The following is a 115343-nucleotide window of genomic DNA, read 5'->3' as shown; positions in this document are numbered from 1 at the left end:
GCAACTTCGCCCCGGAAGCGGGCCGAGGTTTTGAGGTAGGTCTGCGGGTTGATTTTTAAAACAGGCATCACGCATGACATTTTCCCCTGAACCAGACAACCGTATTCCCGTCATCGTCCTGAGCGGCTTCCTCGGCAGCGGCAAAACCACATTATTGAACCAGCTGTTAAACCATGCCCCGCGCTCGGCCGTTGTGATCAATGAATTCGGCGCCACACCTGTCGATCAGCAGTTGCTCAGGCAACACAACGTGCCGTTGAGCGTCCTGTCAGGCGGCTGCCTGTGCTGTCAGGTACACGGAGCATTGACGCCGCTGCTGAAAAACCTGCGCATGGCCTGGCAGGCGCAGGCCGAGAAGCCGTTCGACCGCGTGTTGATCGAGACCAGCGGCATCGCCACCCCCGAACCGATACTGGACACCTTGTTAAGGGAGCGATGGCTGGCATCGCGCTATCGTCTGGATGGCCTGATCGTAACGGTTTCGGCCGCTGCCGGCGAGGATGCCTTGAATCGGTATCCCGAAGCCCAGGCCCAGATTGTCTGGGCCGATACATTGATTATTACCCATACTGATCTGGCGGAAGACCGACAAATCGATAGCCTGACGGCGCGCCTGGACCAATTGGCCCCGGCGGCGGCAAAGCTTCACGCCGTGCATGGCGCAATCGATCCTGATACCTTGCTCACTTTCCAGAAACAGCACCGCTATCGATTAATATCCGATCCGCCTATACCTGAGCACCGCTTTGGCAGCACTACGCTGCAATTCGACCAACCTGTTTCCTGGCCGCGCCTGCAGGCCGCGCTGGAGAACCTGATGATGCGGCATGCCGACCGGTTGCTGCGCCTGAAAGGCGTGGTTTACACCACTGAACACCGTCGCCCCGTATGCGTGCAAGGCTCGGCCGGGCGATTGTTCCCGCCAGCACTATTGCCTGCCAGGACTTCCGAAGATGGCCGCGGCCGCTTGGTGTTCATCACTGACGGCGAGATAAAAGTCCTGCTCGAATCCGTAACGGCAGCCCTGTAAACAACGGACATGCCATAAATGCGGACTCATTTCCAAGAATTCACACATTTCCATCAGCCCTGATTAATCACGGGGCGCACAGCCATTCTGAACTTTCAGTTTTTACCTGAGTTTTACCTCGCATCGTTCGTAGCCTAATTACTTTAACCTGAATATTTCACCACGAAGGACACGAAGTACACGAAGGCTTTTCAATTCAATTACTTGCAAATATTTCATAATGAGCTCATGAAGTTATCTGTGAGAAATGATAATGCCATGATTTTCTTCGTGTTCTTCGTGTTCTCTGTGGTTCCATGAAATATCCGGGTTAAACCGCTGATTTGTGCTGGTACAAATTCTGCTTCATTGTTAAATGAGCTCGAAAATATCCAGGAATCGGCCTTATTTCTGTCATTTTTCCAACATATTGCAAATTGAATGTTCGAAGTTCGACAGAAACCGGACCGATCAGGTGAGCTGCGTTTTTTCAGCCCACCTTCCGACAACACAAAACCGTGAGAGGTATCAACAATGGCAGAGTTTTACGTTGAGGTTAATGCTCAAAGCAATGGGGACCATGTGGTTCATAAAGCGGATTGCGATCATCTTCCCGGCAAGGAAGCGATTCAATACCTGGGAGCCATCAGCAATTGCAACAGCGCCCTGAAAAAAGCCGCTCAATTATTCAGGCAGGTTAACGGGTGCACGCATTGCGCGGCGACCTGTCATACAGCCTGAGTAAAAAACTGATCCGGCAAAGCCGAACGGGATGCCAGCGGCTGGCGACAGCCTGCGGAGCATCCGCTCATCTTGCCGCATGCTGATGACGGACGGTTTGAACATTCATTCTGCTTCAATCTGATCAGCGTTTGCTACTGACCTGACACCTTTTATTGCCGTGTCAGAAGCGCTGTTCAAGTTGCGGAATGAATGTTCGGTTTATGTGACCGGACATGGCACGGGCACTTAAGGCAAAAAGCCGAGGCGGCGCCTCGGCCCCTCCAAATGAGGACTTTTCAAGAGAAGATTAAGCTATTGCGCGCGTCACCAGTGCCGGCCCTCCCGCAGCAGGTCGACCAGGTCGTTATTACGCAAGGGACGACTGACATAGTACCCCTGTACCAGATCGCAATCATGGGCGCGAAGGAAGTCGAATTGCTCTTTGGTTTCCACGCCTTCGGCGATGACTTCTAGGCCGAGTTTTTTACCCAGCGTGATGCTGGCCTCGACAATGGCCGCATCGTTGGTATCGAGGGTCAGGTCGCGCACGAAACTCTGATCGATCTTAAGCGCATCCAGCGGAAAACGCTTGAGATAGGACAGCGATGAATAGCCCGTGCCGAAATCGTCGATGGCAATGCGAATCCCCAGTGCCCGTAGTTTCTTCAGGATCTCGATGGTGGCCGCCGGGTCCTGCATGATGATGTTCTCGGTCATTTCCAATTCCAGCGCATTCGGCGGGATGCATTCTTCCTTCATGATGCGGCACACCGTGTGCAGCAACTCCGGGTCGTTGAACTGGGAGGCCGATACGTTGACGGAAATACGCATGCCGTGAAGCCCCATTTCTCTAAACTCGGCGCAGGCCTGGCTCAGGACCCACTCCCCGACCGGCATGATCAACCCGGACTCTTCCAGCATGGCAACAAAACCGGCCGGCGCTACCAGGCCGCGTTGCGGATGCCGCCAGCGGATCAATCCTTCCATGGCAACGATATGGCCGGTGCCAAGCTCCACCTGCGGCTGGTAATAAACCACAAACTCGTTGCGCTTCAGCGCCAGGCGCAGATCAGTTTCCAGGGTCAGCAGTTCATGGCTGCGGGTATTCATATCCGGGGCGTAAAAACGGTATTGATTATGGCCCGCCGCAATGGCCTGATACATGGCCGTGCCGGCATTACGCAACAAATCTTCGGCATCGATTCCGTCATGCGGATAGATAGCGATACCGGTACAGAAGGTGATGTAAGTTTCCTGGGCGCCCAATGACATCGGACGCTCGAAAGCGGCATAAATTTTGCGGAGCACGTCTAATATATTTTCCGAACGCGGCAGATCGCCGGCCACCACCGCAAACTCGTCACCACCATGGCGCGCGATGGTGTCATTAGGACGCAGCGCGGCCTGCAGCCGATCGGATATTTGCTGGAGCAAGGCATCGCCGACCGCGTGCCCCATGCTGTCATTGATCCGTTTGAAGTTGTCTATATCCAGAAATAACACGGCCACGAATTTATCGCTGGACCGGGCTCGTTCCAATTCCGCGGCCAGACGGTCCATCAACAGAAACCGGTTCGGCAGGCCGGTCAGCAGATCATGGGTCGCCTGATGCTGCAATTCGGCCTCGAAACGCTTGCGTTCGGAAATATCACGGGCAATCGTGGACAGGTATTCGACCTTGCCGGACGCATCATGATGCGCCAGCAGTACTTGAGAGACCGGTACTTCTATCTCGTCCATACGCCGCAAGGCGGTCTCCCCGGACCAGGTGCCGACACGGTGAGCGATAGGCAGCGCTTCGCTCTGTAACAGGTGCGCTATGCGTTCGGGAAACAGTTCTTTCAGACAGAACTTGCTGATATCCACCTTCGGGTCAAGGCCGAGCAAACGATAACCGGCATTATTAAGGTACCGCAGACAGCCGGCCGGGTCGAGAATCGCAACCAGGTCGGTAGTCGCCTCCAGAATGGTGACCAATTGGGCTCTCGCTTCTTCGGCCTTTACCCGTGCGGTGATATCACGCCCCGTGGAAACCAGGTGGGTAATACGTCCCTGATCGTCCGTCAAGGGCGTGATGACTTTCTCCTCATAGAACAGCTCGCCGTTCTTTTTTCGATTGACCAGGGTGCCCCTGAATATCTCGCCCTTGAGCACTGTTTGCCATATCACCTGATAAAAAGCCTTATCGTGCCGGCCGGATTTCAGCAGCGAAGGTTTACCGCCCACGGCTTCGTCTTGCGCATAACCGGTCAGGCGTTCGAACGCCGGATTGACGTATTCGATGCAGCCGCGCGGATCGGTAATGATGACACTGTCGGCCGCCTGCTCCACGGCCAGGGACAGTTTGCGCAGCATCTCCTCGGCCTGGCGGCGTTCGCGCCGCAGCTTCGCTTCTTCAAGTTCGCGCTCCACGGCCGGCACCAGGCGAGTCAGGTTATCTTTCATGACATAGTCCTGAGCGCCGGACTTCATCGCTTGTACGGCCGTATTCTCGCCGATCGTGCCCGACACAAAGATGAAAGGCAGATCGAGGTCGTGCTGCCTGACGACTTCGAGCGCCCGCATACCGCTAAAATGCGGCATCGTATAATCGGACAATACGATATCCCACTGCTGTTTCAGGGCCTCGGTTAAAGCCGGCTCCGTCTCGACCCGTCGCCAATCGACCGACCGGCCGCCCTCCAGCTCCAATTGATCCACCAGCAGCAGCGTATCGTCTTCGGAATCTTCAACAATCAGTGTGCGCAAGGGTTGTGCGGAATCTACACGCTTCAACATAACATTACCTTTCTCTTCCATACGATCAGTCTGGTGGTGGCTCATTGAGCAGTATCCAGTACAACCCAAGCTGGCCGGCCGCCCGAACGAATTCGTCGAAATCGACCGGCTTGCGCACATAACTGTTGGCGCCCAGCATATATCCCTTGAGCCGGTCTTCTTCCTCATTCGAGGAAGTCAGCAGGACAACCGGCAGCAATTGCGTACGTTCATCATCCCGAATGCGGCGCAGCACTTCCAGACCGTCTATCTTGGGCAATTTCAGATCCAGCAGCACAACCAGCGGCAAATCATGAGGATCCCGCCCGGCATAAGCCCCCGTACCAAACAGGTAATCCAGCGCTTCAGCGCCATTGTGCGCCACGACTATGTCGTGTTGTACATTATTCTTCTCGAGGGCATGCAAAGTAAGCGCCTCATCATCAGGATTGTCTTCTACTAGAAGAATGACCTTTTTATTCATAAATCCTCCCGGGCTTCCAGCGTAAAATAAAATACCGCTCCATGTTCGACCTCACTCTCGGCCCAAATACGTCCGCCGTGTTTGTGAATAATGCGTTGCGCGGTCGCCAGTCCGATACCCGTGCCGGGGAATTCATTGGTATCGTGCAGTCGCTGAAAGGCGCCGAACAGTTTTTCGGCATATGCCATATCGAAGCCGGCGCCATTATCGCGCACGAAATAAACCGGCTCGCCATCCTGACTCTGCACGCCGAACTCGATCCTTGCATCGGCTTGCTTGCTGGTAAATTTCCAGGCATTGCCCAACAGGTTATCCAGCACGATGCGCAACAGCCGGGCATCGCCCCAGGCAGTCATATCCGGCTGTATCGTATACTGCACAGTGCGGTGCGGCTCCTGCTTGCTCAGTTCCTCGATCACCTCGCCGGCAAGCGCGCTCAAATCGACGTTTTCGCGTTTCAGCTCAGCGCGGGTAATGCGTGACAGCTTGAGCAGGTCATCGATCAGTGCCGCCATGTGCTGGGCGGCGGCACGTACCCTTCTCAGGCGGTCCCGGCCGGTGTCGTCGAGGCGATCGGCATACTCATCCAGCAAAATACGACTGAAACCATCCACGGCACGTAACGGCGCACGCAGGTCATGGGAAACGGAATAACTGAAGGCCTCGAGTTCGTGATTGACCGATTCCAGTACCATGGCCCGGTCGCGCAAGGCCGTGTTCAATTGCCGGATGCGCTGCTCGATTTCCTTGCGTTCGCTGATATCCTCGATGATGCCGTCAAAATAAAAATTGCCGGCGCTGTCTTTTTTCATGGCGGCGCTAACGGCCCCATAAAACTCGCGCCCTTGCAGAGTGACCAGTTCTATCTCTTCGTTACCGACAAAACCTTGCTGCATGATTTTGTCCGTAAACTCTTTCCAGCAGTCCTTGTCCCGGCACAAATCACTGACCGGATGCGCCTGTAACTGTCCGGCCGATTCGGCCTCGAACATGGCGACTATGGCCTGATTGACTTCCAGGAACCGGCCATTCGCCGCCGGCGTCTGGCGATAAACGCCGACCGGCAGATTATTAACCAACTCTTGATACTTGGCTTGCGCCTCGCGCTGAGCCTGTTCCGCTCGTTTGCGCGCCGTCACATCACGAATAATACTGATAACGAACAGTTCCTGTTCTATTTCCATCGGGCTCAGGTTGATCTCCACCGGCAATTCGCTGCCGTCCTTGCACAGGCCGTACAGATCGAGGCCGATTCCCACGGGACGGACCACCGGGTTGGCCATATAAGCTTGACGATACCGCAGGTAATCTTCACGGAAGCGCTTGGGCACCAACATTTCAACCTTTTGCCCTAGCAGTTCATCGCGCGTATAGCCGAACCACTTCTCGGCCTGGGCATTGACCAGTACGATCGTCCCATCGCGATTGGTCATGACGATGGCATCGGGCGCCGATTCGAGCAAACCCCGAAAGCGGGTTTCGCTGGCGCGGAGTTCTTCCTCGGCACGCTTGCGCTCGGTAATATCGCGAATAATGCTGGTGATGAGTTTTTCCCGCTGGGTCTCTAATGGACTCAGGTTGATCTCCACCGGAAATTCGCTGCCATCCTTACGCAGGCCATGCAGATCAAGACCGCTCCCCATCGGGCGGACAGCAGGATGAGCGGTATAGTCTTTCCGGTAGTGCTGGTGCTGTTCGCGATAACGCTCGGGCATTAAGTGTTCGACCGGCTGCCCGAGCAGTTCGTCGCGCGTATAGCCGAACCACTTCTCGGCCTGGGCATTGACCAGTACGATATGTCCTGCTTCATTGACGATGACAATGGCATCGGGCGCCGATTCGACCAGTCCACGGAAGCGGGTTTCGCTGGCGCGTTTCTCTTCTTCAACCTGCCGCCGCTTGACACGGTAATGGGCAATAAACCAGCTGACGACACCCAGAAGCAAGGCCAAGGCGAAAAATGCAAGCCATCGGGCTTGGGCTACCGACCTCTCTGCAAGCATCTCGGACGACACACGGGCGACCAACAACCAACGTTCATCGCCGGCAATAACACCATCGCGGTCTTCTCCAAACATGCTTTTCGGAATAATGGCTCTGTAACTGAAAAAATCGCCGTCAGCCATGAATTGTTGCCGTTCGGGGTGCTCGATAATAGATGACCAGGCGGCTTTGTACTCGTTGGCGAACGTTCTGTCCTGGCGGTCCGGATACATGAAGCCCCATTCATCTTCAGGGCGGGCACCGCTCAGCCAATATCCCTGGTTATTGAGCAGCCACAGGCTGCCGATGCTTTGTTCGCAAATGGCCCGAAACCGGTCAATCAGTCGTTGTCCCCGATAATTCAACAGGATGATGCCGCGTTTTTGGCCGCGCCGGTCGAACACCGGCGTGCCGAACCTGATCACGGGCTTGATCGGCTGATCGATTTGACCGCGCTCGATACTGAGATCGAATGAGGAAATGTAGATTTCGTCCTTGTTCAGGGCCAGCGTGCGCTCGACAAAATAGAGTTCGGACCGGTCCTGCAATTCCTGCGTCGGCACGATCATCGGCTGTCCCTGGTTCCAGTTGATGCGTATTTTTTCCCGCCCCTGTTCATCCAGAAACCGGATCTGATCATAGAGCTGGCGATATTTGACAAAGGCGAGCAGATCGGCGCCCAGGCGTTCCAGGATCTGGGGCGTTTCCCGCCTGAGCCAGTCATTCAGCACCGGCTGGTCTCTCAAGTACAGTATATCGCCGTGCAACATGCCCAATTCTTCGGCAATGGCCTGGCTTGCACTTTTTATACTCTGCTGGCCTTCATCGCGCATGAAGGCCCGCGTCGAATTTTGATGGGTTATATGAATGCCCCAGAAAACGGCGGCCAGCACCAGTGTCAGTAGCGCCCATATCAACATACACTGGCGTGCTATCAACCAACCCCGATGATCCTTGTTTGCATTAAAAAACCTTCCATTCATAATGGCTACCACCATTTTTGTTTGTCGTTTTTAATATCGTGCTGAATCAGTGCGTTATTTTCAGAAAGTTACGTTAAATTTATCCTCATGATTACTTATATTGCACAAGCGTGCCGCCCCTTGAGTCTCACCATATTCAGTTGGCTGGCGGGGATTCACAGTGTCCGCATTTATACAGTGTCTGCATTTATCGATAGCCGCCCCAGTCCCAGAGCCCGATTGAAATAAAGTATGCCGTTATTGACATCTGGAATCTGATCTAAATCCAACAAACTGCGTAACATCAGCTATTGTTATGAAAATCTGACCAATATTGGTGTTGAAAATTCGAAACATTTGAACTTGCCTCGCCCCTGGTAATCGTATTTCGACTGCCAGGGGAACACCGCGCGCTGAAAGACGGATCAAACCAGCCTGATTCCGTCTTTTTCTATAAGGATAAGTTGCTTCTTGTACAAGGCGCCAATGGCCTGCTTGAACACTTTCTTGCTGACGCCGAACGCCGCATAAATAGCTTCGGGCGGACTTTTGTCGCTCAGCATCAAATAGCCGTCATTCTGCTTCAGACTGGCGAGAATTTTATCGGTGAGTGATTCGACTTTGCCGTAACCGGGCTCATGCAGCATCAGATCGATCTTCTTATCGTCCCTGATCTGCTTGATGTAACCGTCCAGCTTCTGCCCCTTTCTGAGCGGCTGGAATATTTCGTTGTTATACAGCAGTCCCCAATGGCTGTTGTTGACGACAGCCTTATAGCCCAGATCGGTTTTATCGGCGATGATCAGCGACACTTTCTGGCCCGCCTTAAAATCGTCCGATTCTTCTTCCAGCCATTCGTCCAGTTTGGTCGATGCGGCAATGCGGCCTTTGTCATCCAGAAACAATTTGACCAGATAAGACTTGCCGACCTCCATTTCATGATGCTGTTCACTGAACGGCACCAGCAGATTCTTGGGCAGTCCCCAGTCCAGAAAAACGCCGACATAGCTGACCGACACCACTTTCAGCCAGGCCACATCATCCACCTGAGCCAGAGGCTTTTGCGTCGTCGCGGCCAGATGACCTTCCGAATCGACATAGACGAACACGTCCAACGTATCGCCCGCCTGGCAATTGGCCGGCAGTTTTTTATCGGCCAGCAGGATTTTCCGGGTGGTTCCGCTATCGAGATAAATCTCATAGCCCAGCTGTTTGGCGACTTTCAGCTTGTTGATTTTGCCGATATGAATCATGAATAAATACTCGCTTAGTCTTTGGAGAATAGCTGATTCATACGAAACATTCGCATAAATCAGCTTTAATATGTGGGGGCGACTTCAGTCGCCCAGGGCGATTGCCATCAGCAGGGCGACTGAAGTCGCCCCCACATGCTCAAGTTATTTCATGCACATTCCTTAGCTGGTGATGACGAATCGCACGGCATCGAGCCGCAATTGCGCCACCTGAATGTTTTCATGCAACAGCATCGCCCTGTCCTTCAGCAGTTCGATCTCTTCCTCTTTGATAGTCGGATTGACCTTCTTCAGTCTGGCCAGGCGTTTTATCTCGCTGGTCAATGAGTCCAGCATGGCCTTGGTCGCATCGGCGATCAGCACCTGCATGTCGGCATTGGCTTTTTGCTCGGCTTTGTCCAGCATCTTGACAAGGTGCTGGCGCTGGCCGTTCATAAACGCCACTATTTTCTGCTTGTCGAAGGTCGTTCCTGTTTCGACCAGACTGCGGTGCTCTACGGTTTCGCTCAGGTCTTTGATATTTTGGTCAATCAGGACCCTGATAGGCGTAGGCGGCAGAAAACGGCCGATCTGCAATTCGGCAGGGGCGCTGCACTCGACAATGAACAGACATTCCAGCAGAAACTGCCCGGCTTTAAGATCGCTGTGTTTGACCACGCTGACCGCGGCGTTGCCGGTTTCGCTGGACAGCACCATATCCATGGCCCCCGTGACCATCGGGTGCTCCCAGGTCATGAACAGCATGTCTTCACGCGCCAGCGCACAGTCCCGGTCAACGGTTACGGTGACGCCGTCTTCAAGCAGTCCCGGAAAATGGGCGAGCCGCAAATGTTCGCTGGGCCTGAGGATGAAGCAGTCCGGCGAATGAAAATCGGTATCGACGCCGTAACACTCAAACACATCTTCCATGTAGGGCCAGAGCACGCCTTCGTTCTCGTAGGACTTGAGCTGGTCGATAATGGCATTGGCCTGTTCTTTGCGGCAGGAATTCAATTCCAGCAGTTGGTCGCGGCCGTTATGCAGTTCGATTTCGATTTCCGCCGTCAGGGTCTTCGTCTTATCGATAAAAGCGTCTATCCCGGCCTGATCTTCGGTTTGCAGAAAAGCGGCCAGATCGTCGTGCAGTCGGTCGGCGACCGGCTGGGCGGCCGAACAATTGCTGCGGAAGGCGTTCAGCCCTTCGTCATACCAGCGATACAACCGGTGCTGCTCGGTATTCTCCAGATAAGGCACATGAATCTGGATCACATGCTTCTGACCGATACGGTCAAGCCGCCCGATGCGTTGTTGCAGCAAGTCGGGATTGGTTGGCAAATCGAACAGAATCAGATGATGGACAAACTGAAAGTTGCGACCTTCGCTGCCGATTTCGGAGCAGATCAGCAAACGTGCCGCGCTTTCCTGGTCGGCAAAATAGGCAGCGGCGCGGTCGCGCTCGATAATCGACATGCCTTCGTGGAAAACCGCCGCCGCGATGCCGGCACGATTTTTCAGTGACTGCTCCAGGTCGATCGCCGTTTGCGCGTGCTTGCAGATCAGCAGGGCCTTCTGGCCGGCCAGTTGCTTGATCTTATCGACCAGCCAGATATAGCGCGGATCTTGTTGCAGATCCTCGGTATTGGTCTGTCCGGTTAACGCATAACCGTAACGCTCCCGTTCAGGGAAACCCTGCACCGTTTGCCGAGAATTTCTGAACAGGATGCGGCCGGTTCCGTGATGATCCAGCAAGATCCTGATCAACTCATCGCGTGCGGCCGGGGCTTTGGCGGCATCGTTCAGATTTTGCAGCAAGGCTTCCACGTTGTCGTTTTTAAGCAGTGTCCTTAACGATTCTGTCGCAACTTCATCAAGCGGTTTTCCGGCCAGTAATACCTTGGCCGCATCGGCTACCGGTTCAAAAAGCCGCTCTTCTTCCAGGAACGCGGCAAAACTGTAGAAGCGGTCAGGGTCCAATAGTCTTAACCGGGCGAAATGGCTCTCCTTGCCTAACTGCTCCGGCGTAGCGGTCAACAGAATCAAGCCGGGCGTTGACTGAGCCAGTCTCTCGACAAACAGGTAGTCGGGGCTTGGCGCTTGCTCGCGCCATTCAAGATGATGGGCTTCATCGACAATGACCATATCCCACGATACCTGTAACGCCTGCTGCTGCCGGCGCGGATAGGCGGCGAAGAAGTTCTGGCTGCACAGCACCAGCTGCTCGGTCGAGAACGGGTTGTCGCCGTGCGTTTCGAGACAGCGTTCCTCATCGAAGATACTGAACCGCAGATTGAATCGCCTGAGCATTTCCACCAGCCATTGATGCAGCAGACTTTCAGGCACGATGATCAGGACACGGGTACTCAGCCCGTTGATCAGTCGGTGGTGCAGGATCAGGCCGGCCTCGATGGTTTTGCCTAAGCCCACTTCGTCAGCCAGCATGATTCTGGGCGCGGAGCGGTTAGCCGCCTCCTGGGCAATAAATAGCTGATGAGGAATCAATGAAGTCCGCCCGCCGAGCAAGCCTTTAACGGGTGATTGCTGATGTTGCCGTAGACGGCGCCAGGTCTCGAACCGCAACTGGAACCAGGCGCTGGGGTCGATTTGCCCGGTGAATAACCGGTCCTGAGGTTTGTTAAATTGAATGTGGTGATTCAATTCGACTTCATCCAAATGGACTTCCCCGCCAGCCTCATTTTGGGCGATATAAGTAATCAAGCCCTCTTGCTCAACCGTCCTGATTACCTTCAGCTTGATCTCGTCGATCGATTCAATCTGGTCGCCTGGCGAAAAACGGACACGCGTTAATGGCGCGTTGTCACGCGCATATATACGCCGCTCGTCACTGGCCAGAAAAAGCACGGTGACACGATTGCCTGTTACCTCAAGAATAAGACCTAAACCGAGTTCTGACTCGGTATTACTTATCCAGCGCTGGCCGGGAATGAAATTTTCCATTTATTGCTATGCCATTAAAATAATTTAGTCAAAAAACACTGTCATTATAAGCGTTACATAAATTGTTACGGCAATTAATTATTTGCTTTTCTGCCCCTATTCGTTTTATTTGAACAGACTTGATAATTGCTTCTGTCAGTCGTTATGGATTGCCGGGGTGGGCTGATTGAATAATAAACAAGAGCAACTATACTTCCAGGGTTTATCTCCGGTTTGATGAAGCGGAAGCGGTCCTTGAAAAATACGACAATAAGATATAGCTCTTTAATATCAGTGCTTAATTTTCATCTACTTAAGCATGAGCTTGCGATTTAGCAGAATCTGTTAAGCCGTCATTAAGGTTTGACCGCTTACCATTTATCCAAACTCATGGTTATCAATCGTTTTGATTAAAAACCTGCTCGGAACTAAATTACTTAATTGAGAAGGATTCCTATGAAAAAGTTGCTTTTTATCATTCAATTGGCTGCGCTTGTCGCAGTATATTCCTCGCCCACATACGCGTCCGGAGGCCATGGCAAGGGCCGTGCACTGGGACACTATAAACACAAACATAAGCATCGCCCGGTGGTGATAGAGAAACACTATTATCATGAGGAGGTAAGGCATTATCCCGCGCCGCCACCGCCCCAGTATTCGCGCCCGGTCGATCAACGCTCCACACAAGGTCTGGTGGGCGGTGCCTTAGGCAGTGCCTTAGGCTATGAAATGGGCAAGGGAGATCCTGTCGCTTCCGGTCTGGGCGCAGCCGCAGGTGCTTATATCGGCAATGGCATGAGCGGCCGCTAACAAAATATTCCCTTTCAACAAAAAGAAAACCTGCCCGGCGAAATTCAGGCAGGTTTTTTTATCATCAAAACACCAGCTCCAAAACGTTCCCAGCCGCCCTATTCAACCAATGAAAATACATTACACTTATAAACTGAATCCCAAAACTCAGCCCAGGTAACTGTATTTTATGTTCTTCTTTAATCGTATCGCGCTCAGCATTTTTATCGTATTGAATGCGGGGTGTGCAAAAATCCATCAGGCAGAATCGGTAGTGACATCCGATTTCCTTGACGACTATTCCTTGCTTAAGAAAGGCTCGCAAAATGATGCCCTGCTAAGTTACTGGAACAGCGGGACGGACTGGACAACCTATAAAAAAATTATTGTCGCCCCGGTCATTATCCGTAAAGTCCCCGATTCCGAACTTAATGAATTGCCCCATGCCGAGAATTACCGGCTAAAGGAACTGTTCGAGTACAGAATCCGCGAAGCCTTGAAAAAGGATCATAAATTAGTCACCAAACCCGGCTCTGATACATTGCGCGTTCAATTCGCCATTACCGACGCGGAATCCGCTATCGGAAAAGCCAGTGTCGAAGGTAAAATAACCGACTCACGCACCGGCGAATTGCTTATGGCTTCGGCCGACTGCCGGGCAGGCAGCAATAAAATATTGCCTAACACATTCCATAGTTGGGAGGATATCGAGCAATCCTATCAATATTGGGCTGCCCAATTAAGCTATCAGCTTTGTGAAAAACAAGGTCATTATCCGTGTCAAAAACCGGAGTAATGCCTGCCGCACCGTCGCGCAATGGTAACTGTAAAAATTCAACGCCTCTTCCCGAAAAGCATTATGCTATCGTTTCATTTAATAATCATGAGGATTTGCCATGCCCTATACCCAAGATATTGTAGAGGAGCTTAACATACTGGTCCGTTACAACCTGACGACCACTCAAGAGGGCATTAAGGTTCATAAGACAGCGACCCCGGAAATTATCAACGCTACCCAGCGTTTATATGATAAAGGGCTTATTTCGCAGAAAGACGGCGGCTATCTGACCACTCTGGGCCGTGAAGTTGCAGAACAGGCCCAGGCTATTCTTGATATACTCAAACCAGCTTAAAAAACCCAAGGATTTGGCCGTAAATAATTTCCCGGTTTGCGGATGCAATTAACGGTTATGTAGGGTAAATTCACTTGTACCTTTTAGAGTATTCGCCCAGGCGACTTAAGTCGCTCCTACAAAGGCATTTGTTCATCAAGGTTCAAGGATGCTATTAATTGCCGCATCCTAAACAACGCCTCAGGCTCGCTATTTCGCCGATCCAACGGCGAACCAAATAAAAAAGGCCTGCGGTTTTAACCGTCAGGCCTTTTTGTTCAAGCTATCTATCTATTGATCAGGCTTCAAGCACAACCGCCGCGCGTAATTTCTTCATGGCATTTTGTTCCAATTGCCTGATTCTCTCCGCTGACACGCTATAGCGCTCGGCAAGTTCATGCAAGGTCGCTTTTTTATCTGCCAGCCAGCGACTGGAAAGAATATCGAGACTGCGTTCATCCAGTTCCGACAAAGCCTCGGATAATAAACTCTGCTCGTGCCCTCCCCAATCTTCATTTTCAAGCAATACAGCCGGATCAGTGCCGTGCTGCTGAAGATAATTGACAGGGGCGGCATAACTTTCGTCCGCCGAGTCATCGGTGGGCATATCGAACGCCATGTCCCGGCTATCCAGGCGTTTTTCCATTTCATAAACGGTATTGACATCGACATCGAGGTCCTTGGCAATAGCCGTGGCTTCGTCATTGGACAACCAGCCCAGATTCGCTTTGGATTTGCGCAAATTAAAGAACAGCTTGCGCTGCGCCTTTGTTGTCGCGACTTTTACAATACGCCAGTTTTTGATGACGTACTCGTGAATCTCGGCTTTGATCCAATGCACGGCAAATGAAACCAATCGTACGCCGACATCAGGATCAAAGCGCTTCACCGCCTTCATTAACCCGATATTACCTTCCTGAATAATATCCGGCATGGGCAGGCCATAACCGCTGTAGCCTCTGGCAACATGAACGACGAAACGCAAGTTGGACATCACCAATTCCCGAGCCGCTTCCAGATCGCCATGATCTCTGAATCTCAAGGCTAACTCGCGTTCTTGTTCGGCAGTCAATCGAGGCATCTGCCTGACAACATTCAAATAGGCATCAAATGTACCGATTGATAAATCCGCGGGTAAAGCTAATGCATTACTCATGATATCCCCTTAGTAAAAATCTTTGTTCGAATTCTAGCACTCCATTCCTAAGAGTGCTAATAATTTTCTAAGTTCACTTGTTCTACTCGGGTTTCAGTTGTTGAAGCTGGTAGCTGAGCACAGCCCACGATCCTAATACGCCGAGCAGAGAGGAAATAAACAACAGGACCAGTGTTTCCGAATAGCTTAAAAACAATAAATGAAAATCGCCTTCGTATAAACCGGAGAGCTCTTCTATAGGGCGCTTCAATATCAGCATCATTACAGCAACGATAAACCATGCCGCCACACCGGAAAAAAAACCGATCCAAAACCCACTGTACAGGAACGGTCGTTGAATAAAGCTGTTGGTGGCGCCAACCAGCTTGGCAATAACCACTTCTTCGCGACGATTATGCAATTCCAGTCGTATGGTATTGCCGGTAACGAACAGCACAGCGACTCCCAACAGCAGGCTTAACAAAATACCGGCACGTCGTGCCAATTCCATGAATGACTGCAGGCGCCTGACCCAGTCCATATCCATTTGAGCAAAATCGACTTCAAAAGCCTGTTTAAACGTATTAAGCAGGTTTTCGAGTTCCTGCCTGTCTTCCAGGGCATTTTCAGGCAGAACCTGTACAACATTAGGCAGCGGATTTTTACCCAGCGATTTAACGGCCTCGCCAAAGCCGCTGTATGTCTGAAATTCTTCCATTGCCTCGCTCTTGGTAATTAATTTGACTTCCTGGACAGATGGATTCCGCTTGATGCTCGCTGCAAATTTTCTGGCGTTTGCATCGGAGATATCATCGCGCAGGAATAGTGATATTTGATTGCTTGCCTCCAAATTACCGGCCAGCTGCTGAAGATTCGCTACCACGATATAAAAACCGCTGGCCAGCGAAATAGCAATAGCCAGCACGGTTATAGTCATAATGGATGTATACGGAGAATCAACCAGGCGTCCGAGGCTGGAAAAAAGGGCGTGTGCATGCAGATCAAAATAGGCATGCAATTTATCGCTGAAATCCCCCCCCGAAACCCGGGTTTGCGGACCATCCGGTCTGGTTTGCGCTGTTTTTTTGTTCTTTGGGTGATGACGTTGATGTCTTGCAGGCATTCGTTTTTCTCGCTCGCCATATAGACTTCTGAAAATCATCGCCAAGATATTCGGAAAGCTAGCTGTGTTTTTTCTGCCTTTCATCATTTAACTCGCCACCAGTTGCCCATGATCCAACTTTAAAACGCGATAGTTCATTTGGGAAATCAACGAAATATCATGCGAGGCAATCAATACAGTGACGCCTACCTGTTGAAACTGTTCGAATAAATGCATGATTTCCGCTGACAGTTCCGGATCCAGGTTACCGGTTGGCTCATCGGCTAAAATCATCGGCGGCTTATTGACTACCGCCCGGGCAATCCCGACTCGCTGCTGTTCGCCGCCGGACAAAGCCAACGGATATTTTCTTTCCTTGCCTAATAAGCCCACTTTATCCAGTGACGCGCGCACTCTTCGAGAAACTTCGTGACGACCATAACCGGCAATCAACAGCGGCAGCGCCACATTATCGAAAACCGTCCGGTCCTGCAGCAGCTTATAATCCTGAAAAATCAGCCCTATTTTTCTTCTTAGGTAGGGAATCTGTCTGTCCTTGGCATGATTAAGATTGTGGCCATCCAACAAAATTTGTCCACGACTGCTGCGCTCGATGACCGCAATCAATTTCAGCAAGGTGCTTTTCCCGGCGCCTGAATGACCGGTAAGAAAAGCCATTTCCCCGTGCTGCAAATGGAAACTGATATTACGCAATACATCCCCGGTTTCAGGATAACGTTTGCTGACTCTATCGAACTTTAACATAACATTTTCAGTCGTTGACGAATAATGCGTCGACAAAGGTTTCCGCATTGAAGTCCTGCAGATCATCAATGCCTTCGCCTATGCCTATATACCGGATGGGAATGCCGAATTGTTTGGCCAAGGCAAAAATGACGCCGCCTTTTGCCGTGCCATCCAGTTTGGTCAAAACCAGCCCTGTCAAGGCGACGGTCTCATTAAACAGCTTGGCCTGGGATAATGCGTTTTGTCCAGTGCCGGCATCCAGTACCAGCAATACTTCATGGGGCGCCTCAGGATCCAGTTTACCCATAATCCTTTTTACTTTTTTCAATTCATCCATCAAATTTGATTTCGTGTGCAATCGGCCGGCGGTATCGGCAATCAACACATCAATACCTTTCGCCTGCGCGGACTGGACGCCATCATAAATAACCGATGCCGAATCAGCGCCGGTATGCTGGGCCACGACATGGATATTATTGCGCTCGCCCCAGGTTTGCAGCTGCTCGACAGCCGCCGCTCTAAAGGTATCGCCGGCCGCCAGCATGACGCTATAACCCTGGGCTTGCAGGCGCTTGGCCAATTTACCGATGGTCGTGGTTTTCCCCGCCCCATTAACGCCGACCACCAGAATGACGAAAGGATTATCCTGTTTCGGGATTTGCAATGGCAGGCTGCACGGTTTGAGCATTGAAAGCAGCTCCTGCTTGAGTACCGAGGACAACGCGGCACTGTCATTCAACTGATGGTGCTCGACACGCTCAGTCAAGCGCCTGATGATTTCCGTCGTTGCATCCATGCCGATGTCCGCCATTAACAAGCGGGCTTCAATTTCTTCCAGCAAATCCTCATTGATTTCTTTGTGGCCCAGAGGAATTGTGGCCAGAACCCCGCTAAGCCCGGAGCGTGTACGTTTTAGCTGTGATTTCAGGCGCAAATAAAGCGACTCGGGCTCAGGCTCGACATAGACTTCCTCGGCGACCGCGGGTGGAGCGACCACGGCCGGCTGAGGCGGCGCCTCAAGCTCAACAGCGGGTTGAGGCGCTTCCGCATAAGCATAGCGGCTGTAAAAACTGATAGCGATCAGCGGCAGCATCAGTAGCGCCGAAAAAGCATTATGCGCCACTACCCCCCATAAAGGCATGGTCAATTTGACGATGACAATGCCCAGGGCGATCTGCACAAACAGCAACAGACTCAGCAGCAAACCGGCTTTTCTTACCGGCTTCGGATAGCTTGCCGAAGTAGCGCTCAGCATCACCAGACTCAGCAGGATAAAGCTGATCAGCGCACCAACCCTGTGCAACCAGTGCGCCGCGACTTGCGCGTCATAAGAGATAACGCCGCTATAACCTGTGATTAAGCCTTTAAACAGATTCAACGCTCCCTGGTAATCGGCCTCAGGCCACCAGGAGCCATTGCACTGCGGAAAACCGGTACAGGCCATCGCACCGTAATTCGTACTGGTCCATGCGCCTAAAACAATTTGCAGGAACAAAACCAGCATGGCGAAGCGGGCAAAATTTCCCGGACCCGTACGCGATTTTGATGTAGAAACTCGAGGATTTAACCGTAAATACAGCCAGGAAAGCAGCCAGAAAATCAGCATTCCCGATAACAGATGACCGGTTACTGCAATCGGCATGGCTTGCGTTTTGACAATCCCCAGAGCTAAAGCCGCCTGCACCCCGAACAGCAATACCAGAACCCATGAAGTTGTCATGGCGGCCAGGCGCGCTTGTTTCTGACGCCAGGACGTCAAAGCCAGCAAAATAATAAACACGCCCAAAGACCCGGCCAGATAGCGGTAACCCATTTGCTTCCATGCTTTTACGGTATCGAGCGGCTTATCGGGAAAGGCCTGTGCGGCCCGTGATTTAAAATCCGCATCATCGCTCACCAAGAATTGACCATAGCAACCTGGCCAGTCAGGACAGCCAAGCCCTGCCCCGGATAAACGAACATACGCTTCCAACAGAATCACTATTAACGCTAAAACGGCGCTAAAGAGAGTTATTTTTCTAAACATTGTTATTTTTCTATTTCTAATTAGCCGATTTGTGAAATTTTCAGAAGATGCGTCAGATCACTTTTTACTTTATAAGGATCGAATCCAGGCTCGTACTGCATCATTAAATTGCCTAGCGGATCCATTAATAAAAGCATGCCATCGGGTACCTCGCCTTGTCTGATGGCTGTTATTTTTTCAATGATGGCTGGATCGGGCTTGACTCTTAACAGGCGTGTATCCTCCTTCCACCATTGTGCCGCGACTTCGGGCGCCACATCCTTAAAAATCATGGCGACACGGCGCGTGCGGACCAAATCCTTGCTCATCATTAACTGTAATTGTTTGGTCTTGTACATGGCCTCAAGGCAGACGTCATTGCAATCATCATGCGGAATCACATTGACAATCAGCCAACGCCCCGGCAGTTGATCCATATTTTGCGCTGAAAATGCGTCAAACCCAATTAACTCGCTGCGCTCGGTGGTCACAACAGGGGTTATCAACTGCCCGTAATTGGTCCTGCCCTTTAAAAATCCGGGGTTTTCCTTGAGCACCCAGGCGATCAGGAAAGGAATGATAGACATGCCAAAAATTGCCAGAATCAATAACCGATTTTTTTTCTGCTGATTATTCATTGTCTTTTTTAATACTGTACCAAATAAATATAATCGTCAGCGTCAAAGCCAACCCGAACCACTGAACCGCGTAACCTATATGTTGCTCAGGCGGCATAACCGTTGTCGTGCGCCATTCCCGTTTAAAGCCGTCGGGTTGATCTTTATCCAGTTCAACCTGAAACGGGAATAATGAATAACCTAACTTTTTTGCCAGAATCTCGCTATCGACCCATTGAACCACCGAGGGCCAACTGTCAGTCGGAATCTCGGCGCCGGCCAGTTTTATACCGACACTGGGGAAACTATTAATCCGCCCTTCGATAATTGTTTGCCGTTTTTCGACTGCTATTTCGGGCAAGATTGATCGATCCTCATTTAAAGGCACCCATCCCCGGTTTACCAATACCGCTTTGGATTCTCCCTGCAATATAAATGGTGTCAACACATAATAACCGGCTTTGCCATCGCTGATTTGATTATCTATCAAGAACTGATGAGCGTGATCGTAACTGCCGGCCACCGTCACATGCCTGTATCTCAGTTCGTCCACATCGTCTGTGACATTTGCCGACAAGTCCAAAGTTTCTGAAGCCAATCTTTGTTCTTCCAGCTTGATAAACGCCTGTTTCTCATCCGATCTCCTCAATTGCCACGCACCTAATGTCAACAATAACGATAACAGGCATAGGTAAGCGACAGTAGGCACTATTTCGAACGTCAATGACCTGCTACCAATTTTAATATTCATACTTTTTGCTTTAACCTCTTGGCACGGACGCCTGAATAACCGAGAATACAAAAAACCTTACTTGCCCGTATGACTACAATATGATTATAAAAACCTTCATTATTATTGCCTTTATCCTGATTATCATCAGTCTTGGCTCCGCCCTTTTTTATCTGGTGAAATATAAAGATCAGGAACAATCCGAAAAAACAGTCCGGGCACTGACTTTTCGCATTACTCTTTCCGTTATTTTATTTATTTTTATTTTTATAGCTGTTGCAACTGGTCTCTTCAAACCCCATGGGTTGGGCGTTCAAATACACGGCCAGAAACCGGCACAAACCGAAAAATAATATCGCCGTCTTTCCGACAAAAAAAAAGCGCTACCGGTTTAGGCAGCGCTTTTTTCAGACTTATTTTCTGATTACATCAAGTAAACGAAGACAAACAAGCCTAACCAGACTACGTCAACAAAATGCCAATACCAGGCGGCCGCTTCAAAAGCGAAATGATTTTCCGGTTTGAAATGACCTCTCCAACTCCTAAACAGCACAACACTTAGAATAATGGCGCCTACGCAGACATGGAAACCGTGAAAACCGGTCAGCATAAAGAAAGTAGAACCATAAATGCCAGAGCCTAAAGTCAAGCCCATTTCGGAATAAGCTTCATGATATTCATAGGCCTGACAGGCCACGAACAAAAAGCCCAATGCGACTGTCGCGACCAAACCTTTGATCAACTGATCACGTTTTTTGGCTAATAAACCGTGATGAGCCCAGGTACAGGTTACACCGCTGGTTAACAGAATCAGGGTGTTCAGGAAAGGCAAGCCCCATGCGCCCATCGGTTCGAACTCGCCACCGACATTAGCAGGACCGTTAGTAGGCCAGACAGCGTCAAATGATGGCCACAGAAGTTCCTTAGTCGCCTGGCCGATTCCTTCACCGCCCAGCCATGGCACTGATAAATTACGGGTATACCAAAGTGTGCCGAAGAACACACCGAAAAACATAATCTCTGAAAAGATAAACCACATCATACCCATGCGATAGGAAATGCCTACCTGAGTATTGTACATACCAGATTCACTTTCACCGGCCTGCAAGGTAAACCAACCGGTCAGCATGATAATAAAAACGACCAACCCAAGAATCATCCAGGCTGACCCCATGGGTGAACCATTTAGATGATTTGCAAAACCGGCCAGCATAATCACCAGGCCGGCAGTGCCCACAACCGGCCAGGTAGCCTTATGCGGTACGTAGTAAGCATTATTTGTAGACATAACCATCCCCTATTATTTTTTCACTGATGTTTCAGTATTATCGAAAAACGTATATGCGAGTGTAATTGTCTTGTATTTTTCAGGTAACTCAGGATTCACGACAAAACGCACGGGCATGGTTTTGCCTTCTCGAGCTTTAAATGTTTGTTCTGAAAAACAAAAACACTCTATTTTTTTTAAATATTCTGCAGCCGGCCCAGGCGAAATACTTGGAATTGCCCGAGCCACCATCGCTTTGTCGGTCTTATTTTCGGCATAAAAATTCACCGTATGGTATTCGCCTGGATGAACTTTTATTTTTTTTGTTTCTGAACGAAATACCATCGGTGTCGATTCATTCAGCGCAGTCATGAACTCTACAGTAATTTCCCGGCTCTTATCGACCTCATAGCTCTCTTCCTTGACTGCTGCTTCGACTTTGCCATTGAGGCCCGTGATATCACACAGCACATCATAAAGAGGAACCAGCGCATAGCCAAACCCAAACATACCCAATACAACAAACACTAATATGCGAACCAACCTAGTGTTTTTTTGTGTAACGTTTTCTTTCATTGAGAAACTGCTCTTAATACCGCAAAAACATAAATAATGACCGCAACGATAATTAAAACCACGGCTGTCAAAATATTTTTCTTTTTTGTATCCATAATTTCACCTGATACGTTGCCCGTTGTTCAGACAACGTATCTTAAATAAATTATTTATACCTTCATAAACATGATCTGGCGCTGCTGCTTTATGTGAAAGCAGCAGCGGCGTCCAATGCATCAGATATGTTCAGTCGGCACGGTGGCTGGAGGTGTTGTAAACGTATGATACGGAGGGGGTGATGGCAAGGTCCACTCCAGACCATGTTTATGTGCATCTTCCCACACTTCATCCGTTGCCTTTTCGCCGGTTCCGCCCTTAATGGTATCGATAACGATGTACAAGAACAGCAACTGGCTTATGCCGAAGATGAAGCCGCCAATACTTGAAATCATGTTCCAGTCAGCAAATTGAACCGCATAATCAGGAATTCTGCGTGGCATGCCGGCCAATCCCAGGAAATGCTGCGGGAAGAACAGGATGTTGACAGATACCGCGGACAACCAGAAATGCAACTTGCCGATTCTTTCGTTATACATGTTGCCAGTCCATTTAGGCAGCCAATAGTAACCGGCCGCCATCAAAATAAAGACAGAAGCAGGCACCAGCGTGTAATGAAAGTGCGCCACGATAAAATAAGTATCGTGATACTGGAAATCAGAAGGCGCTATAGACATCATCAAACCGGTAAAGCCGCCTATGGTAAACAATACGACGAAAGCGATCGAGAACAGCATGGGCGTTTCAAAAGTCATCGATCCTTTCCACATGGTGGCAGTCCAGTTGAAGACCTTAACGCCAGTAGGGATAGCAATCAGCATGGTTGCATACATGAAGTACAACTCGCCCGCCACCGGCATGCCGACTGTAAACATATGGTGAGCCCATACGATAAATGACAGAAAGGCAATCGATGCGGTTGCATAAACCATTGAGCTATAACCGAACAAAGGTTTACGGGCAAATACCGGAATGATGGTGGAAGCCACGCCGAAAGTAGGCAGAATCATGACATAAACTTCAGGGTGACCGAAGAACCAGAAAATATGTTGATAAAGAACCGGGTCACCGCCGCCAGCCGCGTCAAAGAAGCTGGTGTCAAAGAAGCGGTCTGTCAACAGCATGGTTACCGCGCCAGCGAAAACCGGCATGATGGCAATCAGCAGGAAAGCGGTAATCAGCCAGGTCCAGACGAACAGCGGCATTTTCATCAGTGTCATGGCTGGAGCGCGCATATTGAAAATAGTCGCGATAATGTTGATCGCCCCCATGATGGATGAAATACCCAGCAAATGCACCGAGAAAATCGCAAAAGGCAAGGCCGCGCCAGTCTGCAGCACTAACGGCGGATACAAAGTCCAACCGGATGCAGGCGCGCCGCCTTCCATGAACAAAGTGCTGGCCAGCAACAGAACACCTGCCACCAGCATCCAGAAACTCATGTTATTCATGCGAGGCAAGGCCATATCCGGCGCACCGATCATCATGGGGATCATCCAGTTGGCCAGACCCACAAATGCAGGCATAACCGCACCAAATACCATAACCAGCGCATGCATGGTAGTCATTGAATTAAAAAACTGGGGATCAACAAACTGCATACCCGGTTCGAACAGCTCGGCACGAATGATCATTGCCATCGCGCCACCGATAAAAAACATCGCCAGCGAGAACACCAGATATAAGGTGCCGATATCTTTGTGGTTAGTCGTGATAACCCATCTTAAAAGCCCCTTCTGAGGGCCGTGATCATGATGCTCATCATGCTCATGTTCAGCTACTACAGCAGACATATTTTATACCTCTATGAATATATGAAAAGATTTTACAGATAATAAAGTCAATGACTTACTCATCATCATCCTCAGCAGGCATAGCCGATTGCAGAGACTGAATCGCTGAAGGCTGTATAAAATCCCCTACCGAATTACCCAGTTTGTTACGGGTATATGCTACGACCGCGGCAAAATCAACCGCATTTAACGTATTTCCGAAAGCCGGCATCATGCCTTTTCCGTTCAACATTAAATCAACCTGGGCATCAATATCTCCCGTTACCACGGGACTCGCCGTTAAGGCCGGAAAAGTACCGGGCATTCCGGAACCATCCGCCATATGGCAAGATGCACAGTTTTGGGCGTAAACAGACTCCCCTCGAGCCACTAAATCATCAAGTGACATTTCCGCACTCGCATCCACTTGCTCTTGCGGCTCCGCTTTTTCAGTGGAAGCGGCGGGAGCTGCTCCCTCAGGCAGCAACTCTTGTATAGCTTTTGGCTGTATTTCATCACCGACCGAATTGCCTAATGCATTTCTGGTATAAGTAATGACCTGAGCCAGTTCAGAGGCATCCAACATTTTTCCGAAAGCAGGCATCATGCCTTTACCGTTCAATACCAGCTCAGCCTGAGCTTTAACATCGCCTGTCACAATAGAGCTGCCGGTAATAGCAGGGAATGTTCCCGGCACACCTTCGCCGCCAGCCATATGGCAGGATGCGCAGTTTTTCGCATAGACGCCGGCGCCTTTTGACACCAACTCATCATGACTTTGATCGTTCAGATCCGGGCCTTTCGCGGCTTCTTCCTGAGTCTTTTTCACCCAGGCATCATAGTCCGCCTGTTCCATTGCAACGACCACGATAGGCATAAAGGCATGATCCTTACCGCAGAGCTCTGTACATTGACCGCGATAGGTTCCGGGCTCATCTACAGAAGTCCAGGCTTCATTAATAAAGCCGGGAATTGTGTCTTTTTTCCACCCCAGGTCAGGCACCCACCACGAATGAATGACGTCAGCCGCTGTAAATACGAAACGAATTTTCTTTTTAACGGGAATAACTAAAGGTTTGTCTACGTTCAACAGATAATGTGGAACGGTACGAGGATCTATGCCGGAATCGATTTGCCGTGCTTTATTGCTGGCTTCATCAAGATTACTGAAAAAATGAATACCGTTGTCCAGATATTCATATTCCCATTTCCATTGCCACCCGGTGACTTTGATGGACATTTCTGATTCTTGCACATCATCCAATTCCAGCATGGCTTTTGTTGCCGGAATAGCCATGCCGACGAGAATCAGCGTCGGAATAATTGTCCAGATAATCTCGACAGTTGTATTTTCATGAAACTGCTCCGCTTTATGTCCTTTTGATTTACGATGATGGTAAATCGAATAAAACATGGTACCAAATACGACGATACCTATGAATACGCATATCCATAAAATCAGCATATGCAGGTCATAAATATCATTACTGATCTCTGTAACCCCTTTCATTAAATTGAGCGTATATGCCGCTTGCGCTGTCCCTAGGCCAAAAGCCATTAAGATCAGACCTGCGAGCAGTTGCTTTGTTTTGTTCACGGAGCAGCCCCCTCGTTAGTAGTTGTAAACTCTTGTATGCTTTATATCGTTTCGTAATTTCCAAGACACGCCAAATTTCGCTCTATGCCTTTTCCATAAGAATTCTCACAAATAAACTGCGTAATTTTAACCTATGAAGCTTTTCTAAGCTAGAAGTCTGTAGAATTAAAACTACAGCAGCGCGTTAATTACCTTATATTCAGCGCATTGAGATCTATCCGGAAAGTCCATGAATATTCAGCTTACATAAAGCTGACGGCATTAAATCAAGCGCTAAAAAATAGGAAGGAGGACCGACTGTCTCTCATAAGTCTGACCTATCTTTAAGATTGCCCGCCAAAGGCAGAGACGGGGCGTATCAAGTTCGGGTTTAGGATTTGGCTAAAAATGACTTCCTGAAATTATAATCCTGCACAGGATGCGCTGACCCAAAGCAGGCGCTCCAGACGACGTGGTGAGGCGCATCCTATGTCCGACATTTCGCAGCCAATATAAAGGCGGACCTACGTGTCCGCCCTTTTTGGGTGGACAAAGGGTTATCGAAGAGCCGTTGGGCAAGGGCGAACACACAGGTTCGCCCCTACGTGTCTGTTCATTTTACGGTCTCAGGGCATCAATCCGTAGGAATTGCCCGATTAAAACGCCTGGGAATCAAAGAAAATGAACAGGCCGATTAAAAATCGATACTGAAATTGAGCCGAAAGACAAGTCAGTTTCGGGAGCTAAAATTCCCCTTCCTTAGCGCAATTTATTTAGAAAAGCGGCATCAATTCGACAGCCGCCAATTTCGGGATGATCCAGCACATCTTGTTCGAAATCCCTGACGGTAGGCAATTGTAAAGCGATACGATTGATTTTGCCTCCGGAAAATTCAAACTCCATGGCGCCACCTTTAGCGCGTGGACTGCCCTCTTTGGTAGCAAACAAGAAAATGCCCACCTCCCCTCCCGGTTTACCTTGCGGTCCAGGCGCGGGACGGGCACAACTGAGCTCGCTTATGGAAAGTCCTGACATGAATTGCGCCAGTTGACGCGCATCAACTACCACACCTTCGCCGGGGATGACCATGGGAGCGGATGATTCCGGCAGCACTGCCGGACCCCCTGAGGTACCCGGGGATGGAGAGGCCGACGCAACAGACTGACTCAACAAGGCTTCCAGTCCCAAATCACCTAAATGATTTTGTAGCAACACAGTACCATCGCCCTTTTTTTCGGTGGTCAACAAAGGAAATATCTGACGCGCCATTTCCGCCGGATTAGGGTTTTTAAGCACCGAAAACAGTTGTCTTTCTATTGATTGGAGCGCTGAAAAAACCCGCTCTTTTTTCTGCCTGGTCTCTCCGATCAGTTCCCAGTCCGATGGCGCATTGACGGACAACCCCATGGTTTTCATGACGGTATAATCATCATCTGCCAGGCAATTGCCGAACCCCTTATTGCGATACATCTTCAGATCCTTAGGCCGAATGTCGTCAGCCATGGCCATTTGCCGGGATATATTGTAGTTTTTCCAATCGCCATTTTTATTCAGAAAATAGTAAAGCACGGCATTACGATCGAATTTATTAAAACCAAGCTCCTTCATAACCAGTTTCAACTTCCGGCAATTGCTCTCGACGTCAACGTAATTATCCCAATCAGGGTTTAAATTCGGCTTGGCGGGATGCTGCGATTGCTCGATCATCTGCTGCAGCGTAATGTCGCCGGTTGTTGATTTTATAGGCGAGTACCACATTTCTTCCAGCGACAAGTCACGCGCATCGGGTATCCCGTCAACCGTCATTTTCAACAATAATGCCGGCAGAATTTCAGGGTATATCTTTAACTCTCCCAACGGTTTGACATCCGAACCGAACGGATTAACACCGCCCTCGGCCACTTCATAGACCTTGAATAGAGAATGATTGAGCGTACCGGTTTTACCTGAGAAAGCAGTCGCGGCCGGCAGCGAATGCGACTCCGAACTATGCTTGGCTGATGCCGGACTGGCAGCCGGCGCCGCTTGAACAACAGCCGGGGCCGCTTGCTGACTGTTTCTTATCCATTCGCCGGCAAACTGTCCCATAACGGCAACCCCCATGCCGACACCGGTCAATGCCAGCAGATTGCCGGCCGTATTCACATCGCCGGCCAATCTGGAGAAATCCATGTCATTATTGGCATTGGTATGGAAATCATAATCAATCATGGTTTCTTTACCCGAATCCAGTCGTATCCAGGGCGTCAGATACTGTTTTTTGGCATCGAACTTGAAATTGCACTTTCCCGACCTGGCTTGATACAAAAAACCGGCGGCTTCACTGTTGAATTTCAGCACATTGTTACGAACATAAAAAATCAACGCCGCCGACTGATCGCCTTTGCTATAGGATGGCGCGATATCAACGCACCCGCCTTTTAGCGCATTATCCGCCTTGGAATCAAACTCTGAAATCAGCCGCACATAATAATCATCGCCATCGATAACCGAGAAACCTTGCAGGGGCTGAAAAGGATGCGGCTTGATCTCAGGGGGATCAATGGCAATTTGACGGGTAGACGCGCATCCGGACACCAGAGTGCCGGCAAAAAAGACAAGAGTGGATATATAACGAATAGACATGTATTAACCTTGTATCGCTAGCTGAAATGCGACTCAAGCAAAAAAGGGGAAAATGACAAGGCCTTCCCTGAAGCTTTGCCGGACTCTTAATTTTCATCCGCCATTCCGGCCATGAAAACGACATGAAATATTACAACAAATCGCCTTCAAGTCTATACAAGACGCTTATTTAGCGATACCTTTAGCCAAATCACAATTAAAAGCAGACCATAGCAACCTGACGAGGTATTCATATGCCCCAGAAAAAGCCCCATCTCGACAAAGACAAATTAAACCAGATCGTTATTGAAGCGCGACGCAATCAGGAACTCCGGGAGCAATCCTATCGCGGCCAAGCCCTGAAAATGTATCCCTGGATATGCGGCCGTTGCGCACGCGAATTCACACATAAGAATCTGAATGAACTCACGGTTCATCATAGAGACCATAACCACGACAATAATCCTTCCGATGGCAGCAACTGGGAACTGTTATGCCTGTATTGTCATGACAATGAACATTCGCGGTACGAGGAAACCCGCTTCGGCAACGCTCAATCCCATGCTGCCTCGGAACCGGTCGCCACACACAGCCCTTTTGCCAACCTCAAAACCTTGCTGAACAATAAAAAATAATCAAAAAGACCGGCTTAAAACGCGGGCAGATTGCGCCATTAAATCCGGCAACCGAGAAAATTATCACTTGACTCCAGGCATCCGGGTTTCGATCAACTCGGTTAATCCAATCAGTAAGGTCAATTTGCCGCCAGCAAGGAATCAATGCCCAAGTTCGCCAGAGCATCTGCCCGCTCATTGCCGTCATTCCCTGAATGACCTTTTATCCACCGCCATTCGATATCGTGCCTTTCAATAGCGGCATCCAGCCTGCGCCACAAATCTTCATTTTTAACTGGTGTTCTCGCCGCGGTTTTCCAGCCACGCTTTTTCCAATTGCTCATCCATTCGGTAATGCCTTGCAGCACATATTTCGAATCGGTATGGATCAGCACCGTACAAGATCTTGTCAGTGTTTCCAAAGCCTGGATGGCGGCCATCAGTTCCATGCGATTATTGGTCGTTTCCAGCTCCCCTCCGTACAACTCCCTGCTTTTGCCTTTATAGCTGAGCACAGCCCCCCATCCGCCTGGCCCTGGATTACCACGGCAGGCGCCATCGGTGTAAATAATGACGGTCTCAGTCATGTTGATTTGATTCTGTTGATGGTGAAGTCATCGAATTGGCAAAAACCAACTGGGGCTTTGTCCTTTCGGCGGGTGTCAGCGGAATTAAATGATATCGGCGCTTTATTGCTTTAACCGCGTAGGCCGTCGCCGAAAACGCATGCCTGTTGGCATTCGCTCTGCCATTCGTTGATTTTATGGAATTAAGATTAAAATCCGATGAAAGCGTTACTTCAAAATTCAGCAATTTCAGCCAATCCAATATCCTGGACCTGGAAATGAAATGTCCGCGCCAGTTATCGGCCATTTTCTTGTCCCAGACATACTGATATCTAACCCACAAACTCCAAGGATTAAAATTTAGCACCACCAACAAGCCTTCGGGTTTCAAAACGCGCTCGACTTCTCTCATGGTCTGAAAACGATTGGCATCAAATTCCAGCAAATGCGGCAGTATGATCATATCGATACTGCTGCTTTGCAGCGGCAGACTGTAAGATTTTGCCTGAATTTTCCGCGCCTCATCGCTGCCCAAATTTTTCGCATCGAGTATCGTATAATTTTTATACAAAGTGCAGTCAATAAATTGATTCTCCCAGCCTAATCCGCCGACCTGTAAAACTGTCTGCTTACAGCTAACGGTAATGGCTCGCTGTAAATAATCCTCTTCAAGCTGCCTCAACAACTTGCCTCTGGGCGTTTCGTAGAAGGCAAATAAAAAATTGCGTTTCATTGATTCAACTCAACAATACATGACTTTGAATGGTTTTCAGCGAGAACAAGCTGTACAATAATAATCAACATAATGAACTTCACCTCAGGGTTGGATGATGCATATCAATTTTAACAGGTCAGCTAATTTTTTATTTATTTTGAGCCTTTTAATAATATCCGGTTGCTCGAAAAATACTAAATCCCCCCTGAACGTTAGTCAAAAACCGCCTGTTATTACCAAGGAAAGCAACACCTATTCATTTATTCAGCACAATATATTCTCCAAGAAAAAATTTAAAGCACCCTTAACCCCTCACAAAACCGTTTGGGATCGACTACTGTCTTTATACGCATTACCTGAAATTGAGAACGAGCGCATTGATCGTGAATTAAACTGGTACCTGCAACATCCCGATTATATCGCCCGGGTTCAGCAGCGTGCAGAACCCTACATGCACCTTATCCTCAATGAGATCGAAGCTAAAAATCTTCCCGGAGAATTAGCGCTGTTGCCTGTAGTTGAAAGTGCTTTCTTACCGAACGCCTATTCAAAAAGCGATGCTTCAGGGCTTTGGCAATTTATACCGGCCACCGGCCGCCTCTTCGGTCTTAAGCAAGACTCCTGGTACGATGGCCGTCGTGATGTCTATGCATCGACCAAGGCCGCCACTACATTTCTTAAGCAGCTGAGTGAGACGTTTGACGGAGACTGGCTGCTGGCCCTGGCTTCCTATAATTACGGAAAAGGCAATGTAGGTAAAGCCATCGAAAAAAATGAAAGCCTGTCCCTGCCGACGGACTACTGGTCCTTAAGCCTTCCGGAAGAGACTACCAACTATGTTCCCAGGCTATTGGCGATCGCCAAATTGTTTGCCCATGCCGATGAATACAATATTCCCTTGCGGCCTATCCCGAATAAGCCTTATGTTGAAGTCGTGGATATCAAATCCCAACTGGATTTAGATAAAGCGGCTCAACTCGCGAATACCCCCTTGAAAGAGTTTCTAAAGCTAAATCCTGGCTTCAATCGCTGGAGCACCGCCCCTGAAGGGCCGCATCGCTTGCTGGTGCCCGTCAAAGAGGTCCAGTCGTTCAAAAGAAACCTGGCGCGCCTGCCCGTTGAAGATCGCGTTGCTCAACATCGCTATTATGAAGAGCGTTTAGCTCAGAACAAGCACAAGGTCCGCGCGGGAGAAACGCTTTCATTAATTGCCAACAGAAACCACACAACAGTCAAAGCTATCCGTCAGGCCAACCATCTGGCCGGCAACACTATCCGCACCGGCATGATTTTAAAAGTTCCGTCATCGAAAAAATCAGCCAACTTTCCGATTATTGCTAAAGCATCTAAAAGCCAACCTCATCACAAGCAGACCTATACTGTTAAAAAAGGCGATACCCTCTGGAAAATTGGTCAGGACTTTTCAGTTAGCGATAAAGATATCGCAAGCTGGAACAAACTCACTTTATCGAGTGCATTGATACCTGGCCAAAAGCTTGTCATTAAAGCCGGAGAGCAACAGCTTGCCACCGCCTCTTCCGCTTCACCGAATCCGTTCCGCCTGATTCATTACACCGTCAAATCAGGCGATTCGCTAATACGAATCTCCCGAAAATTCAGTGTGTCGCTTTCAGATATTCGTAAATGGAATTCAGAAACGATGGGAAAGGTTCTGCGTCCGGGGCAAAAACTGAAAATCCTGATTGACAACAGCCAGCCCACAACCTGAGCATGGCGGCATAAAAACGCGCATGAAACATGCTTGAGCATTATCCCCCGCCCAACCTTAGCCGGGATACTGGAGACCTTGCCAAGCAGACAAGATGCTGAAGTTATTTTTCATGGCTCCTGAGTATTAAACTGTTCAGGGGCGGCCTTCAAAATAATATTGATGGCCACAGCAAGGATTAGTCTCTATAATGTAGAAGTTAGTAACTAATACATTGTTACTATTTAAATTTTGCATATTAATCAGCATTTTTCAGAGATTCTATTCGCATTTTTTCCTTTAAATTGCCCGATATGATTTGCAATTGAACATCTATTATTTATTGAGGTAATTTATATGGCATCAGGTACTGTTAAATGGTTTAACGAATCTAAAGGTTTTGGCTTCATTGCGCCTAGCGACGGCAGTGCAGATGTGTTTGTGCATTTTTCCGCAATTTCCGGTGACGGCTACCGCACACTGACTGAAGGTCAACCGGTCAAATATGAAGTAGAAACAGGGCCTAAAGGCCTGCAAGCATCCCAAGTATCCGCAGCCTGATCTTACGATACTTTCTGACTCACAACCTCGATCGGCATAAACGTCTGGGGTTGTGGCAAATGTCGGCCGGACCGGCCAATCAACTCACCCCTGAACTTAGGACATGTCTTTTGAAACGAATTTTTGTAGGAAACTTACCTAGCGACGCCACTGAAGAAACTGTACAAGCTTTATTTTCCCAATATGGGAGAGTCCGCTCCATTCAACTGGTTTCGGATATATTTAGCGGTAAATGCCGGGGTTTCGGCTTTATCGGCATGGAAGGCCATGAAGCCAGAGCCGCGATAGCCGGGCTAGACGGCAACCTGTACTGTGGTAAACCTTTAAAAGTAAAATTTGAAGATTCCAGCACAGGAAGAAATGGCAGACGCCATTAATCCACTTTAAGGCGATTTTCTATCTGATTACATCTGTTAGATTGCCATATCAATTCATGAAAGACTGCATGGGCTAAAATGATTCCGTCATTTCCCTGCAGTCACATCATCCATGAGAGGGATTGCGCAGAAGCAATGCTCACCGGAAACTCATAACGGTCCTTTCTTTGTTGGGCTCTGGGCATCATTATCCTCCGGCTCTTGTTTTATTACGCTGACGCTGCCGTCACCCTCCAAATAGCAGGCCTTGATCTCGTCCAAACACTCCGCTCCTTGTTCACGTATCAGGCTCATCATTTCTTCCTGGGTAATCATTTCCCGACGCATGTTCCCGCGCAACATATGCCCATTCTTGATCAACAACAAAGGCGCAGGAGAAATAAGTTTTCGAAAAGCCGGAATCTCACTGGCTAGCCAGTCAAGCGCATAATCCCAAAAAAAATGGTTGCGACTAAAACAAGACCTCAGGTAACGGATTTATACTCGCCGGCCATGCCATTCTGGGACGCGTCGGCAATAAGCACAATCAGCAAAATATCTGTAACAGCCACAGCGCCGGTCCCACGCCTTAGCAAACGCAATAAAACGAACAACACCAGATAGATGATCGTGCCTCGCAGAACAATCTCTAAAAAATACCGACAGACGGAATAAAAACCGATTTCCAATCAATTTGAAAGAAAATATCCATCCGTTTGCCTGTTCACGGTTTCAATACCACTTTAATGCAGCCGTCTTCCTTGTCGCGGAACGTCTTGTAAGCCTGAGGGCCCTCATCCAGCCCCAGGCTATGGGTGATAACAAAAGAGGGATCGATCTGGTCCTCTTCTATCTTCTCCAGCAAGGGCTCAAGATAGCGTTGCACATGAGTCTGCCCCATTTTCAAGGTCAGACCTTTGTTCATCGCGGCCCCCATCGGCAGTTGATCGAGCAGGCCGACATAAACGCCGGGAATCGAGACAGTGCCTCCCTTGCGACAGCACATAATCGCCTCGCGCAAGACATGCGGGCGATCGGTGCCTAAATAGAGGGCCGCTTTCGCCTTATCGAGCACCGCATCAAAGCTGCCGGCCCCATGAGCCTCGCAGCCCACCGCGTCGATGCAGCAATCAGGGCCGCGGCCGTTTGTCATCGCCATCAACCGATCGTAGACATCTTCTTCCTCAAAATCGATAATTTCAGCCTTGCCATGTTCTTGCGCCATGGTCAGGCGCTCCGGTACCCGGTCAATGGCGATGACGCGCCCCGCCCCCAGCATCCAGCAACTCTGGATCACGAATTGCGCCACTGGCCCACAACCCCAGACCGCCACCGTATCCCCCGGCTCAATTTGGGCATTTTCGGCGGCCATATAGCCGGTCGGAAAAATATCGGACAGAAACAGCACCTTATCATCCGGCAAGTCCGACGTGATCTTGATCGGCCCGACATCGGCATAAGGTACGCGCAGATACTCGGCCTGGCCGCCCGCAAAGCCGCCCAGCATGTGGGAATATCCGAAAATACCGGCTGGAGAATGTCCCATCGCCTTGCGCGCCATATCGGCATTCGGGTTGGAGGTGTCGCAACATGAGTAAAGCGTTTTTTCGCAGAAGAAGCAGTGTCCGCACGAAATCGTGAAAGGCACGACGACGCGGTCGCCTGTTTTCAGGCTTGTAACCTCACTGCCAACTTCAACCACCTCGCCCATGGGCTCATGCCCCAATATATCGCCTGACTCCATGGTCGGCATATAGCCATCGTAAAGATGCAGATCAGAACCGCAAATCGCGGTGGCTGTAATCTTCACAATGGCATCGGTTGGATCGACAATGATCGGATCGGGAACCGTATCAACGCGTACATCATATTTGCCATGCCAACAAAGTGCTTTCATAACAACGCTCCTGAATAGTCGGGTTGCAAGGCGACCTGCCTCATATGAACGTGAAGAAAGCTTAGTTTGATCGGCCCTTCCTGTCGGTACGATGACGTACATAAGTGATCCTGTCGGGTCACCAAAAAGACAACGCACTTACTCTTTCCGGTCCGTGCCTGATCTGCTGCACCACCGGATTTATGCCGCAGAAAGCGAAAGACAGCACGCGGTATGCAGGTTATCCGTAAAAATCGGCATCCCTAATATCCCGTCCCTCACAAATTTTCCGCATTCAACAAGATGACCTCGATTTCCTCGGTGATTTCCTCTTGCCGGTAAATCTGGGATTTTCGGCGCAGTTTTACCGTTTCATTGTCGAGATGCTGCACCGCGCCTTCCAGATGCTGCAAGCGCCGGTGATTTTCCGCCAACAGCGACGTGTAACAAAGGTTATGCAGCACAGCGAATAAATAGTGGCCTGCCATGTCCGCAAAAAAATCGGCCGGATCGAGATTCAGCACCGGCGGAAAAGTGAACGCGGGGCGATCCTGAACGGTTTGCTGAAAAGGCGGCAATAGAGAGTCGTGCGTAAGCCCGCTCAACGCGTCATCGTGATATACGGCCGTTAATTCAAAAAAACCGCGCTGTTCCTGCAACGCGGCAATCACGTCCAGCAAACGACTGACGATAGCGGGCGCCTCTTCGGCGACATTGGCCCCTTCCAGCGTGGCCACGGGCTCGGGATAAGCGTCTGGCCATCTGCCAGCCAGCCTGCTACCGATGATAATGACATCGGGATAGTAGGCTTTCGTCGCTATTTCATTGATCAGGCTGTCATTGAAGTCGCCGCAAAAGCCGCGTTCCGCCCCGAACAAAATAGCGATAGGTGGAGCCTGGGCATCGGTATCCAGCGAATACGGGTAAAAAGCCAAAAAGTCCCCGGCCGCCTTTTCAAGGGACTCGACCGCTTTGTTCTGCGCGGCTTGAAAGCGGAGCAATTTATGGGTTTCCGTAAACGCGAGATTTTTCATCGAATTCAGAATGCCCCGGATCTCCTCCATCTGGCCGATGTGCTGACGCAGCCGCCGACTTTTACTCATGGCTGCCGCTTCGTTTCGATGCCCAGCCAGTCACTGAGAGCTTGCAGCCATTGCTCGGGGCTGCTGTTCAGTGTCAGCGTCGTGCCGCTGACGCCCTGTTCGATCCGGGCCAGAAAACCCTTGATGTCCTCAGGCCTGATTGGGTCGAACAGATTTTCATTGAAGGCGATGAGCCAGGCCAGCTGAAAAAGGCTGCTGAGCGGCGCCAGCCGGTCTTGTTTGAGAATCTCCCGCAGCAATCGTCCGCGCCGAATCCGTGCTTCCATCGAAGGCTCCAGGCGCTGGCCGAACCGGGAGAAGGCCTCCAGTTCCAGAAACTGCAGATAATCCAGCTTCATTTGCCCGGCCTGATGACGGATGCCCGGATGCTGGGCCATGCCGCCTATCCTCGATACCGACCTGGCGATATCGATGGCGGGGCGAAATCCCGCTGCGAACAAGTCGGCGTCGAGATAGATCTGCCCGTCGGTGATGGAAATCAGGTTCGTGGGAATATAGGCGGCGATTTCGCCCTGCTGGGTTTCGACGATCGGCAGGGCCGTCATGCTGCCGCCGCCGTTTTCGGCATTCAGGCAGGTCGAACGTTCCAGCAGCCGGGAATGGACGAAAAAGATGTCGCCGGGATAGGCTTCGCGCCCGGGCGGGCGGCGCAGCAGCAGGGACAACTCCCGGTAGGTTCTGGCGTGGGTCGACAAATCGTCATAGATGACCAGGGTATCGCGCCCCTGCGCCATCCAGTATTCGGCCAACGCACAGCCGGCGAACGGCGCGATGTATTGCAAACCCGGCAAGGCGCTGGCTTCGGCCACGACGCAGACGGTATAGTCCATCGCGCCCTGACTTCTCAATGTCTCCAGGGTCTTCACCACCGCCGAACGCTTCTGACCGATCAGCACATAAACACAGATCACCTCTTTGTCTTTCTGGTTAATGACGGTGTCGATCGCGATCGAACTGCGGCCCAGGCCTTCATCGCCGATCAGCAACTGCCGCTGGCCCTTGCCGACCGGAATCAACGTGTCGATGATTTTGATGCCGGTATACAGCGCCTTATGGACAAAGTCGCGGGCGATAATCGGCGGCGATGCTTTTTCCAGATTGCCGCGCCCGGCGGGAACCGGAATATCCCCGCCATCGAGCGGCGCGCCCAAAGGATCGACCACTCTGCCGATAAAAGCGTCGCCGATGGGAACGCTAGGCGCGTTTTTAGACAGACGCACCAGCGTGCCGGCCGTCAGCGCTTCGGTTTCATATAACAGAATCGCGCCGACCTGATCGCGGTTGAGGTCGAACACCATGGCCCGACTGCCGTCGGCAAAAACCAGGATGTCTTCGATGGCCGCCGAGGGCAGCCCCTTAATCCAGGTAATGCCGTCGCCGACCGACACGACCGTGCCCTGTTCGGTAACCCGAAATCCCGGCTGATACCGGTCCAGCCAGGCGCTTTGCTTGTCTATCAAGCTCATGGGCGCTTCGGCGTTATTCGGACTCATGGGCTATCTCGGCAAAACCGGTCAGTTCATGCTGCAGATTGGCATGCATGACCCAGGCGCCGATATCGATGCGCAGACCGGCGATCAGTTCGGGGTTCTGGTGATAATGAAAGACATCGGGCCGCTTGATGAGCGACCCCAGCTTTTGCTCCAGTTTTTGCCTCAGCCCGGTTGGAAGAGGATAGGCGCTGCTAACATCGATGGAGACCAATGCTTCAGCGTCCAGTGTTTGCAGGCACAACCTGCACTCCTCCGGCAAATCCGTGAAATGTTCCAGCAGCATGGCGCACAAGCGTTGTTCCAGTTCCGGGCCGGCTGCTTGTTGCAACAGCAGCCCGGCAAAGCGGGCGCCGTTTTGCAGCGCTTTTTTTTCAGCCTGTTGCTGGATATCCTGCTGCAACCGGGTCAGGGTTACCTTGGCTTTTTGCCGCTCCAGCTCCAGGTCGGCCCGCAGTTTGTCCATTTGCGTTTTTCTTTCGGCATCGATTTCCCGGTGCAGCGCGCTGAGCGCGGCCTGTTTTTCCTGCTGCCACTGGTTTTGCCGGTTTTCATAGCGTTGACGTAAATCCTCGGCCTCTTGCTTCATGCTTTGAGCTTCGGCCAGGGTTTGGTCGATATACTGCTTACGCCGGGTAATGACCGCCAGTACCGGTTTATAAAAAAGCCGCTGCAAGATCCAGATCAGAATCAGGAAATTGATGATTTCAAGCACAAAGGTGGAGAAATTGAATTCCATGGTTGCCTGGCCCGCTTATCTGGCGATGAACTCAAGCAATGGATTCTTGAACAGCACGATTAAGATGATCACCAGGCAATAGATCGCCAGCGATTCGATCATCGCCAGTCCGATAAACAGCGTCCGCATGATCGACTGTTCCGATTCCGGCTGGCGGGCCAAGGCGTCCAGAGCGCTGCCGATCGCCTTGCCCATGGACAGAGCCGGCATCATGACGCCAATGGCGATGCCGATTATGGCCGCGATGGTGGAGCCGAGCACGATTAAGGCGATGTCTGTCATAACTATTCCTGTCGATTAAGTTGTTGGGATTGTATCGCACCGGCCAGATAAATCAGCGCCAGCATGCCGAAAATATACGCCTGTACCAGCGCCTCGATGATATGCAGCATCAAAATCGGCACCGGCGCCAGAAAGCCCGCGACCAGCAAAATCAACATCGCCGCCATTTCCAGGCTCATGATGTTGCCGAACAGACGAATCGCCAGCGCCAGCGTGCGGGTCAACTCGCTGATGATGTGAAAAGGCAGCAAAATCGGGCTGGGCATCAGGTAATGATGCAGATATTTTTTGAATCCTTGCGTCTTGATGCCGAACCAGTGCACCGAAAGAAACACCAGCACGGCCAGCGCCGAGGTAACCGAGAGGTCGCGCGTCGGCGAATGCAAGCCGGGTATCAGGCCGACCAGATTGCCGACGATCAGAAACAGCCACAAGGTCGAGATAAAAGGCAGAATTTGCCGGCCGTGATCCGGCGCGACCGAAAGCACGGCCGCCTCCAGCGTGGAAACGATGCCTTCCAGCATGGTTTGCAGCGGGTCCGGCAGCATATCCAGATGCCGGGTTGCAAGCCCGGCCAGTGCCGCGATGAACAGCATGATGCCCCAGGTGGTCAGGACCGATGCGCTGACGGACACAGGCCCGAGCATAAAAGAAAATTCGTTTTCCATGATTTAATGTTGCTTAATGTGATCATCCTGCAAGCCTGTGGGGCGACTTTAGTCGCCTGTTCAGACATTGAAGGCGACTGCCAAAAGTAGGCGCTTTAGGCGAAGTCGCCTCCACAGTTATTTTGTAAGCCCGGCAAACTTTATTTATTTTGAATCAGAAAATAAACGTTAAAAACACCGACCACAACACCGGCAAACAGCAGGCTGAGCGTCCAGCGCATCGAATAGCCCGGCATCATGCTGTCCAGCCAGTGGCCCAGATAGGCGCCGCCGATGATCGGCAATACCATCACCAGCCCGAGTGTTCCGATATAAACCGTTTGCGCAAACAGGGTCGGGCGTTCGCGGTCCGCTTTTTTGATGCGTTTGACCTGATTGTCTATCTGTTGCTTTAATCGCCGCCGGTGATTCATAGTATATCCCGCTTGAGCGCCCTCAGCCGTGTCAACATGGCCTGTTCCATTTTGTGCAGACTGGTTTTGGTTGCGCGCAGATTTTCCTCCTCGGCTATCAACTGCTGTTCCAATAACGTGCTGATGCGGTCGAAGTCCGTGTCCACCAGGAAATGCCGCGTGCTGAGCGTCAGTTCGTTATCGTTGAAATACAGCACCGCACCGGGCAGCGCCAGGTATTGCCAGCCCTCGCCCAGCCGAAAACGCGCCAACCCGAAAACAAGCGTCGTCATAAACCGGGCATGATTGGGACGGATGCCGAAGCTGCCCGAGGCGTCTTCGCCGACGAAGGCGGTCACGCCCGTTATGCGCTGTTCATGGGTGGCATCGTACAATTGCAGCACGAATGTTTTCATGTCAGTTCCTGCATGCTGCCGCGCATATAGCACTGAGCTTCGCTCAAGTCGTCGTACTGCCCGGCCAGAAACGCCTCGCAATCGCTCAGGGTCTGTTCCAGCGGCACCGAAACGCCGGTCTGCCGGGTATGCTGCGCCAGCACCGCAAACGGCTGGGTCAGATAGCGCTGTAATTTGCGCGCGCGCATGACAATTTTCCGGTCGTTCTCGGACAATTCCTCGATGCCCAGCATGGCGATGATGTCCTCCAGTTCGTGATAACGCGCCAGATGCTCGCGCACGCCCTCGGCCACATTGTAATGCCGGTCGCCCAGGGTATGGCGGTCCATCAGGCGGCTGCCGGAACGCAGCGGGTCGACCGCGGGATAAATGCCCTTGCTAGCCTGGTCCCTGGACAGGATGACCGTGGTGTCCAGATGGCTGAGGATAGCGCTGACCGCCGGATCGGTCATGTCGTCCGCCGGCACGTAGACGGCCTGAACCGAAGTGATGGAGCCCTGGCGGCTGGACAGAATGCGATCCTCCAGTTCGGCGACTTCCGTCATCAGGGTCGGCTGGTAACCCACCGTGGCCGGCATGCGGCCGAGCAGGCTGGAAATCTCGCTGCCGGCCTGAACGAAGCGGAAGACGTTATCCATCACGAACAGGACTTCCTTATGCAGGGTGTCGCGCAGGTATTCGGCATAAGTCAGCGCCGACAGGCCGATGCGGAAGCGCACGCCGGGCGATTCATCCATTTGCCCGAACACCATCAGGGTGTCGTCCATGACCCCGGCCTGTTCCATTTCCCGCCATAATTCATGGGCTTCGCGGATGCGTTCGCCGACGCCGGCGAACACCGAAACGCCCTGATGGATGGCCGAGACCGCATGGATGAACTCCATCACCAGCACCGTCTTGCCGACCCCGGCGCCGCCGAACAGCCCGGTTTTGCCGCCTTTGACGAACGGGCACAGCAAGTCGATGACCTTGATGCCGGTTTGCAGGATACCACTGACGCCGGTCGCTTCCGATAACGCCAGCGGTTTCGAGTGGATATTGCGGAATTCGGTTTGAGGCAGCGGCTTGCCGCCGTCCAGCGGCTCGCCGAAAATATTCAGCAATCGCCCCAGGCACAGCTTCGAGACCGGGACATGCAATGGCGCGCCGGTATCGTAAACGGTCAGCCCCCGGCTCAGACCGGCCGTGCCATGCAGCGTAACCGCCCTGACCCGCCGCTCATCAAGATGCTGATGCACCTCGAACAGATAAACGGTGTGATCAAAACGGGTGCACAAGGCCTGGCGCAATGGCGGCAGCCGGCCGCAGTCGATAATGACGACGGGGCCATGAATCTCGGCAATGACGCCGATCGGATGTTGATCATCTTGTTGCACCGGCAAACTGTCCAATTGTCCGCTCCCGCTGATTGATGTGAATGTTCTGCCTTAAAAATCGCCAGGCGGCGCCTGGAATGGCCTGGAAGATAACCGTCAAGCATGTTGATGGCTAGTATTACAAAACCCCGTCCTCGCGGCAACGGGCGACATCCGGTTTTATCGCGGTCCTTGCAAAAAAAAAAGCGGGGCCGAAGCACTGGGCTCCAATCCCTTTAAAACCCATAAAAACCGAGCCTCTACATTAAAAACCGGTCTTTTCGCAAGCATTTTTTAATCATGCCGGCATACATTATTTTCTCGATTAACCACTATATCTTGTGTTATTCTACGCAAAAATCACTACATATCGATGAACAAGCATAAATTGCCCGTAAAAGCAATGGCTTGTTTTCATCCTCTTACACAACCAATTGCAGGGACTTATCCATGACAGCCAAACTCCGCGTCGTCGCCAATGCCGTAACCGAAATACCGTTCCAGGATGCCTCGATGGATATCTGGGATACGAAATATCGTTTAAAAACCAAAGAAGGTGTCGCTATTGATGCCACGATCGATGAAACGTATCAACGCGTGGCCAAGGCGCTGTCCGAAGTGGAAAAGAACAAAACCCGGCAAGAACAGTCCTACAAGGAGTTTTTGTGGGCCCTGCGTCAGGGCGTGATCCCGGCGGGCCGCATTGTTTCCAATGCCGGCGCCCTGGAACACAAGCCCGCCACCTCAACCATCAACTGCACCGTTTCCGGCACCATCGCCGATTCGATGGACGACATCCTGGGTAAAGTGCACGAAGCCGGATTAACCCTGAAGGCCGGCTGCGGCATCGGCTACGAATTCTCGACCCTCCGCCCCAAAAACGCCTACGTCTCCGGCGCCGGCGCCTACACCTCCGGTCCGCTGTCGTTCATGGATATCTATGACAAGATGTGTTTCACCGTTTCCTCGGCCGGCGGCCGGCGCGGCGCCCAGATGGCGACCTTCGATGTCGGCCATCCCGACGTCGTCGAATTCATCCGCGCCAAGCGCGAGGACGGCCGTCTGCGCCAGTTCAATCTGTCGCTGCTGATCACCACCGAATTCGTCGAAGCCGTCAAAAACGACAAGCCCTGGCCGCTGTCATTCCCTATTACCGAAAAAGAGCTCAAACTGGACAAGCTCGACCTGAACAATCCCGAGCAAATCATCTGGCGCGACCTGCCCGGCAAGGACGGCTATATCGTCAACGAAGACGGCCTGCTCGCCTGCCGGGTCACCAAAACGATTCCCGCGCGCCGTCTGTGGGACATCATCATGAGTTCCACTTACGACTACGCCGAGCCCGGATTCATCCTGATCGACAAGGTCAACGAAATGAACAACAACTGGTTCTGCGAGAAAATCCGCGCGACCAACCCTTGCGTGACAGCCGACACCTGGGTTCAAACCGAGCAAGGCCCAAGACAGATTGGCTCTATTCTAGGCCAACAAATCAACGCCTTGGTCGACGGCAAATTGCACCTGTCCGGCGCTGACGGCTTCTTCAAAACCGCAACCAAAAATGTAGTCCGCCTGAGAACAAAAGAAGGCTTCAGCTTGCGTCTGACCCCTGATCACCGCGTGCGTAAAGTCACCCGCCTGGACCGCCATAACCTGGAAACCGAATGGTGCGAAGCAGGCCAGCTTGCAGCCGGCGATCAGGTCTTGCTGAACAACCATCGCCAGTATAACCGCTGGCAAGGCAAATACACCGAAAACCAAGGCTATTTAATCGGATTATTAGTTGGCAACGGCACCTTAAAAGAAGATAAAGCCGTGCTGTCTGTCTGGAAAAGCGCGCAAGTCACAAACAGCGATATCGGCATGCTGAATAGCGGCGCCAATGCTGTTATGGATAAAGTGATGATCGCCGCGACCGAATTCAATACGCGCAGCGACTTTAAAGGCTGGTCGGAAATACCTGGCAGAAACGAATTCAGACTCAGTTTTGCCGGCCTGAAGGCTCTGGCCGAAGAGTTAGGCATGTCGCCCGGCAATAAATGCATCACCGCGCAAGTCGAAATGGCCTCCAGCGATTTTTATCGGGGTTTCCTGCAAGGATTTTTTGACGCTGATGGCTCAGTTCAAGGCAATCAAGCCAAAGGCGTCAGTGTTCGCCTGTCCCAATCGGACCTTCCGCGTTTAGAAGCCGTACAGCGCATGTTGCTTCGCCTGGGCATCAACTCCACGCTCTATCGCCACCGTCGTCCAGCCGGCATAACAAAACTGCCTGACGGTAAAGGCGGCGCCGCCGATTACAAAATTTCCCCACAGCATGAACTCGTTATCAGCGGCGACAATCTTGCCGTTTATCGGGAACTGATAAACTTTACCGACAGCAGCAAAGCCGCTCAACTTGAAACCTGCTTAAAAAATTATCGCCGGTCATTAAACCGGGAGCGCTTCGTCGCCACCGTTGAATCGGTCGATCCCGATGGAACCGAAGATGTATTTGACATACAGGTTCCCGGCATCAATACATTCGACGCCAATGGCCTGCATGCGCACAACTGCGGCGAGCAACCGTTGCCGCCCTATGGCAGCTGTCTGCTGGGCTCCATCAACCTGACCCGTTTCGTCAAGAAGCCGTTCACCAGCGAAGCCCATTTCGACTGGGACACATTCCGCAAAGCCATTCGCGTTTTCACGCGCATGCTCGACAACGTCGTCGAAATCAACGGCCTGCCCCTGCCCGAGCAACAGCACGAAATCCTCAGCAAGCGCCGCCACGGCATGGGCTATCTGGGCCTGGGCTCGACCGTCACCATGCTGGGCATGAAATACGGCGACGAACGTTCACTGCAATTTACCGAGGAAGTGACCAAAATCCTGGCCGTGGAAGGCTGGAAGGAAGGCCTTGAGCTGGCCAAGGAAAAAGGCCCGGCTCCGATCATGGAACAGATGTTCAGCGTCACCGGCGAAATGCTGCACAAACGCCCTGAAATGGTCACCGACGGCTACAAAATCGGCGATCAGGTGCCGGGCAAGCTGCTGCACGCCAAATACAGCCGCTACATGCAGCAACTGGCCCAGGTCGAGCCCGAACTGGTCGCGCAACTGATCGAGACCGGCGCGCGCTTCACGCACCACAGCTCGATCGCACCGACCGGCACGATCTCCCTGTCACTGGCCAACAACGCCAGCAACGGCATCGAACCGAGCTTTGCGCACCATTACTCGCGCAACATCATCCGCGCCGGCAAAAAATCCAAGGAAAAAGTCGATGTCTATTCCTTCGAACTGCTGGCCTATCGCGCCCTGGTCAACCCCAAGGCGATGCCGTACAGCCAGGAGCCGGATCAGCAGCTGCCGGACTATTTCATATCGGCCGACGACGTCACGCCCAAACAGCATGTCGACATCCAGGCCGCCGCGCAGAAATGGATCGACTCGTCGATTTCCAAAACCGCCAACGTACCGACCGATTATCCGTACGAAGACTTCAAGTCGATCTATGAATACGCCTATGACAAAGGCCTGAAAGGCTGCACCACGTTCCGCTTTAACCCGGAAGTATTCCAGGGCGTGCTGGTCAAGGAATCGGATCTGGAAAACACCACCTACCAGTTCACGCTCGAAGACGGCCATGTGGTCGAACTGAAAGGTAACGAGGAAGTGGAATACGACGGCGAAATCCACACCGCCGCCAACCTGTTTGACGCCTTGAAAGAAGGCTACTACGGCAAGTTTTAATCGAGGTTACAGACATGATACATAAGATAAATAAAAAAATCGTCGGCTACAAAGTACTGACCAAAGACACCACCGAAGCGGCCAAGAAGGAAGAAGAACAGCAGGCGCTAGAACGCATGCACGAAAATGTCGAGCGGCCCGAAGTATTGGTAGGCTCCACCTACAAAATCAAAACGCCGCAATCGGAACATGCCTTGTACATCACCATCAACGACATGATCCTGAACCAGGGCACGCCCCACGAAGAGCGCCACCCTTACGAAATCTTCATCAACTCCAAAAACATGGAGCATTTCCAATGGGTACTGGCATTGACGCGCGTTATCTCGGCCGTGTTCAGAAAAGGCGGCGACGCCTGCTTCCTGGTCGAAGAGCTGAAAGCCGTATTCGACCCGCGCGGCGGCTACTTCAAGAAAGGCGGCGTATTCATGCCGTCACTGGTCGCCGAAATCGGCTACGCCATCGAATCGCACCTGAAACACATCGGCATGATCAAGCCGGAAGTGATGAGCGATCATCAGAAACAGTTTCTGCAAGAAAAGCGCCGCGAGTTCGAAGCTCAGCATGGCGAATCGGAAGGCCAGGCGTTTCCCGAGAAAGCCGTGCTCTGCCCCAAATGCAGCACCAAGGCCATGGTGTTGATGGATGGGTGTATGACTTGCTTGAATTGTGGGGAGAGTAAGTGTGGGTGATGAAGGTTGGGCTTCATAGCGACGCTGCATGAGGTGGATTATTTAATGTCGAACCGCCCCTGCTGAGCTTAAATCGAATAAAGAACAACTTTTTAAAAATAATGCTGGATAACATACTTAATTTGCATGTTATCCAGATTTAGATAATCGCTTATTCAGCTGATAATGAGATCGAATCCAACTAAGGATAATATTTATGGCAGCAGCAACAAAGATAACGCCCTCCAGTCCGCGCTTGGCATCGCTTTTGTCCGATGTTGAAAGGGGTAACATTAAGATTCCTGTTTTTCAGCGCCAGTATATTTGGACTGATGAGCAGATAATCAGTTTGTTGGATTCTATTTATAGGGGCTATCCGGTTGGATCGCTATTAATGTGGTCAACTAAAGTAGAACTCAAGCACGAAAGAAATGTTGGTGGCTTTAAACTGCCAGAAACACCAGAAGACTACCCTGTGAACTATATACTTGATGGACAGCAAAGGCTAACAACACTATATGGAGTATTCAACTCTGATCAGAATACAGCTGATGTAGAACTAGCAGGAAGGTTTAATATTTGCTATCTGCCTGAAGAAGATATTTTTGCACACAACTCCGCAACCGCAAACAAAGATAGGATCCAGCTTAACAAGATACTTGACACCACAAAGCTTTTAGCGGAATTGCCCAAGTTTAAAGATGAGCAAAAGGCAAAAATAGCTAAGTTGACTGAGGCGTTTAAAGATTATGAATTTCCGATAGTGACAATAAGAGAAAGAAGCAATAAAGAGGTTTGTAGTATTTTTCAAAGGATTAACTCATCTGGAACGCCACTTAGTAGCATGGAGCTTCTCACAGCTTGGACGTGGTCTGACAAGTTCGATCTCAGGCGAGAAATAGAGTCACTATTAGATAAGCTGGCAGACAAAGGCTACGAAAAAATTGACCAACCACTACTTATGCGTATGTTGGCATCAATTACAATCGGATCAATTGATGAGAATGATTTAGTAGATGTCGATCCCGATACGCTAGTTGACGGGGTTAGTAATCTAAAAAATGCTGTTTTTGCGGCGGTTGATTTCCTTGAGGGACAACTAAAAATAAAAAATATTGTCTTTGTCCCTTTCCCAATTATGATTATTCCAATTGTGCATTTTTATGCAAAAATCAAAAAGCCAACTGCCAATCAATTTTTACAGTTAAAAAAATGGTTCTGGCAGTGTGCGCTTACGCAAAGATACAAAGCAGGTACAAATAGGTTAGTTCTTGAAGACTTGTCGAAAATGCAGCTGGTATTTAATGGTGAAACACCGTTTGATGATACTAAAGTTGTCGTGAAGGAGAGTGTTTTTAAAAGTTCTTGGCGGATTAATTCGACTTCGGCCAAGGCCGCATTGTGTTTGATGGCTCAACTGCGTCCAAAATCATTTCTAACCGGTTCAGACGTAGACTTGGGGTCTGTACTTTCAGCATACAACGCTCGCCAATTCCATCATATTTATCCTAAAGCGCACCTTAATAGCCAGGGAATTTATTTTCATGAGGCTAACATAATTTCTAATATTTGTTTTCTTTCGGCTTCAGAAAATAATGCAATTAGCGATAAGGCACCAGAACAGTACTTTAAGGATATACCTAAAGATCAAGCTGGCGCCATTTTTGATGCAGCCTTAATTCCTAAGGTAGCTCGTGATGGCAAATTGTCCTTCGAAGACTTTATTGAACTACGCACAAAAGAGTTGACCAGAATTGGTCAACTACTGGTTGAGCAGGGAACTCTATAAAAGCTGAACAATGCATTGCAGCGGACAAGCCGCTGAATGCGACGTTATATGCAAATAACATGGATAACATTATCACCATAATTTTAATAATCTTTGTTTTCGTCTCAGCAGCTTATGAGATTATTAAAATATGGCCAGATTCAGGCGCAATGGGCATCAATCTCGACTGGGTAAAATGCCCGAAGTGCAATACCCCATTACCCATAATTAGAAAACCAAAGAATCAAACACAGGTTTTGTTCGGTGGCTGGACTTGCCACTGCTGTGGATGCGAGGTAGATAAATATGGCAACGAAAGAAACACATAACCAGCCCGTAGGGTACGCACCGCGTACCTTTTGAGGTTTGGTTCACCGAAAAAACTTTGAAAATGGTACGCAATGCGTACCCTACGGTGGATTTGCCGTTGTAATATGGTTGCTCGTGTTTTTTTCGGAGATGGGGATGTCTGATTATCGTCGCTGTTACGTGCCGGGCGGATCGTATTTCTTTACTGTGGTGACGGAACGCCGGGCGGGTATTCTGGCGAATGATAAGGCTCGGGATTGCTTGCGGGAGGCGATTCGACATTGCCGGCAACAACTACCGTTTCGCGTCGATGCGCTGGTGATGCTGCCTGATCATATCCACGCCATCTGGACATTGCCGATTGTTGATTGCGATTACTCAAAACGCTGGGGCATTGTCAAAAAACACTTCACTCAGACCTGGCTGGCTTCGGGCGGCACCGAACAATCGGTGACCGCCTCGCGCCTGCGCTACCGGCGGCGCGGCATCTGGCAGCGGCGCTTTTGGGAACATGCGCTGCGCGATGAACGCGATTACCAGAACCACCTCGATTACCTGCATTTCAATCCGGTAAAGCACGGGCTGGTCAAACATGTCATTGACTGGCCTTATTCGTCGTTTCACCATTGGCTGAAACAAGGCTTTTACCCGGAACGCTGGGGATCGAGAATTGAAGACTATGCCGGTCTCGACAGCATTCAATGTACGGGTGAGTGATGCCCGGCTGTTAAAGGTACGCGGTGCGCACCCTACATTTTGTATCATGCCACACGATAGGTTTTTATTGGAAAGAACCAAAAACGCTAAAAACCGGAGTCCCAATAGAATACTCTTTTGAGATTCGAGTCTTAATGTGATGGAATCCTACAAACCCACCCAGACTCAGGAAGCCAGATTCATGAAATCCCGTCCTTGCGGGCACGACAAGCAGGTGTTGCTGGATTGCCGGGTGCCTGCGCGACTCGAAGCAATCGAAACACTGGCCGATGCGGTCAACGAGGTTCTGCCCGATCGCGATCTGGCCTTCTCCGTCAACCTGTGTCTGGAAGAGTTGATAACCAACGTCATTGTTCACGGCCTCAAGGGTGCCGCCGACCGGTTCATGCAGGTCCAACTGATTATATCGGACGACTGGCTGGAAATTCTGCTTCGGGATGACGCGCCCCGGTTCGACCCTTTCATGCAGGCCCCTGAGCCCAATCTGGATCTGGATGTTAACGATCGCCCGATCGGCGGGCTCGGGGTGCATATGGTGAAGAAGCTGATGGACGAGGTCCATGCCGATTATGACGGCTCCGGCAATGTGATTGTTTTGCGCAAGCACTTGCGGCATAAGGCTTCGGAATAGCGGTTTCCCGCAAAGCCTTTATTCAGGCAAGTGCGGCGAGCGCCTCGGCGACGGAATTCTCCATCCTGAACACGGCGCAGAAACCGCACATTTCAAATACCGACCGGACGTTGCCCTTGACATTCGCCAGACACACCCTGCCCCCTTTGGCATTCAGCAGCTTGGTCATGAGCAGCAACGCCCGCAGGCCGGCGCTGCTGATGTAGTCAACCTGGTCAAAGTCAACCACAAAGGAAACAGCGCCGCTGTCGATCATTTCCCGGATTCTTTTTTCATACTCGGGCGCCGTAACCGCGTCCAGCCTGCCGCTGATTGTTACCACGGTGGCATGGCTTTCTACTCTGGTGTGCAAATCCATGGATGCTATTCCTCACGGGCGATTGGTCTTGATCAGGAATTGTAATCTGTTTTTGCCGTCGATCCAGCGGTAGTCGATGCTTTCGGTCAAGTTCCTGATAATCATCAGCCCCAGGTCATCGGTCAAGCGCTCGCTTTCCAGCGGATTGGCCGGTTCCCCGGTGCTTTCGCAGACCAGCTCAAGGCGTTCGGTCTTTTCCGAATAGGTGATGGTCATGTCCAGCACGGCCGTACGCAGGTAAGGCTTGTAGATTTGCAGCAATTCCTCAACCACCAGCAGCAAGTCGTTTCGGGTCTGCTTTGGCAGGATCTGCTTTTCGCAAAAGGCTTCGATTTCCGCATTCATGGCGTACAGGTCGTAGTCCGGCGAGCTGATGCGCCGGGTGTAACTGAGAATCCTGTTGATGAAAGCCTGGGTCCTGGCCTTTTGCGGGTGCTCAAAAATCTGCTCCGGCGTGCCCTCTTCGTAGATCAGCCCTTCGTCCATGTACAGCACCCGGTTCGATACATTCCGGGCAAAATCCATTTCATGGGTGACGATCGCCATGGTCATGCCCTCCCTGGCCAGGCGATGGATGACCGCGAGCACTTCCCTGATCATGGTGGGGTCCAGCGCCGAAGTCGGCTCGTCGAACAGGATGATCTCCGGCTCCATGGCCAGGCAGCGGGCGATCGCCACGCGCTGCTGCTGGCCGCCGGAAAGCTCGTCCGGGTAATTGCCGGCTTTCTCGGCCAGCCCGACCAGACGCAGCAGTTCCAGCGCTTTGGCCTGCGCGGCCGGCTTGCTCATGCCCTTCAGCTTGATCGGCCCGAGGGTCAGGTTTTCCATCACCGACAGGTGGGAAAAAAGATTGAATGACTGGAACACCATATTCATCTTCTGGCGTATTTTGGCGACATCGGTGTTCTTGTCCAGGATGTCCACGCCATTGATATAAATGGACCCGCCGCTCGGCATTTCAAGCAGGTTGAGGCAGCGCAGCAGGGTGCTCTTGCCGGTACCGGACGGGCCGATGATGGAAACGACTTCGCCGGTTTTGATGTCGGTCGTGATGTCTTTCAGCACGGTCAGGTCGCCGAATTTTTTTGACAGGTGCTCGATCCGGATCATGGTCTGGCCGCCTTGCGCCGTTTGTATTTCGGGTCGGTCATCCGTTCCAGGTATTCCAGTGACAGCATCAGAATCCAGGCGATCACGAAATACAGAATCGCCACCATGACCAGCGGAAAGAACGCGTCGAAGGTACGACTGCGAATGATGTCGCTGGCCTTGGTGAGGTCCTGGACCGCGATGTAGCCGACAATGGACGTCTCATCTTCACCAGCGAGATGAACTCCCCTTTGTAGACCGGCAAAATGCGCTGCACGGTCTGCGGCAGCACAATGAACACGAAGGTCTTGACCCGGGTGAAGCCCATGGCGATGCCGGCCTCGATCTGGCCTTTGCCTACCCCTTCGATGCCGGACCGGAAGATTTCGGAGACGTAAGCGGCAAAATTCATCCCGAAGGCGATAATCGCCACCAGCACCGGGCTGATATTGACCGACGCGAAGACCACATAAAAGATCAGCATCAACAGTACCAGCACCGGCATGCCACGGATGATATTGATATAAACCCTGGCCGGCAGATTGAGCACGGTCCGCGGCGACATGCGCATGAAGCAGACCAGCGCGCCCAGCAGTGTGCCCAGGAGCGTCGAGAAAATGGAAATGACCAGTGTGGTTTTCAATCCGTTCCAGATCAGCAGGTAACGGTTTTCCTGCATGATGTTGCTGCGAAAGCTGGTGGCTGTCCTTTCGAGGAACGAGGGAGCCCCGGTTGCCGCGCCGGGTCCGGCGTCATAAGCGGCAATACTCTTTTTGAGGGCGAAGACGCTGGTGCCCATTTCATAATACGGATCGGAAAAATTGATCTGCCGTTTTCGTTCGTCCGTTATATAAATGGAGCTGGCGATCATGTCGACCTTGCCGGTCGAAACGGCGACGATCAGGCTGCCGAACTCCATGTTGGAAAATTCGACCGTTTTGCCGAGAGACGCGGCGAACCGTTCCGCCAGTTCGATATCGAACCCGACCAGCCGGTTATCCTTGACCGCGGTAAAGGGCAGCCCGACATCACTGACGCCGGCGACCAGAACGCCATTCGATCCGGGGTTGTCGATGACCGGCATGCGCGTGTCGCCTTTTTCCATCCAGCGCCGGATCATGTCGGCGTGGATGCCGTTTTGCTTGATCCGGGCCAGAAACTGATTGAACTGATCCCTCAGTGCCTCATTGCCTTTTTTGAAGCCGACGCCTACGTCAAAGGAAAACAGGGACGCCTCCAAAACACCCAGACTGTCGTCCTGGCGCAGGATTTCGCGCAAGGGCTCGGCATCGAACAGGGCGGCATCGACCTTGCCGGTCTTGACCGCCAGTGCGACATCGGCGGGCGTCTTGTATTGCAGAAGGGTTGCATCCGGATAGTTTTTGGTCGCATAAGTGTCATGCGCGGAGCCGACCAGCACGCCGATGCGCTTGTCTTTCAGGTCCTCAACGGAGGCAAGCTGTCCGGCGCGCCGGACAGCCGGTTCCCGTCCGCCGGCCGGAAGCCGCCTGACCAGCATGACCTGCGCGTTGGCGTAATAGGGTTGGGTGAAATCGACGTATTTTTTGCGTTCATCGGTTGCGGTCATGCCGGTTACGATCATGTCCACCTTGCCCGATTGCAGCGCCGGGATCAGCGCCATGAATTTCATGTTGAAAAACTCGACCGGCCTGTTGAGTCTGGTGCCGATAATGCGCGCCAGCTCGCCGTCATGGCCGCTGACCCGTCCGGCTTTGTCCACGAAACTGAACGGCTCGCGTGTGGCGCTGACGCCTATTTTCAGCGGCGTTCCTGCCTTGGGGAGCACGATGTCCAGTTCTTCGTAAGGCGCCAGATCCGGCTTGAACCAGCGCCGCTTCATCGACTCGAGGGTCCCGTCGCTCTTCAGTTCGGAGATGATCCGGTTCAAGTCGGCCAACAGCTCGTCATTGCCTTTTTTGACCGCGATCGCGGTGTCTTCGTAAGCCAGCGGCTCGGGCAGCAGGCCCAATGCCGGATTTTTCTTCGTGACCTGAAGCGCCGCCGGATATGCCGTCACGATGGCATCGAGCTGGCCGGAGCTCATCGCGGCAACGGCGTCCATGATATCGTCGAAGCTTTTGACCTGCGCCTTGGGGAACCTGGCCGTCGTGATGGCTTCTCCGGTTGAGCCGGTCATCACGCCGATTCTTGCCGTTTCCGCATCGTCCAGGCGGGCGATGACCGTTTCGGTTTTTTCGCAGCCGGCGATAAAAGCGATGAACGCCAGAATAATCAGCGTTAACAGCGTCGGTTTATTCATGTCCCTTCCCTGCCTGTTGCCGATTGACATTATTGGTCTTCATTTTTATCGCCAGCATGGTGATGTCGTCCGATTGAGGAGCGCCTCCGGCATGCTGCGCCACCTCGGCGCCGATGTAATGGACCAGGGTTGCAAGGTCCGCTTGCGGCGCGCTTTGCAACGCCCTGAGCAGGCGTTCCTCGCCATACAGCGCCTCTTCCCCGTTTTTTGCCTCGGTCACGCCATCGGTATAGAGAAAAAGAATGCCTTCCCGCTCCAGGGTCAGGCGCTCGGTCACAAAGACGGTTTCAGCCATGGCGCCCAGCATCAGACCGGGTTTTAAGGCCAGATAGCGCACGCCTTGCGAGTCGACAAGCAACGGCGGATTGTGTCCGGCATTGGCGAAACGCACGTGGCCGGTCGTGGTGTCCAGGATGGCGCAGAACACCGTCGTGAACATGCAGCTGTCATTGTCCGAGGCGAGAATCCGGTTGACGGAGGCCAGCATCCGGTCGGGCTCGCCAAGCCGCTGGCCTTCGGTCTTCAGCAGGGTTTTGGCCACCATCATGTACAGCGCCGCGGGAACCCCCTTGTCGGAAACGTCCGCGATCAGGAAACACAGATTGTTCTCGTCAATGAAGAAAAAGTCGTAGAAGTCGCCCCCCACCTCTTTGGCCGGTACCATGGAGGCGTAAATCTCAAACTCGGGATGTTCGGGAAAGGGCGGAAAAATGCGCGGCAGCAGGCTCGCCTGAATCTGGGTCGCCACCTTGAGCTCGCTCTGGATCCGTTCCTTGGCGGCGGTGGTTTCGGTCAGGTTCCGGATGTATTCCTTGAGCGACTGCTCCATGAGCTGAAAATTGTGCGTGAGCACCCCGACCTCGTCATTCGAGCGCACCGCCGGCAACGGCACGTCGAAGTTGCCGGCAGCGATCTCATCGGTCGCCGCCGTCAGCAAGCGCAGCGGCTTGGTGATGGCGCGGGCAATGGAGATGACCGCCAGGGTCAGCAGCAATATCCCGCCCAATCCCATCGCCGCCATGGTCATGCTTAACTTTCTGACATTCTCCAGCAGCTCCGCCTCGGGGAATACGACGGCCAGCGTCCAGCCGGTCGAGGGGATCGGCGTGTAATACATCCAGCTCGTGAATCCGACTATGCTGGTGTAATGGACGAAGCCGGATTCGCCCCGGACCATTTTCTTGCCGAGCGCCCGCAGGTAAGGGTCATTGCGCGCCTCCGCGATGCTGAAGAACGTTTCGTTCATGATGGCCTCGTTCAACGGGTGGGCCAGTATCATCGCGTTGCGTGACAGCAGGGCCGCGTAGCCGGTCCTGAGTATCTTGACGGAGGAGATATAGTTCGTCAGAGCCTCAAGGGAAACATCGGCGGTCACGATTCCCTTGAGTTGCCGGGCAGCGCCGGTGCCCTCGTAGAACGGGACCGAACAGGTCGACATCAAAATGTTGCCGGCGCCTTCATCGAAGTACGGTTCGCTCCATTCGAGTCTGCCCAGCTCGCGCGGAATCTGATACCAGTCCCAGTACAGATAAGGCACGTCGAGGTAGGAGTTTTCCAGGCGGCTAAAGGCGATCTTGCCCTTATCGCGGTAATAATAAGGCGCATACAGGCGCTTGCTTGCACTGAAGGCATAGGGCTCAAAGGCGACGGCCGATCCGTAAATTTCGGGATTGTTTTCGACGGTGGCTCTGATCAGATCGAGCAGTTCCCGCTCCGTATGCCGGCTGATTTCCAGCGAGAGGGCTACTCCCGCCGTCACTTTGGCAACCGCTGTCAGCTGGGCCTCTACCCGATGCACCAGTGACATGGCAAGGTTGTGCGCATTGCTTTCCAGCTCGTTTTGCAGAATGGCGCGGGACCGGTAATAGTTATAGCCGAGCGTGACGGCAAAGATGACGGCGCTGAAGAGCGTGATAACCAGAACGAGCCTGATGACAATGCTATCTTTGCCCGGCATCGGCCCTCCAGACAAAGACGCTGTAGTCGGGGTAGCCTTGAATCAGGCCGTGTTTTTGCATGGCGCGGGCTACGGCTTCATAGTCCTGCTCGACAAGATAGCCGGGGGTTGCCTGGGGATCGACAGGCTTCATCAGGTCCCGCATCCGTTCCAGCATCCATTTCTGGTGCATCCTGTTGGCCGGTAAATGCGCCTCGCGCATGTGTTTGATGACGATATCCAGCGTCTCGTCGGGATGGTCGAAGGCATAGCGCCATCCCTCCAGCGATGCGTTGACAAAGGCTTCCACCATGACAGGATCGTCGCGCAGCGTCTTTTCCATCGTGTAGATCCCGTCCTCCGGAAAATTCATGCCCTGGTCCCTAAGAAAGATGACGTTCAATTCCTCGGGATCGATGCCCGAATTGAGCAGCGTGTGGTACTCATTGAACCACATGGCGGAAGCTACATCGATGCCGCCGCGCAGGAAGAGATTGACGGTGTGGGACTGGCGCACTTCCCGAACCTTGATGCCGTGCCTGGCGAACAGCGTGCGCGGCGGTATCGACACGTCGCCTTCCCACAACCCCACTTTCTTGCCGTTCATATCTTCGATGGTTTCGATGCCGGCCGATTTTTTCGAGATCAGCATCATCGCCGAGCGCTGGATGATTTGGGCCAGGTTAACGAGTTCAGCGCCCTCGGCGCGATGCTGCAGGGCGGTTGTCAACCAAAGAATGGCAAAATCGGCCGTGCCGTTCTTGAGCTCTTCAGCAGGAGAACAGCCGGGCCCGGCCCTGAGGATTTCGAGATCGATCCCATGCCGGGCATAGATGCCCTTGTCCAGCGCCACGTAATAACCGGCAAACTGGGCCTGAGGACTCCATAGCGGCATGAGGGAGGCGCTTTTCAGCGGCGCTTCGGCGGCGCCAAGAGGAAGCGTAACGACACCTGTCATGAGCAGTACGGACATCACTGCGATGAGTGAACGCTTGTAACATTGAAGATAATTCTTATGCCGCATCTTGCTCATGACCATTTCTGTTTGACACTCGGACAAAGGTAATATCCCATGGAGCGGCTGCATACCCGGCCAATCAGCTGAGTTACAGTGATCTCCGCGCCATGCGCCGGCAATAAAAGCGATCTGTTGCCTGATTCCGCCCTCACCGTCAGCAAGCCCCATCAGTACATAAACCATAGATAAAGAAATGCTGAGGTTTGTTTCACAAGAAACAAAACAATGACCGTTACTGCTCTATCTACTGCACAGCAGCATTGATCGGCCTGATCGCTCAACGCCGGGTTGAACCCGTTAGGGTATACGAGACTGTGAAAGAATGAGTGACTGATGTCACGCTGACAATTGACTCAGGCGCCTAACCCGGATATTTCATAAAACATCCGGGTTTATTCACCAGCTCTTCTTCCAGCCTTGCTGCTCCGGTTTCTCTGGATTCGCACAAAAGCAACGGAACCTCGAGCTTGAATCAGGATCTAAAGGACTTTTGTTCAGCGTGATCATGCTCCGGCTCCGGAATATGACTAGCGCCCGCTTTGAGGAACTTTCATGTCAGATTTGTCTAATCCCAGCGATGCGGCTCCGGCCGCAACGCGTCTTAGGCTCGCCATCAAGAAGTCTGCCAGCCGGCTACAGGACTGGTTTGTGATCCAATCGATAACCATCAAGCTGACGGTGCTGGCCGTTGCCCTCCTGATTCCGGTCACCGGCATCTATTCGTTCATACTCATCCAGAAACAGGCCGCCGTGGCTGAGCAGGTCAAGTCCATGACGGCGGGCGAGGAGGCGTGGACTCTCAACGATAAGCTGCCCGTGGTGTTCGGTGCCGGCTCGGTGCTGAGCTTCCTGGAAACGAACCCGGTCGAGCGCATCACCGTGGTCTACGAACCGCTGCTGTGGAACGTATCGGAGCGCATCATCCTGGTCGAATCGCAGGACAAACTGCATGCCTATTACCCTAGCGACATGGAGGCCAAGATCTTCGCCGACAAGGCCGTCACTGCGCCCTGGGGCAGCAAGCTGGCCTTCATCCCGCGCGCAGAGCTCGACCCCGGCAGCCTTGAATTGTTCGAACTCCTGGACCAGCGCTTTGCCAGTGCCCGCCCGCAGTCCGAGAATGACAACTGGAAGGCCCGCGTCAGCGGTGGGCTGACGGTCGTACTGACGCTCGGCGTGCTGGGCTTCCTGTACTTCCAGCTCAAGAGCCAGCACAAGTCGCTCAAGTTCATCGAACCGGCACAGGTGCACGGCTCCATCGACGACCTGGTGGGCATGGATGACATCAAGGCCGAGGTGGCCCAGATCAAGGATCAATATGAACGCCGCGCGGAATATGCCGAGTACGGCATATTCAAGCCCTTCAATGTGATGTTCAGCGGCCCGGCGGGTACCGGCAAGACCAAGCTGGCCAGCTACCTGGCCAAGGAACTGCGGCTGCCCATCCTGTTCCACTCCGCGGCCAATCTGGAAACGGGCTTCGTGTCCGGCGGCTCGAACACACTCAGCCGCATCGTGGCCATGGCCAAGCGGCGCAAGCACTGCATCATCTTCCTGGACGAGGCGCAGGATCTGTTCATGAAGCGCGGCGGCCGCCGCAAGTTCGACGACGACACCGCGAACACGTTTCTGTCTGTGCTGGATGGCGTGCGCAGCAGGAACGAAGCGGAAATCATCTGGATCGTGGCCAGCAACTTCAACAGCGAAACCATGGAGATGGACGAGGCCATGCTGCGCCGCTTTCAGATGAAAGTGGACTTTCGCATGCCCAATCGGGCGGAGCGGCTGGCTATCATCGGCCACTACCTGGGCCAGCGGGCCGATAAGGTGCTGCCCGATCTGGACCTGCGCCATCTGGTGGAAGTGACCGAAGGCCGCAGCCCGGCCGATCTGGAAACCATTGTCAACCAGGCGGGCATCACGGCCGTGCAGACGGGCGGGATGATCGGCGCCGATACCCTGATGCAGGCCGCCGAGCGCGTGCTGGTGGGCAACGTCAACACCAACGCCACGAAGGAACGCGAGCGCGACCGCCGCATCATCGCCGTGCACGAGTGGGGCCACTTCCTGATGGATCTCGCGCGCGAGCGCCAGCTGACCAACGACAACTGGGAGCAGATCCTGGACGACATGAAGACCATCAAGATTTCGCTCAAGGCCAACCCGCGCACCAACGCCTTGGGCTTTGTCTTCCACAAACAGGGGACCAACCTGCTCAAGACCAAGGGCGACATCGAACACGATGTGCGCGTGCTGCTGGGGGGCATGGCCAATGAGGAACTGTTCTTTGGCGAGGAAGGCACGACCAACGGTGCGCACAACGACATCACCCGCGTGACGAAGTTGCTGCACCATGCCGTGGGCGAGATGGGCATGTACCGCAAGACCCGCCTGAACTTCGGCGCGCTCTCCAGCGAGAGCCGCGAGGTCGACGAGGAAACGCGCAGCATCATGGAAGCGCAGAGCGAGCGCCTGTATGGCGAAACCAAGGCCGTGCTGGCCAGGCTCATGCCGCTGACCGAGCATCTGGTCGGCAAGCTCCTGGAAGCCGGCGAAATGAGCCTGAGCGAGGCGTTGTTCGAGATCCGCAGCTTCGAGGCGGCCTGTACTGTGTCAGGAATGTGTCAGGAATTTCAGGTTGAGTCTGAGATCAAAAGTGTTTGACGCTGGCGTTGGGGCGGATCACAAACTGACCGTTCACGGCATAAGCGGACGATCCCGGATATCATATGTTGGGTTAATCCCGGAAAGTGGTCTATCGTAACAAGACTCAACCACCTCCATAATCCCCATGGATGGGGTGAATGCAGAGAAATGACGGGATCATTTCCTGTCCTGGGAGGCGGTCCATTGCTTGGGGCCTGCTCATGACTCTTTTGCGAGTCAGATGAGAACGCTAATGGTATAAGTGCCGGTTGCCGATGTACTTTTTTCCCGCAGCACCAAGTCGATTGTCTCCGCCTTTTCTATCCGGAATGTACGCGACTCAAGCCCCACTTGTTTAATCACTCCATCGGTGATCTGATGACCGTCCACCATTACTTCCACAATGCTCTCGACAGGCGGGGAAGACATCCTCAACGTAAGAACGACCGGACTTCCAAGGCCCGAAAAAATCCTCTCTTCTTTGTCTTCCGGGTCCAAGTAGAGCCCGAACGTGCCTTCGTGTGTTACAACCTGCTCTTTCATGGAGTTCCCCTTTCGTTTGATTTCATGGGTTGCTTCCAAGTAACGTCTGATTGCTATAACTATTTGAAATTGATTGAAAGAAACTGACTGGCGGTTTTTGGCTGAAAATGCTCATACATCACCACGGCAAAATTGCTAACCCGGATATTTCATGAAACCACAGAGAACACGAACGACCGCATGGATGTGGGAGGTAGAGCAACGCAGGAGCAGTTGCCGAGAACACGAAGAAAATCATGGCGTTATCATTTATTACCGATAACTTCATAAGCTCATCATGAAATATTTCTAAGTATTTGAATTGAAAAGCCTTCGTGTACTCGATTGCTGTTCCAGACGCAATTCTACCGCCTCCATCCTTGGAGGCGTTCGTGTCCTTCGTGGTGAAATATTCAGGCTAATCAATTTCCCCATAAATCGACAGTACGTATTTCAAACTTAATACACAATATGTAAGGACACCTATATGGATTATGGATTCGGCTAAAAACAATACCCTTCAGGTCAAGGCTGTTTCCGGCCTGTTGCCGTCCCCTGGAACGGCGCCTGCCTCGTGATTTAAAACCGCCCGGCAAGTCGCGATGTGTACCCTAAAGGGCATAAAGGCATCGCTCCTAGCATTACCCGCATTTTCAACGCCGGATCTGATTGTGGCTTGATTCCAGAATGGTTACGGGTGCGTACTCTGCATACGGCTCATGCGCCCCTGCTTTTATCGACAAAACGCTCGGTATCATCATCCAGCTGCCGACCGGCGCGCCCGAGGGGCTCATGGACATAAAGGGATTTCGACAGGGCCTTGGCATTGGCGAATTGCACATCGCGGACCGGCGGTTTCATCTGGTATTTGACCGGCATGCGGTGGTCGTCCAACTGCAGCGCGGGATTGAAGACTTTATCGAACTTGAATAGATTGCTGACGAAATTGGTCTGGCCGCGTATCAAATGGCCGCCGATGATCTTGGCGACATCGCGCACCGCCGCCCAGCCCAAGTGCTTGGTGAACATGATCCGCTGGGTTTCCACCAGTTCCGCGTAAAACTCCTCGATCGGCATGCGGGTCGGCAGCACCGCGTGCTGGATATCGAACAGCCGGTAATCCCGCGTCGTCAGATGGCGGGACTCGGTCAGCCAGCTTTCGGTGCCCGGATAAGGCGTGTTGATGCTGATATTGACGATCTCCGGCACTTCCCGGCACCATTCCCTGACCACGCGGAAGCGCTCATGGTCCCAGTCCGTGTCGGCAATGATGTTGATGGCGATATTGATGCCCAGAGACCTTGCAAATTCCAGCGCTTCGAAATTGCGGCTCAAATCGATACGTTTACGGTATTTTTCCAAGCCCTCTTCGTCGATCGATTCGATGCCCAGAAACATATAGCTCATGCCGAGTTCCTTCCAGAATTTGAACACCTCCTTGTTGCGCAACAGCACGTCGCCGCGGGTTTCCAGATAATACTCCTTCCTGATGCCCTTCCGGGCCAGCGCCTCGCCGATTTCAAAGCCCCTCTTTTCCTGAATGAACGCCACGTCATCGACAATGAAAACACCGGGCTCCCGGATACGCTGCATTTCCTCGACGACTTTTTCAGGGCTCAGCACGCGATAGCTGCGGCCGTAAAAGGTCCAGGCGCTGCAGAACGAGCAGTCCCACGGACAGCCCCTGGAAAATTCGATCGACGCGCACGGATCCAGCGTGCCGAGAAAATATTTCTTGCGATGCCTGATCAGATCCCGCGCCGGCGACACATCATTCAGATCGGGCATGAAGGTCGGCTGGCCGCCTTGGCCGTTCATGGTCACGACGCCGGGCACGCAGTGCACGTTTTCCCGGTCTTCCTTGATGGCCTGCAGCAGCAACGGAAGCCCTGACTCGCCCTCGCCCTTTAAAATCGCATCGATTTTGCCCTCGCCGTGCTCCAGCAATTCTTCCGCCGTAAATGAAGCGCTATGACCGCCGATAAAGACAAAGCTATGAGACAGCCGGGTTTTGGCCGCTTTCGCCAGATCGATCACTTCCGGGACGTTGGCGAGATAATTCAATGAAAAAGCGATGATGTCGGGTTGCCAGTCATCCAGCAGACGGTACAGATCCTGATGCGATTCCACCTGCAAATCAATCAGGCGAACCTGGTAACCCTGGCGGCGGGCCGTGTCGGCGACCTGTTCCAGACCAAGCGGCTCCAGGCGCAGGAACACTTTGGTATACATGAGCGGGCTGGGATGAACGGCAAGAAATTTCATCATCACTCCTTATTTTGGTCATCGTGACTCGCAACGGTCCATGCCACCTACCGCATAAACGTGCGCTTATGAAACATAGTATCGATTCACTATAAAAAGCCTGACTGTTCCGGTCAAGTTCAGATGGACCAAATATCCATCGACAAAGGCACTGGGAAATATGACAGCGGGGCTGATTTTTTGCTCCTTGCAAAGTCCGTAGTCAGGTCATTTTTCTCTTGCCGGGCCCGCACTGTTTATCAAAGTTTTTTCAGCTTCACCAAGGCTAAGCTGTATGGGCTCGACAAAATCCATATACTTCGTGGATAGGACTTACGCAGTTTGCCTGTTCATCTGCCGAAACAAGCGGGTTTAAAACCTGTGGGGGCGACTTCGCCTAAAGCGCCTACTGTTGGCAGTCGCCTTTTATCTGAATGGGCGACTGAAGTCGCCCCCACAGGCTTGCGTAAGTTCTTGTGGATAAATCTCCTCGGTTAACGAAAATCGACTTGTAGAGTTAGAAACTTTCGTTCATAAGCGCCACGCCAAACTGTTCCGGATTGATTATTATCAATAAAATTGAAACAATCTATTAATAATTATCCACATTGTAAACCATATATTGTCGCATTATAATACGCGGCATCTAACGGCAATAATTGCCGCCATGAGATTCAAGCTAAAAAAGCTTATCTCCACCCGTTTCATATACCTCCTCGGACTGTGAAAATTCAGAACTTATCAAATTCTGTATCTCTTATACCTCCCGTTGCCACCGGCTCCGGGAGGTTTTTTTTGTCCGTCGATAACAATTCCCCGCCCTACGGTTCAGATGCAATATCAGGCTGGCCGCTTTCGGGCAGACCCGCCAGCCAATCCTGAATTCTGCTTTCGGCCTGCTGCACCAATCCGGCGAAGGCCGTCACCGCGCCCGCGGCATCGGGCGTTTGCGTCGCTTGTTGCAGGTGAAATTCGTGAGCGCCGAGCTGGCGTTTACTGTCGGGCGCATAGGCTTCCAGATAAAAACGCATGACCACGCGGGCCCGATCCGACGCTTCGAACTGCTGCTCAAAATCCATCAGGCGGATATTCAGTAAATACTCCAGCGGCTTGGCCCCGGCGATCAGATGCTGCTCGAACAATTCCGGCGGCGGCGCAATCCAGCGGTCCAAGGCATAGAACCTTACCCGTGTCGGTGCCGCGTAGAGCAGCCGGTAACGGATGCGGTTGTCCCGTAACCACTTGGGCGCGGTGACGGTAACGGCCGGCCTGGCGAACGTTCCGTTTTCATACTGTAAATAAGGAGCGCCGAAGTCGTGCAGCGCAGGCTGCAACGGTTTGGGCGCAACGCTGCAGCCGGCACTCGCCATGATAATGGCTGACACTAACAAACTCGAATATCTCATTTCGGCTCCTTATAGCCGGGTTCGCCCGGACCTGGTTCTGGTTCATTCGGTCCGAACAACAAGCTCTGGGGGTTGTTCTCGAGCATGGTGGCCACGCGTTTGACCTGCGACGTGGCGGACTGTAACTCAACCAGTAAATCGTTGATTTTCGGCATCGTCGTTTCCAGCAGCAGATTGCCGGTGGTTTCGCCTTTATCGGCAAGGCTTTCCGCTTTATTGCTGAGTGCCTGCACATTACGGGTCAATTGCTTCAGATCGTCGGTCAAGGCGTTGATATGGGCCAATGTCTTTTGGGCATCGGCGCTTAACGCAGGAATACCGGCCAGTGCTTTATCGATGCCTGTCTGCAAATCGGAAAACTTGTTGGTCAGGGTATTGAAATTTCGGAGGATATCGCTGATATTTTTCTCGTTTTCCTCGCTGAGCAGGCTATTAAGGCGGCCCATGATCTGCTCGGCTTTCTTTAGCAGATCCTCGCTTGACATCATCAGCCTGTCGGTCAGCGAAGGCACTAACGGGATACGCGTCATAGGGTTATTGCCTGGCGGCAAAACCTCCTGAATGTTGCCCGCATCCTGCAGTTCGATCTGGGTCAAGCCGGTAACGCCTTTCAATCGCAGCGTGGCGTAGACGCCCTTGGTCAGCGTGATGTCTTTATCGACTTCAATCGGCACCAGAATCGTGCCCGTATCTCTCGGATCGAACCGGACCTTGAGCACCTTGCCCACGGCAATGCCCCGGTAGAATACCGTGGACTCGGGATTGAGGCCGGACACGGATTCGCGCGTTGAAATCACATACAGATCGCGTTCGCGCTCGAAATGGCCTATCCAGTAAATCACGGCCGCCGTCGCCGTGATTAAAGCGACCAGAAACAGGCCGGTCATCAAAGCGTGATTATTTCTGCCCATGCGTAGTCTCTTGATAGTGATGAAATACCCGCTCAGCGCGTTTATTGTGAAAAAATTCTTCGACAAAAGGATGCTGGCTGTCCAAGACCCTGGCCAGCGGTCCGAACGCGACCAGCCGGTGATCGGCCAGCACCGCCACCAGCGTGCATAAGTCCCTTAATATATCCAGGTCATGCGTCACCATGAAGACCGTAAATTTGAGCTCCCGATGCAGCCTCGATAACAGTTCGACAAAATCCTCGCTGGAAATGGGGTCCAGGCCCGAAGTCGGCTCGTCCAGCAGCAGCAGATCCGGTTCCACGATCAGCGCACGGGCGAGGGCGACCCGTTTGGTCATGCCGCCGGACAGGTCGGCCGGTTTCAGCCAGGCATCCCGGGGCGACAACCCCACGTTTTCCAGCTTCATGAACACCAGGTGCTTGATCAATTCCTCGTCACGAATGCCCAGTTCGCGCAACGGGAAGGCAATATTATCGAACACGTCCAGCACGCTGAACAGCGCGCCTTTCTGAAACAGCACGCCGCAATTGGTCCGCAACCGTTGACTGTCGTTGGCCTGGATGTTCTTCAAAGACCGCCCCATCACGAATACCTCGCCCTGGCTGGGCGTTTGCAGGCCGATAATTTCGCGCAGCAACACCGTCTTGCCGGAACCCGATGCGCCGACCAGTCCGAGAATCTCGCCGCGCGGCAGACACAAGTTGATATTTTCATGAACCACCTTCTCGCCGAAGCGGGTCCAGATATTTTCCATCCGTATCGCGTTTGACTGCAAGGATGCCGGCGGTATGCCCTCCGGGCCACAGGGAGCCTCTGCCGATGACGGCATGGATGCGGGTGAATTGACCGGTGGCTCAATCATGGCATGCCCACATTCATGAACAGGATTGCGAACACGGCATCGATCATGATCACCACGGTAATGGCGGCCACCACCGAATTAGTCGTCTCATTGCCGAGACTTTCGGTATTGGGCTCGATACGAAAGCCGAAATGACAGGCAATCAGCGCGATCATCAAACCGAACACGACGCTCTTGCCCAGGCCAATAAAAACATTGAGCAGCGGCACCACATCAGGCAGCTTGAGGAAAAACTGCTGGTAACTGATATCCAGCGTATTCTGCGCCGACACCATGCCGCCGATCAGCGCCATGGCGCTGGTCCAGACGCTCAATAGCGGCATCGAAATCGCCAGCGCCGTGACTTTAGGCAGGATCAAGCGCAAGGAATGGGAAATGCCCATCGCCGACAGCGCATCCAGTTCCTCGGTGACGCGCATGATGCCGATTTGCGCGGTCATCGCCGAACCGGAACGGCCGGCGACCAGAATGGCCGCGAGCAGCGGCCCCAGCTCACGAATCACACTCAGGCCCAGAATATCGATAATATAAATCTCAGCGCCGAAAATTTTTAATTGCAGCGCCGACAGATAACTGAGCACGATGCCGATCAAAAAACCGACCAGGGCGGTAATCCCCAGGGCCCGCACGCCCGCCTCATAAATCGTGCCGGAAATCTCGGACCAGGGCACGGCGCGCGGACGCCGGAACAGAAAAACGATATCCAGCGCCAGTTGACCCAACAGCATGATCAGGTCCAGCAATTGCCCCCAGAAACTTCCGATCGTTCGCTGCAGGTAATGAAACAGCAGGACCGAGCCGGGATCCTCGGGCGCAGGCTCCGCAATTTCCTGCGCCTGCCAGCGTTCGAACAAGCGCTCATGCTCCGGCCGTATCCGCAGTGACGCCGGCATGCGCTGCCCCCAGTCCCGCCAAAGAATCAAGGCCGTACCGCTATCGAGCACCTCAATACCCTCCATATCCCATTGCATGGCCTCGTCCTTGGCCAGTTTTTCGAGCTTATGCCGCAATAACGGCGCCATCGCCAGATTGCGGAGCGTCCAGTTGCCTGTCAATTTGGCCACTGTATTACCGTCCACTTGCGTATGGACTTTCAGCAGCGACGGGGAGTCCGGACTTATTGCGGCATCATTCATAGATATTTCACCGTAGCAGACAAAAACTTTTCCTTAAATATATTGGGCCGGCTTGATTATACCCTGCCCGAATCGGCATGACGCCCAGTTGTTACTAAATATTACCCGACCTCAAGTATGAATCATTTCATTGGCATATACCCGATTTTCATCCGAACCCATAAAGTGCCCGTTAAAAGTTGCTTACGCCCGATGCCGTCATCGGAATAGCAGCCCTATCTGTATGACATCAATTATTCGATTCATCCCATTCCCAAGCTCACCGGCTTTCCGCCCCCGCCATCAGCAGCGGATAAGGATTGACCGCGCCCTGGCGATAGGCATAGATTCCATAATGCAGATGCGGCGGCGTACCTTTGGCATTGCCGGTATTGCCGACATAGCCGATGACATCGCCGCGCTGCACGAATTCATACTCTTTAACAGGCCCGAAGCGATCCAGATGGGCGAAGTAATGGACCTGAAGACCGGGCCCCAATAGCCTGACGATATTGCCGCCGAGGCGGTTCTGACCTATATCCAGGACCAACCCCCGGACCGGCGCCAGCACCGGCGTGCCGCGTGCGGCGAAAATGTCGATGCCCTTATGCTCGCGGTCGCTGCCGCGCGGACTGCCCCAGGTGTCGGCAATGGCGCCGGGCGACACGTCCTGAACCGGAACCGGCAAGGCCGAAGGCTCATCGGCCGTTATCAGCGAAAACAGCTCGCGAGGATGCGGAACCGCAAGCAAGACGGCACCCAAGAGCAGGCCGAGCAACATAAGCGAAGCGATAAGTTTTTTCATAGCCGCCTCATGCCTGGCAGAGAAAAATTGACATCGGAAACCAGGCGGCAGATTTGCTCAATGACAATCATCGGCGGTAATTTTTATTCCATGCAAAGTGTCCATGCCTTTTAGGACAAATCTTCCGGCATTATGCTCACTGCGTTAAAAATCCCGACAGATATTTTAAGGGCTTATGAATTTTCATTTCCTGATGAGGTCGAAAATTTGTGTCTGCAAGCCATAGCCGCTTGTGATCGAGTTCGGGAGTCTGCTATCGCCATGAATGAAACTGATTCAAACACGAGCCTGATTTATGTACCGGGATTTTGCGCGGCTTAAAGAGCGGAATTTCGATGTACTGGTATGCGGCGGCGGTGTTTACGGCGCCTGGACAGCCTACGATGCCGCCTTGCGCGGCCTGAAGGTCGCCATTGTCGATCAGGGCGACTGGGCCGGCGCGACCTCTTCCGCCTCCAGCAAACTGATTCATGGCGGTTTGCGCTACCTGGAATCGCTCGATTTGAAACTGGTCAGAAAAACCCTGGCGGAACGGCAAATGCTGCTGCAAGCCGCGCCGCACCGGGTCTGGCCGCTGCGTTTCGGGGTACCAGTCTATAAAGACAGCCGCATGGGCTCGCTGCAATTAAAAATCGGCTTGCTCCTCTACGACCTGCTGGCCGGCACGGTTCCCAAAACCCAGGCTTACCGCTACCATTCCGCCGCCGAATTCGCCGAACGTTTTCCGCACCTCAATACCGCCGGTTTAACGGGCGGATTCACCTATTTCGACGCCCAAACCGACGATGCCCGCCTCGTGCTGGAACTGATAGCCGGCTCGGAGGACAGCGGCGCGGTTTGCCTGAATTACTGCCGGGTCGAGCGCCTCCTGGAACACGACGGCCGGCTCCGCGGCGCGGTTTGCCGGGACCGGATCACGGGCGAGACCGCTGAGGTCAGCGCCGCCCTGATCGTCAACACGGCCGGCCAATGGTCGGCGCGTCTGCATGGCGGCAACCGTTACAGACTCTCAAAAGGCGTGCACCTGATCCTGCCGAAAGCGCTGGAAAACGACGCCTTGCTGCTGACCGCGCAAGCCGACGGGCGCGTGTTTTTCATGATGCCCTGGTACGGCCTGACGCTGCTCGGCACAACCGATACCGATTATGACGGCGATATCGAGCAGGTGGCGGTCGAGGCACAAGACATCCGCTATCTGTTGTCCGAAGCCAATCGCGTACTGAAGAAGCCGAACTGGACGGAAGACGATATTATCGGCCGCTTCGCCGGCTTGCGCGTGCTGAAGTCCGGCGATGAAGCATCGCCCTCGGCCGTCAGCCGTGACTGGAGCCTGAAGATCGCCGGCAATGGCCTGCTGTCCTCCATCGGCGGAAAACTGACTTCCGCGCGCGAGGATGCCGAACGCATCGTCGATACGGTATGCAGACAACTGGGCGTCGGCGCCGCCGGCCAGACTTTCGGCAAAGCCTTTCCGTGGAGCCCCGGCACGGACTATGCGGAATGGTCCGCCAGCGTTTTATATCAGGCCACCCAACTCGGCATCGACAGCATCAGCGCACACTGGCTGCTGCGCCGCCATGGCAGGCGGGTAGCGTACATACTACAATTATGCAAGCAGGAGCCGGATCTGGCCCAGCGCATCACGCCGGCGCTGCCGTTTATCATGGCCGACCTGATTTTTTGCGCGCGCCATGAAATGGTCGTGCATCTGGAAGACCTGCTGCGCCGCCGCCTGCCGTTGCTGATCCTGGCGAAACTGGCGCCGTCCGAATTGCGGCGCCTGGCTAGCATTGGCGCCGAAGCGCTGGGATGGGACCGCGCCACAATGAATCTTCAACTCAACAGTTGCGTACAAAAATGGCTATGACATTGACACCGACTATTGCGCTTGATCTGGGCTCGACCGCCCTGAAGGCCGGCCTGCTGACCGACAGCGGCGAATTTGCAGCCGTGTTTTCGCGCCCGGCGCCGACCACTACGGGCGAGAACGGCATCTGCGAATGCGATGCCCTGGCCTATCTGACCACGGCCACCGAACTGCTGGACCTGTGCCTGGCCGATGCCGGCGGCAACGCCGGCCTGGGTTTGTCCTGCCAGCGCTCCTCTTTTTTGCTTTGGGACAAAATCAGCGGCCTGCCGGTCACGTCGCTGATCTCCTGGCAGGACACGCGCGGTGAAGCCGGCTGCAAGGCCTTGCGATCGCAAGAGCCGCTGATAAAAAACCTGACCGGCCTGCGCCTGACGCCGTATTATTTCGCCCCCAAGCTGCGCGTCTTGCTGGAGGAATACCCGGCGTTGCGCGACGACCTGGAACAAGGCATGCTGCTGGCCGGCACGCTGGACAGCTTCCTGATCTATCACTGGACCGGCGGCAACCGCTATCAAACCGATGTTTCCATGGCCGCGCGCACCTTGTTGATGGATGTCCGGCAAGCCGACTGGTCACCGGTTTTATGCGACCTGTTCGGGATTCCGTTAAACATCCTGCCGGCCATCACGCCTTCTTCCGGTCTTGACCTGGCACTGAACAACGGCTGCACGCTGAAGGCCGACATCGCGGACCAGTCCGCCGCCCTGATCGCCAGCATCCGGCCCGACGGCGCGGAAGCGCTGGTCAACCTGGGCACCGGCGGTTTTGTGGTCCGTTATCTGCCCGGACAAGACGCGATGCCGCCGGACGGTTACCTGCAAACGCTGGTCTATCAGGACACGGATTCAAAGCCGCATACCGCTATCGAAGGCACGATCAACTCCATCGCGGCGGCGCTGGCGCCCTATCCTTACCGGGACTGCCGGCTGGAAGACCTGGCCGAATCGACGCAATTGTTCTGTATCTGCGAGCCTAGCGGGCTGGGCGCGCCGTATTTTCGCGAAACGTCCGGCATCGTCTTCTCGGCGCCGGTCGACCATCTTGATGAACATCAGATTGCCTGCCTGTTGCTGGAAGGCATCATTTTTCGCGTCACGCGCATACTGGAGGATTTCCGGCTTTACTATGGCCTGGACCGGGTGTATCTGTCGGGCGGTTTGTCCGAAGTGCCGGCGCTGCGGCAAGGCATCGCGGCCTGCGCCTCGCTTGAAGTCCACGATTTGCAGCAAAAAGACGCCAGCCTGCTCGGCGCCGCTATCCTGGCCGCCGGTCTGCCGCCGGCTTATCAGAGAAAATCGGTACAAGTACCGCAAACAACCGATACCGATGCCTTAAAGGATAAGTATCGACAATGGAAGATCTGGTTTGATGCATTATTTGAGACATGAAGTCACGGTAAAAAAAAGGGGGCAACCAATCTGGCTGATATGAACACGCCTTCATGCAGTGCAGGGGTTGAATGCTTTATAATACGGAGCGATCGAAAGATACGCTTCCCGTATTGCCGGCTGTCGAAAGAACCATATTTAAAAACAGGTTGAAAAAATGCAAATATCCATTATCAATACCCGCTTATTTACCGCTGGCCTGATTCTTTCGGGTGCCTTAGGCGGTTGCGCAACCACCTCCACTCCGGGTGAAACCAACGCGAACGATCCGCTGGAAGGCTGGAACCGGGGCGCGCAGTCATTCAACGATGACGTCGATGACGTTATTTTAAAACCGATGGCGAAAGGATATCTGTGGGCGACCTCGGATGCGGTCGATGAAGGCGTGACCAACTTCTTCAGCAACCTGAACGACATCGGCGTCACCGTCAACGATTTGCTGCAGTTTAAACTGCTGCAGGCCGGCATGGACATGAGCCGTTTCCTGGTCAATACCACGGCCGGCGTGGTGGGGATTTTCGATGTCGCCAAGCATATCGACCTGCCCAAACACGATGAGGATTTCGGCCAGACCCTGGGCTATTGGGGTATTCCGTCCGGCCCCTATCTGGTGCTGCCATTCGCCGGCGCCAGTTCGCCGCGCGATGCGGTCGGCCTGCTCGGCGATGCCATATTGAGCCCTCTGACCTATACCTTTTTATTTTCCGGCGGCATTGTCAATGCCGTGTCACTGGCTTCCGGCGCGGTCGATGTCGCCGATACCCGGGCCGGCCTGATGTCGACCGAAAAAATGATCGACGAGGCGTCCGTGGATCGCTACGAGTTCATCAAAAACTCCTACCAGCAGCACCGCGATTATCTGGTCAATGACGGCAATGTCCCGGAACTGGATAATAATGGCTTTGACATAGATAAAGAACTCTCCGACATGGACGACTTCGATGACGCGGCGACAGGAGCGGCCGAAGCGGAGGCTGTCGAGGTGAACGCCGCCGAGACAGCCCCCGATAATGCCGTTCAGACCACACCGATAACCGATACGGTCCCCGTTGTGACTCATACGCTGGAATTATCGGCGCCTGACCCAACCGATACGCCCGACTCGGTTCCCGTAACCAAACATTACCTGAATCTATCGCCCCCTCAAGAGGAATAGCGTTATGCCCAAAATACCTTATCCCGATAACTGGAGTGATATCGATACCGCACTCTACAACAGGTCGATAAAGGTATTTAATTCCGTCAGAAAAATGCTGAGCGTCAAGTTCAAGCTCCATGCCGATACTCAGGTTCAGCAAGGCGATATCTTTTTATTCAATCATTTTTCGCGCTTTGAAACGTTCATTCCGCAATTTCTGATCTATGAGGAAACCGGCGCCTACAGCTGCGCCATCGCCTCCGGCGAATTCTTTGAAGGCGATACCGTGCTGGCCCGCTACCTGAGAAACGTCGGCGTTTTCCCGCACGATCACCAACGCCTGTTTCCGTTGCTGGCCGAACAGATACTTCGCGGCCGCAAAGTCATCATTTTCCCCGAAGGCGGCATGGTCAAGGACCGCCGCGTCATGGACAAAAAAGGCCATTACAGCGTCTATTCCCGACTGACCGGTGAAAGGCGCAAGCACCACACCGGTCCCGCCGTGCTGGCGCAAGGTCTCGAAGCCTTCAAAGCCACGATCCGCAATGCCTATTCCGATAAAAGATACGATCAGCTGTTGCGCTGGAAGGAAGAACTGCACCTCGACAATCTCGACCAATTGCTGACCGCCGCGCTCAAGCCGACCCTGATCATACCCGCCAATATCACGTTTTATCCGATCCGGTCCGATGAAAACCTGCTGCTGACCGGCGTCGAACTGTTCGCCGACGGCCTGAGCCTGCGCCAGACCGAGGAATTGCTGATCGAGGGCAACATCCTGCTCAAGAATACCGACATGGATATCCGCATGGGCGCGCCGGTCGACCCATATAAAGTCTGGCACTGGTGGAACCGCTATCTGCTGGACCTGGTCGCCGCCGAATTCACCACCCTCGATGATGTGTTCGCGCTGCATGCCAGGCCCAGGAACTGGAAGCAGAAGCTGCTGGGCTCGTATTTTAAAAAAAGCGCCGCCGCCACGCGCAACCAGTACATGGAAGAAATCTATGCCAATGTCACGATCAACCTGAGCCATCTGGCCTCGACGCTGATCATGCATTGCATCGAGCGGGGCCGGCAGCAGATCGAGCGCCAGCGTTTTTTCACGACCTTGTATATCGCCGTCAAGCATCTGCAGAACAACACCAAAATCAATCTGCACCGGAGCCTGCTGAATCCGATCGATTACAGCGATCTGATCACCGGCACCAGCAAGCGCTTCGAGCAGTTCATCACGGTGGCGATCAGCAACGGCCTGATTCTCGAATACGAAGATTACTATCAGTTTTTGCCCAAACTGCTGGAAGAGCATGATTTTGACAACATCCGCCTGGAAAACCTGATCGCGGTTTACGATAACGAGGCCGAACCGATCACCGCCGTGCGCAAGACCATGGTCAAGGCAATGGCCGAATACGATCATATCGACCCGCAAAAGCTGGCCGCCTGGCACTTCGACGACGAATGCCGCGATTTAAGCTGGGAACAGCATCTGTACAGCAAATCCCATTTTGACGACATCAACGAGCATGAAACGGCCACCGCCGATCCTTCGCCGTTTTTCCTGCAGCCCGAGCACGCTAACGGCTCCGGCGTATTGCTGATACACGGCCTGCTCGCCAGCCCCGCCGAGACCCGCAGTTATGGCGAACATCTGGTCAAACAGGGCTACACGGTCCTGGGCGTCAGGCTGAAAGGCCACGGCTCGTCGCCGTATGCCCTGCGCGACCAGAGCTGGCAGGATTGGTACGCGTCCGTGCAGCGCGGCTTCAACATACTCAAGGCCCACTGCAAGCGGATTTTCGTCACCGGTTTCTCCACCGGCGGCGCGCTGGCGCTTAAGCTGGGATCGGAAGGACATCCGGAAATCATCGGCGTCAGCGCCATTGCCGTGCCGCTGAAGTTCCTCAACCCGACCTTTATGCTGGTGCCGTTACTGCACGGCACCAATAAACTGGTCGGCTGGGTTTCAGCCTATGAGGGCGTCAAACGGTTTATTGAAAACATACCGGAAAATCCGTCCATCAATTACCGGCATACCCCGATCAGAAGTTTATATGAGTTGAGGCTGCTGATCGAAGACATGGATAGCTATCTGCCGCTCATCAATATCCCCGTCCTGGTCATTTATGCCGATCAGGACCCCATCGTCTCGTTCAAGAGCGCGCAGGAAATCTTCAACAAACTCGGCACCCCCCACAAGCAGCTCATGGTCGTTAATGCCAAACAGCACGGCATCCTGTTAAATAATATTGGAAAAACCTGGGAAATGATTCATGATTTCATGACCGGCTGCGTCGATGAAACCAATAAACCGGAGGCGGGTCAAAGAAGAGCTAGCGGAATTTTACTTAACCTGAAAACTTAACTTGCCGGAGTCGAGTCATTAGAAATTAAGGAACGGGAATTATAAAATTCACGTTCCTAAGTCTATTTACAGGAGATAAGGACCATGAAAAATGTTGTTATTGCTGGATATTGCCGGTCGCCGTTTACGCCTGCCCACAAAGGCCGCCTAGTAAAAGTCAGACCGGACGATCTTGCAGCTCGGGTTGTCAAGGGACTCATAGAAAAAACCGGCGTCGACCCGAACGATATCGAAGACCTTATCCTGGGCTGTGCCTTTCCGGAGGGCGAACAGGGGCTTAACGTCGCCCGTCTGGTCGTCAATCTGGCCGGGCTGCCGATTTCCGTCGCCGGCATGACCGTTAACCGCTTCTGCGGCTCATCCATGCAAGCCATACACATCGCCGCCGGCGCCATTCAACTGAATGCCGGCTCCGCATTCATCTGCGCCGGGGTCGAATCCATGACCCGGATTCCGATGGGCGGCTACAACTATATGCCCAATCCCGCCCTTTTCGAGACTTTTCCCCAGGCCTATATCAGCATGGGCGACACCGCCGAAAACCTGGCCCGGCAATACGACATCCCCCGCCTCGACCAGGAGGCTTTCGCCCTGTTAAGCCAGCAAAAGGCTTACGCGGCCCAGCAACAGGGCCGGCTGGCCGATGAAATCATCGCGATCGACACGCCGGACTTCGGGCGCGTGGACCAGGATGGCTGCATCCGGCCGGATACCAATGCCGAGGCACTGGCAAAACTGCCGCCCGCTTTTCAGGCGAACGGCAGCGTCACGGCCGGCACCTCTTCGCCGCTGACCGACGGCGCCGCCGCGGTGCTGGTTTGCAGCGAGGAATATGCCGACGCGCACGGACTCGATAAACTGGCGCGCATCAAGTCGACCGCCGTGTCGGGCTGCGCCCCGGAAATCATGGGCATCGGTCCGGTAGGCGCGACCGGCAAAGCTTTGCAGCGCGCCGGACTCGAACTGGACGATATCGACATCGTTGAATTAAACGAGGCATTTGCCGCACAGTCCATCGCCGTCCTGGCCGCCATGCCGATCGCATTGCATAAACTGAACCTGGACGGAGGCGCCATCGCTCTGGGCCATCCGCTGGGCGCATCCGGCGCCCGCATTACCGGCAAAGCGGCCAGCCTGCTCAAGCGCGAGAACAAACGCTATGCATTAGCCACCCAATGTATCGGCGGCGGTCAAGGTATAGCGACCATTCTGGAGGCAATCTGATGGAAATAAAAAAAGTCGCCGTCATCGGCGCTGGTGTCATGGGCGCCAGCATCGCCGCTCATATCAGTAACGCCGGCGTACCTGTGTATTTGCTCGACATCGTTCCCGAAGACGCCAAAAACCGCAATATCATCGCTGAAACGGCCGTCAAGAAACTGCTGGCGGCCGAGCCGGCGCCGCTGATGCATAAAAACAACGCGCGGCTGATCACGCCGGGCAATATCGAAGACCACCTCGACAGTCTGGCGGATGCGGACTGGGTTATAGAAGCCGTCATCGAAGACCCTCGGATAAAAAAGTCGCTTTACCAGAAGCTGGTATCGGCTTGCCGCGATGACTGCCTGATCTCCTCCAACACCTCGACGCTGCCTTTGGCGCTATTGACGCAAGACCTGCCGGAAAGCTTCAGGCAGCGCTTCATGATCACGCATTTTTTCAACCCGCCCCGCTACATGCGGCTGCTGGAGCTGGTGGCCGGCCCTGACACCCGGCCCGAACTGGTCGAAACGGTCCGCCGCTTCGCCGATATCAAACTGGGCAAGGACTGCGTCGTCTGCAAGGACACGCCCGGCTTTATCGGCAACCGCATCGGCGTGTACTGGCTGCAATGCGGTTTGCTGGAAGCGATGGACCGGCATCTGACCGTCGAGCATGCCGATGCCGTCATGGCGCCTTTCGGCATACCGAAGACCGGCGTCTTCGGCCTGCTGGACCTGGTCGGCCTGGATCTGATTCCGCATATCCTGACCAGCATGGCGCATTCTCTGCCGCCGGTCGACGCGTTTCATCAGGTCAACCGGCTGCCTGACCTGGTCAACAACCTGATCAGGGACGGCTATACCGGTCGCAAGGGCAAAGGCGGCTTTTACCGGCTGAACGAAACCGGCGGCCGGCGCGTCAAGGAAGCGATCGACCTCGAAACCGGCGCTTATCGCCCGGCCGAAAAGCCCAGGACCGACGATCTGCATGAATCCGTGGGCGCGATCGCCCGTACTCCCCTGCAAGCCTTGTTATCCGGCTCAAGCCCGGCCTCCCTTTACGCCTGGCAGGTCTGGTCGAAGACCCTGGCCTATGCCGCCGGGCTGGTGCCCGAAATAGCCGACGACATCGTTGCCGTCGATACCGCCATGCGCGAAGGCTTTAACTGGCAATACGGGCCGTTCGAACTGCTGGACCAGATCGGCGTCGACTGGTTCGTTGACAAACTGCGCGCGGAGAACCGCGAGGTGCCGCCGATATTGGCCGCCGGGCAGCCCTTGTATCGGGCCGATGCCGGACAACTGAGCTTTACCGATCTGTCGGGCCATTACCGGCCGGTGCGCAGAGCGGAAGGCGTGCTGCTGCTATCCGATGTAAAACTGCGGCGGCCGGCCGTGCTGGTCAATCCCTCGGCCAGTCTGTGGGATATCGGCGACGGCGTGGCCTGCCTGGAATTTCACAGCAAGATGAACACGCTGGACATGGACACCATGACGTTGATCAGGCAAAGCATCGACAAAGTCAGCAATGAATTTTCTGCCCTGGTCATTCATAACGACGGCGAAAACTTCTCCGCCGGCGCCAATCTCACCTTGCTGATGGAGGCCATTCACAACAGCGACTGGCCGGCCGTCGAGCAATTGATCCTGCATGGACAGCAGACCTATCAGGCCCTGAAATTCGCCCCCTTCCCGGTTGTCGGCGCGCCATCGGGGCTGGCGTTGGGCGGCGGCTGCGAGATTCTGCTGCATTGCGACGCCATACAGGCGCATGCCGAATTGTATGTCGGCCTCGTGGAAGTCGGCGTCGGCCTGATTCCGGGCTGGGGCGGCTGCAAGGAATACCTGCGCCGCTGGCTGAAGCACCCCAAGCGTCCCGGCGGCCCTATACCGCCGGTTGTCAAGGCCTTCGAAACCATCGGCATGGCCAAGGTATCGAAATCGGCCTTCGAGGCGAAAGAACTGTTGTTCCTGGCGCACAGCGACGGCATCAGCATGAACAAAAACCGTCTGCTGGCCGATGCCAAGGCCAGGGCGCTGGCACTCAGCCAGGATTATGCGCCACCGGAACCTTGTGTTTACCCGATGCCCGGCAAGACCGCCAGGATATTGCTCGGCATGGGCGTCAAGGCCCTGCATCTGCTGGGCAAGGCCACCGATTACGATGTCGAGGTCGGCGCCAGGCTGGCCTATGTGTTGAGCGGCGGCGATAGCGATATCACCTCGCCCTTGGCCGAAGGCGACATCCTGGCGCTGGAAAGAGAAGCCTTCGTGCAATTGGTACAGCAGCCCGGCACCCTGGCGAGACTGGACCACATGCTGAAGACCGGCAAACCGTTAAGGAATTAATGAAAACGGTATGAATTTTCTTAATTCACCACGAAGATCACAAAGAAAAGATAAAGCCAATCAATGCATTAAAACTTCGTGCTCTCGATGGCTGTTCCAGACGCAATGCTGCCGCCTCCGTTCAGGGGGGCTCATGTTCTTTATGGCTAAACTTTAATATCGAAAACGTTAACAGTTTCAGGCGGCCCGTACGTATCAACCGTTAGGGAATTGAAAAAAGCCGGCAATAAAAATTGTGTATTCAGCGCGAAGTTTCATGTTGAATGCACATTCATCACAAACCAAGGAGAATAATAATGCTCTGGTTACTTGCCCTAATCATCCTGTTGGGGGTGCTTGCCTATTACAGAACGTCGCTGCTGAGATCGACAATCGTCGCCACTCTGTTCCTGAGTGTTTATACCCTGTTAAGTAACCTGCCGCTGCTGAATGCCTTGTTGTGGCTCGGCTTTTTGTTTTTAGCGATACTGTTTAATGTCCGCCGCCTGCGCCGACAGTTTATCAGCAGCCGGATCTTCAAACTGATGCAGGCGGCGCTGCCCACCATGTCGCAAACCGAACGCGAAGCGCTGGAAGCGGGCAATACCTGGTGGGACGCGGAACTGTTCTCGGGCAGCCCGAACTGGAAAGTGCTGCGGAACGTGCCGGCCATCTCGTTGACCGAGGAAGAACAAGCCTTCCTGGACGGTCCCGTCGAAACCCTCTGCGCCATGCTCGATGACTGGGACATCACGCACAACCGCCAGGACCTGCCCGAAACGGTCTGGGACTATATCAAAAAGCACAAATTCTGCGGCATGATCATTCCGAAGCAATACGGCGGCCTGGATTTTTCCCACACGGCGCATTCCGCCTGCGTCATGAAGATTGCCAGCCGCAGCACCACGGCGGCCGTCACGGTCATGGTGCCCAATTCCCTCGGGCCCGCCAAATTGCTGCTGGAATACGGCACCGAGCAGCAAAAGGACTATTATCTGCCGCGCCTGGCCGCGGGCGAGGAAATCCCGGCTTTCGCGCTGACCGGCCCGCATGCGGGCAGCGATGCCAGCGCCATGCCCGATACCGGCATCGTCTGCCGGGGCCAGTTTGAAGGCCGGGAAGTGCTGGGCATCCGCCTTAACTGGGAAAAACGCTATATCACGCTGGGTCCCGTCGCCACGGTGCTGGGCATGTCGTTCAAGCTTTACGATCCGGACCGGCTGATCGGCGACCAGGAAAGCAGGGGCATCACCGTGGCCCTGATACCGACCAACACGCCCGGCGTATCGATCGGCAAGCGCCATTTTCCGCTCGATTCGGCGTTTCAGAACGGACCCAATTGGGGCAAGGATGTGTTTATTCCGATGGACTGGGTCATCGGCGGCGTCGAACAAGTCGGCAACGGCTGGAAAATGCTCATGCAGTGCCTGGCCACGGGCCGGGCCATTTCGCTGCCGGCGCTGAGCGTGGGCGCGGCCAAAGTCACCTGCCGCAATACCGGCGCTTATGCCCGCATCCGCAAACAGTTCAATCTGCCGCTCGGCGAATTCGAGGGCGTGCAGGAACCGCTCGCGCGCATGGCCGGCGAAACCTATATTCTCGATGCCGCGCGCCAGGTCACGACCGCGGCCCTGGACTATGGTAAAAAGCCCTCGGTGATTTCGGCCATCGTCAAGTACGAACTGACCGAGCGCATGCGCCGCGTCATCAACGACGGCATGGATATCCAGGCCGGCTCGGGCATCTGCATGGGGCCGCGCAACTACCTGGGCCGGCTGTATCAGGTGATACCGATCAGCATTACCGTCGAGGGCGCCAATATCCTGACCCGCACGATGATGATTTTCGGCCAGGGCGCCATCCGCTGCCACCCGTTTATCCAAAAGGAAATGGCCGCCTTGCAGCAGGAGCCTTCCACGCAGGCGCTGCGGCAATTCGACGAGATCCTGTTCCAGCATATCGGCTTTTTCCTCCATAACCTGGCCGCGAGCTTATGGCTGGGACTGACCGGCGCCGGTTTCCTGCGCCGATTGCCCGGCGACCGCACGACCAAGCGCTATTACCGGCGGATCGCGCGTCTGAGCGTTGATTTCGCGCTCATCGCCGATTTCGCTTTATTGACCTTGGGCGGCTCGCTGAAGCGCCGGGAAAGAATCTCGGGGCTGTTTGCCGATGCCTTGAGCAATCTGTATTTGTGTTCCTGCGTGCTTAAGCATTTCCATGATCAGGACTGCCCCGCTGACGATGCGCCCCTGCTGCATTGGGCCTGCCAGCAAACCCTGCACCGGACACAACAATCATTGCTGGCTATCTTATGGAAACTGCCGTTGCGGCCTGTCGCACTGCTGTTGAGATTGCTCACCTTTCCGATCGGCAAGCCTTATGCCCCGCCCAATGACCGGCTGATCCACAAAACCGCCTCCCTGCTGCTGGCGGATACCCCGACGCGCGACCGCTTGACCCATGGCATTTATATCAACAATAAACCCGACGATGCGACCGGCCGCATTGAAGTCGCTTTTAAAGCCGTACTGGCCGCAGCGCCCGTGGAAGCCAAACTCCGTGCCGCCCAGCAGCGCAAGCAATTGCCTAAAGGCGCCCAAACCGACATTATTGCCGAAGCGGTAACTTTGGGCATCATCACGCCGCATGAAGCGGACTTGATCGCCGCCGCCGAGCAGGCCAGAATCGCCGCCATCAGCGTCGATGATTTCAGTCCGGAAGAATTGACCCGCCACCGCGCCGAGCAGAGCTGACAGGCCCCGGTGCCGCCTGTTTCCCGACAATAGTGCAATACCTGGCGTGCAAGCCCGACTATTTAACAAGCACGGTCAGGTGTTGTACCATATCGCTCCAATCACTTTAAATGCCTGAGCCCTGCCTCAAGCTGGAATAATCGGAGAAATGAATGCCTGTCAGTGTTGATGATTTTAAAAAAGCGCTACAACTTTGGGCCAGCGGCGTCACCGTGGTTACCACACAATCCGGGAAATTTGGGGTGCAAGGCATGACCGTCACCGCATTTTCCAGCGTTTCAGTCGACCCTCCTCAAATACTGGTATGCATCAATGACTCGGCCGATACCGGCGCGGGCATTGAAGAAAGCCAGTGCTTTGCCGTCAATGTACTGACTTCGGACCAGCAGGACGTTTCCAATCAGTTCGCCGGCGGCCGCAGCCAGAAAGAGCGCTTCGAGAATGCCGCCTGGGAACCCGGCACGACCGGTGCCCCCATCCTGACCGACAGCCTCATGTCGCTGGATTGCAAAGTGGTTGAGAAAGTGCGCGCCGGCACGCACTGGATCATGATCGGCGAAGTGCAGGACACGATTTGCCGTTCGGGCGATCCGCTGCTGTATTATTGCGGCAATTACCGGCAGCTTGCCTGACGCCCCCCATCCGGCAGCAGATCCTTAGGGTCGAATTGATTCGACCCGAAATGCGCCCCATTCTTGATAGCATGCCGCCTTTGATAAACCCGGCCTCCTGAAAATCGCCAAGGCCGGGCTTTGGCCAAACGCCAGCCCGGCCTACTGAGGCTGTACATTCTCTGAGCTGATGATCTTCGCTTCCCGCACAATGGAACGGACATGAATATCCCTTTGCGGAAAAGGGATCTCTATATTGTTGTCGCGGAAGGCCTGATCGAGCCGAACGAGCAAGTCGTGCGTGACAGGCACCCGGTTCGCCAGCTCACTGACATAAACCCGAATGGAAAAATCCAAGGAACTCTCGCCGAAACCCACAAACACGACGCCGGGTTCAGGGTCCGCCAGTACTTGCGGAATGGAACGTACCGTATCGATCATGACTTTATGCGCCAATCCCACATCGGAGCCGTAAGCAATGCCTACAGGAATCACGACCCGGGTAGTCGCATCGCTTAAGGTCCAGTTCACGAGCTGGCTGGTGATAAAGGTTTTATTCGGCACGATCAGTTCTTTTTGATCCCAGTCTATCAGCGTCGTGGCACGCATTTGGATACGGCTGACCTTGCCGCTGATATCGCCGATAGTCACGGTATCGCCCACGCGCACCGGCCGCTCGAACAGCAAAATGATGCCGGACACCAGATTGGCGAAGATTTCCTGCAAGCCGAAGCCCAGGCCGACACTGAGCGCCGCCACCAGCCACTGCACCTGCGACCAGCTGCCGCCGAGTTCATTGGCGACGCTGATAAAACCGATGGAGATCAGCACATACTTGGCCAGCTGATTGACCGCATAGCGACTGCCCGCCGCCACCGATATGCGCCTGAATATCAAGACTTCCACGACACCGGAAAAATTGTGCACGGAGACGATGACAATAAACACATACAGTCCGGCCAGCAGCAAATTAGTCAGCGTTATCGGTTGATAGCTTTCCTCTCCATCGGCGATCACCTGATGTTGCCAGAGCACGATGTTGTCCAGAAACGAAAACGCCGGCAGGATGTTTTCCCAGATCATCCAGAATCCGATAACGAGGCCGAAACCGATAAAGACATTCAGCAGTTTCGTGGTTTGTGCATTGATCTTAGGAATATCGATCAGCTCTTCGTCACCGGGCAGCACGGGGTCTTCCGCGCCTGCCGCCGCTTGCTTCGTGCTACTGCTGGCCGCGCTTTTGCGTTTTTGCCGGACATTTTTCAAGGCCAACTGCCGATTGACCAGTGTTAACCAGCGTACGACCATTTGATGCACGATAGCGGACACAAACAGCAGCCGCAGCGTAACCGTCAGTTTTTGCTGCAATTCCACCGCGCTCTGATAATAGCCGGCGGCGGCGAAGCCAATCACAATGACAGGCACCAGGATGCTGGCCGGATACCAGATGTAGCGCAGCCGGGCCACCCAGCCGTCGGAGTTGTCTTTAATGTAATCCCGCAACAGGCCCGAGGACGGTTTTAACGCCTTGGCCACAAAGACCGCCATGACCATCATGACGATAATTAGAGCCAAGCGGCCGAGGTTATCGCTATGGCTTGAAATGCTGGACGCTTCGGCGGCATGTATAGTGAATAGGGCCGGCAGGACAATAAAACGGATCCAGGCGATCTGGCTGCGCAGAAATCCGGTTGTGCTTTCCTGCCATTGAAAGTGTTTACGCGCAATGCCTTTGGCGGCAAACAGCCGATAAAAAAACTCGAGGAAAAACCAGGGAGCCGCAATGCCCTGCAAACCTGCCCCGACCGACCGGCTAAAATCGTCAATATGGGCATGAGTGGCTAAAAACCAGCCCAGATAATAAAGAAACAGCGGCAGCGGCAACACCAGCACCAGCGTGTATGCCAGCGCCTCCAAGGTATAGTTGAATTTATCCGTATAAATTTTCTCGACTTTTTGGGAAATGGCCGTCAACTGCCGTTTTGCCCAGTTCCTGGCTAATATGGAAACCGTCATGACGAACAAGGCAATTATGCTCAGAAACAGGTTTTGCAACGCCACCCGGAACGTACCCTTAGCCACGGCCAGCCAGTTGTGCGGCGACAGCAGCCATTGAATCGAATGGTACAAGTCGACGATAAAATCCGAATCGATCGGGGCGGAACTGGGCACCCACAATAAGCGTTCGTCCAGATAGACGGCAAAACTCTCAGCCTGCTTGATCATCTGCTGCCTGGCAAAATCCAGATCGCCCAGCGTGCGCAGATAGGTGGTGTAATCAGCCGACAGCTTATTCAACAAGTCTTTCTGGCTGTCCAGCAGCATGCGCAATTCGGCCTGTATCATCATGCGCCGGTCGGCCGGCATTGCCGCATCGACTTGCTCCATGAACATGCGCAGTTCGTCATCGATATTGGTGAGCTTTTTCAACTTGTCCTCAACCTTGAATTGCTCAAGACTGGTTAAAGCCGTTTCGTTCTGGATCGTTTGCGATTGCTGCGCAAATTGATCCTCAGTCGGCAGATTGCGGCGCTGCTCGCGCAATATCTTGCCCAGCGCGGGACTCAGTCCGGCCAGGCTGATTTTCTTTTCGGCGCTTTTAAAATCGTTGCTGATTTCCGTGGATTGTTCATCGACACGGTTTTTTTGTTCGGCGTATTTATCAATCTTGGTCGTGATAATTTGCAAATCCCGGCTCAATTGAATGTTTTCGCGTGTAACGACCTGAATTACCGCATGCTTGCCGGCAATTTCTTTTTCCGCCTGGCTGAGCGCTTCCTGCACCTCCCGGGCTTCCTCCAGGTGCCTCTCGGCCAGCAGATTTTCAATGGCGCTTACCACGGGTGTCAGCGCGGCTTTCTCCACATTCAGCAACTGTAGCTCTGCTTTGATCTGCTCCACCCTGGCCGGGTTGCTCATTGCCTCTATTTCCAGCATCTTCAGCTCGGCCGCGCGTGATTCGATCAGGGTTTTCAACTGCATCTGCCAGGCTTCGAGCTCGGGTTTTGCATCGGCATTGCCGGCAGGCAAGTCCAATTGTTTTCGTGCCGAATCCAGCGCCTGTTCGGCCGCCACGATTTCCTCGCGTATGAGCTGCGGGCGGCTGTTTTGCCTCATCAGCTCGTCTTCCAGCCTTCTAATCCGCTCATCCAGGCTGCTGACCTTGCCTCTTTCAAGAATAAGCCGCTGCTCCAGCTCCGCGATGGGGATATTGCTGAAATCCTCTATTTTTTGTTTGGCCAGTTTTTTCTGGAGCTGGTCAATCTGCTTTTGCAGACGTCTGGTTTTATCCGGCGCCTTGGCAACGGCTTCCTTAAAGCCGGCCTCCTGATTGTTGAATTTTTCCGCATTGGCCAGATTGTCCTGCGCGGACTGATAGAACTTGAGCATCTTGGTCTTCAAGGCTTCATCCAGGCCTTGCCGCGCGTTCAATGCTTCGATCCTGGCCTGCAACGCATCCGGGGTAATGCCGGCATTGCCTCTTTCCTGCGCCGTATTGGACGATGTTTGTTCTGCCCAGACCGGAAATGAGCCGAAACAGAGAATAAGCACCAGGCACAGTAAATGATGAGTCATTGAATTAACAGCAGAGCGGGAATTCATACTTTTCATGAAGAATTAAGGACAACAGGGAGAAAAACAGAAGGTATTACACCGTTACAGAACGGGACGCCATGCCCGATTGTTCGGCTATTCTATCAGAAACCCGGCCATTATCAGCCTGCTTCCGGGTCGTTATTAACTGATGTTACGCACGGACAATTTTATCCCGTTTGCCGCGCCGAGCACCGCAGCTTTCGGCGAGACAAATCGGCAGGATAGCCGATTTGCATGCATCGCACCCAAAGAGCGAGGTACAGGGATGTGCCGAGTGAGCAGCCCAAAGGGGCGCTGCATGGATGCAGCGCGTTGCCAAAGGGACAGGAAGTCCCTTTTGGCAACCCTCGTCGAATACCCGCAAGGGGCACAAGAGCGAGGAGCGCAAGGAAAAAGCGGCAACGGGCGGCCTTTTCTTTGGTTACTTTCTTTTGGCCGCGCAAAAGAAAGTAACTCGCCTTCGGGTGCGATAAACCCGATTCAAACAATCGTCGCGCTAGCGACACTTTGCTAAACCGATCTGAATTCAACTTACTGCGTAACATCAGTTATTAAACCAATAATAGTGGAGCGCCTGAAAAAAACAGCCCGACATAATCCGAACAGTACATCCGTTTTATAAACTAGCAAAGTAATCTTAAATTTCAATGAGCTCATGTAAATAACTGTCAAGCTTCGGCTCTATGATAGAATGCGCGGCGTGATAGCGGTACGTCGGCGTCGTCGGGTTTTAGAACTGGATTATAAGTAGGTGTTACATTGCATGCGGCTGATTATATTGGCAAATGGTTATAGTTATGGGATTCATTATGTTTCCGGCATCTCGAAATTATCGCAAACTGACCTAAAACGGCGGAGCAGGCGCTATATCGGCCGGTTGTTGATGCTGTTCTCCCTGATGGTATCCTCGCCGTGGGGGCACGCGGAGGAGACGGACGGCCAGCCGGCCGGCGTGGAGCAGGAAATCATCGCCATTATCGCGGCAAAACAGCATCCATACCTGAAACTGTCCAGCTTCCTCAATCGCGCGGAGGATCTCGAGAATCTCTATAGGCTCAGCGGCCATCAGCTGTTATGGCTGGGCCATGATCATTCGGAAAAAAATATCGCCACAGCCCTGACGTTGCTGGAAGAAGCTTCGGTACACGGCTTGAATCCGGCGAATTATGACGCCGAGGCGCTACAGCGGAAACTGCCGGCGGCCTTGCAGCCCGATCCTGAAAACCATCACTCGCTCGCCTTGTATGATACGGCGCTGAGCCTGTCCCTGCTGCGTTTCCTGCACGACCTGCATTACGGCCGGGTTAATCCGCAAGGCATCAATTTCAACCTGAAGCTAAGGGCAAAAAAACTGACCGATTTGCCGGCGCTGATTAAAGACAGTCTGGCGCAAGATACGATTGCCAAACTGCCCCTGTTGGTCGAGCCGAAATTAAAGCAGTATCAAAAGCTGAAGCAGGCTTTAGCCGCTTATCGCCGACTGGCCGCCGAAGCCCGGCCTTTTGAACTGACCTACGCCAACGCCATACGGCCCGACGATAAGCTGCCGAAAATGGCGGAGCTGCGCCGGTTCCTGATCGCGGTCGGCGACCTGCCTGAAGATAAAGCCGACGAAGGCGGCAACGACGAAGCCGCGCCGATTTATACGGGCGAAATCGTTGAGGCCGTTAAAAATTTCCAGTATCGGCACGGCCTGGATGCCGACGGCGTGATCGGCAAAAATACCGCCGCGGCACTCAACGTGCCGCTAAAACAGCGTGTCACGCAAATCGAACTAGCCATGGAAAGGCTGCGCTGGCTGCCTGAACTCCCGGCCGGACCGTCGATTATCGTTAATATTCCCGCCTTCCAGTTATGGGCGTTCAACGCCCAAGGGGAAATCGATGCCGAGGCGCTGAACATGAAAGTGGTGGTCGGCAAGGCTTTGGAAAACCAGACACCGGTGTTGATGGCGGAAATGCGGTTTATTGATTTCATGCCGTATTGGAATATCCCCTACAGCATTCTGAAAACCGAAGTATTGCCTAAAATAATCAAAGACCGAAATTACCTCGCCAAGGAGAATATCGAACTGGTTCCCAATTTCGGCAATGAAGTCAAGGCCGTGCCATTGACCGACCAATCAATTTCCCGGTTGAGAAAAGGCACATTAAAAGCCCGGCAGCGCCCCGGCAACAAAAACGCCCTGGGCAAGGTAAAATTCATTTTCCCCAATCAGAGCGACGTCTATCTGCATGACACGCCGGCCAATGCCTTGTTTGGCAGGTCGCGCCGGGATTTCAGCCACGGCTGCGTGCGGGTTGAACATCCTCAGCGGCTGGCGGAGTTCGTCCTTAAAGACCAGGCGGGATGGAGCCCGGAAACCATACAGCAAGCCATGCAGACGCCGAAAACGCAACGCGTGCTCCTGAAAAAGCCGATCCCGGTTCTGTTCTTTTACACGACGTCGTTTCTCGATCAGCATGATAATTTGGTGTTTTACCAGGATATTTACGATCATGATCCGGTTTTGCAGAGCGCCCTGGAAAAACCGGCCGACCTGTCCGATCAGTCGCTTTTCATCAGCAAAAGTCCGGCGCCGGTCCAATTAGTCAGGTAAGCGCAATCCGGTAATTATTGGCTGATTACGTACGGGCGCTTTCATTCTGTTTAATGCGCTGAGCACCCCAGCTCTTTTGTGCCCCGTGAATATTCGGCGAGATACAGGAGAGCGGCTCCCCGGCAGTTGACACTCCAACCAGCGAGCACGCTGGTCTTGCCCACTGGCAACCGGCTTTCAGGTTATAGAGGATGGCGTCGAGCACCCGCCGAGGAGTTTCAGTTAACGCCACACTCCATCGATCAGACGACTCGGGTAACGCTTCTTCCGCTTTTTGATTCATGAGTGCCACTACCGGCAGCAAAATCTCACCGGCCTGAAATCCGCAAAAACGCAATCGCCCCGGCACCCCAGGGACTGATCCATTTATTGTTTCACCGCAATGAGTCCGGCAAAGTTATGCCACTTAAAAAACATTTCGCAATGTGCGAAACCCGTGTCGTGCAACAAGGTGATATTTTCACTGAGTTTATAAGGGATAAGAATATTTTCCAAAGCTTCACGTTTCTGTGAAATTTCCATCTCGCTATAATGGTTGCGTCGCTTGTAGTTATAATAATACTTGATGAAGTCCCGATTAAAGATGCTGTCTTCAGCTAATATTTTTTCCACCAGAATCAATACACCGCCGCCGTTTAAACCATCAAAAATGGATTTCAACAATTTTTCCCGATTAATGGGACGGACAAATTGGAGTGTCAGACATAAGATCGCGACTGATGCGTTGGAAATTTCGACATTTTGATTTAAGTCCGCAATACGTAATTCAAAAGGGCGTTTAAAACCGGCTTCTTCCAGTTTGTTTTGGCATTTGCTCAACATTTCAGGGGAATCATCAATTCCAATAAAACGAATATCCTCGGCTATCGAGGTGTTCATACCGATTAGAGTAGTCCCAGTAGCGCAGCCTAAGTCATAGACATCTGTACCTGCAGTGGCATAGTCGGCAGCCAGTTCCGCCATCATGCGCTGAATTTCTCCGTAAAAAGGCACCGAACGGTTCACCATATCATCAAATACATTGGCAACCGCGGTACCGAATTTAAAATCTGCAGCCTTTTGAGTTTGTTCCTTAAAAACTTGATCTTTGCACATGGAAATCCAAAAAATTAATCGCTTCGGAAAAGCTTGTTTGTTGACTGGACAGGTTTATTACCGATCCCAAAAAAATTTTAAACCTTAGCTTAGGGTTATAATTCCGCTTTACAGTAAGCTCTGGAGGAGACAGTAATTGCAGGGCCCAGACGATTACTCGAAGCACTGTGGCATATGATTTCCACTCACTTGCGAAAAATAAACTGCGTCCACGCTTTCGCATTCAAACCATAGGCATGGCACACTCTCCAAGCGTGTTAATAAACTGTGGAAAATTTACCCGTTTTTCCAGCATCGCTCATTGCACGGTCACTGCGACAATACGAAATAATCCCGTTTGCCGGCAAAATCTTTCTGTTGTTCTCGTAACTCATGCGGCGGTTTTGAATGTGACGATACTAAAAAGCAAGATGCAATAAATCCGGCACTAACAGTCTTTTAGGGACCATAGTGGACCTCAAACGAGTTGGCTAAAATGCGGAGCCTTAGTCAGAAATTTCAATCCCCCGCCACCAACCGGAAACCTTGATTTTACTGGAGATTTCCGCAGACGCCAAGTGAGGGGTACAATATCTCACTCAATTTTTTAAGGGAGTTTATTATCATGCAGTCAGCTAGTATCACCCCACTCAGCCGTTTCTTGGTCTCCACGGGTAACGTCTTATATCACGCGCGCAAGATGTTGTTGCCAGGCATCGCGATCGCACTAATCATCATGATTAAACCGTCCTTGTTCCTAGGAAGCCACTCACTCGACCAGTTAATGGTGATTCTTGGGATTATGATTGCCTTGGCTGGTGAGGTATTGCGCCTGGCGACCATCGGCTTTGCCTACATTCATCGTGGTGGAAAAAATCGGCAAGTATATGCCACCAAGCTGGTCGTGAAAGGATTATATTCACACACACGGAATCCGATGTATGTAGGGAATTTTCTGATAACGATGGGGTTGAGCCTACTCTACGGTTCGCCTTTGCTTTCCTCGTTGATCTTCTTGTCCTTCGGGTTTGTCTATCTTGCTGTCATTTCGGCGGAAGAGGATTTTCTCAGGAAAAAGTTTGGTCAGGAGTTTGAGACTTATACGAAAACCGTCAATCGCTTCTGGCCCAATCTGCGTGGCCTGAGTCGAACTTTACGGGAATTCGACCATTATAATTGGCGCAAGGCTCTCGATAAGGAAACCGGAACGATAGTCGAGGCACTGCTCATCGGCGTCGCACTGGTCGCATGGAAGACCTATGCCCTCTATGGGTTCGAAAATAGTCACTCGGTCTTCGCTGTCCTGGCTGTGGTATTTTTGTTGGCAGTGGCTTTGTCTGTTTTAGTCAATTACTTGAGAAAAACGGGACGCTTGGTATCGGACCTTCACAATGAGCACAGTGACTTGGGGTAGTCTGGTTCCGCGAACGGGTACTAGTAGCACGAAAACGGATGAAACAATAAATGGATCAATCCCTGAAGTGCCGGGGCGATTGCGTTTTTCGGATTTCAGGCCAGTGAAATTTTGCTGCCGGTAGCGGCACTCATGAATCAAAAAGCGGAACTGCTTCGAGGCTAAAGCGTATCGTCATGAGAATTTGATCTACCAGTACCTAAAATCGCCTGTGTCCAGGTGCACAAAGTTAGCTCGCGGATAGTACCCGACCCCGCCGCGACGCATGGCAAGCGCGGCTTTCCTGATCTTACGCGTATCAAATCCGTCCAGATGAATGTCGATGGCCTTGCCTTTCATATGCAGACTGTGCTTGGCGACGCCTCGATACATTTTACGCAATCTGGCATTGGTGCGCGGAGAACGGTAGCCCGAATGGATATGGAAAGGTTTCCTGAGTCCGAGTACCATTGTCAGATCATATAACTGATCCAGCAGTTCCGGGTCTATGGGGTGAACGTCATCGGTATGATAGTCGCGCATCAGGTAACTGATTTCGTGCAGGGCGTCCTGAAGATAATCGCCTTGCTCGAAATAGGTCAGCTTCAGCTTATCGCCGGTATGAACGTGTAGCAGGGAAAGCGTCTTGTGCGTAGGGAAAGGTCTGAGTGCCGCGTTTGCGATTCCGGTCCCGCCGAGTGTTAACAAAGAACCACATGCCATCGTCTTCAGAAACCTGCGCCTTGATGCTACAAACCCGCCCACATCAATTTCTAGGTCTTTCGATATAGTGTTCATGGTTTTTCTTTATGTAACGCTATCGACGGCATTCTCCTACACCCGCCTTAAATGAATCTTAAATAGGTATTCGTACTGACGCTGCGCAAGCATTTACAGGCGGCATCACGTTAAGCGGTAAAATGCTTCGTAAACTCATCATTACAAACTGGCAGGCCACCAAAACCCATGAATCTATCCTTAATCGTGCTTATCGCGGTGTTTATCCTGATCGCCCTGCGCAAAATCGGCCGCTTTACCATTAAAATCTGGCAAGCGGTGGCCGGCGGTGCCGTGGTTGTGCTGGCCGCCGGCGAGATTAGCTGGCGCGATGCCTTAACGGCGATAGACCTTGATGTCATGCTGTTTTTGCTGGGCATGTTCGCTGTAGGTCAAACACTGGTTCTCAGCGGCTATCTGTATTACCTGGCCTATCGTTTGTTCAACCGGTTCAAATCAGCGCAGCAACTGCTCATGGGCATCCTGTTCGGCGCCGCTTTCAGCTCGGCCCTCTTAATGAACGACACACTTGCCATCATAGGCACGCCGCTGGTGTTGCGACTGGCGCGGGAGCATGGCCTCAGCGGCAAACTGTTCTTGTTGACACTGGCTTATGCCATCACGCTCGGCAGCGTCATGAGCCCTATCGGCAATCCGCAGAATCTGCTCATTGCCACTCATGCCGGTTTGGCGGCGCCCTTCCAGACGTTTTTCGAGGCCCTGGCCGTGCCGACGCTGATCAATCTGGCCGTCACGTACCTGATACTGCGATGGCTTTATCGGGTGCAGTTCCGCACCGCCCTGCCGCTGGTCCATAACCCCGTCGAACTGCTGGACCCGAAACTGGCGCGGCTCGCCCGGTTGTCGCTGTGCTTATTGATCGGCCTTATCATCGTCAAAATCATCCTGGTCAGCCTGCGCAGCCCGATCCAGATCAACTTGAGCCATATCACACTGATCGCCGCCTTGCCGCCGATACTATTGAGCCCCGCCCGGCTGTCGCTGCTAAAAAGCCTGGATTGGGCGACCCTGGTCTTTTTTGCCGCTCTCTTTGTACTGACCGCCAGCGTCTGGCAGACCGGCATCATGCAGCGGCAGGTCGATGCGTTAGCCCTGGACCTGACATCAGTGCCGGCGATCATGCTGCTCAGCACCTCGCTCAGCCAATTGATTTCCAATGTGCCGCTGGTCGCACTGTATCTGCCCATGCTGACCCATGGCGATAGCGCCTCGCTGATGGCCCTGGCGGCCGGCAGCACGATAGCCGGCAACTTCCTGATCCTGGGCGCCGCCAGCAACGTCATCATTATCCAGCATGCCGAGAAACACGGGGCGACGTTGGGTTTTTTCGAGTTTGCCCGCGTTGGAATTCCATTGGGCTTTATCAATCTGTTGATATACTGGGTCTGGCTGCGCTACTGGTATGGCCCGGCCTGAAAGATTTCCCGACCCGTTGCAGCGCTGGCAGACACTTAATGAGCAAAAAGACAACCAAACCCTCCACTTACCTGACTGAAGTCAAAATGCTTTCGGACCGTATCGTCAAGGCCCAACAGCCGATACGCATTCTGGATGCGATCAAATGGGACGACAACGTCAAGCAGGCTTTTTTCGAGGCCAAATGCAGGAAGCCGCCGGCCGTGTCGCCTGATTATTATTCGCAGCGGCCGTTAGGCTTTGATCCGATAGAGAAAAAACGCGAGTTCTACCAGATCGAACGCGATCTGGCGCGCACACTGGGCCAGCTCAATCCGCTCAGCGTGATCATGCGCAAGATTTGCCGCGAGTATCAATCCGTCGTGCGCATGCTGGAGTCCCGGGGCACGCCGATCTTTTCCGATATTTCCCAGGAACTGTACGGTTCCTCGCACGATGTGTTTCATGTCGGCGACCCGACTATCGCCGGCCTCGGCAGCATGATGGAAGAAACGCTGACGCAACTGCTGAAGCTGGACTTCCTGGTTGAAGAACCCAAAACCATCACGGCCAAGGAAGCGGTAGCCATTCTCAACGACAGGATTGAAAACCTGTTTCCCGGCGACGGCCTGCGCGCGATGATCAGTGACGGCATCGTCGCCGATGCCGCCGCCGGCACCGACTACGTCAAACTGCGCGCGGACGCCCTGTTCAATATGCGCGACCTGCGCGTGCTCGAAGTGCACGAAATCTGGGTGCATCTGGGCACGACGTTGAACGGCCTGGCCCAGCCTTACTGCACGTTTCTGGGCAAAGGGCCGCCTTCATCCGCGGTCACGCAGGAAGGGCTGGCGGTCTTGATGGAGATTCTGACTCTCAGTTCCACGCCTAACCGGCTGATGCGCCTGATCAACCGGGTGCGCGCGATCACGCTGGCCGAAGACGGCGCGGACTTCATGGATATCTTCCATTTCTTCAGGGACAAGGGCCTGGACCCGGAAGAAAGCTACACGCTCAGCAGCCGGGTGTTCAGGGGCAGCAGCGCGGACGGCATGCCTTTCACCAAGGACCTGACTTATATCAAAGGTTTCGTGCTGACTTATAACTTTATGCGACTGGCGGTCAGCACCGGCAAGCCTGATCGCATCCCGCTGCTGTTTTGCGGCAAAACCATGATCGAGGACATGAAAGTGCTGGCCGACCTGGTTGAGGAAGGCACGGTCATCGCACCGCGTTTCCTGCCGCCCCAGTTCACCGACCTGATGGGCTTGTCGGCCTGGCTGAGTTTTAGCCGCTTCATGTCCTCGATGAACTTCCGGCAACTGGAGCAGGACTACGCGAATGTTCTATAATCGGCGCATTATCCGCAAGGCGGGCGTGCTGGTCGTCATGCTTCCGGGATTGTGAAAAATTTAGTATCGAACCCTTTCACACTCCCATCCGCGGCCGCCCGGAACGCGACAACATACGATCCGGGCTATAAAACACAGCATCGCTTCGAATACTGAATATAATAATTAGAGAGGAAACCATGAGAACATCAAAACTGCTCGTCATTTTATTGAGTCTTTCTTTTTTTTCTATAACCGATGCGATGGCCGGTGCCAGCGGTCATGCCGGCCATAGCGTTGGTGGCGGCAATAGCGGCGGATCCTGTGTAAAAGCCCGGGTCAGCAACTTCCAACCGGCCCATTTGGCGACGGTTGCGCCCGAATCGGAATTTTCCTTCAGGGCCACCGGGGTTCAAAGCCCCGATCAGGTTGTGGTCACGGTAAAAACGATCCCGGTGGCAATCACGGCCGAAGATAAAGACAGCTTCTATCTGGTAAAAGGCAAACTGCCGGCCGAACTGAAAAATGTCACCGCCAGAATTAACGTCAAGGTCAATGCCAAATCACCGCGCTGCGATGGCGAAAACGGATGGTTAGTCAAAATAACCGAATAAATCAACCCTGTTCAAGGGCAAGTCGTGCCAGGCTGGAAGCCAGCCGCACACCGCCCCCGAATGAGCTTTTAAGAATGCCGCATGCCTGAGAATCCGTCCATCAAAAAATGCGTTGCCTATTGCCTGGCGCAACGTTTTGATATTGCCGAACTGTCAAAAGTCATTTCGGAATCAAAACAAGTCAGGATCATTAAAGGCGCCCTGCTGATTGAGGATCATCAGACCTTGTCGGTTATTTTCGCGTATGGAGCCGCCGTGCACTGGAACATCGGCCCGGAGCAACAGTCCCGGCTCCATCATTTACTGCTGGAGCATGCGGATAACCCGCTTGAGATCGTCGAGGAAGACAATTTCACCTACGCGCTCAATTGCTCGACGACCCGTATTGTTGAAGACCATATAGAAGTCGAATCTTCCGACCCCATCCTGTTGTTCGCACTGTCCCAGGGCATGGCGCAATCGATCAAGCTGGCCTATTTCGAGACCCACGCCCTCAGGACGATCACTAATACCAATTACATTCCGAAGTCACTGGCCCAGGATGGGCGCATCAACCTGAACCGCCAGGAAATAGCCCAAATCCGCGGCCAGCTGTTCCTGACCAAAAGCGATATCATTCTGAATTACGACCTGCTCGATATTCCCGATTTTTTCTGGGAATACCCGGAATACGAACCTTTTTACAGCGTCGCCGCCAAATACCTGGAAATAACACAACGCATCGAGGTTCTGTCCAAAAAACTCGAAACCATCCATGAATTGTTCGAAATGCTGGCCGATGAACAAAAGCACCGGCACTCCTCGGCACTGGAATGGATTATCATCTGGCTGATTGCGTTCGAAATCGCCATGACTATTTTTGAAAAAGTAATCTGAACAACCCGGCAACCGCCCTTACCCTTCTTACAAAAACCCTTTTTATGCTCAGTTACCGCCACGCCTTCCATGTCGGCAATTTCGCCGATGTGCTGAAACACCTGATTCTGATCCGGATTCTTGAATACCTGAAGAAAAAAGACAAACCGTTCTGCTGCGTCGATACCCATGCCGGCCCCGGCGCTTATGCGCTGGACAGCGAATACGCCCTGGAAAACAGGGAATTCGACAATGGTATCGGCAAGCTATGGCAACGGCATGACCTGCCGGACGGCGTTGCCGCCTATGTCGAACTGATCAGGCAATTCAACGGCCAGGAGCCGCTCAGGCGTTATCCCGGCTCGCCCCTGATCGCGCAACGGTTACTGCGCGACGCCGACCGGCTGTTCTTATATGAGCTGCATTCGACGGAAATCGCCTTGCTGACGGAAGCCGTCAACAGGGACAGGCGCATCAAAGTCTTCCATGACGACGGCTTGAAAAACGCCATCGGCCTGTTGCCGCCGGCCGAGCGCCGCGGCCTGGTCCTGATCGACCCGTCCTATGAAATGAAAAGCGATTACCAGGAAGTCGTGAATACCTTGGTAAAAATGCACAAGCGCTTTGCCACCGGCATTTTCGCGCTCTGGTATCCGGTCGTCGAACGCCGGCGCAATGACGCACTGGAACAGGCCCTGCAAAACAGCGGCATAAAGAATATCCAGTTATTCGAACTGGGCATTCAGGCCGATACCAGCGAGCACGGCATGACCGCCAGCGGCATGATTGTGATCAATCCGCCTTGGACCTTAAAGCCGGACATGGAGCGCGTCCTGCCCTGGCTGGCGGACGTTTTGGGCGAGAGCGGCGCGGGCTTTTTCCGGGTCCGAAAATTAGCCGGGGAATAGCCTGTATCCTGCTTCTTTCAAGCAACCGTGGCTGATTTATTGGCGCTGATATTAGTAATTTCCGATATAATGGCGAGTCAATACAGCTTTTTCTCCACCCATCCATCCATTTAACACCTTCCAAAACAGTAATGAATCTTGACGTCTTTTTATCCGTTTTTACTTTAATGTTGATCGCATTAGGCGTAAATGTGTTGGCGATTAAAATCCGTATACCCTATACCGTCTTGCTGGTAGTGGTCGGCTCACTGTTAGTCCCTGTATCCCGCATCGAATCACTGTCTTTTATCACCCGCTTCCAGTTAACGCCCGAATCGCTGTTCTTTGTGTTTTTGCCTATTCTGATTTTTGAATCGGCTTACAACATGAATTTCCGCAACGTCAAGGAAAACAAGTACTCGATGGGCATACTGGCCGTCCTGGGCTTACTGATATCGGCGGTATTCATCGGTTTTGTCGGACAATGGGCTTTCGGATTGCTGGGCCTGGAAGTTCCGCTGCTGGTCACGCTGCTGTTCGGCACCATCATTTCCTCAACCGACCCGGTAGCGGTTCTGTCGCTGTTTAAGGAGTACGGCGCGCCGCATCGCCTGACCCTGATCTTCGAAGGCGAAAGCTTGTTTAACGATGCCACTTCCTTCGCTCTGTTCCTGGTGTTTCTGGACTTGTTCATTCATGGCTACACCGGTTTTCCGACCCTGCTGTCGGGGCTTTTCTCGTTCACGACCATGCTGGTCGGCGGCGTCATTTTCGGTCTGCTGATGGGCTTCATGTTCTCGAAGCTGATCCAATTGGTGAAAGGCAATGAACATCTGGAAATCACGCTGACCTTACTGGTTGCGCATTTCACCTTCCTGCTGACCGAGCTGATTTCAGAGCATGTGGTTGTGTTCGGTCAGCAAATCCGTCTGTCTTCGATCATCTCCACATTGATCGCCTCGATGGTCATGGGCAATTACGGGCGTTACAAGATGTCCCACGGCGTCGAGGAATACATGGAAAAATTCTGGAGCTATTTTGCCTTCGTGGCCAACTCACTGGTCTTTATCCTGATGGGCTTGATGTTCGCCAACCTTTCCATCGATTTAAAAATTGCCATTCTGCCGATCATAACCATTATCATCGTGGTTGCCGTGGCGCGTATCGCGTCCGTTTATACATCGATATCGATTATTCACGCCCTCAAGCTGGAAGAAAGAATTCCGCAAAGCTGGCAGCAGTTATTATCCTGGGGCAGTCTGCGCGGCGCCTTGGCGATCGTCATGGTGCTGCTGATTCCGGACAATCTGAGCCTGCCCGGCTGGACTTATTCCTTTTCCATTAAAGAGTTCATTACCGCCATCACTATCGGCTGTATTTATTTCACCCTGCTGATCAAAGCCACGACGATCGGCAAAATCATTCGCCGGTTGAATATCGATGCCTTCTCCCCGCAAGAGGAATTGAGCTACCTCAAAAGCAAGGCGCTGATTTACAAGGACCTGCTCGATAAACTCGATGATTTATACAGCAACAAACAAATCAGTGAGCACCAGCATCAGGCTTTATCCTCTTACTATCGCGCGCTGCATCAGCAACAGCGCAAACTGTCCAGGCAAAATTTCGATGATTCCGACCGTTTAATCGAAAACATGCTGCGCCTGTATGCGCTAGGCCTGGAAAAAGCCATGCTGAAAGAGATTTTCCGGCGCGAGGAAATCAATGAAGCCGGCTATAAGAAAATTCTCGATATTCTGGAAATTCAAATTGAGCGGGTTGAACGCGGCAGACAGCAGTTGAAGGCGACGAACGAGCATTTCAGCGACTGGATATACACTCGCTTTATCAACACCATCCGCCGGGCGCTTTTCCTGTCGCCCAAAGCGCCGGCTCCGGAAGAAGTTTATCTGTATTACCGCACGCAATATAAACTGATATCGAAAGCGATCCGCGAACTGTCCACGCTGGAACAGTCGCACCTGAGCGAAATTTTCGATGATAAGCAGGCGATAGAAAATGTGCTCTCGGTTTATCGGGCTTTACAAGCGCAAACCGAAGCGCATATGAACGAGCAAATCGAATCCAACCAGGCCTTGCTGGAGCAGTTGAACCGGCAGTCGGCTGACAGGGTATTGCATACTTTACAAGGCGATATTCTGAAACAATTGCATGAGGACGAAATCATCACGCCCAAACTGTACATCTCGCTCAATAAAGAACTGCATGAGTAAGTGACTATTTTTCAAGGCCTGCCGGCTTCTTCCTGAAGCCGGTCACTGCAGTCCATGCCTTGCAAAGGCTTTCCTTAAAATATCACAGGGTTATTATTTCCTGCTCCGACAGGCGCGCATCCCGATAAAGCTCGGGTTTTCCCTGCAGGTACGAGGCGCAGGGATCGATGATAAAGCGCGTATTCATCGCGGTGCGCCCGAGCAGCATGCGAAAACGCATGCTGTCGCGATTGGTCAGCGTCATTTCGGCTCTGACCATCGTACGGCCCAGGACGATCTCGGTCTCTATCACGTAGCGCCGCTGCTTGTGCCCGCCCGAATCCGACACCAGGCGACGATCCTTGACCGGCGCATGGCACTCGACCAGCACATCGGTACTGATCTGGCTGGGATGAATGGCAAACATGATCCAGCGCTGGCCGCTTTTTCGATAAGGATCGATTGCGCAAGCATGCAGAGCCGACGAACGCGCGCCGGTGTCGATTTTAGCCTTGATCTGTCCGATATTCAGTTCGGGCAGCGCGACCCACTCGCGCCAGCCTAGCATCGGTAACTGTATGGATACGTCTGTCATGAATTATCTTTGCCTGCAAGTCTGTTATCGGTTTAGAGTTATGCCTGTAGCCAGCCGAATCCTGTGATCCACTTCGCTTGCCGGAAAATATTATGCTCGAATATACGGATTATATAAAAATATTTATCGCCTTGTTCGCCGTGGTCGATCCGATAGGCATCATTCCCATTATTGCCGCGCTGACCGCTCATACGAAAGCGTCCGAACTCAAAAACATCGAGAATACCGTCGTGATAACGGTCACGACGATTCTGCTGCTGGCGCTGTTTCTGGGGGAAAACCTGCTGGTTTTTTTCGGCATCAGTATCAATTCGTTCCTGGTCAGCGGCGGCATTCTGCTGATGCTGATGGCGCTCTCCATGCTGCAAGCCAAAATCAGCAAAACCGTACATACGAAAAAAGAAGCCGAGGAAGGCGAAGCCAGGCAGTCCATCGCCGTGGTGCCGTTATCGATGCCGCTGCTGGCGGGGCCTGGCGCTATCAGTACGGTTATCATGTACTCGCACCGGGGCACCGACATCAATCATTACCTGATCATGAGCCTCGATATCATTGCCGTCATGGCGATTTTATGGATCGTACTGAGAACGACCCCCTGGCTGATCCGGCACATCAGCCAGACCGGCATCAATATTTTCACCCGGCTGATGGGACTGATCCTGTCGGCGCTTGCCGTCGAATTCATCGCAAGCGGCCTGAAAGGCCTGTTTCCGGTGCTGGCGGAGTAATTGTCTTTCCTACCTGACCCTAATTATTTTTTATCATGGCTGAATCTTTAAGTTACGCTTCGGAAAAATCAGGTCTGCCCTCCGGCTCGCTCGTGCACGTCGGCGAGGTGCACGGCATTGAAAACCGCATCACCGTGATTGATTACAATCCGTCCATGCTGGAAAAACGCATCATTAAATCGATTGAAGACGTGTTGCCGTATAAGCAGACCGATACAGTAACCTGGGTCAATATCGAAGGCTTGTCGGACATTTCGATCATTGATGCCATCGGCAAGCATTTTGGCATTCACGCCCTGGTGCTTGAGGACATTCTCAATACCCATCAACGGCCCAAATTCGAGGACTTTAACGACTACCTGTACATTGTCCTTAAGGCGCTGTCTCTCAGCGATGACATATTTGACGTGGACTATGAACAGGTCAGTTTACTGGTACTCGACAAATTCGTCTTTTCGTTCAAGGAAAAACCCGACGCTATATTTGATCCCATTCTGGCCCAACTCGGCAACGAGAAAGGGCGCCTGCGCAACTTCGGCACGGATTATCTGGCGTATGTGATCATGGATACCGTCGTCGATGAATATTTCGCCTTGCAGGACGCGCTCGATGAACTGATTGAAAACGTCGAGGATGAATTACTGTCCACGCCCACGGCAAAAACGCTGAAGACCATCCAGACCATCAAGCGCGAACTGATCTTTTTACGCAGAAGCGTCTCGCCGCTGCGGGAATTGCTGGTCGCCATACAGCGCAGCGACTCGCATTTGCTGCATGAGCGCACCAAACGCTATTTCGGCGATGTCTACGATCATGCCATCCGTGTGATTGAAGCGATGGAATCCTACCGCGATTTGATCGCCGGCATGCTGGACATTTATCTGTCCAGCGTCAGCAACAAAATGAACGAGACCATGAAAGTCCTGACCGTGTTCGCCACCATCTTCATTCCGCTGACCTTTATCGCCGGCGTCTACGGCATGAACTTCGAGTATATGCCGGAACTGAAATGGAAGTGGGCCTATCCGGCCTTGTGGGTGCTGTTTATCGCGATATCAGTTTTTTTACTCGGCTATTTCAAGAAAAAAGACTGGCTTTAGCCTGAAGGAACCGGTTCCGCCAATGCCGGAACCGGTGTGTGGCTAACACTTAATGATTGCAGCCGGCGCCATGAACATGACCATGAGCCAACTCGTCCTGAGTCGCGTCCCTGACCGCCACTACTTCGACATCGAAATTCAGCGCTTCGCCGGCCAGTGGGTGATTGCCGTCGATGGTAATATCATCGCCATCGACATCGACTACCGTGACCACGCCCGGACCTGAACTGACATCGGCATGGAACTGCATGCCGACTTCGACGGTGTCTATACCTTCGAACATGGCCCGAGGAATCACCTGAACCATACCGTCCTGATGCTCGCCATAAGCGTCGGCCGCCTCAATGTGGACATTAAATTTGTCGCCTACCGTTTTGCCCTCCAGGGCTTTTTCCAGGCCGGAAATAATATTCCCCATGCCTTGCAGGTAAACCAACGGCTCATCCCCAACCGAACTGTCCAGCACTTCGCCGGCGTCATTAGTCAGAGTGTAGTGAATGGAAACAGCCATATTGTCTGCTATTTGCATGATGAAACCTTTTTCGTGATTAAAAGGCGACTATCATATAGATTTATCTCGCATTTGTCTGAAAAAAAAAGCGGCCGGGCTTAAGCCTGTGCGACAAACCAGGACCCCGGAATACCGTAAGGTAAGCGCCATTTCATCATCCCGCGGCACTCGATTTTCTCGCCTTCCTTTGGCCTGTTCCAACCCGCTATTTGTTCACATTCGGCTTTGATTTTCGCCAGTAGCGCCTCGGCGGTTTTCGCCGCTGATCTGGCCGGGGTTTTGCGCGCGCCAAGTCAGCGGTCAGTTCGCCGCGTAAGGCTTTGACGAGGTCACCTTAGCCAACCCTCTCAATCAAAAGGCTCATACCGGATCTCGTTGATAATCCATTCCTTGACGCCCTCGGGCGTGTGCACAAAAATCTCGTCGTCGACGGATTTGCCGATCAGCGCTTTTGCCATCGGCGAGTTGATGCTGATCGCATTTTTATGCGGATCGAACTCGTCGGAACCGACAATCCGGTAATGAGCGATCTGCCCTGCCTCATTTTCAAGCTCCACCCAGGCGCCAAAGAAAACCTTGCCTTCCTGTTGCGGCGAGTAATCCACGACCTTTAACACCTGCAAGCGCTTGGTCAGAAAACGAATCCGCCTGTCTATTTCCCTTAACCGACGCTTTCCCTCCTTGTACTCGGCATTTTCCGAACGATCGCCATGGGCGGCGGCTTCCGTAACGGCTTGCGTGACGGCTTTGCGTTCGACGCTCCAGAGGTAATCGAGCTCTTGTTCCAATTTTGTACGGCCTTCACGGGTAATTAAATGACTTCTTGCATGCATCTTGATTCACTACGGGCAAAAGCACTGCTTAAAAAAGATTGAGAAGCGGCCGCTAAAAACGCAGTCCAGGCAAGCCATTAAAGCGTTGAAGGCATCAGCGGCAAAAAAAGCTGCTGCTCAATGGATGAAGTGAAGGCGACCGCCTAGTCGCCATACGGATTATTTATTTTGTTTTTGATGTATCTTGCCGATACATAGCCCGTCACGGAACCCCACAACAGCATATAACTGCTATGCAGCATGGCCTCCGGTTTAAAGCTGTTGATGTTTCTGAAGTAATCCCAGATGTCATCGGCCAACACCAGAGCCAGGACAAAATAGAACAGGTGGAGGAACTTGATTCTATGTTGAGAAAACACCCAGACACCGATGGCGATGAAGCCGGCAAAAAACCGGATGCCGCTGTGAATCAGAAGTTCCGTCTCCCAGATATCAACCTTAAAGGCCGCATTTACAAAATAAAGCAGGGTAAACCCCAGCACCATTACAAAACCAATCGCTTTCATTTTTATCTTAATTCTAATTATTACTGATTAATTTTAACCCCGGCGGAAGAGCCTCGCCAAAAATTTGTTTTTCCTCTTTTTCATCAAGTTCCCGGATTTGTTCCACAATGTCCACCCAGGAAGAAGGCGCTTTACTCACTTTCAGTTTTTCGACGATTTGCCTGCGCAGGGCTTCGTCGATATCGCGGGCGCGGTCACCGCTCATACGCGCGATCAGGGTCGCGGCAAAACCGGCCTGGGGGATTTTCCTCCAATCCTCGGCCATTAACTGCTTGAGCCATTGGCAGACCGTATCGGCGGGGATCACGTTATGACTGCTGCCGTGGAACGGCATGCGCGCACCGATGCGCCCGACGGCCCACCAGGTCTGACTGGATTCGCTGGCTTTTTGCAGGCGTTTCAGCAGCCATTCGCCCAGCTGTGTTTTCTTGTCGACGGGCAATCGTTCCAGCACCGCCGACAGACGCACGATGTCGTCATAACTGCGGGTCTTCAGTTGCTTGGCGACTCCGGGCTGCCGGGCGGCGGCCGGATCAATGTACTTGGCGATATCGCTGAAGATCTGCTCCTGCGCCTTGACGCTGAGGCCGCCGGCAATCCGGCGCCATAACGTCCACCATTCGCTCCAGTTCTGGGTTTCGTTGACGAACTGGATGCCCTGCGGGTAGGTTTTCCAGAGCTGTTCCACGCGCCAGTCGTCGAGCGGATAGCCGAATCCCGGACGCAGGCAGAAACCGGTCAGGCTGAGCCAGACCCTTTCATGGTTTTCGGAACGGCGGCGATATTTCAGGCCCTCCAACAGCGCCGCAAACATGGCGCGCAGCAGCGGCGTTTCCCATTCATTGCGCGAACTGCCCAGCAGTTTTTCCAGGTCGGCGCGCAGATTCTTGACCGCTTTGGGATCGACCTGCTTGGACTTTGATCCAAAGACCGTCTGTATCTTTTCGACGGCGGCATTGAACTGAGCCGGCAAGGCCGCATCGGTTTGCAGTCCGGCCAGGCCTTTCTTTCTGATCTGGAATTCCACATCCCAGCGCTGCGTGCTGTCGGCCACGGACACGCACTGGATTTTCAGCGTGCCGATTTCGGTCTGGGTCACGGCCAGCTGCACGATGACTTCGCGGTTGCCCTGCTCTTCGCCATGCTCAAAGGCCACGGCCAAAGGCGGCAGCGAGTGAAACTGGTCGGTAATGTCGGTCAGATCGCCGGGCTTGAACGGCGTATCGCCGGTCATCGAAGCCAAATGGAAGCGCACGGGCTGCCCCAGACGCAGGGCGAACTGCCGGTCTTTCAGGATCACCTCGTCGCCTTCCTCGCTGCCGCGCGGCAGGATGCAGACGCCCTGCTGCACGGCCTTGCCGGTATCGACCAGCAGAAAATAACTGCGCGCCGCGCCGCCGCCGATTTTCAGCTTCTTTTCACGGCGCGCGATGGCATAGCTGACCGCACCCAAGGCCACCGACAGTTCCGGATGCTTGTTTTCCAGCAGTACCGGCGGCTTGTCGGCCCATGAATTGATCAGTTCGATAGTGCGCTGCGTGATCGGCCGGCTGCGGAATACGCCGCCGTTGAGCAGCAACGCATCGGGTACGACGCCCTCGCCTTGCAAGGCCTCACGGCAGGCTTCGCGGTGCAGTTTCAGGAACGCGGCGACATGCTTGCTGACCGCCGGCTCGGCGGCATAAGGCAGACCGAATTCCACCACGCCGCTGCGCTTCCGGTCCGGCAGTTCATCGAGTCCCGACAGCGGAAAAAATCCGTCCAGCGCAATCGCCCTTACTTCGTCCCGGCTCAGGGAAACGGAACGCGTGCTGCCGATCAGCCTGGAGCCGCCGCCCAGCAAGGTGACGTTGACCTGCTCCGGGGCATCCTCGGCCAGCAGCCGTTCCTTGGCCAGACGGCATTGCTCGATCAACTGCGACAGATCGGCCGGCGACAGGCGTTTGCCGTCACTGACCAGCCGGCTTTCGGCCAGGTGCGCCAGGGCCAGGTCGATATTGTCGCCGCCCAGCATCAGATGCTCGCCGACACCGATGCGGGTCAGTTTAGGCTCCTGCTCGCCCTGCTCGACCTTGATCAGCGTCAGGTCAGTCGTACCGCCACCCACGTCGCAGACCAGCAGCAGATGGACATCGGCCAGCGCCTGACCGATGGAGCCGGTATGTCGCCTCAGCCAGTCGTAGCAGACCGCTTGCGGCTCTTCCAGCAGACGGACATTGGAAAAGCCAGCGATTCGGGCCGCTTCCAGCGTCAGCGAGCGAGCCGCTTCATCAAAAGAAGCCGGCACGGTAATGACGATATCCTGCTTTTCCAGGGGCGCGTCGGGAAACCGGTGACTCCAGACCGTACGGATATGCGCCAGATAACTGGCGCTGGCATCGATCGGCGACACCTTGTCGACATCGTCGCCGCTGCCCCAGGGCAGGATTTCCGCGCCATGGTCGACCGACGGGTGCGACAGCCAGCTCTTGGCGCTGGTCACGAACCGGCCTTTGGTCTTGGCGCCCAACAGGCGCGCGGCCTCGCCGATCACGGCGGTTTCGCCGGCCGGCGAAAAAACGACATCGGCCTCGGACAGCTCGCCGGCGGCCGGATGATAACGCACGGAAGGCAGCAAAGGCCGCGCCGCTACCTGACCGGGGGCGACCAATTGCTCAACCTGAAAAATCTCGATTTCGGGGTTGGGTTTATCGGCTCTCGCATAGGCGACAACGGTATGCGTTGTGCCCAGGTCGATACCGACTGAATAACTGGCGGATTGATTTTGCACGGTAATTTTGTGATTTTAAGAGTTCAATCGATTCAGGCGCTTGAATGCATTTGTTTGCATGAATCATTGAGGTGGCTATTTATCAGGAATATATGCCTGTACCTGGAGAATTTATGCCTTGGCGTCGGGCGGCCAAGCGGCCGCCCTGTCAGTCCTATGCTTCTGCTTCTGCTTTTGCTTCTTCGCCCGCCCGGACATCAAACTCGATCTTCCAGCGGCCGTCGTCTTTTTGCGAGACGGCCTGCAGTTCCAGCGTGCCGACTTCCGTCACGGCCGCGAGCAGATGAACGGGGATGACTTCACCGGGCCGGCGACCTTCCTCCGGCAACGTGACTTCAATTTCGTCCAGTTCTTCAAGCTCGCCCTCGGCCCAGTAATCGAGGCTCGTGCCCACGACATCGTCACGGCGGGTGTTGGAGGCGAAGAAACGGAAACGCACCGGCTCGCCGATCACCAGGCCGAATTCGTCGTCGGGCAACTCCTCTTGGGTGCCCTCTTCCATGCCGAACGGCGCGATGCACAGTGCCTCGATTTCAGGAGGCATGCCGGGTACGGCCGGCATGGCGCTTTCCACGCCGACGTAGTAGGACGCAGCCGTGCCGCCTTTAATGCGCACGCCTTTGCCTTTGCGCACATAGCCGTAATAAGCGGCGCCGCGCGCGACGGCCAGGTCGAGGTCGGCACCCTGCAACAGTCTGGCTTCGGGCGCCTGTTCGGCCGCCAGCCAGGAATTCAGGACTTCCATCAGCCGGTCGGCCAGCACCTGGGCTTTCAGCACGCCGCCGTTAAACAATACAGCCGTCGGATGCAGAAACGAGGCATTTTCGGGCAGATTGATGTCTTTTAAATCCTCGGTCGCGCCTTGCTGTTTGGCCAGAAACGCCGCCAGATGCCGGGTAATGCCCGCATCCTGCGCATAAGGCAGGCCCGTGGTTCTCAGGCCGCCGCGCGTACGGCTGATCGGCCGGTCGCTGGCCGCCACCCTGGGCAGAAAGCCCTCGACCAGGACGCGATTGACTTCATCGCGCGTCAACTCGCTGCGCAGTGTGCCGCCGATCAATGACGAGCCGCGGCTGGCGACGACCAGCGGAATCGTATCGATCTCGGGATTGTTGAAGATTTTTTCCTTGGCATCGCGGCAGCTGTGCGTCAACGCCTGTATCTGCCACGGTTCCAGACGCCTACCGTCCTGTTCCAGCTTGGCTTTGACCGTATAGGCCAGCGCCAGGTCCATGTTGTCGCCGCCCAGCAGGATATGATCGCCGACCGCGACACGCGTCAATTCCAGATTGCCGTCCTGTTCGGTGACGGCGATCAATGACAGGTCAGTGGTGCCGCCGCCGATATCGACGACCAGGATGATGTCGCCGCATTTGGCATAATTGCGCCAATCGCCATGGCTTTTCTCGATCCAGCTGTACAGGGCCGCCTGCGGCTCTTCCAGCAGAATCGCCTGCTCCAGCCCAACGGAGCGCGCCGCTTCGACGGTCAGTTCCCGTGCCGCCGGATCAAACGAGGCCGGCACGGTAATCACCAGGTCCTGCTTATCCAGAGACGCGCCAGGGTGCTGGTTTTCCCAGGCATCGCGCAGATGCCGCAGGTAAGCGGTGGTCGCCTGGAAAGGAGAGACGCGCTCGATTTCGTCCGGCGCTTCGGCCGGCAGAATGGCCGATTTGCAGTCGACGCCGGCATGGCACAACCAGCTCTTGGCGCTGGCGATCAGGCGGATCGGCGTTTTGCTGCCCAGGTTGCGCGCGATCTCGCCGACCAGATAGTCCGGCTTGGGATTCCAGGGCAGCGAGGTAGAGCCTTCGGCAAGCTCGGACTCATGCGCCTGATACATAAATGACGGCAACTGCTCCTTATCTTCGACTTCACCGGGCGAGGTCAATTGCGGTATGGGCATGACCTGCTGGGAAAATTCATCCTCTATTTTGCTGAGATCGGCATAGGACAGCACACAGTGAGTGGTGCCCAAATCGATGCCGACCGAGAACCGCGGCCCATCATGAACGGCGGTTTCAGTGCTCTCAAGTCTGGCTTCCGTTTCAGTGCTTGTTTGTTGCTCTTCGCCCGCTGGTTGATTCTCGTTTTCAGGATTTTCAGATTCCGGCATTTCGCTCTCTGTAGGTTCTAAATCAGTAGCGGCGTTTTCCGGCTCAGCGGCGGCAGCCTCCTCCTTTTTTTTCAATACATCCGACTTTATATGGCCAAACAGCTTTTTCATAATTCAACCTCCGCTGGTGCAACGATCTGGGCATTATGGCCCTGCGTCAATTTAGGCAGGCGAATGTCCGTCACCTTCCAGCCTTTGTGGACCAATGTGCCGGTAAACGGCGCCGCGCCGACAATATTGCCTGTCAAGCGTACGCTGGCGGCATCAAAACCTTTCTGCAAGGTCACTTTCGTGCCTTCCTGTTCGCCGCGTACCGGCGCCAGGCTGAAATGCTCGTTGATGGCCTTGTTGCAGCCTTCGTGCACGACACGCGCGGCGATACCGATATCGGCATCGCCATAGGCGGAAATATCTTCCTTGATGAAATCGATAAAGCGCGCTTCTTTTTGCAGTAAACCCAGTAATTGCAAGGCCGCGTCGGGCGTCGCTTCTTTCAATACCACAGGTTCCGGTGCCGGCGCGGGGACGAGTTTTTCGACCTCGACGATTTTTTCGACGATCTTAACTTCCGGTTTTGGCGCGGGTGCGGGCGCGACCGGTGCGACAATCGGCGCTACCGCTTTTTTGCGGCCGCGGGCCAGACTGATCACCATGGCCAGCAGCAAAATGATCAGAATCAGCGACAACAGCGCCACGGCGCCTGCCAGATACACATGCCACAAGTCGAGCGTGGTCGGTACCCGCGTCAAATCAATTGCGTAGTTAGTATTCATTCAATTAGGAGCTCATTGGGTTATTATTGTTGACCCGCTTTGCGGGCGGCTTCGGCAAACATCAACTCCTGAAGCACGGCACGAGTGGTTTGGATGCGCGTCTGTTTCAGGTGGCGGTCGGCGACTACGCCGGGCACTTTTTCTTCCGTGTACACTTCGCGCATTTTCGCCAGGACCGGCTCGCATTGTTTGATGAGACTTTCCGTTGCCCTACGGCTTTCCAGTTGCTGGTACGCCGGTTTTTTCATTTCTTCCACGGCGCATTTTTTATAGTTGTATTTGGCTTCCTGAATTTTTTTCATCGTCGCTTCAGTCAGTACGGTGTTATGCCATTCGTTTTTCGCATCATCAGCGAAAGCCGTTACTGCCGACAGCAACATAGTCAGGAAAAAAAGCTTTTTCATGATAGTCCTCAATATTAAACGTTTAATTTTACGCGAACTGGTTAAAAAATATGTAATGAACATCGAAATCGGGGCGGATGTCATTTTTTCAATACTTCCATGATAAATAACATAGTATGATGGAATGACTGTTTATTCAAAATAGAAGCCAAATGCTCTTCAAATGCCCGCGCCTCCGACCCGCTGGACATTATTCACCTGTATAATGATCAGCCCATTAAACACTAGCAATCTTTTATGTACAAATATGATGGCCGACTGATCCACCAAAGCCACGATGATGACGGCATTATAGAGGTGGTCGAGCTCAACGGCGTCAGATCCTTGCATTTCGGTTCCTATCCCAGACAAAGCAGCATGCGTGTCGCCGCTCCCGACAAGTTGCAATTGGCTTATGTGCGCGCCATGACCTGTTGGCTGTTGTTCAAGCAAACGTTGGCTGACGAAGCTCTGATTGTCGGTTTAGGCGGAGGTTCACTTACCAAGCATTTGTTGCATCATTTTCCCGACTGTCGACTCAGGGTGGTGGAATACCGAAAAAGCGTGGTCAGAATCGCGCGCAGCCATTTCGGCCTGCCGCTGGATCCGCGCCTGAAAATCATAGTCGACGACGGCGGACGCTATATTCTTCAGCGGACCGAAACCGAACGGGAACAATACAGCCTGCTGTTTGTCGATGCCTTCGATCATGAAGGCATGGCCGAATCCATCTGCAACGAAACGTTTTTTCAGGCCTGCAAGCCGCTGTTAAAAAAAGACGGCATATTGGTCATGAATCTTTGGGGCACCGACAAAGCCCTGTTTACTAAAGTCGCCCGATGGCTGGGCCGTGCCTTTCAATGGAGAATTTTATTTCTGCCGGTTCGCTGCAAAGGCAATATAATCGCTTTTGCTTTTAATGACGATTCAACCCTTTATTCCATGCGGGCTTTAAGAACGAGAGCATCGGCTCTTGAAGAGCACTATCAAATTGAATTTCCGGTCTTCCTGAGAGATCTCAATACCCATAACACCAGCACGCTTAACAACCTGATAAAACCATGATGTCTTCCGCTTTACCCTCCGTACCCAACCTTTTCAGCTATCGCAAATACTGGGCGCAGCGATTCGGCGTAGCGCCGGCATTGCCGATGAGCCGGGAGGAAATGGATGATCTGGGCTGGGATTCGTGCGATATCATCCTCGTGACCGGCGACGCTTATATCGACCATCCCAGCTTCGGCATGGCGCTGATCGGCCGTCTGCTGGAAGCGCAGGGCTTTCGGGTCGGCATCATCTCGCAGCCCGACTGGACCAGTGCCGGCGACTTCCGAAAACTCGGGCGCCCGAACCTGTTCTTCGGCGTGACCGGCGGCAACATGGATTCGATGGTCAACCGTTATACCTCGGACAAGAAGATCCGCTCGAACGACGCCTATACGCCGGACGGCACCGCCGGCAAACGGCCCGACCGCGCCGTCAACGTCTACTCGCACCGCTGCCGCGAAGCCTACAAGGATGTCCCGGTTATCATCGGCGGCATCGAGGCGAGCCTGCGCCGCATCGCGCATTACGACTACTGGTCCGACAAGGTCCGCAAATCGGTGCTGCTCGACTCCAAAGCCGACCTGCTCGTGTACGGTAACGCCGAAAGGCAGATCGTCGAGATCGCGCACCGGCTGGCCAGCGGCGAAACCATTTCCGACCTGAAGGGCATCCGCGGCACCGTACATTTCGTCAAGCAGATTCCCGAAGGCTGGATCGTCAAGGATTCCACGCATATCGACATGCCCGGCCCCGTGGCGCCGCCGCAGAATCCCTATCAGGAACAGCCCGCCTGCGAGATCAAGAATTCGGCCGGATCAGACGGCGAGAAGGTCATCCAGTTCGACAAGCACCTGATCAGAGGCCGGCGCGCGCAGACCGTGATCCGCTTGCCCGACTACGAGGACGTCAAGGACGATCCGATCCTGTACGCCCACGCCTCGCGCGTCATGCACGGCGAGACCAACCCCGGCAATGCCCGGCCTTTGGTGCAGATGCACGGCTCGCGGCTGCTCTGGGTCAATCCGCCGCCGATTCCGCTGACCACGAAGGAAATGGACGGCGTCTTCGACCTGCCCTATTCGCGCCTGCCGCACAAGGCCTACGGCAACGCCAACGTGCCCGCCTTCGAGATGATCCAGCATTCGGTCAACATCATGCGCGGCTGTTTCGGCGGCTGCTCCTTCTGCTCCATCACCGAGCATGAAGGCCGCATCATCCAGAGCCGTTCGGAGGATTCGATCATCCGCGAAATCGAGGCGATACGCGATATTTCGCCCAATTTTACCGGCCATATCTCCGACCTGGGCGGACCGACCGCCAACATGTACCGACTGGCCTGCAAGGACGAGAAAATTGAAGCGGCCTGCCGCAAGCCGTCCTGCGTCTATCCGGGCATCTGCCCCAACCTGAATACGGACCACACGCCGCTGATCAAGCTGTACCGGCGTGCGCGCGCCCTGCCCGGCATCAAGAAAATCTTCATCGCCTCCGGCCTGCGCTACGATCTGGCCGTGGAATCGCCGGAATATGTCAAGGAACTGGTCACGCACCATGTCGGCGGCTATTTGAAAATCGCCCCGGAACATACCGAGAAAGGCCCGCTGTCGAAAATGATGAAGCCGGGCATGGGGACCTACGACCGCTTCAAGACCCTATTCGACAAATTTTCCAAGGAAGCCGGCAAGGAGCAGTACCTGATCCCCTACTTCATCGCCGCGCATCCCGGCACCACCGACCACGATATGCTGAACCTGGCCTTATGGCTGAAGCGCAATGGTTTCAGAGCCGATCAGGTGCAGGCCTTCCTGCCTTCGCCGATGTCCATCGCCACGGCCATGTATCACTCCGGCAAGGACACCCTGCACAAAGTCAGCCGTACCGTCGCCGACATTCCGATCCCCAAAAGCGTCAAGCAACGCCGCCTGCACAAAGCCTTCCTGCGCTATCACGACCCGAAAAACTGGCCGCTGCTGCGCGATGCGCTGAAAGCCATGGGCCGCAGCGATCTGATCGGCAACGGCAAACATCACCTGGTGCCGTCATTCCAGCCCAAGGGCACCGTCGAGCCCGCTGAACAGAAAATCCAACGTTTTAAAACCAAATACACCGGACTGGACAGTAAACGCAGCGAAAAAAGCCAAAGGCCGGCCGGCAACAAAAATAAAACACAGCGTAAGAAAAAAAATTTAAAAAAAGTACTAGGCAAGAAAAAATAATTATGTATAATACTCCTCATTCGCTGGTGTAGCTCAGTCGGTAGAGCAGCTGATTTGTAATCAGCCGGTCGCGGGTTCGATTCCCATCGCCAGCTCCAATACAATCAAAGGCTTGCAGAAATGCAAGCCTTTTTTGTTTGTACCGGGGTTAGGTATGGGTTAGGATTTCGAGGGAAAGCTGTAGCTCTCTAGAGAATGCTAATTGCCCCACATCACAAAAACCTCTTTCAAATATCTCCCTCTTCCGATTCAGTAGCTATGCCAATGCGGCTAGCGCATCATCGTTTTTACAAATCCTGTTTGCTCATCGCTCGTTGGACATAGTCGATCAGCATGTGTGCTTGATCACACCTTGCTGTATTGCAACTGCGATAATCAATGACCAGTTGACCCTCCACCGATCCGATACCTGAAATTCCACCACAAGCATTTGATCATGCTTAATGATGCTTTCTATCAGCCTAAACAGAAACATCAACAATCGCTGTCAGCTTGCGCCGACCCGATTGTTCGGTAACCATGGGACGGCTCTGCCTGAGTGCCAATCTGTAGCCGCTTCTGATCCCAGCGCTTTTCATAGAATGTGCCCACATAGCCTCCGAGGTAATGTTGCCCTAGACCGCTACAGTTTTCACATTTGACATAAGACAGATATTCGGCCATAGCGACTAACTCATAAACATAATCACCCTGATGGATACCGTGGATATTGATGGTTAACAATCAGTAAGCGGCGGTGCAAACTGGCCAAGTGTCAGGCATAATAAAATCCGAGTGGTCCAGCAGGATAAAAGCTATTGCGGACAACAGGTCTACATCAATATCGGATGTTTCATGGAGAAGTAATGTGAAGCGTTTTTATGACGGGCTTGATGATGAGATCAAAGTCATCTTATTAAACCAGATTCGGAATTTGTGGACACACGCTTCCACGGCGATCGAAGGCAATACCCTATCGCTAGAAGATACTGCTTTCGTACTCGAGGAAGGCTTAACAGTCTCCGGAAAACCCCTTAAAGACCATGAAGAAGTCGTTGGACATGCCAAAGCCATCGATCTGGTCTATCAATTGCTGGACCTCGACAGGTTTACGGAAACGGAGTTATTCGCCCTACACAAGGCGATACTGACCGAGCGCGTCAGGGACATCTACAAGCCGGTAGGCGGCTGGAAGAAAGCGCCTAATTACACCTCTTATATCGATCAGAATGGAAAGCAATCAGTGCGTGAATATCCCTCACCACAATACGCCCCAAAATTGATGGCGCAGTGGCTGGATAACTTTAATGCTTTTTTCAAACAAGAACTTTCTCGGGATGCGGCCTCGCAGGCCTATGCGGATCTGCATCTTGATTTTGTGACTATTCACCCGTTTTCTGACGGCAACGGCCGGCCGGCCCGATTGCTGTCTAACCTGCCAGTGTTGAAGTCGGGGTTTCCGCCTATTGTGGTACCGAGTACGGATCGGCAAGCCTACAAGGAAACACTTTCCAGCTACCAAGACACTATCCCTCATCTGGCCGAGGTTGATGATATGGCCGCCTTTCCAAATAATGCCGAAAGAACTCGTTTTCTTGAATTATGCGCGCGCTATTGGACAGAAACGATGACGCTTTTGGAAAACGCCCAGATGCTGCAGCGTAAGCGGAACGACAGAAAGCTATGATTAAAACTAGCCAACAATAATAACGGACCATAATAAGCCAAGCACAGGCAAACCATAAATAAAATTAAACTTATAGCGCTACAAGTGCCATAACCCCAAAGCGCTAACCAGTACCAGACCGCCGCCAACCCAGCGTTTAAACAATAGATCGTTGCGCATTATGGCGTTATGCGCTTTCAAGCCCAGCATATGCCCAACAGCGGCGATCGGTATCAGCGTCAGCGCCGCTGGAAAATGCAGGTCAACCGACAGGACGATAAATGTCGTCATTTTGATGCTGACCAGGATAAACCATAAGACAAACAAGGTATCGCGCAATTGATCCTTGCTGACGTTACGCATATAGACGGCTACCATCAAGGGAGCGCCGGTCAGGGAAGTGCCGGCGACATAGCCGCCTAACACCAGTAGCAGTTTGTCTGCCCAGTTTCGGCTGCTTTCAATGGCGCGATTGAATAACCAGGTCAAACCATAAAACAAGGTGATTGAATAAATGAATACGTTCAACCACAAGATCGGCAGACTCACCAGTCCGAATACGCCGATGATAGCCGGGGGAATAATGTAAATCGAAGACCGCCGTAAATACTGCCAGTCGACATTATGCATGCGGGTGCGCAATGTCAAACCGGAAAAGAACAGCAAATGTGTCCCGATAATGGGTAACCACAAACGGGGATCATTGTGTACGAACAACATCAGCGGCAAGCCTAATGCGGCGCCGCCAAAACCGAGTCCGGTCCGGACAAAACCGGCCCAAACGAACAATAGGGCGATGATCAGCGTTTGATCAAGCGAGAAATCGAGCAACATAGTCAAAAATTCTTAAACCGCATCCAGTATTTTTCAGTTTTCAAAGTCCGCTTTATCAGTCTTTCCATGTCTCGGATAACTCACGGCCATCAAATCGGACCAGTTTAACAAAGAAGCCGGTCAGATACAGGTGCCAAGCCTTCAGTTTGATGTTTTCCGCTCTCTTTTCACCTGTTTCATCAGTGAATTTTGGATATCGAGTTCAAGCCTTAACTTGTGCCCTCTCCTTTAATCAGGCAATTTTTGCATTAGTTCTCATCTTCCGAACATCATGTCTTTTTATGGATAAATCCTATCACCGCCTAGCACATTAAAAGCCGCCATATTCAAATCTTCTGCGATCGCTTTCACATCTATGGCGTATCCTCCATCAATACGGATACAACATGGCTTTTCATAAAGCCACACCTCGACAGCAAACCGATGTTCAATTTCAATTAATTTTTCACATGGCACGAACCCGAAATAGGTTCCGTTTCCTTCATCCGACCATCGCAATTCCGGATATCGTTTTTCGATCGTTTTTTTATTTCATCGACCTCAATTTCAGGATCCACAATCAAATCTTTGCTAAAGTCCCAAAAACTTTCAATGTTTCTGGAAGTCCGAAAGACAATGCTGTCTTTTAAACCATCTTTAAGCATCTTTATTTTCCAATGTATTTTTTCAGGTGTTAAGCAATTCGCGGGGTCAACTTCTACTGCATTCGCAATAACCGGCACATAATCAGGCTGAATCTTTTCTACTGCGATAGATAACCGACCTTGGGCGCAGGCTTTTTACCGGTCTTTAACCGGTGAAATTGCTTCACCGGGATGCTTGTCGTTGATGAATAACCGTTCGGAATGGCAGCCCCAATGTTTGAAATATTATCGTTGGTTCAACGGCTTCCATTCGCCTGTTTTTCGCATTTCCTGCAATGAAGAGTATTCGCATCTTACATCGGCGATGCTGTAAACATACTGCGTTTCCATGTACCTTTTAAAGTTTGGGTATACTTCTACTAATACGGGAATTGGCGTTCTGGCCAGAACATAAACTTCAAGTTCTCCATCATCCCTAACTTTGGCAAAATCTAAAAGAGTGACGACCGCACTTGGATGATTAGTCCTCGCTGAAATAAGAATACTAGTTGGAATTCGCTTGTATTCAATATCGTCCAAAGCTTCCGAGAAAAGATCTTCCGAATCATAATCGGTGGCGAAATAAGTCAAGTGATCGACGGGTAAAATGATCTGGCCGAGATCCTGTTCATAATACCCTGTAGAGGTCAACGGGGCGATCGTCATCAACCAGCCGTTGCTGATTGCCAGAAACTCCCGATACGACTTGGGCATGGAAAATTGCTTGCCTTCGAGCAAACTTCTGGCCTCATTGATATAGATATCTCCTGGCCCAAAAACAGATAGCGGGGGTTTTTGCTGCAACCGTGCTTCAGCTTGCTCAATGGCTGCTTTTGTGGCTGGTTTTTGAAACAGCCCCCCGTTGACGATAATGGCATCATCAATATCGAAGCCATAATCCAAGCGGGTAAACTTTTCGCCGGCTTCCGCGATAAATGAAAATTTGCCCGCCTTGGCTTCGTTTTGGCCTTGCTCGATCAGTTCTTGCGTGTATTTCGAACGGCTTGTCTCGGCCGCCTGAAGAGCGGCCGCTGAAAATGTTTTGATTTTCTCAAGACGATCCTTAATCTTTGCATCTGAAGTATTTTCCGAAGCACTTAGTCCGCCCTCAAAAATTTCAAGATAAGAATCGTCTAGACCATATTCTTGTAATAAGGCTTGCCTTTCTCGTTTTGTATGAGCGACATAACGGGGATACCAGCCAAACTCCAGTCTGGTCTTGATAAACGCCCGCATGTATTCGTCATTCCATTGTGTTAAAAGCGACTTCCACCCGAGTTCATCAATGGATAGTCGCGGAGGCTGGCATTGTTTCAACTGTTCTTTTTCTTTTTGTTGTCTAATTTGCCCTTCCTTTATTAACTCTTTGTAATCCATATTTTTATCGTGGCTCTTATTGGATTCCGGAGAGATCCCAAATGTTATTGAAACCTTGAATTTGAGGTTCATAATCCCGACATAGGACGAATGATTACCCTACATCAGCTATTCGACAATGCCAAATGTTTTGAAACGATTCGCGCCTTGCGCTGGCCGAATAAAGTGTCTTGCCCCAGTGCCGTTCAGAAGCCATGATCAAGCAGGGCAAGGATGATGCCCAGCCTGAACGACAGCGCTATGGCTGCAAACCCTGTCAGCGCCAATTCGGCGATTTAACCGGTACGATTTTCGCGGGCCACCATCAGCCTCAACAAGACACCCAAAACTCATCCAATAGCCTACATTTAATTGCGGAGGAAGCTATGGCGACTAAACAAATTGCTATGTTATTGGACAACTAAAATGAGCCAGAATTGGCCAACAATTTTGAGCCACTTTTTCCTTTATCTTTATCTCATTATTTGCCACAGTCCCTGGCTTTTGTTCAGGGAGCGGCATGAAGGAGTGGCTAGTGATCCATCAGATCAAAGCATTACATAACCACGGCAATGGCTTATCGGAGCGCCAAATTGCCAAACAATTGGGCATTTCCCGCAACACGGTCAGCAAGTATTTGAAGCTGACGGAACCTGCCATTGCGGCGCTGCTGGCCGATACGGACCGCACCAAGAAGCTGGACGATTACCGCGGCTATATCATTCAACTGCTGCAAACCTATCCCGGCCTGTCGGCCGTGAAAGTGCTGCGCAAGTTGAAGGCCAAGGTGGATGATCTGGCCGTGTCCGACCGTTCAGTGCGGCGTTACATCCAGGCGCTCAAGCAGGAGCTCCCTGTCAGGCAGGCCCGCTACTATGA

Annotated in this window: 94 protein-coding genes and 1 tRNA gene (1 of these 95 cut by a window edge); 40 read left to right on the top strand and 55 right to left on the bottom strand. The window is 53.0% G+C overall.

Going from position 1 to position 115343, the window contains the following annotated elements:
- The 3 genes from METMA_RS0117335 to METMA_RS0117325 all read left to right on the top strand — a co-directional run.
- Positions 1-59, top strand: the 3' portion of a protein-coding gene (locus METMA_RS0117335; protein WP_020160376.1) for a TonB-dependent receptor. The gene continues 2041 nt to the left of window position 1, outside the view; only the last 59 of its 2100 coding nucleotides appear in the window; its start codon lies off the left edge, out of view; it ends in the stop codon at positions 57-59.
- Between the two features lie 14 nt (positions 60-73).
- A complete protein-coding gene (locus tag METMA_RS0117330; RefSeq protein WP_020160375.1) occupies positions 74-1030 on the top strand; it encodes a CobW family GTP-binding protein in 957 nt (318 codons plus the stop codon).
- Between the two features lie 513 nt (positions 1031-1543).
- Positions 1544-1750: a hypothetical protein gene (locus METMA_RS0117325; protein WP_020160374.1), complete on the top strand. Its 207-nt coding sequence runs from the start codon at positions 1544-1546 to the stop codon at positions 1748-1750.
- A gap of 306 nt (positions 1751-2056) precedes the next feature.
- On the opposite strand, the gene METMA_RS0117320 is transcribed toward METMA_RS0117325, so the two are convergent.
- The 5 genes from METMA_RS0117320 to rapA all read right to left on the bottom strand — a co-directional run bounded on the left by METMA_RS0117320 (position 2057) and on the right by rapA (position 12105).
- Positions 2057-4510, bottom strand: a complete 2454-nt coding sequence (locus METMA_RS0117320) for an EAL domain-containing protein (RefSeq protein ID WP_027147416.1) — start codon at positions 4508-4510, stop codon at positions 2057-2059.
- Between the two features lie 25 nt (positions 4511-4535).
- Entirely contained in the window at positions 4536-4973 is a 438-nt protein-coding gene (locus tag METMA_RS0117315) for a response regulator (protein ID WP_020160372.1), read from the bottom strand.
- Positions 4970-7876 carry a PAS domain S-box protein gene (locus METMA_RS0117310; protein WP_020160371.1) on the bottom strand — a complete coding sequence of 969 codons (2907 nt, stop codon included), beginning with the start codon at positions 7874-7876 and terminating at the stop codon, positions 4970-4972. The genes METMA_RS0117315 and METMA_RS0117310 overlap by 4 nt, the downstream gene beginning before the upstream one ends.
- A 467-nt stretch (positions 7877-8343) precedes the next feature.
- Entirely contained in the window at positions 8344-9171 is an 828-nt protein-coding gene (locus METMA_RS0117305) for a CvfB family protein (RefSeq protein WP_020160370.1), read from the bottom strand.
- 162 nt (positions 9172-9333) lie between these two features.
- Positions 9334-12105, bottom strand: coding sequence for an RNA polymerase-associated protein RapA (gene rapA, locus METMA_RS0117300; protein WP_020160369.1), 2772 nt, complete (start codon positions 12103-12105; stop codon positions 9334-9336).
- Positions 12106-12540: 435 nt separating this feature from the next.
- On the opposite strand from rapA, the gene METMA_RS0117295 reads away from it, so the two are divergent.
- The 3 genes from METMA_RS0117295 (at position 12541) to METMA_RS0117285 (ending at position 14006) form a co-directional block, all read left to right on the top strand.
- Positions 12541-12894, top strand: a complete 354-nt coding sequence (locus tag METMA_RS0117295) for a hypothetical protein (RefSeq protein WP_020160368.1) — start codon at positions 12541-12543, stop codon at positions 12892-12894.
- A gap of 169 nt (positions 12895-13063) precedes the next feature.
- Positions 13064-13669 (top strand): DUF3313 domain-containing protein, encoded by a 606-nt coding sequence (locus tag METMA_RS0117290; protein ID WP_020160367.1) that lies wholly within the window; start codon positions 13064-13066, stop codon positions 13667-13669.
- 100 nt (positions 13670-13769) lie between these two features.
- On the top strand, positions 13770-14006 hold the full coding sequence (locus METMA_RS0117285) for a TIGR02647 family protein (protein ID WP_020160366.1): 237 nt from the start codon (positions 13770-13772) through the stop codon (positions 14004-14006).
- Between the two features lie 277 nt (positions 14007-14283).
- On the opposite strand, the gene rpoH is transcribed toward METMA_RS0117285, so the two are convergent.
- From rpoH to METMA_RS0117255, 6 genes are all read right to left on the bottom strand, one after another.
- Positions 14284-15141: an RNA polymerase sigma factor RpoH gene (gene rpoH, locus METMA_RS0117280; protein WP_020160365.1), complete on the bottom strand. Its 858-nt coding sequence runs from the start codon at positions 15139-15141 to the stop codon at positions 14284-14286.
- Positions 15142-15223: 82 nt separating this feature from the next.
- Positions 15224-16243 (bottom strand): permease-like cell division protein FtsX, encoded by a 1020-nt coding sequence (ftsX, locus tag METMA_RS0117275; RefSeq protein ID WP_036250508.1) that lies wholly within the window; start codon positions 16241-16243, stop codon positions 15224-15226.
- Positions 16244-16330: 87 nt separating this feature from the next.
- Positions 16331-16987 (bottom strand): cell division ATP-binding protein FtsE, encoded by a 657-nt coding sequence (gene ftsE / locus METMA_RS0117270; protein WP_020160363.1) that lies wholly within the window; start codon positions 16985-16987, stop codon positions 16331-16333.
- A 7-nt stretch (positions 16988-16994) separates the two neighbouring features.
- A complete protein-coding gene (gene ftsY / locus METMA_RS0117265; protein WP_027147415.1) occupies positions 16995-18995 on the bottom strand; it encodes a signal recognition particle-docking protein FtsY in 2001 nt (666 codons plus the stop codon).
- Positions 18996-19015: 20 nt separating this feature from the next.
- Positions 19016-19612 carry an SCO family protein gene (locus METMA_RS0117260; RefSeq protein WP_020160361.1) on the bottom strand — a complete coding sequence of 199 codons (597 nt, stop codon included), beginning with the start codon at positions 19610-19612 and terminating at the stop codon, positions 19016-19018.
- A complete protein-coding gene (locus METMA_RS0117255; RefSeq protein WP_020160360.1) occupies positions 19605-20342 on the bottom strand; it encodes an SURF1 family protein in 738 nt (245 codons plus the stop codon). The genes METMA_RS0117260 and METMA_RS0117255 overlap by 8 nt, the downstream gene beginning before the upstream one ends.
- A gap of 80 nt (positions 20343-20422) precedes the next feature.
- On the opposite strand from METMA_RS0117255, the gene METMA_RS0117250 reads away from it, so the two are divergent.
- Positions 20423-20674: a twin transmembrane helix small protein gene (locus METMA_RS0117250; RefSeq protein ID WP_020160359.1), complete on the top strand. Its 252-nt coding sequence runs from the start codon at positions 20423-20425 to the stop codon at positions 20672-20674.
- Between the two features lie 71 nt (positions 20675-20745).
- Here METMA_RS0117250 and METMA_RS0117245 read toward each other — a convergent pair whose 3' ends face one another.
- From METMA_RS0117245 to METMA_RS0117220, 5 genes are all read right to left on the bottom strand, one after another.
- Entirely contained in the window at positions 20746-21609 is an 864-nt protein-coding gene (locus tag METMA_RS0117245; RefSeq protein ID WP_020160358.1) for a cytochrome c oxidase subunit 3, read from the bottom strand.
- A gap of 12 nt (positions 21610-21621) precedes the next feature.
- Positions 21622-22164 (bottom strand): cytochrome c oxidase assembly protein, encoded by a 543-nt coding sequence (locus METMA_RS0117240; RefSeq protein WP_020160357.1) that lies wholly within the window; start codon positions 22162-22164, stop codon positions 21622-21624.
- Between the two features lie 215 nt (positions 22165-22379).
- Entirely contained in the window at positions 22380-23993 is a 1614-nt protein-coding gene (ctaD, locus tag METMA_RS0117230) for a cytochrome c oxidase subunit I (protein ID WP_020160355.1), read from the bottom strand.
- 55 nt (positions 23994-24048) lie between these two features.
- A complete protein-coding gene (gene coxB / locus METMA_RS0117225) occupies positions 24049-25482 on the bottom strand; it encodes a cytochrome c oxidase subunit II (protein WP_020160354.1) in 1434 nt (477 codons plus the stop codon).
- A gap of 825 nt (positions 25483-26307) precedes the next feature.
- Entirely contained in the window at positions 26308-28173 is a 1866-nt protein-coding gene (locus METMA_RS0117220) for a hypothetical protein (protein WP_020160353.1), read from the bottom strand.
- Positions 28174-28406: 233 nt separating this feature from the next.
- Here METMA_RS0117220 and METMA_RS0117215 point away from each other — a divergent pair, with 233 nt between their 5' ends.
- On the top strand, positions 28407-28787 hold the full coding sequence (locus tag METMA_RS0117215) for a YajD family HNH nuclease (protein WP_020160352.1): 381 nt from the start codon (positions 28407-28409) through the stop codon (positions 28785-28787).
- A 119-nt stretch (positions 28788-28906) separates the two neighbouring features.
- On the opposite strand, the gene rnhA is transcribed toward METMA_RS0117215, so the two are convergent.
- Both rnhA and METMA_RS0117205 read right to left on the bottom strand, forming a co-directional pair.
- The gene (gene rnhA / locus METMA_RS0117210) at positions 28907-29359 is read right to left on the bottom strand and encodes a ribonuclease HI (RefSeq protein ID WP_198014716.1); all 453 of its coding nucleotides are present in this window, start codon (positions 29357-29359) and stop codon (positions 28907-28909) included.
- Complete coding sequence (locus METMA_RS0117205) at positions 29346-30065, bottom strand: class I SAM-dependent methyltransferase (RefSeq protein ID WP_020160350.1); 720 nt, start codon at positions 30063-30065, stop codon at positions 29346-29348. Before METMA_RS0117205 ends, rnhA begins: the two co-directional genes overlap by 14 nt.
- A gap of 97 nt (positions 30066-30162) precedes the next feature.
- Here METMA_RS0117205 and METMA_RS0117200 point away from each other — a divergent pair, with 97 nt between their 5' ends.
- From METMA_RS0117200 to METMA_RS26610, 3 genes are all read left to right on the top strand, one after another.
- The gene (locus tag METMA_RS0117200; protein ID WP_020160349.1) at positions 30163-31776 is read left to right on the top strand and encodes a LysM peptidoglycan-binding domain-containing protein; all 1614 of its coding nucleotides are present in this window, start codon (positions 30163-30165) and stop codon (positions 31774-31776) included.
- A gap of 336 nt (positions 31777-32112) precedes the next feature.
- Positions 32113-32316 (top strand): cold-shock protein, encoded by a 204-nt coding sequence (locus METMA_RS0117195; RefSeq protein WP_020160348.1) that lies wholly within the window; start codon positions 32113-32115, stop codon positions 32314-32316.
- Positions 32317-32426: 110 nt separating this feature from the next.
- Positions 32427-32693 (top strand): RNA recognition motif domain-containing protein, encoded by a 267-nt coding sequence (locus tag METMA_RS26610; protein ID WP_081917838.1) that lies wholly within the window; start codon positions 32427-32429, stop codon positions 32691-32693.
- A 150-nt stretch (positions 32694-32843) separates the two neighbouring features.
- On the opposite strand, the gene METMA_RS27575 is transcribed toward METMA_RS26610, so the two are convergent.
- From METMA_RS27575 to atpD, 10 genes are all read right to left on the bottom strand, one after another.
- Positions 32844-33035, bottom strand: coding sequence for a YetF domain-containing protein (locus METMA_RS27575; protein ID WP_332248875.1), 192 nt, complete (start codon positions 33033-33035; stop codon positions 32844-32846).
- Positions 33036-33396: 361 nt separating this feature from the next.
- The gene (locus METMA_RS0117185; protein WP_020160347.1) at positions 33397-34569 is read right to left on the bottom strand and encodes a zinc-dependent alcohol dehydrogenase; all 1173 of its coding nucleotides are present in this window, start codon (positions 34567-34569) and stop codon (positions 33397-33399) included.
- Positions 34570-34826: 257 nt separating this feature from the next.
- Complete coding sequence (locus METMA_RS0117180; RefSeq protein ID WP_020160346.1) at positions 34827-35651, bottom strand: F0F1 ATP synthase subunit gamma; 825 nt, start codon at positions 35649-35651, stop codon at positions 34827-34829.
- The gene (locus METMA_RS0117175; protein ID WP_020160345.1) at positions 35648-37144 is read right to left on the bottom strand and encodes a F0F1 ATP synthase subunit alpha; all 1497 of its coding nucleotides are present in this window, start codon (positions 37142-37144) and stop codon (positions 35648-35650) included. The genes METMA_RS0117180 and METMA_RS0117175 overlap by 4 nt, the downstream gene beginning before the upstream one ends.
- On the bottom strand, positions 37131-37880 hold the full coding sequence (locus tag METMA_RS0117170; RefSeq protein ID WP_020160344.1) for a F0F1 ATP synthase subunit delta: 750 nt from the start codon (positions 37878-37880) through the stop codon (positions 37131-37133). Before METMA_RS0117170 ends, METMA_RS0117175 begins: the two co-directional genes overlap by 14 nt.
- Positions 37881-37895: 15 nt before the next feature.
- The gene (locus METMA_RS0117165; RefSeq protein WP_020160343.1) at positions 37896-38162 is read right to left on the bottom strand and encodes an ATP synthase subunit c family protein; all 267 of its coding nucleotides are present in this window, start codon (positions 38160-38162) and stop codon (positions 37896-37898) included.
- Between the two features lie 2 nt (positions 38163-38164).
- A complete protein-coding gene (locus METMA_RS0117160) occupies positions 38165-38830 on the bottom strand; it encodes a F0F1 ATP synthase subunit A (RefSeq protein WP_020160342.1) in 666 nt (221 codons plus the stop codon).
- Between the two features lie 140 nt (positions 38831-38970).
- Positions 38971-39243, bottom strand: coding sequence for an AtpZ/AtpI family protein (locus METMA_RS0117155; RefSeq protein WP_020160341.1), 273 nt, complete (start codon positions 39241-39243; stop codon positions 38971-38973).
- Entirely contained in the window at positions 39240-39638 is a 399-nt protein-coding gene (locus METMA_RS0117150; protein ID WP_020160340.1) for a F0F1 ATP synthase subunit epsilon, read from the bottom strand. Before METMA_RS0117150 ends, METMA_RS0117155 begins: the two co-directional genes overlap by 4 nt.
- Positions 39635-41029: a F0F1 ATP synthase subunit beta gene (atpD, locus tag METMA_RS0117145; RefSeq protein ID WP_020160339.1), complete on the bottom strand. Its 1395-nt coding sequence runs from the start codon at positions 41027-41029 to the stop codon at positions 39635-39637. Before atpD ends, METMA_RS0117150 begins: the two co-directional genes overlap by 4 nt.
- Before the next feature lie 414 nt (positions 41030-41443).
- Between atpD and METMA_RS0117140 the strand changes: the two genes are divergently transcribed.
- The 5 genes from METMA_RS0117140 to METMA_RS0117120 all read left to right on the top strand — a co-directional run bounded on the left by METMA_RS0117140 (position 41444) and on the right by METMA_RS0117120 (position 48821).
- A complete protein-coding gene (locus METMA_RS0117140) occupies positions 41444-44725 on the top strand; it encodes an LAGLIDADG family homing endonuclease (protein WP_020160338.1) in 3282 nt (1093 codons plus the stop codon).
- A 14-nt stretch (positions 44726-44739) separates the two neighbouring features.
- Positions 44740-45417: a TSCPD domain-containing protein gene (locus tag METMA_RS0117135; RefSeq protein ID WP_020160337.1), complete on the top strand. Its 678-nt coding sequence runs from the start codon at positions 44740-44742 to the stop codon at positions 45415-45417.
- Between the two features lie 196 nt (positions 45418-45613).
- Positions 45614-47185, top strand: coding sequence for a GmrSD restriction endonuclease domain-containing protein (locus METMA_RS0117130; RefSeq protein WP_020160336.1), 1572 nt, complete (start codon positions 45614-45616; stop codon positions 47183-47185).
- A 444-nt stretch (positions 47186-47629) separates the two neighbouring features.
- Positions 47630-48190 carry an REP-associated tyrosine transposase gene (locus tag METMA_RS0117125; RefSeq protein ID WP_020160335.1) on the top strand — a complete coding sequence of 187 codons (561 nt, stop codon included), beginning with the start codon at positions 47630-47632 and terminating at the stop codon, positions 48188-48190.
- 181 nt (positions 48191-48371) lie between these two features.
- The gene (locus METMA_RS0117120) at positions 48372-48821 is read left to right on the top strand and encodes an ATP-binding protein (RefSeq protein ID WP_020160334.1); all 450 of its coding nucleotides are present in this window, start codon (positions 48372-48374) and stop codon (positions 48819-48821) included.
- Positions 48822-48843: 22 nt separating this feature from the next.
- On the opposite strand, the gene METMA_RS0117115 is transcribed toward METMA_RS0117120, so the two are convergent.
- The 5 genes from METMA_RS0117115 to METMA_RS0117095 form a co-directional block, all read right to left on the bottom strand.
- Positions 48844-49179, bottom strand: coding sequence for an STAS domain-containing protein (locus METMA_RS0117115; protein WP_020160333.1), 336 nt, complete (start codon positions 49177-49179; stop codon positions 48844-48846).
- A gap of 12 nt (positions 49180-49191) precedes the next feature.
- Complete coding sequence (locus METMA_RS0117110; RefSeq protein WP_020160332.1) at positions 49192-50289, bottom strand: ATP-binding cassette domain-containing protein; 1098 nt, start codon at positions 50287-50289, stop codon at positions 49192-49194.
- An 82-nt stretch (positions 50290-50371) separates the two neighbouring features.
- Complete coding sequence (locus METMA_RS24910; RefSeq protein WP_232216375.1) at positions 50372-52549, bottom strand: ABC transporter permease subunit; 2178 nt, start codon at positions 52547-52549, stop codon at positions 50372-50374.
- A complete protein-coding gene (locus tag METMA_RS0117100) occupies positions 52542-54506 on the bottom strand; it encodes a SpoIIE family protein phosphatase (RefSeq protein WP_020160331.1) in 1965 nt (654 codons plus the stop codon). The genes METMA_RS24910 and METMA_RS0117100 overlap by 8 nt, the downstream gene beginning before the upstream one ends.
- Positions 54490-55518 carry an ABC transporter substrate-binding protein gene (locus tag METMA_RS0117095; protein WP_156830535.1) on the bottom strand — a complete coding sequence of 343 codons (1029 nt, stop codon included), beginning with the start codon at positions 55516-55518 and terminating at the stop codon, positions 54490-54492. Before METMA_RS0117095 ends, METMA_RS0117100 begins: the two co-directional genes overlap by 17 nt.
- A 537-nt stretch (positions 55519-56055) precedes the next feature.
- Between METMA_RS0117095 and METMA_RS0117090 the strand changes: the two genes are divergently transcribed.
- A complete protein-coding gene (locus METMA_RS0117090) occupies positions 56056-58167 on the top strand; it encodes an AAA family ATPase (protein ID WP_020160329.1) in 2112 nt (703 codons plus the stop codon).
- 219 nt (positions 58168-58386) lie between these two features.
- Here METMA_RS0117090 and METMA_RS0117085 read toward each other — a convergent pair whose 3' ends face one another.
- From METMA_RS0117085 to METMA_RS0117050, 7 genes are all read right to left on the bottom strand, one after another.
- The gene (locus METMA_RS0117085) at positions 58387-58692 is read right to left on the bottom strand and encodes a hypothetical protein (RefSeq protein ID WP_020160328.1); all 306 of its coding nucleotides are present in this window, start codon (positions 58690-58692) and stop codon (positions 58387-58389) included.
- A gap of 696 nt (positions 58693-59388) precedes the next feature.
- Entirely contained in the window at positions 59389-60939 is a 1551-nt protein-coding gene (hpnR, locus tag METMA_RS0117080) for a hopanoid C-3 methylase HpnR (RefSeq protein ID WP_232216374.1), read from the bottom strand.
- A gap of 797 nt (positions 60940-61736) precedes the next feature.
- Positions 61737-62321, bottom strand: coding sequence for an ABC-type transport auxiliary lipoprotein family protein (locus METMA_RS0117070; RefSeq protein WP_020160325.1), 585 nt, complete (start codon positions 62319-62321; stop codon positions 61737-61739).
- Positions 62318-63232, bottom strand: a complete 915-nt coding sequence (locus METMA_RS0117065; protein ID WP_020160324.1) for an MlaD family protein — start codon at positions 63230-63232, stop codon at positions 62318-62320. The genes METMA_RS0117070 and METMA_RS0117065 overlap by 4 nt, the downstream gene beginning before the upstream one ends.
- Positions 63219-63986, bottom strand: coding sequence for an ABC transporter ATP-binding protein (locus tag METMA_RS24905; RefSeq protein ID WP_020160323.1), 768 nt, complete (start codon positions 63984-63986; stop codon positions 63219-63221). Before METMA_RS24905 ends, METMA_RS0117065 begins: the two co-directional genes overlap by 14 nt.
- A gap of 104 nt (positions 63987-64090) precedes the next feature.
- The gene (locus METMA_RS0117055; protein WP_020160322.1) at positions 64091-65230 is read right to left on the bottom strand and encodes an MlaE family ABC transporter permease; all 1140 of its coding nucleotides are present in this window, start codon (positions 65228-65230) and stop codon (positions 64091-64093) included.
- Positions 65231-65489: 259 nt separating this feature from the next.
- A complete protein-coding gene (locus METMA_RS0117050; RefSeq protein ID WP_020160321.1) occupies positions 65490-66014 on the bottom strand; it encodes a M23 family metallopeptidase in 525 nt (174 codons plus the stop codon).
- 295 nt (positions 66015-66309) lie between these two features.
- Between METMA_RS0117050 and METMA_RS0117045 the strand changes: the two genes are divergently transcribed.
- From METMA_RS0117045 to METMA_RS0117010, 8 genes are all read left to right on the top strand, one after another.
- Positions 66310-67881 (top strand): glycerol-3-phosphate dehydrogenase/oxidase, encoded by a 1572-nt coding sequence (locus METMA_RS0117045; RefSeq protein ID WP_020160320.1) that lies wholly within the window; start codon positions 66310-66312, stop codon positions 67879-67881.
- Positions 67872-69272, top strand: a complete 1401-nt coding sequence (locus METMA_RS0117040) for an FGGY family carbohydrate kinase (RefSeq protein WP_198014528.1) — start codon at positions 67872-67874, stop codon at positions 69270-69272. The genes METMA_RS0117045 and METMA_RS0117040 overlap by 10 nt, the downstream gene beginning before the upstream one ends.
- 157 nt (positions 69273-69429) lie before the next feature.
- On the top strand, positions 69430-70428 hold the full coding sequence (locus METMA_RS24900; protein ID WP_020160318.1) for an MlaA family lipoprotein: 999 nt from the start codon (positions 69430-69432) through the stop codon (positions 70426-70428).
- A gap of 4 nt (positions 70429-70432) precedes the next feature.
- The gene (locus METMA_RS0117030) at positions 70433-72778 is read left to right on the top strand and encodes an alpha/beta fold hydrolase (RefSeq protein ID WP_020160317.1); all 2346 of its coding nucleotides are present in this window, start codon (positions 70433-70435) and stop codon (positions 72776-72778) included.
- A gap of 84 nt (positions 72779-72862) precedes the next feature.
- Positions 72863-74002 carry a thiolase family protein gene (locus tag METMA_RS0117025; RefSeq protein WP_020160316.1) on the top strand — a complete coding sequence of 380 codons (1140 nt, stop codon included), beginning with the start codon at positions 72863-72865 and terminating at the stop codon, positions 74000-74002.
- Complete coding sequence (locus METMA_RS0117020; protein ID WP_020160315.1) at positions 74002-76329, top strand: 3-hydroxyacyl-CoA dehydrogenase/enoyl-CoA hydratase family protein; 2328 nt, start codon at positions 74002-74004, stop codon at positions 76327-76329. The genes METMA_RS0117025 and METMA_RS0117020 overlap by 1 nt, the downstream gene beginning before the upstream one ends.
- A 296-nt stretch (positions 76330-76625) precedes the next feature.
- Positions 76626-79064: an acyl-CoA dehydrogenase gene (locus tag METMA_RS0117015; RefSeq protein ID WP_020160314.1), complete on the top strand. Its 2439-nt coding sequence runs from the start codon at positions 76626-76628 to the stop codon at positions 79062-79064.
- A gap of 152 nt (positions 79065-79216) precedes the next feature.
- Positions 79217-79696, top strand: a complete 480-nt coding sequence (locus tag METMA_RS0117010) for a flavin reductase family protein (RefSeq protein WP_020160313.1) — start codon at positions 79217-79219, stop codon at positions 79694-79696.
- 141 nt (positions 79697-79837) lie between these two features.
- On the opposite strand, the gene METMA_RS24895 is transcribed toward METMA_RS0117010, so the two are convergent.
- Positions 79838-83251, bottom strand: coding sequence for a mechanosensitive ion channel domain-containing protein (locus tag METMA_RS24895; RefSeq protein WP_020160312.1), 3414 nt, complete (start codon positions 83249-83251; stop codon positions 79838-79840).
- Positions 83252-84035: 784 nt separating this feature from the next.
- On the opposite strand from METMA_RS24895, the gene METMA_RS0116995 reads away from it, so the two are divergent.
- Positions 84036-85871, top strand: coding sequence for a L,D-transpeptidase family protein (locus METMA_RS0116995; protein WP_020160310.1), 1836 nt, complete (start codon positions 84036-84038; stop codon positions 85869-85871).
- Between the two features lie 25 nt (positions 85872-85896).
- On the opposite strand, the gene METMA_RS27105 is transcribed toward METMA_RS0116995, so the two are convergent.
- A complete protein-coding gene (locus tag METMA_RS27105; RefSeq protein WP_027147411.1) occupies positions 85897-86154 on the bottom strand; it encodes a hypothetical protein in 258 nt (85 codons plus the stop codon).
- Positions 86155-86237: 83 nt separating this feature from the next.
- Positions 86238-86966, bottom strand: coding sequence for a carboxy-S-adenosyl-L-methionine synthase CmoA (cmoA, locus tag METMA_RS0116985; protein ID WP_020160309.1), 729 nt, complete (start codon positions 86964-86966; stop codon positions 86238-86240).
- A 604-nt stretch (positions 86967-87570) separates the two neighbouring features.
- Between cmoA and METMA_RS0116980 the strand changes: the two genes are divergently transcribed.
- On the top strand, positions 87571-88359 hold the full coding sequence (locus METMA_RS0116980; protein WP_020160308.1) for a methyltransferase family protein: 789 nt from the start codon (positions 87571-87573) through the stop codon (positions 88357-88359).
- A gap of 189 nt (positions 88360-88548) precedes the next feature.
- Here the strand turns inward: METMA_RS0116980 and METMA_RS0116975 are convergent, their stop codons facing one another.
- On the bottom strand, positions 88549-89136 hold the full coding sequence (locus METMA_RS0116975) for a YcbK family protein (protein WP_051114364.1): 588 nt from the start codon (positions 89134-89136) through the stop codon (positions 88549-88551).
- Between the two features lie 168 nt (positions 89137-89304).
- On the opposite strand from METMA_RS0116975, the gene METMA_RS0116970 reads away from it, so the two are divergent.
- The 6 genes from METMA_RS0116970 to METMA_RS0116945 all read left to right on the top strand — a co-directional run bounded on the left by METMA_RS0116970 (position 89305) and on the right by METMA_RS0116945 (position 96449).
- On the top strand, positions 89305-90552 hold the full coding sequence (locus tag METMA_RS0116970) for an ArsB/NhaD family transporter (protein ID WP_020160306.1): 1248 nt from the start codon (positions 89305-89307) through the stop codon (positions 90550-90552).
- Positions 90553-90590: 38 nt separating this feature from the next.
- Positions 90591-91883 (top strand): flavohemoglobin expression-modulating QEGLA motif protein, encoded by a 1293-nt coding sequence (locus tag METMA_RS0116965; protein WP_020160305.1) that lies wholly within the window; start codon positions 90591-90593, stop codon positions 91881-91883.
- Positions 91884-92062: 179 nt separating this feature from the next.
- Complete coding sequence (locus tag METMA_RS0116960) at positions 92063-92476, top strand: hypothetical protein (protein WP_020160304.1); 414 nt, start codon at positions 92063-92065, stop codon at positions 92474-92476.
- An 81-nt stretch (positions 92477-92557) separates the two neighbouring features.
- Positions 92558-93352: an RMD1 family protein gene (locus METMA_RS0116955; RefSeq protein WP_020160303.1), complete on the top strand. Its 795-nt coding sequence runs from the start codon at positions 92558-92560 to the stop codon at positions 93350-93352.
- A 44-nt stretch (positions 93353-93396) separates the two neighbouring features.
- Positions 93397-94239 (top strand): 23S rRNA (adenine(2030)-N(6))-methyltransferase RlmJ, encoded by an 843-nt coding sequence (locus METMA_RS0116950; RefSeq protein WP_020160302.1) that lies wholly within the window; start codon positions 93397-93399, stop codon positions 94237-94239.
- Positions 94240-94370: 131 nt separating this feature from the next.
- Complete coding sequence (locus tag METMA_RS0116945; protein WP_027147409.1) at positions 94371-96449, top strand: cation:proton antiporter; 2079 nt, start codon at positions 94371-94373, stop codon at positions 96447-96449.
- A gap of 82 nt (positions 96450-96531) precedes the next feature.
- On the opposite strand, the gene METMA_RS0116940 is transcribed toward METMA_RS0116945, so the two are convergent.
- Positions 96532-97023, bottom strand: coding sequence for an ATP-dependent zinc protease family protein (locus tag METMA_RS0116940; protein WP_020160300.1), 492 nt, complete (start codon positions 97021-97023; stop codon positions 96532-96534).
- Between the two features lie 92 nt (positions 97024-97115).
- On the opposite strand from METMA_RS0116940, the gene METMA_RS0116935 reads away from it, so the two are divergent.
- Both METMA_RS0116935 and corA read left to right on the top strand, forming a co-directional pair.
- The gene (locus METMA_RS0116935; protein ID WP_020160299.1) at positions 97116-97751 is read left to right on the top strand and encodes a YchE family NAAT transporter; all 636 of its coding nucleotides are present in this window, start codon (positions 97116-97118) and stop codon (positions 97749-97751) included.
- Between the two features lie 35 nt (positions 97752-97786).
- Positions 97787-98851 (top strand): magnesium/cobalt transporter CorA, encoded by a 1065-nt coding sequence (corA, locus tag METMA_RS0116930; RefSeq protein WP_020160298.1) that lies wholly within the window; start codon positions 97787-97789, stop codon positions 98849-98851.
- A gap of 49 nt (positions 98852-98900) precedes the next feature.
- Here corA and METMA_RS0116925 read toward each other — a convergent pair whose 3' ends face one another.
- From METMA_RS0116925 to METMA_RS0116895, 7 genes are all read right to left on the bottom strand, one after another.
- Positions 98901-99380: an FKBP-type peptidyl-prolyl cis-trans isomerase gene (locus tag METMA_RS0116925; RefSeq protein WP_020160297.1), complete on the bottom strand. Its 480-nt coding sequence runs from the start codon at positions 99378-99380 to the stop codon at positions 98901-98903.
- Positions 99381-99709: 329 nt separating this feature from the next.
- Positions 99710-100195: a transcription elongation factor GreB gene (greB, locus tag METMA_RS0116920; RefSeq protein WP_020160296.1), complete on the bottom strand. Its 486-nt coding sequence runs from the start codon at positions 100193-100195 to the stop codon at positions 99710-99712.
- Between the two features lie 143 nt (positions 100196-100338).
- The gene (locus METMA_RS0116915) at positions 100339-100701 is read right to left on the bottom strand and encodes a hypothetical protein (RefSeq protein WP_027147408.1); all 363 of its coding nucleotides are present in this window, start codon (positions 100699-100701) and stop codon (positions 100339-100341) included.
- Between the two features lie 13 nt (positions 100702-100714).
- A complete protein-coding gene (locus tag METMA_RS0116910) occupies positions 100715-103471 on the bottom strand; it encodes an Hsp70 family protein (RefSeq protein WP_020160294.1) in 2757 nt (918 codons plus the stop codon).
- A gap of 154 nt (positions 103472-103625) precedes the next feature.
- Entirely contained in the window at positions 103626-105698 is a 2073-nt protein-coding gene (locus METMA_RS0116905; RefSeq protein WP_020160293.1) for an Hsp70 family protein, read from the bottom strand.
- Positions 105695-106360 carry a DUF2760 domain-containing protein gene (locus tag METMA_RS0116900; protein ID WP_020160292.1) on the bottom strand — a complete coding sequence of 222 codons (666 nt, stop codon included), beginning with the start codon at positions 106358-106360 and terminating at the stop codon, positions 105695-105697. Before METMA_RS0116900 ends, METMA_RS0116905 begins: the two co-directional genes overlap by 4 nt.
- Positions 106361-106383: 23 nt before the next feature.
- Positions 106384-106764 (bottom strand): hypothetical protein, encoded by a 381-nt coding sequence (locus METMA_RS0116895; RefSeq protein ID WP_020160291.1) that lies wholly within the window; start codon positions 106762-106764, stop codon positions 106384-106386.
- 237 nt (positions 106765-107001) lie between these two features.
- On the opposite strand from METMA_RS0116895, the gene METMA_RS0116885 reads away from it, so the two are divergent.
- From METMA_RS0116885 to METMA_RS0116860, 4 genes are all read left to right on the top strand, one after another.
- The gene (locus METMA_RS0116885) at positions 107002-107808 is read left to right on the top strand and encodes a spermine/spermidine synthase domain-containing protein (protein WP_020160289.1); all 807 of its coding nucleotides are present in this window, start codon (positions 107002-107004) and stop codon (positions 107806-107808) included.
- Positions 107808-110006, top strand: a complete 2199-nt coding sequence (locus METMA_RS0116880) for a YgiQ family radical SAM protein (protein WP_020160288.1) — start codon at positions 107808-107810, stop codon at positions 110004-110006. The genes METMA_RS0116885 and METMA_RS0116880 overlap by 1 nt, the downstream gene beginning before the upstream one ends.
- A gap of 22 nt (positions 110007-110028) precedes the next feature.
- Positions 110029-110104, top strand: a tRNA-Thr gene (locus tag METMA_RS0116875).
- A gap of 749 nt (positions 110105-110853) precedes the next feature.
- The gene (locus tag METMA_RS0116860; protein WP_020160285.1) at positions 110854-111672 is read left to right on the top strand and encodes a Fic family protein; all 819 of its coding nucleotides are present in this window, start codon (positions 110854-110856) and stop codon (positions 111670-111672) included.
- A gap of 78 nt (positions 111673-111750) precedes the next feature.
- Here the strand turns inward: METMA_RS0116860 and METMA_RS0116855 are convergent, their stop codons facing one another.
- From METMA_RS0116855 to METMA_RS0116845, 3 genes are all read right to left on the bottom strand, one after another.
- A complete protein-coding gene (locus METMA_RS0116855) occupies positions 111751-112485 on the bottom strand; it encodes a TSUP family transporter (RefSeq protein ID WP_020160284.1) in 735 nt (244 codons plus the stop codon).
- A gap of 437 nt (positions 112486-112922) precedes the next feature.
- Positions 112923-113129, bottom strand: coding sequence for a hypothetical protein (locus METMA_RS0116850; protein WP_020160283.1), 207 nt, complete (start codon positions 113127-113129; stop codon positions 112923-112925).
- A gap of 225 nt (positions 113130-113354) precedes the next feature.
- Entirely contained in the window at positions 113355-114485 is a 1131-nt protein-coding gene (locus METMA_RS0116845; protein ID WP_027147407.1) for a hypothetical protein, read from the bottom strand.
- Positions 114486-114999: 514 nt separating this feature from the next.
- Here METMA_RS0116845 and METMA_RS24885 point away from each other — a divergent pair.
- Positions 115000-115343, top strand: a 344-nt coding sequence (locus tag METMA_RS24885; RefSeq protein ID WP_040590640.1) for a helix-turn-helix domain-containing protein, incomplete at its 3' end; no start/stop codon positions are given.

Origin of the sequence: Methylobacter marinus A45, assembly GCF_000383855.1 — a bacterium.
Taxonomy (GTDB): Bacteria; Pseudomonadota; Gammaproteobacteria; order Methylococcales; family Methylomonadaceae; genus Methylobacter; species Methylobacter marinus.
The sequence above is the reverse complement of the archived record's forward strand: the minus strand, read 5'-3'. Positions and strand labels throughout refer to the sequence as shown.

Bases quoted from the DNA above. Each gene is read 5' to 3' on its own strand.
- METMA_RS0117055 (WP_020160322.1), bottom strand. From the start codon at position 65,230: ATGAATGATGCCGCAATAAGTCCGGACTCCCCGTCGCTGCTGAAAGTC.
- METMA_RS0117130 (WP_020160336.1), top strand. From the start codon at position 45,614: ATGGCAGCAGCAACAAAGATAACGCCCTCCAGTCCGCGCTTGGCATCG.
- METMA_RS0117150 (WP_020160340.1), bottom strand. From the start codon at position 39,638: ATGAAAACATTCGTGCTGCAATTGTACGATGCCACCCATGAACAGCGC.
- ctaD (WP_020160355.1), bottom strand. From the start codon at position 23,993: ATGTCTGCTGTAGTAGCTGAACATGAGCATGATGAGCATCATGATCAC.
- METMA_RS27105 (WP_027147411.1), bottom strand. From the start codon at position 86,154: ATGAATCAAAAAGCGGAAGAAGCGTTACCCGAGTCGTCTGATCGATGG.
- METMA_RS0117215 (WP_020160352.1), top strand. From the start codon at position 28,407: ATGCCCCAGAAAAAGCCCCATCTCGACAAAGACAAATTAAACCAGATC.
- greB (WP_020160296.1), bottom strand. From the start codon at position 100,195: ATGCATGCAAGAAGTCATTTAATTACCCGTGAAGGCCGTACAAAATTG.
- ftsX (WP_036250508.1), bottom strand. From the start codon at position 16,243: ATGCCTGCAAGACATCAACGTCATCACCCAAAGAACAAAAAAACAGCG.
- METMA_RS0117185 (WP_020160347.1), bottom strand. From the start codon at position 34,569: ATGAAAGCACTTTGTTGGCATGGCAAATATGATGTACGCGTTGATACG.
- METMA_RS0116980 (WP_020160308.1), top strand. From the start codon at position 87,571: ATGCAGTCAGCTAGTATCACCCCACTCAGCCGTTTCTTGGTCTCCACG.
- METMA_RS0117305 (WP_020160370.1), bottom strand. From the start codon at position 9,171: ATGATTCATATCGGCAAAATCAACAAGCTGAAAGTCGCCAAACAGCTG.
- METMA_RS0117285 (WP_020160366.1), top strand. From the start codon at position 13,770: ATGCCCTATACCCAAGATATTGTAGAGGAGCTTAACATACTGGTCCGT.
- METMA_RS24905 (WP_020160323.1), bottom strand. From the start codon at position 63,986: ATGGAAAATATCTGGACCCGCTTCGGCGAGAAGGTGGTTCATGAAAAT.
- METMA_RS0117195 (WP_020160348.1), top strand. From the start codon at position 32,113: ATGGCATCAGGTACTGTTAAATGGTTTAACGAATCTAAAGGTTTTGGC.
- METMA_RS0117325 (WP_020160374.1), top strand. From the start codon at position 1,544: ATGGCAGAGTTTTACGTTGAGGTTAATGCTCAAAGCAATGGGGACCAT.
- METMA_RS0117100 (WP_020160331.1), bottom strand. From the start codon at position 54,506: ATGCCGGGCAAAGATAGCATTGTCATCAGGCTCGTTCTGGTTATCACG.
- METMA_RS0117135 (WP_020160337.1), top strand. From the start codon at position 44,740: ATGATACATAAGATAAATAAAAAAATCGTCGGCTACAAAGTACTGACC.
- METMA_RS0117140 (WP_020160338.1), top strand. From the start codon at position 41,444: ATGACAGCCAAACTCCGCGTCGTCGCCAATGCCGTAACCGAAATACCG.
- corA (WP_020160298.1), top strand. From the start codon at position 97,787: ATGGCTGAATCTTTAAGTTACGCTTCGGAAAAATCAGGTCTGCCCTCC.
- METMA_RS0117065 (WP_020160324.1), bottom strand. From the start codon at position 63,232: ATGGGCAGAAATAATCACGCTTTGATGACCGGCCTGTTTCTGGTCGCT.
- METMA_RS0117250 (WP_020160359.1), top strand. From the start codon at position 20,423: ATGATTATAAAAACCTTCATTATTATTGCCTTTATCCTGATTATCATC.
- rapA (WP_020160369.1), bottom strand. From the start codon at position 12,105: ATGGAAAATTTCATTCCCGGCCAGCGCTGGATAAGTAATACCGAGTCA.
- METMA_RS0116855 (WP_020160284.1), bottom strand. From the start codon at position 112,485: ATGTTGCTCGATTTCTCGCTTGATCAAACGCTGATCATCGCCCTATTG.
- hpnR (WP_232216374.1), bottom strand. From the start codon at position 60,939: ATGATGAAATTTCTTGCCGTTCATCCCAGCCCGCTCATGTATACCAAA.
- METMA_RS24900 (WP_020160318.1), top strand. From the start codon at position 69,430: ATGCAAATATCCATTATCAATACCCGCTTATTTACCGCTGGCCTGATT.
- METMA_RS0117245 (WP_020160358.1), bottom strand. From the start codon at position 21,609: ATGTCTACAAATAATGCTTACTACGTACCGCATAAGGCTACCTGGCCG.
- METMA_RS0117120 (WP_020160334.1), top strand. From the start codon at position 48,372: ATGAAATCCCGTCCTTGCGGGCACGACAAGCAGGTGTTGCTGGATTGC.
- coxB (WP_020160354.1), bottom strand. From the start codon at position 25,482: ATGAAAGGGGTTACAGAGATCAGTAATGATATTTATGACCTGCATATG.
- METMA_RS0117260 (WP_020160361.1), bottom strand. From the start codon at position 19,612: ATGAATAATCAGCAGAAAAAAAATCGGTTATTGATTCTGGCAATTTTT.
- METMA_RS0116945 (WP_027147409.1), top strand. From the start codon at position 94,371: ATGAATCTTGACGTCTTTTTATCCGTTTTTACTTTAATGTTGATCGCA.
- METMA_RS0116845 (WP_027147407.1), bottom strand. From the start codon at position 114,485: ATGGATTACAAAGAGTTAATAAAGGAAGGGCAAATTAGACAACAAAAA.
- METMA_RS0117025 (WP_020160316.1), top strand. From the start codon at position 72,863: ATGAAAAATGTTGTTATTGCTGGATATTGCCGGTCGCCGTTTACGCCT.
- METMA_RS0116940 (WP_020160300.1), bottom strand. From the start codon at position 97,023: ATGACAGACGTATCCATACAGTTACCGATGCTAGGCTGGCGCGAGTGG.
- METMA_RS0116885 (WP_020160289.1), top strand. From the start codon at position 107,002: ATGTACAAATATGATGGCCGACTGATCCACCAAAGCCACGATGATGAC.
- rpoH (WP_020160365.1), bottom strand. From the start codon at position 15,141: ATGAGTAATGCATTAGCTTTACCCGCGGATTTATCAATCGGTACATTT.
- METMA_RS0116900 (WP_020160292.1), bottom strand. From the start codon at position 106,360: ATGAATACTAACTACGCAATTGATTTGACGCGGGTACCGACCACGCTC.
- METMA_RS0116960 (WP_020160304.1), top strand. From the start codon at position 92,063: ATGAGAACATCAAAACTGCTCGTCATTTTATTGAGTCTTTCTTTTTTT.
- cmoA (WP_020160309.1), bottom strand. From the start codon at position 86,966: ATGTGCAAAGATCAAGTTTTTAAGGAACAAACTCAAAAGGCTGCAGAT.
- METMA_RS0116915 (WP_027147408.1), bottom strand. From the start codon at position 100,701: ATGAAAGCGATTGGTTTTGTAATGGTGCTGGGGTTTACCCTGCTTTAT.
- METMA_RS0116880 (WP_020160288.1), top strand. From the start codon at position 107,808: ATGTCTTCCGCTTTACCCTCCGTACCCAACCTTTTCAGCTATCGCAAA.
- METMA_RS0117125 (WP_020160335.1), top strand. From the start codon at position 47,630: ATGTCTGATTATCGTCGCTGTTACGTGCCGGGCGGATCGTATTTCTTT.
- METMA_RS0117110 (WP_020160332.1), bottom strand. From the start codon at position 50,289: ATGATCCGGATCGAGCACCTGTCAAAAAAATTCGGCGACCTGACCGTG.
- ftsY (WP_027147415.1), bottom strand. From the start codon at position 18,995: ATGTTTAGAAAAATAACTCTCTTTAGCGCCGTTTTAGCGTTAATAGTG.
- METMA_RS0117255 (WP_020160360.1), bottom strand. From the start codon at position 20,342: ATGAATATTAAAATTGGTAGCAGGTCATTGACGTTCGAAATAGTGCCT.
- METMA_RS27575 (WP_332248875.1), bottom strand. From the start codon at position 33,035: ATGTTGCGCGGGAACATGCGTCGGGAAATGATTACCCAGGAAGAAATG.
- METMA_RS0116950 (WP_020160302.1), top strand. From the start codon at position 93,397: ATGCTCAGTTACCGCCACGCCTTCCATGTCGGCAATTTCGCCGATGTG.
- METMA_RS0117320 (WP_027147416.1), bottom strand. From the start codon at position 4,510: ATGTTGAAGCGTGTAGATTCCGCACAACCCTTGCGCACACTGATTGTT.
- METMA_RS0117160 (WP_020160342.1), bottom strand. From the start codon at position 38,830: ATGGAAAACGAATTTTCTTTTATGCTCGGGCCTGTGTCCGTCAGCGCA.
- ftsE (WP_020160363.1), bottom strand. From the start codon at position 16,987: ATGTTAAAGTTCGATAGAGTCAGCAAACGTTATCCTGAAACCGGGGAT.
- METMA_RS0117205 (WP_020160350.1), bottom strand. From the start codon at position 30,065: ATGAAACGCAATTTTTTATTTGCCTTCTACGAAACGCCCAGAGGCAAG.
- METMA_RS0117220 (WP_020160353.1), bottom strand. From the start codon at position 28,173: ATGTCTATTCGTTATATATCCACTCTTGTCTTTTTTGCCGGCACTCTG.
- METMA_RS0117155 (WP_020160341.1), bottom strand. From the start codon at position 39,243: ATGAATCACCGGCGGCGATTAAAGCAACAGATAGACAATCAGGTCAAA.
- METMA_RS24895 (WP_020160312.1), bottom strand. From the start codon at position 83,251: ATGACTCATCATTTACTGTGCCTGGTGCTTATTCTCTGTTTCGGCTCA.
- METMA_RS0117315 (WP_020160372.1), bottom strand. From the start codon at position 4,973: ATGAATAAAAAGGTCATTCTTCTAGTAGAAGACAATCCTGATGATGAG.
- METMA_RS0117330 (WP_020160375.1), top strand. From the start codon at position 74: ATGACATTTTCCCCTGAACCAGACAACCGTATTCCCGTCATCGTCCTG.
- METMA_RS0117010 (WP_020160313.1), top strand. From the start codon at position 79,217: ATGCCTGTCAGTGTTGATGATTTTAAAAAAGCGCTACAACTTTGGGCC.
- METMA_RS0117170 (WP_020160344.1), bottom strand. From the start codon at position 37,880: ATGGAATTCAATTTCTCCACCTTTGTGCTTGAAATCATCAATTTCCTG.
- METMA_RS0117015 (WP_020160314.1), top strand. From the start codon at position 76,626: ATGCTCTGGTTACTTGCCCTAATCATCCTGTTGGGGGTGCTTGCCTAT.
- METMA_RS0117115 (WP_020160333.1), bottom strand. From the start codon at position 49,179: ATGGATTTGCACACCAGAGTAGAAAGCCATGCCACCGTGGTAACAATC.
- METMA_RS0117040 (WP_198014528.1), top strand. From the start codon at position 67,872: ATGGCTATGACATTGACACCGACTATTGCGCTTGATCTGGGCTCGACC.
- METMA_RS0117085 (WP_020160328.1), bottom strand. From the start codon at position 58,692: ATGAAAGAGCAGGTTGTAACACACGAAGGCACGTTCGGGCTCTACTTG.
- METMA_RS0117295 (WP_020160368.1), top strand. From the start codon at position 12,541: ATGAAAAAGTTGCTTTTTATCATTCAATTGGCTGCGCTTGTCGCAGTA.
- METMA_RS0117310 (WP_020160371.1), bottom strand. From the start codon at position 7,876: ATGTTGATATGGGCGCTACTGACACTGGTGCTGGCCGCCGTTTTCTGG.
- METMA_RS0117050 (WP_020160321.1), bottom strand. From the start codon at position 66,014: ATGAAAAAACTTATCGCTTCGCTTATGTTGCTCGGCCTGCTCTTGGGT.
- METMA_RS0117290 (WP_020160367.1), top strand. From the start codon at position 13,064: ATGTTCTTCTTTAATCGTATCGCGCTCAGCATTTTTATCGTATTGAAT.
- METMA_RS0117200 (WP_020160349.1), top strand. From the start codon at position 30,163: ATGCATATCAATTTTAACAGGTCAGCTAATTTTTTATTTATTTTGAGC.
- METMA_RS0117175 (WP_020160345.1), bottom strand. From the start codon at position 37,144: ATGAGTCCGAATAACGCCGAAGCGCCCATGAGCTTGATAGACAAGCAA.
- METMA_RS24910 (WP_232216375.1), bottom strand. From the start codon at position 52,549: ATGAATAAACCGACGCTGTTAACGCTGATTATTCTGGCGTTCATCGCT.
- METMA_RS0117045 (WP_020160320.1), top strand. From the start codon at position 66,310: ATGTACCGGGATTTTGCGCGGCTTAAAGAGCGGAATTTCGATGTACTG.
- METMA_RS0117165 (WP_020160343.1), bottom strand. From the start codon at position 38,162: ATGACAGACATCGCCTTAATCGTGCTCGGCTCCACCATCGCGGCCATA.
- METMA_RS0117240 (WP_020160357.1), bottom strand. From the start codon at position 22,164: ATGAAAGAAAACGTTACACAAAAAAACACTAGGTTGGTTCGCATATTA.
- METMA_RS0117090 (WP_020160329.1), top strand. From the start codon at position 56,056: ATGTCAGATTTGTCTAATCCCAGCGATGCGGCTCCGGCCGCAACGCGT.
- METMA_RS0116995 (WP_020160310.1), top strand. From the start codon at position 84,036: ATGCGGCTGATTATATTGGCAAATGGTTATAGTTATGGGATTCATTAT.
- METMA_RS0117095 (WP_156830535.1), bottom strand. From the start codon at position 55,518: ATGAGCAAGATGCGGCATAAGAATTATCTTCAATGTTACAAGCGTTCA.
- METMA_RS0116970 (WP_020160306.1), top strand. From the start codon at position 89,305: ATGAATCTATCCTTAATCGTGCTTATCGCGGTGTTTATCCTGATCGCC.
- METMA_RS0116965 (WP_020160305.1), top strand. From the start codon at position 90,591: ATGAGCAAAAAGACAACCAAACCCTCCACTTACCTGACTGAAGTCAAA.
- METMA_RS0116850 (WP_020160283.1), bottom strand. From the start codon at position 113,129: ATGCTTAAAGATGGTTTAAAAGACAGCATTGTCTTTCGGACTTCCAGA.
- METMA_RS0116975 (WP_051114364.1), bottom strand. From the start codon at position 89,136: ATGAACACTATATCGAAAGACCTAGAAATTGATGTGGGCGGGTTTGTA.
- METMA_RS0117030 (WP_020160317.1), top strand. From the start codon at position 70,433: ATGCCCAAAATACCTTATCCCGATAACTGGAGTGATATCGATACCGCA.
- METMA_RS0117180 (WP_020160346.1), bottom strand. From the start codon at position 35,651: ATGAGTAAAAGTCGGCGGCTGCGTCAGCACATCGGCCAGATGGAGGAG.
- METMA_RS0116955 (WP_020160303.1), top strand. From the start codon at position 92,558: ATGCCTGAGAATCCGTCCATCAAAAAATGCGTTGCCTATTGCCTGGCG.
- METMA_RS0116895 (WP_020160291.1), bottom strand. From the start codon at position 106,764: ATGAAAAAGCTTTTTTTCCTGACTATGTTGCTGTCGGCAGTAACGGCT.
- METMA_RS0117020 (WP_020160315.1), top strand. From the start codon at position 74,002: ATGGAAATAAAAAAAGTCGCCGTCATCGGCGCTGGTGTCATGGGCGCC.
- METMA_RS0116905 (WP_020160293.1), bottom strand. From the start codon at position 105,698: ATGAAAAAGCTGTTTGGCCATATAAAGTCGGATGTATTGAAAAAAAAG.
- METMA_RS0117070 (WP_020160325.1), bottom strand. From the start codon at position 62,321: ATGAGATATTCGAGTTTGTTAGTGTCAGCCATTATCATGGCGAGTGCC.
- METMA_RS0116925 (WP_020160297.1), bottom strand. From the start codon at position 99,380: ATGCAAATAGCAGACAATATGGCTGTTTCCATTCACTACACTCTGACT.
- METMA_RS0116935 (WP_020160299.1), top strand. From the start codon at position 97,116: ATGCTCGAATATACGGATTATATAAAAATATTTATCGCCTTGTTCGCC.